This is a genomic window from Sulfurimonas sp. CVO (assembly GCF_009883775.1).
GTDB lineage: Bacteria > Campylobacterota > Campylobacteria > Campylobacterales > Sulfurimonadaceae > Sulfurimonas > Sulfurimonas xiamenensis.
On the sequence record NZ_CP033720.1, the window covers coordinates 921,541 to 1,036,883 of the forward strand.

Here is a 115,343-nt window from a genome sequence, read left to right on the forward strand (position 1 = left end):
GATTATCCTTTATCAATATTGCCTGTGCTAACAAAAAAGAGAAAAAGATTAAAAAAGAAGCCACAGTTAACTCGACTTTTCTTATATTTAATCTGCTGTCTTTGTAAAAATAATAAAGAGGAATCATAAAAGCAAATATGTAAATATAAGAAACATAACCAAAATATTTATGATTGTAGAATGCAAAAGTTGCACCATAACTTCCCATTAAGGCTGTAGAACCAAAAATTGTTGCAAATCCAAAATAGATTAGTAAACCAAAACTTATTATAAATAAAGTATCTTTCAAACTAGAATTTCCTTTTAAAATTTTAAAAAAAATTAAATTTAAATAATGTGACCCAAAGTAAAACAACTTCTTAACATAATAAAAATGAAGTATAACAAAAAATGCTTTATAAAGGATTTTTAAGTTCTCTTATAACTTAGATATTTTCAAATTTTTACATACTTTTTTTACTTTTTTGGAACTAAAAAAGATATTCTAATTTACATTTAAGTTACAACTCACTATCATTGCATCTTTTATGCCAGAGTGGTGAAATGGTATACACGGCGGATTCAAAATCCGCTGCCTTCGGGCGTAGGGGTTCAAGTCCCCTCTCTGGTACCACTAGTCATCAAAGCCCTATAAATAGGGGTTTTCAAAGAGAAAAATCTTCAACTATCAGTGATATTTATAGCTTTTTACTGATACTTTTACTGATACTTTCAGTAGTAAAATACACTATATTATATAGACAATCTACATTACTAAAAAAACTAAAATCCTCTTTAAATAAAGATATAAATTTAACTTAAATTATATATTTGTCATATGTTTATAAAATAAATGCCAAAGCGTTAATTCTTCATACATATTTCAATTAAAAGCCCTAAAATATCCATTTTTGACACTCTAATCTATCAAAGAAAGACATTAAAAAACATATGTCTAGCTACCAAGTAGCTAAAAGATCTATGATTAAAAATCAAGCAGATTTATTATAGTTTTTTTCTTCATCATAATACTACTAAAATTAAATGACATAATGTACATTTAACATCATTTTCATCCATTTAAACGACTAAATATTTAAATAACGGCAAAAACATTTTTAAATGTATATTGATATTTAAAAGATTTTAACTAAAAATAGCCAAAACAGTGTATTTTGTCATATTTTTATCATTTAAATGAACATTTTCTGTGTTCATTTATTTAGCAAATATCAAGTTGTTTTATATATAATGTTCGTTAAATAAATAGTTATAGAATCAGTAGGGTAAAAAGCCCTAAACTATGGGCTTAAACATACTTTGTTTTGCAGGTGTGCCCAAACTTGTGCCCTTTTGTGTCAGGATACAAGTTATGAAGCTATTAAAAAAGCACCTCGTTTTTTATCTTTGTTCTCTACATATCTTGCATACATAGTGAGTGTAATAGCAGAAGTTGTATGACCTAGCATTTTACTAACCCATAATATATCTTCCCCATTGCTAATCATCATACTTGCAAAAGTATGTCTCATCTGATAAGGGTTTCTATACTCTATATCCAACTTATCGAATATACTTCTCCAATAAGTTTTAGAGATACACGCAAAGTCTGTAAACGGCTTTTTATAAAAGCTGTTAAAGAGATATTCACTTTCATCAATTTTATACTTTTGATGATTTTGTAAATAGGGAAGTAATATATCTATGATATCTACATCTCTAATACTAGATTTAGTTTTAGGATTTGACACAATATTGTGTCGTTTAGCTCGTCTTACTCTGATAATATTATTTTCAAAATCTATATCACTCCATTTAAGAGCTAATATTTCACCTGTTCTCATGCCGGTAAAAAACCCTATTGCAAATACTGCCCTCATCCTTTCTTGAACATGTTCTAAGATAGTAAATATCTCCTCTTGTTTAAAAGGCTTTATCTCATTTACTGCAATATTCTTAGGCTTTTTTACAAGTTTAAGAGGATTTCTAGTAATGAGTTCGTCTGCAAGTGCATCATTGAACATTACATTAAAAACTGCTCTTATCATAGAGAGCGATTTAGTAGATAAAGTTTCAAGAAGTTTTGCTTGCCAAGTGGCGATTTCAGAGGGTTTAATCTCATCTATCCTTTTATTGCCAAACTTAGGTTTTATATGTCTCTCATAAATATATTTATGATTCTCTTGACTTAAAGCTCTTCTATAAACTTCGTGAATTTTAAAGCTTATTTGCATAAATTCATCTACTGTTGGTACTTTTTTAACATTAGTAGTTTCAAGGAACTTATCTTGATTTAGTTTGTGTACTATTTCAGGAATTAGTTTAGTTTCGGCTAGTTTGCGGTTGACCTTTGTATCATCTAAACTCAAAGAGCGTCTATATCTTTTTGATTGATGATAAAATGTTATCCACAGCTTGCCTTTGCGATTGATTAATTTCATTTGTTGTCTCCTTAGAGATAACCCATTCATCAATTGCAACTCTATCAAAGAGTATTTTACCACTCTTTTTGTAAAAATGTATGCCCTCGATAAAGGTAGTATCTTTTATTTTATAAATTCTATCCTTTGAATAGCTAAGATATATTGCTAACTCTTTGACGCTTAACCAGCGTTTCACACTTGTATCTACCAATAATTTTTTCAGTAATTGCATATCATTTGATATCTGCTTTATAAGGTTTATATTTTCAAATTCAACATTCATGACACACCTACCGCACTATCGTTTGCTAGACCTTTATTTAAGAAATAAAGTCCTCTAAATTTAATACACATACCACACCGCCTAAAAAGGAAAATCATCATAAGATGATTTACCTCTGCATTTTAACTCTATAAACGCCAGTTCATTTTTTTTCATAAGAGCTTTTAAATCAGAGTCTGGATCTGTCATAAGATTTTCTAGCATTTTTATATACTTCTCTAGCTCTAAATCATTAAGCTCTTTTAGATTTATAGACTCTGATATAGTTTCATGAACAATTATCAACTCTTCTTTAATCTCTGATTCTTGAGGTTGAGTAACTAAATATTTAGGTTCTTTGCTCCTTTGAAACGCCTCCAATACCTCTTCATAAAACCGCTCATCAACTATAATGTTATGAATATATGCTTTTTTTGCAAGTATCAATTGCTCTTTTATGGCATCTTCAATAGTGTAAGAGTAGTTTTTTCTCTTTAGTCTCTCTAGCGGCATATCAAGTGCTAAAAAATCTTTTAGTTTGTACGAGTCGCTAAGATACTTCCATAAAGGATGAATCTCTGCTTTATATCTGTTTTGCGAATTGATAGAGTTCTCTGATATCGTAGATAAATCTACTAATCTGATTGCATCCATAGAGTCACGGAACAGTTTTTCGGCATGTCCTAGCAAGTCATCTACCGTATCAATTCCATAGGCTTTTAAGTGCTTTCTGTGCATCTCGAACTCTATGTTGAAGATATCATCCTCACGGTTAAAGCCGCTATTTAAAAAATACTCATACATTAACTCACTCTTTTTAGAGTTTTTCAGCTCCTCTTTTTTGTCATAGAGACGAAGTAAAAACGGCTCTTTTCCAATATATAGAGTTTGAAGTCTATATTTAGAGGAAACCTCTTTTAAATGAGTTGTATATCTACGTTTACGAGATACAAACATATCCTTTTGAAGCCATGACATGTCAGATTGAACAAATATATTTAAATCAGCTCTAGTAACTGGTTTATAGCCTGTTGTAACATCTTTAAATATATCATCCGTATATCTAAGAAGTGCTTTTAATCCCAACGTATAAATCCCGACCGCTGTAAACTGTACCTGTATATCGTTTAAAGCTCTGTTCGTCAGATTGTCTTTAAATCCAACCGTTAAAAAGTTATCCAAATGAGTGAACCAGTAAAAGCCCTGTGCCTTACCGTTAAACTCAAAAACTTGATTGCTGATTGCAACCTTTAAATCTTTATTTGAGTACGAGATATCTCGTTTTTCAAATCTTCCTTTGCTATCTTCTAGCTGGTCTAATATATCTAAGAAGAAGTCGTCATATAGATCATTGGACTCATAGAAGTAGTAAAGGGTATCTATTCCGCTAATCACATCTGGCAATTTAGCGGAAGTGTTATTTTTATCTTCCATCTTTTTACCTTGAAATATGTTAAGAACCGAGTGTTACCAAGAACTCGGATACAAATCTCTAGGCAAGAGCCGCACTTTTATTTTTTTAGTCGCCTAAAAAAGATAAAAAGTGCCTCTCTTGCTATGAGTTATATATTAGATACCGTAGTAACTACACTTTCCTATGACACCGACTGCGACCTCTACCGTTGAGCCGATTTTGTCCTTATAGAGATTTAGCTTCTCTTTTGGGATAGAGATATCCAAAAGTTCACTTTTTTTCTCACCGTTTTTTAAAGTTACCTCTTCTAAGAGCTGTAACTTTGGTTTTCCAGGAACGACAGTTCCATCCTCTTTAGTAAAATCCGAACTAATAAAAACTCCGAAAAGTTTTGCTTTGATGATATGCATTTTCATATCCTTTGAAGTTAAAATAACCTCAATGCATTAAGTACGTTTCGCTTTTGCGAATTTCAAATTTGATATGGTAGTTTAGTAAATTGATGGGAGCCGTGTCAGTAAAAAAAATGTTAGATAGGTAAGTCTCGAAAGTTTAATTTATTCTTAACTGTATTTATTAAGATATTTTGTGACTGTGACAAGGTAGTTTTCTGTAAATTTAATCTCATCATCCGTCTTTTTTATTTTCGTTCTATTGTCTGTAAAATCTAAAAGTCTAAGCCCTTTAAAAAAAGCTACTTCACGGATTGGTTTTATCGCTGTTTTCTCATTTATAATCGGCTTTTCATTTCCTCTTAGTTTTGGAAAAATAACATATGATGATAATTGAGCAAGTTTTATTTTATTTGTTACGGGTATGTCATAATCTTTATATATAGTGAACAAATATGCGTACCAACTGATATATAGATCGTGATTTGTAATATGCCCATCACTATTAATATATGGCTCTAAATTTGCAAGTTCATTAATCTCAAAATTATCTGAATACTGTTTTAGTCTAGCAAGTTCATGAACACTTCTTGCAATTATTCTATATTCATTCTCGTAATTTTCAATAAAGCCTAGTTTTAATTTTTCTGATTTATTATCGGCAAACACATTTTCTATAGCAGGTTTAAACATTGGATTTAAAAAAGCAACTTTGTCTTTTATATCTTTGCTTCCATTTGTAGCTGTATCAATATTTCTATTTGACGGTTTTTGTTTATAGCTTATTTCTAACTCATTATATGCTTTTAAATGAAGTTTTGCGTATAGATTTATATAAAAACATGAGTGCAAATATTTTTCATCATTGATTATTACAACTTTGTCATATTTCAATAAATCATAAATATTATATAACAACTCAAGATTGTATTTATCTTCTATATCATTGCTATTTTGAAGCTCATTTATTAAATCTCCATAAGTATGCTCATATACTTCTTCTCTCTCGTTGTCATCTATAAAATCACGAACTTTAAAGTTGTTTTCTTTGGCTTCTAGAACAGGCTTTAGCAAATTTTTTATATATTTTTCTAGTCCATATTTTGGGAAGTTTGGAAGCATTTCATGAAAAGTTGACTCAATAGATAAACAAGCTATACTATGCCAATTCTTTTTTTGCATTGCTTTAAATATTGAGTCGTAGTATTTTTTAACTATGTCTTGATTTATGTTTTGAAGTTCGTACATTTATTTTTATATCCTGAGATTTAGTGGCATTATGGTTTTCAAATATCTTTGAAATGTTATTATTCATTTTTATCAATCTCTATTTTTATAAGTTTAATACTTTTTACTCTTATTTTAACATTATGTTTGTCTAAATGAATAAAAATGAGGTTACATGCATATTATGTAACTTAATTTTAAAAAGTTTTTGATTGAGAAAATCATTTTTTAGCTACCGAGTAGCTAAAGTAATGTCTTTTAATGTCTTTTTTTGATAGATTAGAGTGTCAGAAGTGGCTATTTTATGCTTTTAAGTTTATTTTAAGATTCTCCAGTATTCGGAGCCATTTCACTTAAAACTTCGTAAAATAGGGCCTTCAAATCTTTGGCTTCGAACATTTGTATCATTAAATACTCCTCGTATAATAAATTTATACTTTTAATAACATAGTATATCAACTTTTAAAAATCTAAAATTAACCATTGATATTCCTTATCTCATAATAATTAATTAGATATAATATTTGAAAATAAAAAAACAAGGCTCAATACATGCTCATTTCACTTGCTTTAGGAATAATATTAGGTATAAGTTTATATCAAACTAGAAGTCATTTTAAAATTATGTCCATCATAGTAAGTATCTCAATAATAGTTGGTTTTGTGTCTATCTATAATTACACAAATTCTTTTCACTATGAAATGATGAAAGAAGCAAACCAACCAACACTTTCGGGAATAGCTTCTTTTTCAAGAGGTGCATTAGGAATGTTAATTCAACTTTCATTTGTAGTGTACATAGTTTTTTTTATTGCTAAAATATTTAAAAAAGGGAATAAAGATAATGTATCAAGTGGAAAATAATATACCCATAGGAAAGCCTAGCAATATGGATGTTCCTATTCAAAGCACAACCAATGAAATGGACCTAATTATATTTGCTATATATATTGGATTTTCTATTTTCTTATTAACTCTTACATGGTGGATAGATTTTAGAAAAAACAAAACCAAAGAACAAACTTCTAATATTGAAAAAATAAAAACTCAAAACTTTATTGAAGCATCATTTACTAATGTCAAATTTTACAAAGTTTTTATTGTAACTCAAATATTTTTTCTTATAGTTTTATTTATATTCGATATATCAAATGAAAATTGGGATTTAATTTTTTCATATAGTAGTTATAGTGGATTTAAAATAAACTCGACCTTATTTGATGGATATAGAAGTACTTCTATAATTGGGGATTACTTAACTATTGCTACATTTTTAATTCCAATTTTTTTATCAAAAAGTTTAGATTGGATTTTAAGGGATAATAAATGAAAATAGTTATAAGCATGTTTTTTACTTTTACTTTATTATTTTCTGATTATGCAAGTGATGCGAAAAAAACAAATGAAATTTTTAATCAAATTCCTTTATCTCAAATATTACGTACACTAACAAGTGAAGCTTCCAAATCTTTACCCATGAGAGTAGATAGGGCTACTAGATTGAGACGTGTATATTCACACAAGAATACCTTAACATATGCTAAAGAACTTGACATACAAGATAAAGAGTTTGCAAAATTGTGGAATAGGAAACAACAAAAGACAAAAATTATTGATGTAATGCAACAAGAAGATAGGCAAGTTATTTGTAATGAACTAATCATGGGTAACTTAATTAGAAACAAGAACTTAATAGTTCAATATACTTATGATGATGTTCAAGCTCACTTTTTATTTAGTCATAAAGTAGATAAAAAAACTTGTAAAAAAATAAAATAAACCTTTGAATACATTTCAATTAAAAGTACGAGATTTCACGCAAAAAACATCGGAAAACCTTTATGAATTTACCTCTTCTATATCTATACTTTATACGATATCTGAATACTCAAAAACACCTAGCGTAAAGAAATATCAAAAGTTCTTTGTAGCTACTCAACAACTAGCCATTCAAAACGCAATTCTATCTCTAGCAAAAATATTTGAGATTAATAAAAATAGTGTAAACATCAATAGTATAAATAACTACATCTTGACAAATATAAGGCAACTACCAACTTTGGAAATTGTTGATAATGAAGATTACAAGCACTTTCAAATTGACTTTGAAGCTAGTGAAGTTATTTTTGAAACTACATTTGATGATGATGGAAAACTCCTTTCTAGTCAATCAAAACATAAATTCGACAAAAATTATTCATGCAAAATAATAGCACATATAATCGCTAAACATAAAGATATTATAGAAGAGTATGAAGATGATATAAAAGCTCTAAAAAGTTTAAGAGATACAAAAATTGCTCATTCAGATAAAAAAACTATTAGCCTTGAAAAAACCACATGGGATAAATTAGATAAATTATCTGTATATGTGATTGAATATTTAGATATTATAGAACATGTTTTCCTTGCAGCATCTAGGTCTCTTAGCTCTGATGCCAAAAGAAATGGGCATTCTTTAAAAAGAATGCTATTAGAACTAAATGATATTTGTTAACGGCGGAGTTAAAATAGGCAGTATGAAAGCTGCTTAAAAAGTAGTTTTTACAACCAAAAGCTTAAAGAAACAGATTAGTTCTGTTAAAGTCTTTTTTCAAAAATTTGAAAGGAGACGAATGCTTAAAAAAGGTGAAGTAAAAATGATTCATAAAATGCTCAAAGATGGGCTGAGTAAAAGTTCCATTGCTCGTAAACTTGGTATCAGTAGAGATACATTTGCTCATCATCTACCATGTCAAGAAGTTTTTTGCGTTTTAGTGCAATTTTTATATCTTTAGTACGTAATGATACTCTAAAAAGTTTATAGTTTATTCTTCTCCGGTAATAAAAAGTTCGATTAACTTTGTACATTCGCAAAGAAATTGTATCTTTTTTAGACTTTTGTGTGTCATAATCCGAAGAGATTATATCTCTAAAACTACCTAAATAACAAGCTTTAGGGTTGTTTAATAAATTGTAGTCGGCTCCAGTATTCGGAGCTACTAATAATTTATCTTTTAATCATAGGTGTGTCCAAAATGTACCAATATATAACTATATTATATTTAATATCCAATTTGATGAGAGTTGCAAAAGTACGCTTTTATGGGTATCTTTAGTTTTTAATTGCTATAACTCTGTAATAAATAGTTATGCTAAAAAGGAGTCATAGTGGCTAAAGAGCTTATTTGTACGAATTGTGGTTATATAGGTCATCCAAAAAAAGTTACCAAGGGAAGCTTTTTTATGGAGGTTATTTTGTGGTTCCTATTTATTGTGCCGGGAATTATTTATTCCATATGGCGATTGACAACTAGATATAATGCATGTCCATTCTGTGGTGCTTCAAACATGGTTCCTTTAGATTCTCCAATGGGAAAAAAGCTAGCCGCAGAAATCCAAAGTTCATCTGCTTCAACAAGCGAAGCATAACAAATCACGGCACTACCAATATGAAACCCGCACGCGGGTTTCATATTGGTGTGTTCAAATGTTATCTGATGAAAGTAAATTTTTATATTTTAATAATTTATAAAGTCAATAGTAAACTTTAGATAAGATTAAAAATATTAAAAGGATTAGTAAAATAATGAGTACGATAATAAGAACACAATATTTTAGAGAATATAGAAAAGAGCTTGGTTTTACGAATCAAGGTGATGTAAAAAGTTTTTTTGTGGGAAACTATTATGAATAATATATATAATGGATTAAGTAATTTATTTAAAAAGAATTTAGCTGATGTTGCAAAGGACTATGATTATTCGCAAAGTAATATTTATATTTTAGAAAATAATTTTGAAAAATTACAAGTAGAATATTCAGATGTGTGGAAATCACTTCAGAGCTGTAAGCATCAAAGAGATAAACGAACTATAGAAGAATATGCAAAAGATTTAGTTTCATCTTGGGTCTATGAAGATACTGTTTTGATTTATTTAAGAGATAGTTTTGAAATTGATTTATATGGTGCTGATAGAGAAAGGAATATTTTACCTAGTAGCAAAGTTTCTACAGATAGTGACTTTTGTATTAAAAAGGATAATGAGTTAATAAATGTAGAGCTAGTCAATTCATATACAAACTATTGGAAAGCATACCAACGAATAGATTTAAGAGATAATAAATTTGAAAATCTTAAAGAGAAACAAGCATTACTTATATGCATAGACATCTATAATAAAGAATTTTATTTTATTAATTTAAAAAGAAATAATGATAATATAAAATATATTCAATACCATCAGCCATATGGAAAACCAGCTTATCAAATATTATTAAACAATACTAATGTTTTTTCATTTTCAATTAAAAATCTAATTAAAGAATTAAATAAGGTTTTAAATGAAAAAGTTTAAAGTTTTAGATTTATTTGCAGGAGTTGGTGGACTGAGTTATGGCTTTGCTTATGATGAAAACTTTGAAATAGTAGCAGCAAATGAACTTTTACCTGATATGGCAAAAGCTTATTCACTAAATCATCCGACTGTTAAAATGTATAATTGTGATATAAAAGATTTTGGACTTGAAAATCTTAACTCTGATTTACAAATTAAAAAAGGTGATATTGATATAATTGTAGGTGGTCCTCCTTGTCAAGCATTTTCAACAGTTGGTAAAAGATTAATTAATGACCCAAGAGGTAAATTATTTCAAGAATATTATAGAGTTTTAGAAGAGTTAAATCCAAAAATATTTTTGTTTGAAAATGTTAAAGGACTTGTATCAATGCAAAAAGGAGAATTGTTAAAAACGATACTATCTCTTTTTGAATCATTGGGATATAAAGTTAAATATGAAGTTTTAAATTCAGCAGATTATGGTGTTCCTCAAATTAGAGAAAGAGTTATAATAATTGGTACAAAATTAAATCAAGAATTTAAATATCCTAAACCAACTCATTATAGTGCAAATGATAGTAATATTTCCAATCAAGACTTAAAACCTTATTTAACACTATCAGAAGCGATAAGTGATTTACCATTTATCAAAAATAATCAAGAGAGTTTCGAATATAGTAGTGAAGCAAAAAATGAATTTCAAAAATTAATGAGAAAAAAAGCACCTGAAAAATTAATGGATCATAATGCACCAAAAAACAATGATAAGTTAGTTCAACTAATGGAGTGTTTACCTGATGGAGGAACACCACAAGATGTACCAGAAGAATTAAGACCAAATAGTGGATTTAAAAATACATATTGTAGATTATGGTGGGAACGACCAGCACCAACAATCACAAGGAATTTAAGTACTCCATCATCATCAAGATGTATTCATCCAAAAGCACCAAGACCATTAACAACAAGAGAAGGTGCAAGAATACAATGTTTTCCAGATAATTATATTTTTTATGGCTCAAGAAGCTCTAAAAATTTACAAATAGGAAACGCAGTACCTACTTTTTTATCAATTGTTTTAAAAAATTCAATTAAACAGCACTTAGAAACAGATAACAAATTGTTGGAAAATAACAAGGGTATAGAGCGAGAGTTTGAAACTTTAAATAAGAAAGCAAGTTAAATTTGAAATCAAACTTTTACTCTTAAATATCCCCTTGTTTTTCAATTCAGTCGTTATACTATACAATTACTGTAAATCCATAGATAGTCAAAAGGAAAAATAATGAATGTATTAGAAGCTTTGCAAAAACGAAAATCCGTTAGAGCTTTTTTAGATAAATATGTAGAAAAAGATACCATAAAAACTATTTTGGAAAATGCAAAATGTGCCCCGTCAGGTGTTAATATGCAACCTTGGACAGTCTGTGTTGTCAGCGGAGATAAAAAAAAAGATATTGAGACTAAAGTTATTGAAGCATTTGAAAGTGGCAATAAAGCGAAGATGGATTACCACTATTATCCCCCTCAATGGGATGAACCGTACAAAAGTAGAAGAAAAGAGACGGGTCTTTTGATGTATCAGACTTTAGGGATCGATAGGGAAGACAAAGAGAAGCAGATTGCTCAATGGAAAGCCAATTATAGAGCGTTTGACGCATCAGTTGTCTTGTACTTCTTTATCGATTCCGCATTGGAAAAAGGTTCTTATCTGGATTACGGCATGTTTTTACAATCCATTATGTTGGCAGCAACGGACTTGGGACTGGGGAGCTGTCCTCAGGCTGCTTTAGCTGAGTTTCCCGCTATCGTCAAAAAGGAGTTGGATATTGGAGAAGATAAAGTACTGCTTTGCGGCATAGCATTGGGTTATGAAGACACCAGTGCTCCGATCAATAATTATCGCACAGAGCGTATTTTATTGGAAGAGTTTGTTTCTTTTTACGATTCATAGATATCAGTATCGTTTGTTTGGCAGTAATAGCATAACCCAACCAAAGGAGACCAATCAAAAAGCCGCGCACGAGTTTTTGATTGGTAATTTCAAACATTAGACATAGGAGTAATAATGCATAGCCCAGAATTCCAGCAGCAATTGGGACAGCTAGTTTTAAATGCAGGATTTGTAGAATCAGATATTCGTAACGCTATCTTAACTTTATGTAAACCTAATTCAAAACAAGCTTCTCTTCTTTTAATACCACAAGCATCAATGTCAAATAAAGTTGAGTTATTAAAACGAGTATTTGTTTCAGAAATTAATGAGGCAAATCAAAAAGATTGGTTTGATTTAATTAAAGACATTACTGAATTATTTCAATTCAGAAATCAAATATTTCATAGAAGGACTTCGAACCAATCCTTATATTGAAATGTCGAATGAATGGGATGCAGTTCATTTGGCATTACTTCCAGGAATATCAGGCAAAATGTATAAAGGCGTTAAAGAACGAAAGCATGATGAATGGCAAAATTCTGGATTTGGCTATAATGCCACTAAATCTCAGGACACTAAAGTTAATGATATAATAAAAATTTAAAACTATTAATGAAAAAATTGACAATTACAAACAGCTATAAAGTGGAGATAAAGTGAAAAATCGTAAAATAGTAGTCGCAGCAAGTGGTGCAAGCGGGGTTAATCTGGGATTAAAAGTCATTCAACTGCTTCCTAAAAATATTGACAAACATTTTATTATGACACAAAATTCAAAGATAGTCTTACATAAAGAGATGGATGCAACCATTCATGACAATAATGACATTTCAGCAAGCGTTGCATCAGGCTCTTTTGGAGTAGATGCCATGATAATAGCACCTTGCAGCATGAATACATTAGCAAAAATTGCATGTGGTATTGCTGACAATTTAGTTACAAGATGCGCGAGTGTAATGATAAAAGAGCATAAAAAACTTATCTTAGCGCCGCGAGAGATGCCATTTTCTGCAATAGCGCTCGAAAATATGCATAAATTGGCAACTTTAGGAGTTATTGTAGCACCTCCTGTTATGGCATATTACTCTAAACAACAAACTTTAGATGAGATGGAAAACTTTATTATAGGTAAATGGTTTGATCTACTTAATATTGAAAATACTTTATACAAAAGGTGGGAATAATGAAAAAAATAGCACTCTATCCAGGAACATTTGACCCTATTACAAATGGTCATTATGATATTATTGAAAGGGCTTTAAATCTCTTCGACGAGCTTATTATAGCTGTTGCAATATCAACTGACAAAAAGCCTATGTTTACTCTGCAAGAGCGTATACATATGACAAAAGAGGCTGTTAAAAATCTCAAAAATGTTACCGTACTCGGATTTGACAATCTTACGGTTGAGTTAGCAAAAACACACAATGCCAATGTGCTAATCCGCGGTCTTAGAGCCGTAAGTGATTTTGAATACGAGTTGCAGCTTGGGTATCTTAACAACTCTCTTGATAAAAGCATTGAAACAGTATACTTAATGCCAAAACTGCAACATGCCTTTATTAGCTCTTCAAGTGTTAGAAATCTTTTAAAATTTAATGCCAAAACAGATCACTTGCTCCCAAAAGATGTTCAAAATATTATAGGAAAAATGAATTCATGTACATTGCAATAGAGGGAATTGATACTGCCGGAAAAAGTACACAGATTAAAAAATTAGAAAAACATTTTGACAATGCTGTTATTACAAAAGAGCCAGGCGGTACTGATGTAGGAAAAGAGATAAGAGAGATAGTGCTAAGTGCAAAAACAAAAAGTAAAAAAGCGGAATTTTTACTTTTTTTAGCAGATCGCGCCGAACATGTAAAAGAGATTATAAAACCAAATCTAGATAAAACAATCATATCTGACAGAAGTGCAGTAAGCGGAGTTGCTTATGCCTTGGCTCAAGGTGAAATAGAAAAAAAAGATTTACTATCTTTAAATAATTTTGCAACAGACGGCATATATCCTTCAAAAGTTTTTTTACTCTTTTTAGAAAAAAAAGAACTTGAATTTAGACTTTCACAAAAAAAACTAGATGGCATAGAATTAAGAGGCGTAGAGTATCTGCTTAACATTCAAAATTGCATTATTGAAGCTGCAAAACTCCTAAATATAGAACTTATAACAATCAATGCAGCTAAAAATATAGATGAAATTACAAAAGAAATATTAAATAATATAAAAAAATAGTTTTTTTAATTTTAGGCTAAATCTTATGGTTGGTACTAAATACTCACTCTATTTTTTACATTTACAAGCCAGTAAGAGACTGCTAATGCAACGATAACTACGCCTATCACTAAAAGTTCATTACCTTTTTCTGAAGAGAGTGAGTAAATTAACACTTTTCTAATCAGAGCTGCCATAGCAAGCATTATAAAAGCTCCAATAGCAAACCCTTTGCCTTGTAAATGATTAATCTCTTCATGAATGAGCTCGATTGCCGCCCATAATACGAGCAAGCTTCCAAGAACAGTCAAGATTCCTTTCTCTATGCCAATATCTGTAAAAAAAAGCAGATATATATCATAAACAAACAGTCCTATTGCAAAAAATGCCACTAATGCCAAAGATCCCGCTAAGAAAAAATTGATATATGAATTGAATTTTTTCAAACCTGATAAAACTGTTTTTTCAAATTTAGAGAGAGATAAAAATTTACTAAGCTCCTCCTCTCTATATGAACTTGTAAGTGTATCAAGATTGATATCTACAATCTTCTCAACCGCCTCTATCTCTTTTAAGCGCTGTATCTCATCTTTGGAATTTTTTTCAATATTTTTTATGATAAAAGTTCTTACAAATGTAAATGCAGAATTTACATAGTGTGTCGGAAGTCCAATTCGCACATGTATTTCACCGATTTTATAGAGGTAAGTAAAATAGTGCAGATCATATTTACCGCAAAAAAGATTTATAAACCACGCTTTTATTTTAGTGCGGTGATAATCAATAATTTTTTGATTTTTAAGAAATTTTGCAGTTGAACCAAATCCCCAAATATAATCATAAAATTCATCAATAAATTTATCTGCAAGCGCACTCATTTTAGGTTGAAGAGTTTGTAAAATTAAAGCCTCTTCCTGCGTAAATTTATAGTGCTCTTTTAAACTCTCATGCTGCTGCATTTTGTACCTTTATATTCAAGATTAATTATTCTATGTAAATAAAACTTGTATTTAACTCGTTACTCTATCTTGGTGTTGAAGTTCATCAAACACTTCACAAAAAGGGTCATGAATATCATTGCAAGGTTCTGCTGCGATAAAAATATTATTGTCTGTTTTATTAAAAGTTTTTGTTGCATGTTCCCAGTTTATATAGTTCCAAAACTCTTCTAAGTATTTTGGACGCATATTTCTATAATCAATATAATAAGCATGCTCCCATACATCACAAACAAATAGCGGTATCATATGCGACTTTAGAGGGTTGTCTGCGTTTTGAGTTGTTTTAACTGTTAAATGTCCATTAGGCTCTCTTACAAGCCATACCCAACCTGAACCAAAGAGTGCTGCTCCGGCTTTAATAAACTCCTCTTTTAGAGCTTCAACTGAACCAAAATCATTATTGATTTTCTCTAAAAGTTCTTTGCCGGGAAGAGATTTTTTGCCGCTTAAACTGCTCCAGTAAAAAGTATGGTTAAATACCTGTGCTGCATTATTAAAAACAGCTCCTTGCGAATCACGAATGATAGAAGAGAGAGACATTTTCTCATAAACTGTATTTTTAATTAACTCATTGAGTTTATTGACATACCCCGCATGATGCTTGTGGTAATGGTACTGTATTGTTTCCGAGGAGATAAAGGGTTCTAATGCATCTTCAGCAAATGGCAGTTTTGGTAATTCAATCATGACAATATCCTTGTTTATAATTTGTAATAAAATACTATAAGTATTAATAGTATAAGATACTTTTATTAAAAGAATGTAAAAAAAATTATCTACATTCAGATATTATTAAAATCACAATATTATTAGTCAATGAAATATAAGCAAAAAATGGTATCCTTTCAAATCAAATCAATAATAAATAAAATAGAATTTTCAAGGAAACAGATGATTACTTCACTAAGAGGCATGAACGATATCCTAAGTGATGATTATAAAAGATTTACTTACTTTATAGATACTGCCACTAAAATTGCGCAGAGATATGGCTTTCATTTTATAGAAACTCCTCTTTTAGAAGAGACTTCTCTTTTTAAGCGTTCAGTCGGAGAATCAAGTGATATTGTCGGAAAAGAGATGTATCAGTTTGTTGATAAAGGCGGAAATGACATCTGCTTACGGCCGGAAGGGACTGCCGGAGTTGTGCGCGCATTTATACAAAAAAAACTAGACCGCGCAGGTGGTGTACATAGATTTTTTTATCATGGAGCGATGTTTAGGTACGAAAGACCTCAAAAAGGCAGATTGAGACAATTTCATCAGTTTGGAGTTGAGAGCTTTGGAGTTGAGAGCGTTTATGAAGATGCAAATATGATTATGATGGTGAGTGATATTTTAAAAGAGCTGGGTATTGGTTACAGGCTGCAGCTTAATTCTCTAGGCTGTATTGAGTGCATGCCATCTTACCGTAAAAAATTAATTCATTTTGTGCAAGAGTGCAAAGATACAATCTGTGAAGACTGCATCCGAAGACTTGATACAAATCCCATAAGGGTGCTTGATTGTAAAAATGGTTCATGTCAAGAACTTTATATAAATGCACCTAAGCTTATGCAAAATCTATGTTCTGAGTGTGAAAAAGATTTTACTACATTAACAAAAATTTTAGATGACAACGCTATTGCATATGAGATAAATACAAATCTTGTAAGAGGATTAGATTACTACTCTAAAACCGCATTTGAGTTTGTAAGCGACAACATAGGAAGCCAAAGTGCAATAGCCGGAGGCGGAAGATATGATAGACTTGTAGAATTTTTAGACGGCCGCCCTACTCCAGCGGTAGGATTTGCTATGGGAATAGAAAGATTGATGGAACTTATAAAGATGCCTGAGGTTAAAAAGGAGGGTTACTATATTGGTGCCATGGATGATGAAAGTATTGATACAATAATAAAGGTTGCCCATAAAAAAAGAGAATCAAATCTTGTAATTGTAGATTACAAATCAAAAAATCTCAAAAATCATCTCAAAGCTGCTGATAAAACAAATGCTAAATATTGTGCAGTTATAGGTTCTGAGGAGATGAAAAATGGTACTATTTGGGTGAAAAATTTAGAAGATAAAACAGAAAAAACAGTAACCCTGGAAGATTTTTAATATTTTATGAGGATATTTTTATGAATAATTTCGGTCTTGATATTTGGTCTAACAAAAATTTTATTATTGAAGACGGCCAGATAAAATTAAACTATAAGTGCATGCCATCATTGCTTCAAATTGTTGAAGATATTCGCTTAAATGATGTAAGAGGTCCTATTTTACTCAGATTTCCTCATCTTATTAAAAGCCAAATCAGAACTCTTTACAGTTACTTTGATAAGGCTATACAGCAAAATAACTATAAAGGAAATTTCAACGCTGTTTTTCCTTTAAAGGTAAATCAATTTCCACATGCAGTAGAGGCTGTAACTTCTCAAGGAGCTCAATATAGTTACGGTTTGGAGGCAGGTTCTAAAGCAGAGCTGATACTTGCAATGAGCAAAACTCCGATGGGTGCTAACATTACAGTAAACGGTTTTAAAGACAAAGAGATGATTACTTTGGGCTTTATAGCTGCACAAAGCGGACACAATATTACAATTACGATAGAGGGATTGGGTGAACTTGAAACTATTATAGAAGTTGCAAAAGAGTGTGACCTTAAAGTCCCAAATATCGGTATAAGAGTTAGACTTCACAGCGCAGGCAGCGGTATCTGGGCAAAAAGCGGAGGAATGGATGCAAAATTTGGTTTAACCTCTACCGAAATCATAGAGGCAATTGCCCTTTTAAAAGATGCAAAACTGCTAAATCAACTCAATATGGTCCATTTTCATATCGGTTCACAAATGTCTGATATAGCACCTCTAAAAAAAGCGCTTCGTGAAGCTGGAAATATCTATGCCGAACTCAAAAAAATGGGAGCTACATCTCTAAAGAGCATTAATATCGGAGGCGGTTTGGCAGTTGAGTATGATCAGCATGTTATGTCAAGTGCAAGAAACTACTCTATAGATGAGTTTTCAAGCAGTGTTGTTTTTCTTTTGGGCGAAATTATGAATGCAAAAAATGTTGAGCATCCTGACATCTTTACGGAATCGGGACGATTTATCGTTGCTTCACACGCCGTGCTTATTACACCTGTTCTTGAACTATTTACGCAGGATTATCAAGAGAAACTGCTTAATTTCAAAAAAAACAATCCTCCTCTAATTGAGGAACTTATAGAGCTAAACAGACTTTTAAACAACACAAATTGTATAGAGTATCTGCATGATGCACTTGATCATATGGAGTCACTATTAACTCTTTTTGATTTGGGATATATAGATCTACAAGATCGTTCCAACGCAGAAATTTTAGTTCACAATATTATCAAAAAAGCACTCTATCTAAAATCTGCAAATCCAACAGATGAGTTAGCGCAACTACAAGTAAAACTGCAGGAAAGATACCTTATTAACGCTTCCATATTTCAAAGTCTGCCTGATTATTGGGGATTAAATCAACACTTTCCTGTTATGCCACTGCACCATTTAAACACTGTTCCACTAAGGGCAGCTTCTTTATGGGATATTACATGCGACAGTGATGGTGAAATTGGTTTCAATCCTGACAAACCTCTCTATCTACATGATGTAAATTTGGATGAAGAGGATTATTTTTTAGGATTTTTTAATGTAGGTGCTTATCAAGAGACACTTGGAATGAATCACAACCTCTTTACGCATCCAAGCGAATATACCGTTATTATAGATGAGAACAGTTATGAAATAAAAAATGCGGTTGAATCAAAAAATATATTAGAGATACTAAATACTCTTGGTTATGATGAAGAAGAAGTTTTTAATAAGCTTAAAAACGATTTATCAAATTCTCATTTTATTACTGAGCAAGAAAAAAATGATACACTTGCAAAATTAGAGTTATTTTTAAAGCAAAATGGCTATTTAAGAACTACATATTAGGAGCTTATCTTGGGACTTTATGCCGAAATCAAAGAAGATTTTTCTAATGCTTATAAAAATGATCCGGCATTAAATTCTAAATTTGATTTTTTATTTAATTACCCAGGTGTATGGGCATTGGCTTGGTATAGAATTGCTAATAGACTTTATAAGGCAAACTTTAAAAGTCTTGCAAGAATCATTATGGGTTTTAGTCAATTTTTAACAAATATAGATATACATCCTGGTGCCGTAATTGGAAAAAGAGTCTTTATCGACCATGGATTTGGAGTTGTTATAGGACAAACGACAATAGTAGAAGATGATGTTTTAATTTATCAGGGAGTAACTCTTGGCGGTGTTTCTCTAACGCACGGAAAAAGACATCCTACAATAAAAAAAGGTGCCGTAATAGGTGCTGGAGCAAAAGTTTTAGGAAATATTACTATTGGTAAGTATGCTAAGATTGGAGCGAATTCTGTTGTTGTTAAAAATGTGCCTGATAATGCTACTGCTATAGGAATTCCTGCACATGTTATAGAAAAAGGAAGATGTAAAGAGCCTCTTATGCACAATTTGCTTCCTGACATAAATAAAGAGATGTTTGAATATATGCTAAAGCGTGTTGCAGTACTGGAGCATATATTGGTTGAAGATAATAAAGATCTTCTTGATCAAGATTTAGAATTAGAAAAAATTTATGAATCTTTTATTAAGGCTATGAAAAACTGAAATTTCAATATAAATACCTACTAATATATTAAATTATTTTAGTATAATTCGCTCAATATTTTTTAAAAAAGGGTTCGTATGTTAACAGATCGCATTAACACACTATCAGAATCAATTACAATTGCAATTTCAACGCTTGCTACAGAATTAAAAGCTCAAGGCAAAGATATCATCAGCTTCTCTGCAGGTGAACCTGATTTTGATACTCCTCAAGTTATTAAAGATGCTGCAATAGCTGCTATAAATGAAGGTTTTACAAAATACACGGCTGTTGACGGTATTCCTGCTCTTAAAACAGCAATATCAAATAAGCTAAAAAGAGAAAACGGGTTAACTTATGCTCCCAATCAAATAATCACAAATAACGGTGCAAAGCACTCTTTATTTAATCTTTTTGCAGCAACAATTCAAAAAGGAGATGAAGTTATTATTCCTTCTCCTTATTGGGTTACCTATCCTGAATTAGTTTCATATTTCGGCGGATCTGTAGTTGAGATAGAAACACATGATGATAATGAATTTAAAATAACGCCTGAACAATTAAAAAAAGCTCTTACATTTAAAACAAAAATGCTGGTACTTACAAGCCCTTCAAATCCAACAGGTGCAGTTTATTCAAGAGCTGAACTTGAAGAAATTGGGAAAATTCTAGAAGGAACTAATATTATAGTTGCAAGTGATGAGATGTATGAAAAACTTATCTATGACGGTGAGTTTACATCTGCAGCAGCGGTAAGTGATGATATGTTTAAAAGAACAGTGACCATTAACGGTCTTAGCAAATCAGTTGCCATGACAGGATGGAGATTTGGTTATATGGCAGCTCACAACACTGAACTTATTCAAGCAACAAAAAAACTTCAAAGCCAAAGCACTTCAAATATCAACTCTATAACGCAAAAAGCAGCAATTCCAGGTTTGGACGGTTCAGCCGATGCAGAGATTGAAAAGATGAGAGTAGCATTTAAAGAGCGTCGCGATGAAGCGGTAAAACTTATCAATGCGATTGACGGGCTTAGTGTCTATAAACCTAATGGCGCTTTTTATCTTTTTGTTAATATCAAAGAGATAAGCAATGATTCTATGCAGTTTTGTAAAGATCTTTTAGAAAAAAAAGGTGTTGCTGTAGTTCCGGGTGTCGGCTTTGGAAGCGAAGGATACTTTAGATTTAGTTTTGCAACAGATATAGATAGTATTCACGAAGGAATAAAAAGAATCGAAGAGTTTGTAAAAGAACTAAAAGCATAAAATAATTTTTAAATTTTATTATAGTTTATCTCTGCTATTTAGCGGAGATAAACTCCTCATTTATTAAAAAATCAAAAAACATACAAAAAACAAAAAGGATAATAATTGCTACAAAAATATTTAAAAAAAGAGGAGTGGTTTTCCAATATAAAAGGAGACACACTAGCAGGCTTGGTGGTCGCACTTGCACTTATACCAGAAGCCATAGCTTTCTCTATTATTGCGGGAGTTGATCCCAAAGTAGGACTTTATGCATCTTTTTGTATCGCGGTTGTTATTGCCTTTGTTGGCGGCCGTCCCGGAATGATTAGTGCGGCAACGGGTGCAATGGCGCTTTTAATGGTCACACTTGTAAAAGAGCACGGTTTGGAGTATCTTCTTGCGGCTACGGTTTTAACAGGTATGCTTCAGATGATTGCAGGGCACTTTAAACTCGGTCAGCTAATGAGTTTTGTCCCCCGCGCGGTTGTTGTCGGTTTTGTCAATGCACTTGCCATACTTATCTTTATGGCGCAGCTTCCCGAACTCACAAATGTTTCGTGGCATGTATATGCGCTTACAGCTGCAGGTCTTGGCATTATCTATCTTTTTCCATACATTCCAAAGATAGGAACACTGCTCCCCTCTCCGCTTATAACCATCGTAGCTATCACTTTGGTGGTTATTTTATTTGACATAGATGTAAGAAATGTAGGAGACATGGGCGCGCTTCCAGATACGCTTCCGATTTTTTTAATTCCTCAGATTCCTTTTAACCTTGAGACACTTATGATTATACTTCCATACTCTATATCTTTAGCTATAGTCGGCCTTTTGGAGTCTTTAATGACGGCTACTATCGTAGATGATTTAACGGATACAAAGAGTGATAAAAACCGAGAGTGCAGCGGTCAGGGCGTTGCAAATATTGCTTCAGGTTTTATGGGCGGTATGGCAGGTTGTGCCATGATTGGGCAGTCCGTTATCAATGTAAAATCAGGTGGACGAACAAGACTCTCGACTCTGCTTGCGGGTGTATTTTTACTTATAATGGTTGTATTTTTAAGTGATTTAATCTCTATAATCCCAATGGCGGCACTTGTGGCGGTTATGATAATGGTTTCCATCGGTACATTTGACTGGGGCTCTATAAAAAAATTAAAAACTCTGCCGATATCTACAAATGTAGTTATGGTGGCAACAGTTGTGGTGGTTGTATGGACACATAATCTAGCACTTGGAGTATTTGTGGGTGTACTTTTGGCATCGCTCTTTTTTGCAAACAAAATCAGCCATTTTATGTATAGTGAAACATTTTATAATGAACAAACAGATACAAGAACATATAAAATAGTCGGTCAGGTATTCTTCAACAGTGCGGACAGATTTGTAGAATTTTTCGATTTTAAGGAAGTTGTAGAAAATATCGTGATAGACTTAAACAAAGCTCATTTTTGGGATATTTCTGCTGTGTATGCACTTGACAAAGTAGTGATTAAACTTCGCCGTGAAGGTGCAAATGTAACAATTATCGGCAAAAATAGAGCGAGCAGTACTATAATTGACAGATTTGGTGTTCACGATAAACCAGAAGAGATTGAAAAAATAATGGGAGGACATTAAAGCATGCAAAATATAAATACTATAAAAGAGGCTGTACTTGCCTGTATAGACGGCTCAAAATATTCTGAAGCTGTTTGTGAATATGGGCTGTATATTGCAAAAGAGTTAAAATTGCCGTTAGTATTATTAAATACAATAGAACATACACATATATCATCCAAAAGTGACCTCTCTGGAAGCATCGGCTTTGGTGAAAGAGATACTCTTTTAAATGACCTTTCTGATGAAGATGCCGTGGAAAGCAAAAAGCTTATAAACAATGGAAAAGATATTTTAAAATCCTTAAAAGAAAAAGTTATAAACAGCGGTTTTGAAGATGTTGTAATCTCTCAAAGACATGGAACTTTATATGAAAATCTCAAAGAACTTGAAGAAAAAATGAGAGTTGTTCTGTTTGGGATATCTGGAGTTGACCATAACTCAGATATTATGGAAATCGGATCTCAGGTTGAAAATATTATAAGAGATGTAAATGTGCCGATTATTTTAGTCAACAAAGAGTACTCTCCTATAAAAAATGTAATGATAGCATTTAACGGTGAAAGTGGTTCAACAAGAGCTCTGGAAGAAGTTTCCTCCTCCCCTATGCTGGGAAGGGATATAAAAAGATTTGTCATAAATATCTGCAATGATACAAAAAAATCTCAAGAGTTAATTGAAAATGCCAAAGAAATAATCCAAGATAAAACACTCAACTGTGAGTTTATATCAAAATCAGGCGATCCTTTAGAAGAGATTTTAAATTCTCAAAAAAGTAATAATATAGACATAATGGCAATTGGTTCATATAGCCACGGTAAATTAAAGACAGCTCTTTTTGGAAGTTTTACAACAAAACTTATCCAAAATGTAAAAATTCCGCTGATTATTTTAAAATAATTTATTTGCAGTGACAAGTTTTTTGTCACTCCTTAAGTTTAAAATCTTTTATATAATATATACCGACTCCCTGCCCTGTCTCTTTTACATCTACATCAATTCTTATTGACTTGCTTATACTATATTGCAATATTATAGTTGATATCTCATCATTTCTATAAACAAGACGGATATTTTTGCCAAAGCGTGTTCCTATCTCATATCCAAGAGTTCCCTCTTCATTTGTTAAAATATTTAAAGTATCTATTTTCAAATTTGTTGATTTATTAAGCATCTCTTTTAAACCCGCACCTAAAAGCAGATTACTTAGAGAAGTTTTAGAACTATCTTCACTTGTATCAAAAACAGATGAAGCAGCAGCGCCAAATAAAATATATGACATAATGTCTTCTTGACTCATTTGAGGATTTGAAGCAAAAATAATTACAGGAGAATTTACTCTATTTGTAATATATATCTCTATGTCTATGTTATCAAGCGTATAATAGTGCAGATTTAAATTTAGATAAGGATTTGTATATTTATCATCAACAAAATATATTTCGCTCTCATCAAACTCGAAAACTCTGTCACTTATATTAATGGTTCCTTTGTTAATTTGTACCGTCCCAAGTATCTGCATTGAGCTACTTGTCTCTTGATAAAGCGTTAAATTTGGAGTAAATAAAAGATCAGCTTCTTTTATTTTATACTTTATTGGTTTTAGTGAGTTTATAGATATATTTAATGCTCTATCTACTTTTTTCTTCTCTGGTTTTATATCTTGAATAATTATAATATCTTCATCACCAATAACATGCTCTTTTTTAGGAGCATATGTAACTATGCCGTCTAAAACAGTTATATCACCTGTAACATTTTGTTTACCGCTGCTATCAATGCTTGCTTGCAAATTCATTTTTAAAGTTACATTGGCATCATCTGATTTATAATGAAATTTATCACTTTTTATATTAATATCTGCACTCATATCAGATGGTCTTAATATTCCTCGTAATAGCAAATTATCATAAACCCAAAACTCTTTAAGCTCTAGCTCGCCTTTTTCGTTTAAAATAATTTTTGAGGCTCTATTTGAGTAAATATTATAATTTGCAACTTTAAAACCGTATCTTTGCAGAGTTGCTTGAGAATTTTTATAAAAAAACTCAAAAAAAGCATCTTCTCCCGTATATATAGTTTTAGTATCAAGTTTAACTTTATACCATGGAATATCTAATCTTGTTTTTATCTCAAATGTATCTTTATAAGATATATCTGCTTTTATAGTTGCTTTTGCATCAAAAAACATATCCTCATCAAGTGCATTTAAATCAAGTTCATACAATAGAGTATTTAGAGACTCTAACTCTGAGTCAATGTTAAGTACTCTTTTATTTAAATCTCCCTCTATATTAAACTTGCTAGAGCCCATTTTAGCTAAACCTTTAAGAGCTCCTTTATCATCATTAAAGAGTGTTAAAGAAAAAATATCTGCATTTATATTGCCTCTTATAGTATCTTGATCTTTTGATACAAAAAGATTTATTTTGGAAAATTTATCATGATAATACTCTTTTATAAAAGGTGCCTCTTTTTTTGGATAAAGCTGACCGTGCAGCGTTGAAGCGTTGTTGTCTCTCTCAAATATTCCATCTAAATATGCATATTTTGTATCTGCTTTTAAAATAAAATTTTTATAGTCTTTAGTCTTAGTATTTACTTCAATATCTTGCGCATCAAAATCAATTTTCGTAAAATTTTCATCTTTATTTATCTTTAGTGCAAAATTTTTAAAAGGCAGATTTAACTCATCTTTTATTATCTCTGCATCTAATTTAGAATCAACTTTTAAATCAAATGTAACTAAAGTTTCCTGTTTTACAAAAATTTCACTCCTTTCATAAAAAGCACCATAGTCTGAATTAACAACAAAAAAATCATCTTTAAACTTATATATTAAATTTATGTTTGTATTGTTTAATTCAAGGTTTTCAACATCCTTAAAAATAATCTTTTTTAATGATGTTTTTAAAGATATTTTTTTCATTGATACATCTAAATCTACATCAAATTTTTCTGGAGTATATGTTAAAAAATATAGATACTTACTTTTTATCTTTTTATCTATTAAAACAGTTGATTGCGCTTTTAAATTATTTGATTTTATCTGCCCATTGAGAGAAAGCAAACCATAAGATGTTTTCAATTCAAGCTCTATTTTTTCAAGGTCGATTTTATCTCTAAAACTAAAATCAGAACCCTCTAAATTGAAAGTGTAGAGTTTATTTTTATAGTTAATATTTGCATTTTTTACATCTATTTTTGAAATATTAAATGCAAATTTTGATTCTTGTTCTTTATCGCTAGATGATTTTAAAATCTTATCTGCATCTATAGTAACTCCCTTTGCACCTATATATTCTATTCTTGGAGTCGGATGTATCAACATCAAAAGATTATAATTTACTCTAAGCTCATCAATTTTTATACTCTCTTCATATTTAAAATCTTTAATAACAACTCCGCTATACAGAGTGCCCTCTATCAAACTATATTCTATTTTATGCTCTTTTAAATATTTTTGAGCAAAATATGGCACAATATCTTTTTGAAATAAAATAAAAATAGCAACAGTTGCTATAAAGAGTGCAAATATTGTGATAATTTGAAAAAAAAGATAAGTTTTTTTTATCAAAACAGCTCTCCGATATGAAAATGTATAGCATATTGTTTCATAGGATTTTCTATATCAAATCCTGCATCAATTGCAATTGGTCCGACTGGTGTATTGTAGCGAAGTCCAAATCCTGCACTATAATATCCATTGTCATAATTGGGAGTGCTGTCATTTCCCAAAAATGTAGTATCGCTAAAAAGAACTCCTCTCAAATCTTTGTAAATATTAAATCTAACTTCAGCTGTAGTTTCTATAATTGAATCAGAGCCTATAGGGTTGTTTTTATCATCTGTCGGACCTAATTTTCTATAACCATAAGCACGATTGCTGTACATTCCGCCGGCAAAAAAACGGTAAGAAGATGGGATATACCCATCACTTATGCTTAATGTTCCAAAAGTTGCTTTTAAACCAACAATATAGTCATTGATAGGGAGTATGTAACCGCCGTTTAATTTAAATTTATGATATGATGCATCAGAAACAGCACTCTTTACAGAACCGCTTATTTGAGAATTTATAAAATACCCCGATCTTGGATCTAATATTTTATCTCTTGTATCATAATTCCATTCAAGTTTTGGAGATACTACAAAAAGAGAACTTTTTGGAAATAGAGTTTCATCATTAATATCATAAGTTCTTGCTTTATCAAAAAGTATACTTTCTTTAAATGTTGTATAGGAGGAGACCTTTTGTTTTAAAAAAAGATCAGCAAATATTCTCTCTTCTTTAAAAGTTATAAAATCTTCATTTTCATAACCAACTTCAAAACCTGTAAAATTTTTATTTATAAGCGGCATATCAAAATTTGTTTTTATGGTCTGTTTTATTTGAGTTACTCTTGTCTCAGCTCCCAAACTTTTGAGATTTCCTAAAAAATTTCTATGTTTAATTCCAAGAAAAAACATAACACCTTCATCACTGCTAGCACCTAAGCCGGCCATAAAACGAACAGGTTTTTCATTTTCTATTGTATTTATAGTTATATCAACTCTATTGTTTTTCTTTATATTTGTATTGATTATAGATTTTGAAATACCTTCATATCCATATAAGCTCTCATAACTTCTTGTTATTTTATTAGTAGAAAAAGGCTCACCTTCTTCAAAATATATAAGAGACTTTAATATATCAGCATCAATATTTTTTGTAGGTATTATTTCTATATTGCCAAAATAACATTTCTTATTTTGTATAACTTCATATGCTAAATAAGCAAAATTTTGCTCTATATCTATCCATGCTTTTGCATCAAGAGAAGCGTTGCAAAAATGGCTATTTGCATAAAGCAGTTTTATATCTTTCTTACTCCGTGTAAATTTATCAGCACTAAATATTTCACCCTCTTTAAAAGGAATCTCTTTAGAAATATCCAAGTTTGATATAAAAGTTACACTTTTAACTATAATCGGGTTATTTTCTTCTATAAGAAGAGTTATTGAATTTTTATCTTTTAGATAAGATATATTTGTGTGGTAAAAGCCTTTTGATTTATAGTAATCCTTAAGAGCCTGTATGGTTAATTCTATATTTTTAAATTCAATAACAGGCTCATCCACATAAAACTCATAAAAGTATGGTTTATGCAGTTCGAGAACACTATAAAGTTCTTTTGATGAAAGCTCTTTATTTCCGCTAAAAAGCAGCAGATGCTCTTTCGCAAAAAGAAGTGCAGAGAATAAAAAAAAGGTAAAAAGCTTCTTTTTCAACTACACCCCCACAATGCTATTTTAACTCTTTAAGAGCCTTTATGACTTCATCCAGATTTTCAAGAGGAATATGAACTTTCCACTCAGGCTCATTTTCATTTCCTGCCAAAGATATACCTATACTAGCAACACTTCCACTGCCTGCACCATACGGCTCATCCATTTTAATAATAGTTATAACACCTTTTTGTGTTCCATGTAACTCAATAGTTTTTGACATTCCAACTCCTTTTATATTATTTAATAAGTCTAGCAATTTTTGCCTGAAGTTTCAACCATAATTTATGTTCCATCAACGGAAATCCTGCAAATGTTAAGCCGCTTTGATTTATACTCTTTGTTACTCCGCTTCTAGCCGCCATTGTTGTAAAAGGAGCAATATTTAAATGTCCTGCTGTTGCACTCTGTCCTCCCATTACAACATTTCTTCCCATTGTTGTAGAGCCGGAAATTCCTGCTTGAGCAACCAGAACAGAGTGCTCACCTATTACACAGTTGTGTCCGACTTGAACAAGATTGTCAATTCTTACGCCATATTTGATAAGAGTAGTTCCAAAAACTGCCCTGTCTATAGTAGTAGAGCTTCCGATTTCTACATCATCTTCTATAACCACATTGCCGTTTTGATATATTTTTCTATGCTCACCCATCTTGTTTGTTGCAAAACCAAAACCATCACTTCCGATTGTTGTGTTTGCATGAATAATACAGTTGCTTCCTACTCTACAGTCTCTGTATATGCTAACACTTGGATAGATGATAGTATTGTTACCGATTACACTGTTGGCACCGATATAAACATGTGCCATAATAGTACAATTTTCGCCTATTAAAGCGCCTTTTGCAATTTCTGCTTTTGGTGAAACAACACTTCCCTTGCCTATTTTAGGTTCTGCTAAAGTTTCATCTTCGATAGGAGGTGCAAAATATTTTGAGAGCGTTGCCATCTCCCAGTATGGATTGTCAACAACTAAAGCAATAGTATCTTTAGGAACAAACTCTTTTGTAGATCTATCAACTATAATAGCACCTGCATTTGAGTCTTGTATCTCTTTTATATATTTTGAATTTGCTACAAAAGATATTTCGCTTTTCTTGGCATCACGAAGAGTATTCATCTTTGTTACTTCAAAATTCTCACCGCTAAAATCACACTTTAAAATTTTTGCAATCTCTTTTAAATCCATTTTTCACTCCTAATCATTAAGCTTTGCTATCCTTGCTTGCAATCTTTTCCAATCTCTATGATTCATTAACGGAAACCCGCTGTAAACTCCGCCGCTATTGCTTATGCTTTTTGTTACTCCGCTTCTTGCAGTAAAAGTGGAAAAAGGTGCTATATCCAAATGATCGCTAAAAGCACTCTGCCCACTTACCACACAATTGCGTCCTAATGTCGTAGAACCGCCAACTCCTGTTTGGGCAACGAAGAGAGAATACTCTCCAATATCACAATTGTGTGCAATATGGATAAAATTATCCAGTTTTGTACCGCGTCTAATAATAGTAGAATTAAAAACTGCCCTATCTATTGCACAGTTTGCACCAATCTCTACATCATTTTCTATGATAACATTTCCGTTTTGATAAATTTTTATATGCTTACCCTCTTTTGTATGAGAAAAACCAAATCCATCAGCACCGATTACACTTCCTGCATGAATGATACAATCACTTCCAACAACACTGTCTCTATAGATGGTCACATTTGGATATATTATAGTGTTATCACCGATTACAACATTTGTCCCAATATATGCACCCGCCATTACAGTAACATTTGAGCCAATAACTACACCTTTTTCCACCTTTGCCATAGCGTCTATATAACACTCTTGACCCACTACTGCATGCGAAAGCTGCTGCTCAATGGGTTTTTTGTAAAAAAGTTTTGTAGCTTCTGCCATGGAGATAGAGACATCTTCACAAATTATATAAGAAGAGTCTTTGGGAAGATGTTCAATTAATGCATTTATTATTAAAAAAGCTTTGGCTTTGGAAGATTTTAATTCGTAAGAGTATTTTTTATGTATTGCAAATGCTAATTGTGATGATGAAGAGAGAGAAAGTTCATTCATGGACTCTATCTCTATATCTTTGCCCAAAAACTCAAGCTTTAGATGCGAAGCTACATCACTCAAAAGCACTTGATTTATCTCTCTAGTGCTACAGCACCGCTTCTTACAATCTCTTTTGGGTTATATTTATTGATAATTTTTAAAAAGTTCTCCACTCTTTTTGGTTCATCTGCAACCATTGTTATAATTACATTCTCTCCGACATTAACAATTTTACCATTGTAAGCAGAACATAAAATGCTTATTTCTGTAATATCTTCAGTTAAAGGAAATTTGACCAATGCCATCTCTTTTTCAACTAAATCAGCGTGTTCATAAACTTTTAAAACAGGAATAAGTTTATGAAGTTGTTTTATTATCTGCTCTATAACCCGCACTGAACCTGAAGTAACAATAGTAAGTCTTGAATACTTGCTCTCTGGAATAGGCGCTACCGTCAATGATGTAATATTGTATCCCCGTCCGGAAAAAAGATCTGTAATTCGAGACAAAACACTTGCTTCATTTACAACAATAACAGAAATAACTCTTCTTTCACTTTTCTCCATTATTTTTTCTCCTTTTTCTCTAATAGCATCATGTTAAACAGTGAACCGCCGGCCGGCACCATCGGCATAACATTTTCTAATCTCTCTACAACAACATCTATAAATGTAACAACATTTTTATCAACTGCTTCTTTAAGTGCTGCGTCAAACTCCTCTTTCGTTTTGACTCTAAATCCTATTCCGCCAAATGCTTCTGCAAGCTTTACAAAATCGGGTTGAACACTTAAATCAGTTTCACTGTGTCTTTTATCATAAAAAAGAGTCTGCCACTGACGAACCATTCCAAGATAATTATTATTTAATATAATATTAATAACCGGCAGTTTTTTCTCAACTGCAGTCATTAACTCTTGACAATTCATCAAAATTGAACCATCTCCTGTAAAATTTATACTTATTTTATCAGGTGATGCTGCTTTAACACCCATAGCTGCAGGAAAACCAAATCCCATAGTTCCAAGTCCGCCTGAACTTATAAACTGACGAGGACGAGTAAAAGGATAAAATTGCGCTGTCCACATTTGATGTTGTCCAACATCCGTTGAGATATTCGCACTATCTCCTAAAAGTTCCCCTACTCTCTGTATAACCCATTGAGGCTTCAATCTATCTGTATCTTCATGATACGCCAACGGATGAAGTTCATTAAAATTATTTATAGTATCTCTCCATGCTGTATATTTTGCAGGATTAACACTGGATGACAATTTTAACATTTCACCAACAACATTTTTAACATCACCCACTATTGGATAGTCAGCATTTACAAGCTTTGAAATACTAGCAGGATCTATATCCACATGAATAACACCGGCATTTTTAGCAAACTCTGAAAGTTTACCTGTTACACGGTCATCAAATCTAGCACCAAGAGCTATTACTAAATCTGTTTCACTCATAGCCATATTCGCAGCATATGAGCCGTGCATACCAAGCATAGAGATTAAAAATTCATCATCGTGACTAAGAGTTCCTCTTGCCATAAATGTCTCAACAGCAGGAATCCCTGTTGTATGAATCAGCTCTCTTACTTCATAAGCAGCATTGGAGTTTATAACACCGCCGCCCAAATAAAAAAGAGGTCTCTTCGATTTTGCTATAGCTTCCATAGCTTTTTTGATTTGACGAGGATTTCCTTTGACATTTGGTTTATATGTCTCTAAATCAAGTTCAATCGAATAATCAAAATCTGCCATCTGCGCTGTTATATCTTTTGGTATATCTACATGAACAGGACCCGGACGACCGCTCGCTGCGATGTAAAAAGCCTCTTTAAGTATGCGCGGGAGCTCTTTTGCGTCTGTTACAAGATAGTTGTGTTTTGTACATGAACGACTTATTCCAACAGCATCAATCTCTTGAAATGCATCTGTTCCGATAAGACTCATAGGAACTTGACCACTAATTACCACAAGCGGAATTGAATCCATGTATGCATCTGCAAGTCCAGTTACGGCATTTGTAAATCCAGGACCACTTGTTATCATGGCAACACCTACTTTTCCACTTGCCTTTGAATAACCTTCAGCAGCATGGATTGCAGCTTGTTCATGTCTTGTTAAAATATGTTCAAAATTATTTTGTTTATAAATCTCATCGTAGACATTCATAATTGCTCCGCCGGGATAGCCAAATATTTTGTCTACACCCTCTGCAATTAAAGCTTCAATGACCATCTGTGCGCCACTTATCTGCATGAAAAGTCTCCTATTGTAAAAAATTCGCTAATTATATATAAAGTGAACTATATTGAAAGTTAAAATTTGGTTTAATTTTTAATTTAATATCTATTTAATTATTATTACAAACAATTTACTCGCCTCTAATATAATTCTCTTCTTTTAATACTTTATAAATAGTTTGCTGATGCTCTTCACCTTTAGTTTCGACATGTACCGTTACATTCGCATCACCATAATCAAGCGAAATAGATGTTCTGTCATATGCTATATGAACGATATTTGCATTTAACTCTTGAAGTATTTGAGTAAAACGCATCAAAGAGCCGGGCTTATCGACAAGCGTTACTGTAAATTTCATTTTTCTGCCTGATTTCAATAAACCTTTTTCTATAATTACAGACAAAAGTGTAACATCCATATTTCCGCCACTTAGAACAATAGCTACATTTTTATTTTTTAAATCTTCAAGTTTATCATGAAGAAGTGCAGCAACACCGACGGCTCCAGCTCCCTCAACCACCAATTTTTGTTTTTCAAGTAAAAAAAGAATTGCGCTTGCTATCTCTTCATCATCAACACTGATAAACCTGTCTACAGTCTCTAACATATAAGCTAAGGTTATAGGAGATGTGTCACGAACTGCAATACCGTCTGCTATTGTTCGCACGCTTAAACTATCTATAGGTTTTTTAAGCTCAAATGAATTTTTAAGCGCAGGCGCTCCTTTTGCGCTTACCCCAATAACTTCTATCTTGGGGTTTATACTTTTAAATGCCGCTGCCATTCCAGATATAAGTCCGCCTCCGCCTACAGGAATAACAACTGCATCCAAGTCTTTGCACTTATCCAAGATATCCAGTGCCAATGTTCCCTGTCCTGCTATGACATATTCATCTTCAAACGGATGTATAAAAGTTAATGAATTTTTTTTGCCATGCTCTATAGCATAAGCATATGCTTCATCATAGTTAGTTCCATGTAAAATAACTTCTGCACCATAATTCTTAACACCGTTTATTTTTGTAAGCGGTGTAGATTCCGGCATAACGATTACGGCTTTTATGCCAAATTTAGAAGCTGAGAGTGCAACTCCTTGAGCGTGATTTCCTGCGCTTGCGGCTATAACACCACATGCTTTTTGTTCATCGCTTAATGATGCAACTTTATTGTATGCACCTCGAATCTTAAATGCACCTGTAATTTGGAGATTTTCTTTCTTAAGATAAACATTACAACCGCTGCTTTGACTAAGATGCGGTGCATATGAGAAAGGCGTATCAACTGCAATCTCTTTTATTCGCTCTCTCGCCTCATAAATCTTTTTTACATCAAACAACTACAACTCCTTTATAAAAACTTATGTTCTACCATTGTGCACATATTTTGAACAACTTTTATTCCCGCAGCCTTTGCTTTAGCAGCCGCTTCATTATTTACAATCCCTTTTTGAGCCCAAAAAACCTTAATATCGCCTCTCTCAATGCATGCATCTGCAACTGCGTCAAGTACGCTTGGTTTTCTAAAAATATCTACCATATCAACTTTAAAAGGAATTTCTAAAAGTGAACGGTACACCTTTTCACCGAGAATAGTCTCCTCTTTCGGATAAATAGGAACTATTTTAAAACCTTGCTCTTGCAAATATTTTGCAACTTTATGACTATCTTTACTTTCATCAGGCGACAAACCCACAACAGCAATAGTTTTAGTGGTATTAAAAATATCTTTTATCTCTTCTTTATTTGAATTAATTGTTGGAAATTCACACTCCATTTTATATCCTTTAAAAAATAGTAAGTGATTATATCAAACTAATGAACAAATCACTATAATCAACCGGATATTTATTTAAATAATAATTTTTCCTGTCCTATTCTATAAAGTGCAAAATCATATTTTAGAGGGTCACTGTTGTCAAAAGTTTTAAGTTTTTGAGTCAGTTCAACAGCCGCTTGCAAGTCATAACTTTTTCTACTTAAGAGACCAAGCTTTTTAGAAACGGTAAAAGTATGTGTGTCAAGCGGCACAATTAAATCAGCCCTGTCAATTCCTCTCCATAATCCCATATCTATTGCGTCAGCTCTTACCATCCAGCGAAGATACATCATCCATCTTTTCAATGCACCCGCTCCCTTTGTTTTTGTAGTGATATTAGATATCAAAAAGTTATAACCTTGGCTATTATAGGGATATACATTTTGCAATGTTTTTATAAGTTCATTAACACCTTCAACAGCACTTTTATTTTTTTTATAACCAATTTTAAAAATTTCTTCAAGAGTGTTTTTTTTATTGAGTCTTTTTAGTGCTATAAATAAAACTGTTATATCTTCACTCTTTTGAAATCTATAGTAGTGATTTTTTAAAGCATCTCTTATCTCATCATCACTTTTTTGCAAAAGAGAAAAATCAAGAGAATTTAAAAATTTAATAATCTGTTTTACATTTCCATAAGCAAAAAGAGCACAAATTAATGAAATAGTCGGATCTTTATAACGCCGTGCAATCATTATCGGATCTAATCGCTCCTCACAAAGTTCGCCGTCACAATTGCGTTTAGCAACTTCTAAATCGAGAAGTCGCTTAATATATATATCATTCACCTAAAGCCATACTCTTAAAATTTTTTTTATAGCTTAAATTCTGCGCCCAGATAGTGTTTACGAACATCAGGATTTTGACCTATCTCTAGACTCGTTCCGCTCGCTAAAAGAGAGCCTGATTTTATCACATATGCTCTATCGCAGACATCCAATGTTTCACGAACATTATGATCGGTGATTAAAACACCGATATCATATGATACAAGTTGTTTGATAACTATTTGTATGTCCATAACCGCTATTGGGTCAACTCCGGCGAAAGGCTCATCTAAAAGTAAAAATTTAGGCGAATTAACCAAAGCTCTAGCAATTTCAACACGGCGTCTCTCTCCTCCGCTTAAACTAATTCCCTTACGATAACGAATCGGTTCTATGTTAAACATATCAAGCAGTTCTAAAATCCTTTTTTCTTGAGCTTTTTTATCTTTTATTTTTACTTCTGCAGCTATTAAAAGATTATCTTCTACACTCAAATCTTTAAATATAGAAGCCTCTTGCGGAAGATAACCTATGCCTTTTAAAGCTCTTTGATGCAGTGGCATTCCTGAGAGATTTTCATCATCAAAAAAAACCTCACCGCCGCTTGCTTCAACAAGTCCGCAAATCATATAAAATGTTGTTGTTTTTCCTGCTCCATTTGGACCTAAAAGTCCAACAACTTCACCACTTTTAACTTCTAAGCTCATACCTTTTACTATCTCTAAATCTTTTATTTTCTTTTTTAAATTCACCGCTTTTAATGTGTGCATACTGTGTACTCTCTTTTATCGTTAGAAATTTTTTTTATGTTTATTGTTATAGTCTTTATTCCGGCAGAATCCAATATGTTTGCCAGCGCATCATCACCCCACTCTACAAAATGAAGACCATCTTTTTCTAACTCTTCAAGCATACCCAAAGAGATAAAATGTTCTAATCCGTGATTGTACATATCATAATGAAAAATTCTATCTCCATAGCAGTGCTGAAGAGAAAATGTAGGCGAAGTCACCTCTTCATCAATTTCTAAAAATTTAACCATTTTTTTTACAAAAGTAGTTTTGCCCGCCGCCAAATCTCCACGCAAAATAATGACACCGTTTTTAAAATTTTTATCTATATCTTCTATTAAAACATCAAGTTCATCTAAACTTAGTATATATTTTTTCATAATTTATTTGATATCTCAATAATTTGTTTAAGTTTTTCTTTAGCTTTTCCTGTTCTTATGGCCATTCTTGCCATTTCCATTCCATCTTGAAGATCACGCGCCAAGCCATCAACCATAAGAGCACAAGCAGTATTTATAAGTACAATATCCCTTTGTGCATCCGTTGATTTTCCATCAAGAATATTATACAAAATTTTTGCATTTTCTTTTGAATCTCCACCAACAATAGCTTTTAAGGGAACTCTTTTAATGCCATACTCTTGAGCGTCTATAACAAACTCATGCACAACTCCGTCACACAGCTGTGAAGCGTAAGTAATATCGCTTATGCTTATCTCATCCATACCCTCTTTTGAACTTACAACGATGGTAGAGGTAGCCCCGTTTATACGAAGAGCCTCTGCTATTTTTGGAACAAAGGATTTATTAAAAACGCCTAAAAGTGATTTTTTCGCTCCTGCGGGATTTGTAAGCGGACCTAAAATATTAAAAATTGTTTTATCGGGTATAGTTCTTCGAACAGGCATAATAAATTTCATAGCAGGATGATGCGTCTGTGCAAACATAAAAGTAAAGCCTGACTCTTCAAGAAGTTTTGCACTGTTTTTTATACCTAAATCAAGTCTCACACCAAGTTCTTCAAACATATCTGCGCTGCCGGATTTTGAAGTAACAGAACGGCTGCCATGCTTTGCAACCATGCTGCCGCATGAAGCAGCTACAATAGAAACGGTTGAAGAGATGTTAAAACTTCCTATCTTATCTCCTCCTGTTCCGACAATATCTATAACTTTTGAGCGCAGATCATCAGATATGGGGAGCTCTATCGCAAATGAGCGCATAACTTCAGCTGCTGCTGCAATAGTTTCACCTTCAGTATTTTCATCAAGTTTTACGCTCAGTAAAAATTCTCTAATCTCATTATCACTCATCTCATGCTTAAAAAGCGAGGTAAATAGTTTTTTAGCCTCTTCGTAGTTCATGAAATCTCCTTAACATACTCTTCTTGAAGACTTTTTGGCGTTGATTTAGTCTGAGGAATTTGAAGTATTTTGTATTTTTTTGTAAAGTTTAGATAATTTATAGTAATAATATCTCCGACAGCAACATTTTTACTTGCTTTTGCTACCGCATCATTTATAAGAACAACACCATTTTCTATCATATCCTGCGATATGGATCTTCTTTTTGTAATATTTACCGAATTTAAAAATTTATCTATTCTCATAAAACACCATTTATTATATTTTTTTTATATTGTAGAGAAATAAAACTGAAATTGATGTAAGAGTTGCAATATTTTTATTTCTTGCATCTTTTAATAGTGCTAATTTATTTTATTTTTTAAAAAATAGTATATAGTATATAATTAAAAAGTTTCACACTAATTTCACATCTAAAAAATATAATACACATTACATTTTTAGATGTAATAAAAGGATTTCAATGTGATAAAAATTTTATTTGTATACTTCTATATCTTTGTTTTTGTACTTAGTGCTAAAGTAGTTAGTGTTGATGAATGCATCGATAAAACACTCAAAAATCACCCTGATGTTAAAAAAGCAGCTTTAGGTGTTTTTGAAAAAAAATCTTCGGTAGATATTGCTAAAGCGGATTATCTTCCACAGATAAATGTGAGTGCCCAATATAACCCAATCGACACTTTCGCTGTGCCGAAGGATAATCAGTTTGAAACCATTGAGGATGACAGCTGGCGAGTTGATGCGGTGTTAAATCAAAAAATATATGATTTTGGAAAAACCACTTCAACTATTAAAGCATATGAAAAAGATGAAAATATAGCCAATCTTTCTCTAGATGATGCAAAAGCTCTTCTGGTTTACAGTGTAAAAAATCAGTATAATTTAGCACTTTTAAAGACAAAAGAGATTGAGGTAAGAAAAAAAGATTTACAAACAAAAGAAGAACTTTATAAACAAGCAAAAGCGCTTGTTTTACAAGGTTTAAAAACAGAAGCGGATGCAACAAGCATACTAAGTGAACTCTATATTGCTCAAGACAACTTAGCTATTGCCAAAGCTGATCTCAATAAAGCACTTACAACTCTCTCTCTTTATACAGGAGAAAGATTAGATGCAGATACTCAACTTAAAGAGAGTGTAGAGGTCAAAAATCAAAATATAATGAGTGCAGATATGCTTTTTAAAGATATTTTATCTAAAAACTTTTTGCTTAAAAGCTCACAAGAAGAGATAAAAAAAGATGCTTTGATATATAAAGCTGCGAAAGCTCAAAACTTCGGTTCAATCGATGCCATAGCTTCATATAATTATCAAAATTCACTTAATGAGTATGATGAATCTTTGGTTGGAGTAAGTATCACTGTTCCGATTTACAACGGTGGAAGAATAAGTGCTCAAACACAACAGGCACGCATCGCAAAAGAGATAGCAAAAGAGTCGTATAATTCCCAAAAACTACTACTTCAAGAGGAGGTGGAAAATTTGGTAATTGATTTACAAAGATATAGATATACCATAAAGGCCAAAAAGGCTCTTATAGAGTCGTCAAATGCAACAAAAGAGATAGTTGAAGCAAGATACAAAGAGGGACTTGCAACCTATATAGAAGTGCTTGATGCATCATCAACATATCTCTTTGCTAAACTTGGACTTCTTGAAGCCAAATTCAGCATCAATAATATAATAAACAGATTAGATTATCTACAAGGACAAATTCAATGAACAAATGGCTAAAATATACAATAATTACACTATTTATCGCTATTGGAGGCGCTCTATTTTACAATAAAGTATACATTGTAAAATCAACATTTGCTACAACAAAACCGACAAAAGGAGATCTTCATATAACAGTGCGCGGCATTGGAAATGTTGATGCTAAAAATATATACACTATTACGGCGCAAAGCGGCGGAGAGATAGAAAATATATACTTTGATGAGGGTCAATGGGTTAAGAGGGGTGATCTTCTTTTAACGATTGATCCGGTAGATCTTCCTATGCTTCTTGATGAACAAAAAGTAGCACTTAAAAAAGCTAAGCAAGAGGTTCAAACAACACAAAGTGATCTTGAAAGTCTCAAAGCGCAAAAAACACTTATTTTAGTAACATACAATCGTTACAAAAAACTGTTGGAACAGAAATATGTAACGCAAGCAGAATATGACAAAGCAAGCAGCGATTTGCAAAATATAGATGCGCAAATAAATGCTTCTAAAGCAAAAATTGCTTCTGCAAAACTAGAGATTCAAAGATTGCAAAAGAGTATGGAAGCGATAGATGCAAAACTGCAAAGATTTAAAGTTTACTCTCCTGTTGATGGTTACATTATTTCAAAAGAGGCAGAAGCAGCGCAATATGTCCTGCCGTCTGCACCTGTTTTTAAAATAGTAGATCCAAAGACATTATGGGTTGTGGCAAATATTGATGAAAGAGTGGCAAAGGGTATCAAGCTTGATCAAAAAGCTTCTATTAAACTTAGATCACAGCCAAATGTAAAATTAAACGGAAATGTTGAAAGAATAGTAGCTATAAGCAATCTTGTTACACTTGAGAGAGAGATAGCGATAGGATTTGAAACCACTCCGATTCCGTTTTATATTAATGAGCAGGCTGAAGTAAATATAAAAGTTCAAAAGTATGAAAATGTTGTAAAAATTCCTCTTAATTTAATTACTACTAAAGATGGAAAAAAAGGAGTCTGGGTAGCAAACAGCGATAATGCATACTTTCATCCGATTTCTATTTTGGCACAAAATGACGAAGAAGCAGCCATTTCATCAGGAATAGATGCGGATACTGAACTGTTAGTACCTACAAGCAGCAACAAACCACTTAGTGACGGCATGAAGATATACAGATGATTAATTTAGCAAAAAGAGATATTGAGCACACCCTTGGCAAATTTATAGTCACCGCTATGGGTGTTGGGATGTTGCTTGGAATTGTTCTTATTATGATTGGCGTATACCGTGGCATGATGGTAGAAGCGGAAATATTACTTAATGATATTGGCGCAGATTTGTGGATAGTTCAAGAAGATACCCTAGGACCTTTTGCCGAATCCTCAAGAGTTCACGAGGACCTTAAAAATATCATCTATGTAATGCAGGGTATAGATAAAAGTGAAGCAATGACCTTTCAAAATATCCAGCTGCCACGCAAAGATAAGTCAGTTCTTGCCGTTGCAGTCGGATATGATATCTATGGAGCTATTAATCCCATCAATCCTAAAAGGTTGATAAAAGGACGAAAACTAAAAAATGACCATTATGAAATTGTAGTTACAGACAAGACAGGCTTTCAACTAGGAGAAGAAATAAAACTCGGAAGAAATTTTTATAAAGTTGTCGGCATTACAAGTAAAACAGTTTCAAGCGGTGGAGATCCTCTTGTCTATATAAGTCTAAAAGATGCCCAAGAGCTACAGTTTTTATACTCAAACAAAGAGATACAAAACGATGAAGCAAGAGGAATAGAAAATTCGGAATCTTACAGGGTAAACGCAATTGTCGCAACTGTTAAAGATGGTTTTGATGTTGATAAAGTAGCCCATGATATAAGAAAGTGGCAACATAAAAATGTATATACGGACAAGCAGCAAAGAGATATACTCACAAAAAATCTAATTGAAAAATCTTCTAAACAGATAGGACTATTTACTATTATATTGGTTATAGTCTCAACAATTATTATTGCACTTATTATTTATACCATGACATTGGAAAAAATGAAAGAGATATCTATTATGAAGCTTATGGGGCTTCCAAACACTCTTATTATAGAGATGATTGTTAAAGAGACAATACTCCTTGGTATTTTTGCTTTTATTTTTGGAAATATATTTTCACACTTAATTTACGATAAATTTCCTAAGCTTGTTGTATTACAAATTCCAGATGCATGGATACTTTTTGGCGTAATTGTTTTTGCATCTATTTTAGCCTCTTTTGTGGGTGTAAAAAAAGTAATAAGCGCCGATCCGGCAGCAGCAATTGGAGGATAAGATGAGCAAACAGAGTGCTATTAAAGTTCAGAATTTAGTCAAAAATTTTGGTAAAGATGATAATTTAGTCCGAGTAATTGAGAATGCGTCATTTGAGATACAAAAAGGAGAAGTTGTTGCACTGATTGCTCCAAGCGGTGCAGGAAAAACAACTCTTCTTATGATGATAGGGTGTGTTATAGAACCAACAAGCGGAGAGATTTGGCTAGGAGAAAACAAAGTTTATCATGATAAATGGTTAGCTAAAGATACAAGACGCATAAGAAGAGAAAAGATAGGATTTATATTTCAAGCTCATTATCTTGTCCCTTTTTTGAATGTTTTAGAGAACATAACACTTCTTCCGCAGGCAAACAATGTAAGTGAAAAAGAGGCAAAAGAGAAGGCAATGGAACTCTTAGAGTATCTTGAAATTGCCGATAAAGCAAATAATATGTCATCACAGCTCTCTGGAGGGCAAAATCAAAGAGTTGCCATTGCACGCGCACTTGCGAACAATCCAGAAATTATTCTAGCGGATGAGCCTACAGCTGCACTTGATGGAGAAAGAGCTGTTAGTGTTATAAAAATGCTCAAAAAAATTGCAAGAGAGCAAAATGTAGCAATCATCACCGTTACACATGATGAAAGAATTCTTCCATATTGTGACAAAATTATGAAAATACAAAACAGAGGTATAGTTTTTCACGAACTAAAAGAAGAGAATATATTGTAATATATCGGACTAAAGAGTGTCCGATATAAAAATTTTTTAAAAATTAAAACTGTGGTTGAAGAAAAGGAATAACTTGCTTTTTACGGCTAAGTACACCATCTAACCATGCTTGGTTGTCTTGAATTTTTACATTGAATGCTTTTTCAACTTTTGAAACATCATCACTTAAAACTAAAAGCTGTGATCCTTCTTTCATAATATCGGTTAAAAGAATAATAATAGTATGAAGACCCTCCTCTTGCTTTATAAGTTTCATATCTGCAAAAAGTTCACCTATTCTATCATTTAATGCCGAAATATCAACCATTTCAAGCTGACCTATCCCGACTTTGGTGCCGTTCATATCAAAAGCTTTATAATCTCTCATATTAAGATCTCTGGCACTTGCGCCTTCTATAGCCGATTTTGCTATAAACATCTCCATACCTAGTGCTTTGTAATCATCAATATGAGAAATTTTTGCTAAATCTTTTACTGCTTTTGTATCAGCTTTAGTGCATGTTGGAGATTTAAAGATAACCGTATCACTTAAAATTGCACACATCATCATTCCCGCTAAATTTTTTGGAATAACAATCCCATAATAGTCAAACATCTCTTTTATAACAGTATTTGAACATCCGATAGGTCGTATCCAACACTCAAGTGGAGTATCTGTTGTTATATCGCCTAATTTGTGGTGATCTACTATACCCAAAATAGTCGCCTCTTTTATATCTTTTGGAGCTTGGGCAAGATCTGAAAAATCTACCAGATAGACCTTTTCACCTGCATAAGAGGTTTTAAGTTCAGGTTCCTCTGCTCCAAATCTTTTAAGTATAAACTCCGTCTCTGGAGAAATATCGCCTTGACGCGTAGGCACACAATCTTCACCTAGTTGATTTTTCAAATAAGCTAAAGAGATAGCACCGATAATAGAATCAGAATCTGGATTTGTATGACCAAAAATATATGTTGACATGTATTAACCTTTTATTGTTTAGAGAAATTTCGTTTTAATAAAAAATTTCACTTTGTTTTTGAAATTATACTAAAATTTTCTAGATGATATATTTTAGAGGAATCATTTCTAACAATAATGATATAATTTTTAAATGAATGAAGAGATAAAGAGTAATATTACAGATATATTTTTATATCACGGTTTAATATTTTTGACCGGTCTTTTAATAATAATCGTGTTAATCCACATGCTTTATAATAGGCGGACTCCAAGCAGTATAATTGCCTGGCTTCTTTCTATTATTCTTATCCCGTATATATCCATATTTTTATACTTTATAATTGGCTCAAGAAAACGAAAAAACAGATATAAAAAAGAAAATTTAGTACTTAAAAATAAAAATACGGACAATAATATACAAAATAATATCGACAGAATTTTAAGAAATTATAAAATAGCCGATGCCCAAAGAAACGAAGAATTTAAACTTTTTCTTGATGCAGTTCAATTTTATAATGAATTTTTAAACTGCATACAAAATGCAAAACAATCAATCTATATCAGCACTTTTATTTTTGAGTATGACAAAGTTACAAAAGAAATTATAAAAGCTTTAATAAAAAAAGCAAAAGAGGGAGTTGAGATAAAAATACTTATCGATTCCATAGGTTCCATAAATCTTTATTTACTTCAATATAGACTTAGAAAACTAAGAAATGCCGGTGCAAAAATTGAATTTTTTATGCCTATATTTGAAATGCCTTTTAGAAACTATATAAATCTCAGAAATCATAGAAAAATATATATCTTTGACAATGAAAAAGTTTTAAGCGGAGGAGCAAACTTATCTTTTGAATATTTGGGACCAACTTACAGCAAAGAGAGATGGGAAGATATTATGTTCTCAATTGTCGGTCCATCTGTAGAGCAATTTTTTGAAATATTTGCTTCAGACTGGCTTTATGCTTCTCAAGAAAAATTGACATTTGCACAAAACGGCAAAAACAGAGAGATAGATGGCGATATATTTCTGCAAGTTGTTCCATCTGGACCGGATATGGATAAAGACACACTTTATGAGGTACTCCTATCTGCAATATATGGCGCAAAAGAAAAAATTTATATAATAACTCCATATTTTATACCAAATAATTCTCTTATCCAAGCGCTTATTATTGCTCATCACAAAGGGGTTGATGTAAAATTAATCACACCAAAAGAGGCTAATCACACTATAGTAAATCTAGTTAGAAGTTCTTATATGAGAGAACTTGAGGAAGCCGGAATAAAGATATATCTATATAACGGCTCACTGCTGCATGCAAAAGCCATGCTTTTTGACAGTCACAGCGTAATGCTTGGAAGTGTGAACTTTGACAACAGAAGTCTCTTTTTAAACTATGAGGTTGTAACTTTTGTTTATTCCGGCAAAATCATAAAAGAGGTAGAAATATGGACACAAAAACTTATATCTAATTCCTCTTTTGGAACAAAAAATGTATCTTATGGCAAAAGAGTTTTTGAAAACCTTATGCGGATATTAGCACCGCAACTTTAAGGCTGGAATTTTATTATGTTTAAACCAAATAGTTTGCTAAAATCATTAAAACATCAAGAATCTGAGTTAGGCATGGAGTTTAGTCTTTTATGTTGGAATGTTGCAAAACTTACTCTTAAAAGCTCATATAAAGCATTTATTGATTCACTTATACAAAACCATAACTTCGATATATTACTACTTCAAGAAGTAAAAAAGAGTATTCCTCATGAACTAGAACTACATGACTACTCTTATGTTTTATCGCCTAATATCGAGACAAAAAAGCATGTTTTTGGGGTACTTAGCGCTTTTAAAACATCGTGTGAGAGTGAACTCTCTTTGCTGACAAAAAAACAGGAACTGCGCTACACAACACACAAAGTATCACTTATTACACACCATAAAATTTCACAGGAGCAGACACTGCTTGTCGTCAATCTTCATGCTATCAACTTTGTACGAAATCTTGATTTTAAACATGAATTGAATTCACTTTATGAAACTATCAGTTCACATAAGGGAGCAATGATCGTGGCGGGTGATTTTAATACTTGGAACTTAAAAAGAGTACGCTTTTTAGAGGAGTTTGCAGAAAATCTTTCTCTTAAAAAAGTGATATTCAGCAATGAAATACATCTTAAAAAAATTTTCACAAACTCAATAGATTATATCTTTTACAGAGATTTGAATCTTACCTACTCCGAAGTGATAGACAGCAAAAAAATCTCAGACCACAACCCTATTATTGCAAAATTTAAATATTAATCTATAAACTCTACAACCTCTTCAAACGGCACTCTTAATTGAGATGATTGTTTATTGATTCTGTAGCCAAAAGGAAGTACCAAAGAAAGTTGATATTTTTTAATATCAATATTTAAAATTCTCTCAACATTCTCTTTCTCAAACCCCTCTATCGGGCAGCTGTCTATCCCAAGAGTAGCTGCTTTTGTCATCATATTTGCAGCAGCAATATAAGTTTGTTTTGCAGTCCAACAAAGTATGTTTTCATCGCTGCTTAGAGTTTTGCTCAAATGTGATGCATATTTTTGCATATAAAAATCAAGCATCTCCTGCGGCATCTCTCTTCTTGAAAATCTCTTCTTAACGACTCCACTCTCCGGTTTTACATCTTCTATCGCAGCAAGTATAACCACTAAATGGGAGCATGAAGTAACCTGAATTTGATCCCAGCAGTAAGGTCGTATTTTTGCTTTTAACTCTTCGTTTTTAATTACCAAAAATTTCCATGGTTCCATGCCAAACGATGATGGAGATTTTCGCCCTGCTTCGAGTATATCTATTATATCTTTCTCTGATATTTTCTTATTTTCGTTAAACACTTTACACGCATGCCTAAAATCCATAGCTTCATTAAAACTTTTTTCCATAAAGATAGCTCCTAAGTCATAATTTAAATAAAAGATTATATACTTCCATTCTTAATTTAAACGCAAAATAAATAGAGACTATTTTGCTGTATTAACTGTTACAAGACCAAAAATTGCTTGTCACAAAAAAGAAATACAATATAAAAGAAATAAATTTATGGAAAATTTTGCACTTATTTTTAGCGCTATTTTTATAGGATATATTATAAATAAATTAGATGTTTTTCCAAAAGACACACCTCTTATTTTAAACCAATTTATTCTCTATATTTCAGCTCCAGCTTTAGTCCTTCTTCAAATTCCAAAATTAAACTTCTCTTTTGAGGTTATGATTCCTGTTTTTATAGCTTGGCTTGTAATGAGCATAAGCGCTTTGGCAGTTTTATACTTTTCAAAATTGCTCACATTTACAAAAGAGATAACAGGTGCTTTGATGCTTGTAGCAGTCTTGGGTAATACTTCTTATCTAGGAATACCAATGATTCAAGCTTATTTTGGAGAATCAGCGCTTGGATATGTTGTAATGTATGATCAATTAGGCTCTTTTATAGCGCTTTCTACCTATGGAACTTTTGTATCAATCTATTATTCAAATACACAAAATGTTGATATAAAAGTACTCTTTCTTAAAATATTAACATTCCCACCATTTTTGGCTCTAATCATTGCTCTTTGTTTTATTGGCACCACATTTCATCCGGTAGTAGAGAGTGTGTTATCTTCACTTGCTAGCACAATTATTCCTTTGGCTCTTGTAGCAGTCGGTCTTCAACTTCAATTCAAACTTCCATCAGAAGACATAAAACCATTTACACTGGCTTTGGGAATTAAACTTATCTTAGCTCCCATTTTAGCAATTATAATTTGTAATATATTTTCTTGGAACAGTAAAGCTGCTTTAATATCCATAATGGAAGCTTCTATGGCACCTATGATAACTGCAGCTGCAATTGCTTCTATGGCAGGACTTGCGCCAAGACTAAGTTCTGCTATTGTTGGCTATGGAATTATATTTTCTTTTTTTACAACATGGGTTGTTTATAATTACATAACATAACAAAAACAGATAAAAATTTATATATTTTTTAAACTATTCTTTAAAATGCCATTTATCATGTTTTTAAATATAAAATAGTGTGCAGGGACTAAAGAGTACCAATAGAGTCTACCCCATATCCCTTTTGGATAAAAATAGGCAGATTGGATAAGTTTATCCCCCTCTATCTTAAACTCAAGCCAAGCATGACCCGGCAATTTCATTTGAGCAAACAGAAGAAGTCTCTCATTTTCCTTTAAATCTTCAACCCTCCAAAAATCAAGACACTCGCCTAGTCTTAAATCACAGCTATCTCGTCTACCGCGGTTAAGCCCTACTCCGCCCAATGCTTTATCGGCAATGCCCCGCAACTCCCATAAAAAATCGTAATCAAACCAGCCGTTCTCGCCGCCTATTGATTTAATAGCCTTAAACACCTTCTCTTTATCATAAGCACTGATATCGGCTTCTTTTCTATCTACAAATATAGCGTCATTTATCTCTTTTGCATGCGTCTGCTCCCATGATGAACCCTCCGCATCGCTCCATCTGCTTATTACCTGATTCTCTTCTATTTCGCTTACTGCTTTTTGTACGGCTTGGATATAATTCATAGGTTCAATATTTGGAAAGTATTTTTTAGCATTATCGTTTTGAATAGTTACTTCGCATTTTAAACCCTCTATCAATGCTTTTGCAACAATAAAAGGAACGGGTGTAAAGAGATTAAGCCAGTAGGATGAAAAATTTATACTCATAAACGGAACAGGAATAAGATATCTTTTAAGTTCAAGTGCTTTTGCTGTTTGTAGCATCATATCTCTGTACATCATTTTTTGTGAACCTATATCTACAACTAAATTTTTATCATACTCAAGATAGAGAGATGAAATAAGATAGTTGATAACATCATCAACCGCAATCGGCTGCGCATATGTATTGACCCATTTTGGAGTTATCATAACAGGGAGTTTTTCAACAAGATTTCTTATAATCTCAAAACTTGCACCTCCAGATCCTATTATCACGCCTGCACGCAGCCAAATACTCTGAACACTATCAGAAGAGCTGAGTATCTCTCCTGTTTGTATTCTACTTAGGAGATGTTCACTTGTATCGCTGTTTTTAACGCCAAGTCCGCCAAGATAGATAACTCTTTTTACACCGCACTCAGAAGCAATATCTATAAAATTTTGAGCTGAGAGATTATCTAAATCCTTATAATTTTTTTTATTAAGAGAGTGAATAAGATAATAAGCCATATCTATTCCATCTAACGCTTTTTTTAAAGCATCCCTGTCAAATGTGTCCCCTTCTATCACTTCAAAATTTTTAAGTATATCCTCTGAGAGACTCTTTTTATTTCGCACAAAAATTCTAAGCTCTACATCTTTTTGATTTTTAAGTGCATTTTTCAATCTTCTTCCGATATATCCATTTGCACCTGTTAATAAAACTTTTATCATAAAATCCCACTTTTGAAATAAAATCATACCCGCTCTTATAAAGAGAACTATTGTGAATTTAAAACAATTCTACCTAAATTTATTTGCAATATATGTTAAAATTGCACTGTTTTTTATCTAAATAAAATTTGAAATTTATTAGTAGGAATGTTTATGCAAAATTTCATAAATGAAATTGATTTTCAAGCTCTTTTACAAGTTTCTATAATAATGGGCTCAAGCATACTCATTTCAATAATTGCCTATTTTATATCTAAAAAATATATAATAAAAATTATACATAAACTTATTTTTAAAACAAAATCAGAGCTGGACAATACATTTATTAAAACAGGTTTTTTTGAGCAGCTTGCCCATCTTGTTCCTCCTGTTGTAATTCTTTATTTTTCTCAATTTTATCCACAAAACATAAGCAGCAGTGTTTCTCAAATAATCAAATTTTGGATAGCTGTTGTAATTATAAAAACTATAGATAAATTTTTATCAACTACTCTAGAGATATATAACACTCTGGAAATTTCAAAAGACAAACCCATAAAGGGTTATATCCAGCTTCTAAAAATGATTGTTTATATCCTTGGTTTTATTATCGCCGTATGTGTTTTAGTTGGCATTTCTCCATGGGGAGTTCTAAGCGGTGTTGGTGCATTTACCGCCGTTTTGATGTTTATATTTAAAGATACAATCCTCTCTCTTGTCGCAAGCGTGCAGATTGTTGCAAATGACCTCTTTAGAGTCGGCGACTGGATAGAAGCTGAAAATTTTGGTGCAGATGGAGAAGTTATCGATATCGCCCTGCACTCGGTAAAGGTTCAAAACTGGGATAAAACCATAGTTACTATTCCGACTTATAAATTTATGGAGAGCTCTTTTAAAAACTGGAGAGGCATGGAAAAGAGCGGCGGCAGAAGAATTAAGCGCTCTTTGTTTATAGATGTAAACTCTATCAAATTCTGCAACACTGAACTTCTAGAAAAACTAGATAAAATAGAGATTTTAAAAGAGTATCTCAAAGAGAAACAAAAAGTTGTCGATACAACAAATGAGATAACGCTTAACAAAAGAAAACTTACAAATATAGGAACTTTCAGAGAGTATATAAAAAGATACTTGGAAAATAATCCAAATATAGACAGCAAAAATTTCACTTTTATTATAAGACAGCTTCAGCCAACTTCCAAAGGTGTTCCTCTTGAAGTCTACGCTTTTAGCAATAAAAATAAATGGGCAGAATATGAAGCGGTACAATCAGATATTTTTGACCATCTTCTTGTAGCGCTTAAAGAGTTTGACCTAAGACTTTATCAAGAACCATCAGGAGAGTTAGTCACTCTTAAATAACCCTCTCTATATACTCTTTGATCTCTTCTGCACTGCCTTTAAAGACCACCTGCTTAGAGCGTTTTTGTATCTGATAATCATACATTGGATCATAATAGTTTTGCAGAAGATACGCTACCCACTCTTTGTAACCATCAAATGAGCTGTTTCTCTTCTGCTCCTCTAAAGCATTTTTAAAAAGCATACACACCTCACTGTACTTTTGATTTCCAAGTCGTTTTTTTATCCGATACATGGCATTTTCTATGCTTTCTTGCCAAACTTTGAAAGCATCTGTAAAACCTGCACTCTCATACACTTCTTGCGCTTTAACAACATACTCATCTAAAGTTATCTCTATTCTCTTATCTATTGGCGTTTCAAGTATAACAAGCGGTGCTTTGGACATCACAGGTATAAAACTATCAGGCATAAAAACAGTGCCGATATGTTTTCCTTCATCTTCAAAAACAAGAGTTTTAAGCCCCTCTTCTCTTTTTTGAATCAATCTATATGCTAAATTATTCTCAAAATTAATCTGTGAGGTTTGCGGTGTGATTTTTTGCCCAAAAGAGGAGCCTCTGTGGTTTGCAAGTCCTTCAAGATCGATTGCATTTTGCATCTTTTTAAGCTCTATTGTTTTTCCTGAACCGGTTCTTCCGCCGAGAATTATAGGCTTAAATTGTTGATTAAAATGTTCAAGTTCATTTAGCAAATAACCTCTAAAGGCTTTGTATCCGCCCTTTAAACGAACTATCTTTCTGCCTTTTTCTTGCATCCAGCTCTGTGCTATCTTAGAGCGCTGTCCGCCTCGAAAACAATAAAGCAAAGCATCAGGATTTGAATCCATAAAATCAAGCCATGCCTGCACACGCTTCTCTTTTATATCTCCTCTTACCAGTTGATGCCCAAGCTCTAGAGCTTTTGCATTTCCGTTGTTTTTATAACATATTCCTATATCGTGCCGCTCTTCATCATTCATAATAGGAAGATTTGCAGCATGTAAAAATGATCCTTTTTTAAACTCTACCGGTGCACGGACATCAATTAAAGGAGTATTATTTACAACAATTGATTTAAAGTCATCAAAAAGTTCATTCACTTATAAAACCTCTATTAAATATTTGCCTTGTGCTGCTGTTTCACCGATTGGCTCAAGTTCTAAACCTGCCGCACGCACTGTTTTGTAAAATGCATCTAAACCATCTTTTTTAACTATAACAAGAAGTCCGCCTGAGGTTTGTGCATCGCAGAGTATCTCTCTTTGCATGTCACTCATCTGAGAAATTTTATGGCCGTAACTCATAAAGTTTTTACGAGAACCGCCAGGTATACAGCCAAGCGCTCTATATTTTTCAACATTTCTTAGAAGCGGGACTTTCTCAAACCATATATTTGCACTTATTCCACTTGCTTCGCACACTTCGCTCAAATGTCCTAAAAGACCAAATCCTGTAATGTCTGTCATAGCTAAAACACCATCAAGAGATGCCAAAGCACTCCCCTGTTTATTGAGTGTAACCATAGCTTCAATCGCTGCATCTATGTCGCCTACTTCAATCTTTTTTTGTTTTTGAGCGGTTGTAAGTATGCCGATACCTATAGGTTTTGTTAGAAATATAAAACAATCTTCCTCGGCACTGTTGTTTTTCATAAGGTTTTTATTCTCTACCAAACCCGTAACAGCCAATCCAAAAATCGGCTCGGGAGAGTCTATAGAGTGCCCGCCGGCAAGAGGAATACCCGCATCTTCACAAACAGCTCGACCTCCTTCTATTACCTGACGCGCCACATCTGCGCTTAGCTTATCTATCGGCCATCCAAAGATGGAGATAGCCATAAGAGGCTTCCCTCCCATCGCATAAATATCACTTAGTGCATTTGTAGCAGCGATGCGCCCGAAAGTAAAAGGATCATCTACTATAGGCATAAAAAAATCAGTTGTAGAGAGAACAGATGTGCCATTGCCCAAATCATAAGCAGCTGCGTCATCTTTATGCTCATTTCCCACAAGAAGCTGTGGATAGAGAGCAGTTGAGATGTTGGTTTTTAGTATCTCATCAAGAAGCATTGGAGAGATTTTACATCCGCATCCTGCTCCATGACTATACTCTGTTAATTTTATTTGCTCCACTCTTTTCCTTTAAAATTATTATTTAATTTGCTTTTTTATTTATGAAGTAAAAGCTCTTTTGCAAGATATTCGCCCGTATAAGAGAGAGTTTTTTTATGCTCGTCTGCTACCTTTTCAGGGCTTCCCTCAGCGATTATAAGACCGCCGCCGCTTCCGCCTTCAGGTCCCATGTCTATGATGTAGTCGGCATTTTTTATCATGTCGAGATTATGCTCAATTATAAGCACCGAGTTGCCAAGCTCTACAAACTTATGAAGAACACCAGTCAGCCTGTCCACATCTGCAAAATGAAGTCCTGTTGTCGGTTCGTCAAGTATATAAAGTGTCTTGCCCGTATCTTTTCGGCTAAGCTCTTTTGAAAGCTTGATTCTCTGAGCCTCACCTCCTGATAGTGTTACTGCATTTTGACCAAGAGTAATATAGCCAAGACCAACATCCACAAGTGTTGAGAGTATCTGATTGATTTTAGGAATAGGTTTAAAAAATTCATATGCCTCTTCTACGCTCATTTTAAGCACTTCAGAGATATTTTTTCCTTTATACAACACTTCTAGCGTTTGTTGATTGTAGCGCGTGCCTTTACATGTGTCACACTTAACCATAATGTCAGGCAAAAAGTGCATCTCAATCTTGTTTTCGCCCTCGCCCTGGCACTTCTCGCATCTTCCGCCTTTGACATTGAAGCTAAATCTAGAACTCGTATAGCCTCGTATCTGTGCCTCTTTTGTCTGTGCGAAAAGATTTCTTATCTCATCCATGACGCCCGTGTATGTTGCGGGGTTTGATCTCGGAGTTCGCCCTATCGGACTTTGGTCGAGATAGATCACTTTGTCTACATGTTCTAATCCAGTTATCTCAACACCTGCTACTTTGTTAACCTTTCTTGCATGATTTAAAAGCTCTCTTGCTGTCGGAAGAAGTGTTTGAAGCATCAAAGAGCTCTTTCCGCTTCCGCTCACACCTGTTATACAGACAAAATTATTGAGAGGGATTCTTGCACTTAGATTTTCTATATTGTTAAGTGTCACATTTTTAATCTCTATAAACTTATCCTGTTTGCGTCTGTAAAAATACTCAATCTTTTTTCTGCCGTAAAGATAGTCCGCGGTCAGTGTTTTTGCCTTTTTTAACTTCTCAAGCGTTCCTGCAAAAACGACCTCTCCGCCGAATTTTCCTGCACCCGTTCCGATATCTACTATAAAATCTGCATTCTCTATGGTCTCTTTGTCATGTTCGACGACGATAACGCTGTTCCCCTTCTCTTGAAGGCTTCTAAGGGTGCGGATAAGTTTTAGCGTATCTCTCTCATGCAATCCGATGCTCGGCTCATCCAAAACATATAAAACACCAGTTAAACCGCTGCCGATCTGCGAAGCAATGCGGATTCTCTGCGCTTCTCCTCCGCTTATAGTTCTTGCATCGCGCCCAAGGGTAATGTAACCAAGTCCAACATCAAACAAAAAGTAGAGCCTCTCTCTAATCTCATTTAAAATAGGTGCTGATATCTGCTCATTCTGCTTTGAGAGAGCAGAAAAGTTGCTCTCTTCTTTAAACCACTCATGGCTCTTTGCAATAGGCATATCCAAAATCTCTGCAATTCCTTTGCCCGCCACCTTTACTGCAAGTGATTCTCTTTTAAGTCTATGTCCATTACAGACATTGCAGACCTTCTCACTCATATAATCAGCCAACTCTTTCTCATCTTTGAACATATCGTATGCTATCTTGATAATTCCAGGCCAGACACGCTTCACTTCATGGTTTTTCCACAAAAAACTCACTTCATCGATACCACCGTGGAGTATGGCTTTTTGTTTATACTCGGGAAGTTCTGAGTACGGCACGGTGATGTCAATATCGTTTGCTGCACAAAAGCCCTTTAAAAATGTAAAGTAGTACCCTTTGTTAAAGCCGTAAACAATCTTAACGGCACCCTTTTCTATACAGAGATCTCTGTCAATTATCTTGTCTTGATCAAGCGCGTAGCGAAGTCCAAGTCCGTCACACTCGCTGCAAGCTCCTTTTGGAGAGTTAAAAGAGAAAGAGAGCGGTTCTAGAGGATCAAAACTTATCTTACAGTCAAAACATGCATTATGTTCGCTATAGTGGATGCTTTGACTTTTGAGACCCAGCTCTTCATAGTTTAGTATATCAACCTCCAGCTCTCCATAGCTCTCTTTAAGCGCTTTTTCAACATCAGCGGCTATTCTCTCTTTGTTCTCCTCTTTGACTACGACTCTGTCAACAACAACTTTTATAGTATGTTTTTTTGTTTTGCTAAGCTCTATCTCTTCATCAAGCCTTACCATTACGCCGTCAATCATGGCGCGTACATACCCTTTGTGTACCAAAGATTCTAAAATATCATGAAAACTTCCCTTTTTTTCACGCACTAAAGGTGCTAAAAGAACAAGCTTTGCTCCCTCTGGAAGTTTTGCAACTTCGCCAATTATATCCGAAGCACTCATTTGAGAAATTTTTTTGCCGCATTTATGACAGTGCTGCACTCCAATGCGTGCATAAAGAAGTCTTAAATAATCATATATTTCAGTAATTGTTCCGACTGTTGAGCGCGGATTTTTAGAGGTTGTTTTTTGATCGATGGCAATAGCAGGAGTAAGCCCCTCGATCTTATCGACATCAGGTTTGCCGACACGATCTAAAAACTGTCTTGCATAAGATGACAAAGACTCCATATAGCGTCTCTGCCCCTCAGCATAAAGAGTATCAAAAGCCAGAGTTGATTTTCCACTTCCACTCAATCCTGTAAAAACAACTAGTTCATTTTTGGGAATTTCTAATGATATATTTTTTAAATTATTCTCCCTTGCACCTATTATTTTAATTAACTCTTTTTTTTTCATTATTTATCAACTTCCTCTAAAAAAATATTCTCTGCATTAAGTATATAACAATAAAAAGATAAAAAACTACTAATAGTTTTTTTTGCAATACTGCATCAACTTTATCTTTAAGTAAAATACCGACATAAACACCAAAAAGAGATGCCAATCCTATGGTTATACCACTAAAAAAATCTATCTCTCTACTTAATGAGTGAGAAATAAGACCTGAAATAGATGAAAAAACTACAAAAAATAGACCCGCAGATATAGCTTTTTTAAGATCTACATGTAAAAATCCAACCAAAATCGGTACTAAAAGTACACTCCCGCCAACACCAATGAGCATACTTACAATGCCCAAAACAACTCCTATAAAAAACAAAATAAATTTGTTTACATCTTTTTGAACCGCACCTATTTTTGTTTTAAAAAAGAGTCTGCTTAGAGCAAAAAAAGCAAAAAATAAAAAAATTATTTCTAATGTTTTATCATCAAAACCAGAAGCAATAAATCCACTTAAAAATGCACCACAAAACCCACCGATACCTATTGTGAGAACCATTGGAACATCTAATGTTTTCTTTTTATTGTTTAGATAACTGCCATAGATAGAACTAAAGACCATTTGCACTACAGAAATACCGATTGCATCCTTAATCTGATAGCCCAATAACAAAAGCGATGGAACAAGTATTGTCCCTCCGCCAATGCCGAAAAAACCAGATAAAAAACCTACACCAACACCCAAAAAAATCAATTCTATCATTGTTCAAACTTTTTTTCGAATTATATCATTTTTAAAACAGGGTTTAATTTTACTTTGAGATTTATTGAAGTATAATCATCGATGTTAAGGAGTTATAATTGAAAGAGAAAAGATATAACTACGAAAATTTTAACCCAAAAACAGAACTTTCTTGGATAGATTATTCAGGGTTATTAGATGTAGAAGTTGACTTTGTATCTGAACTTGGCAGAATTGAACTCTCAATCGAAGAAATTTTAAAACTGACAAAAGGTTCTATTATAGATCTAAAAAAGCCGGCTGGCGGAAATATTGAATCATATATTAACGGCCATCTCTTAGGTAAAGGTGAAGTCATTGTAAGTGACAAAAATCTTGCAGTGAGAATAAATGAAATTTTAGATCCAAATACAGTTTTAGATAATTTTGCAGAAGAAAAGCGATGATAAAATTCTTATTGCTTTTTTTGCTTCCTCTCTCTTTATATGCCTCAAAAATATTAAGCTTTAATATCTATGATAAAAAAGACAAAGTAGATATTATCTTGACTTTTGATACTCCATACAATGGAGTTATTAAACAAAAATCAAACGATTCAAATATAATTATCAAACTTGAAGATGTTTCTATCGAATCACCTAAAATTAAAAAACTTTCATCATCGCATATAAAATCAATAACAATAACCCAAATAAAAGGGTATACAGAGATTATTGCAGATGTGCCGCCTTTGGTCAACCTAGAAGTTTCTAAAACACCTGATGCATATGCTTTAAGATTAAGATTTATAGCTTCACCTCCACTTTCAAACTCTCTTCAAACAAAAGAGAATAATGAGATATCCCAAAATTACTATATTTTTATAACCTTGCTGATTTTAACGGCAGCAATACTTTTTTATATGAAAAAAAGAGTATCTGTAAAACAAAGTAAAGATTCTAAACAAGAAAATTTTCTATCCCATATAAATAGCGTCAGCATTAGATTTCAAAAATCCATCAACAGCCAAAACAGTGTTGTTATGCTTGATTTTGGTGAACAAAGCTATCTTATTCTTATAGGAAAAAGTAATATATTGCTTGATAAGTTTACTCAAAACAGACCAGTAACAGAAAGTGAATTTAACTCTATTTTACAAAAAAGGCAAAAAGAGATTGATGCTTTTTTCAGTGATAACAAAGATTCAAAAGAGTATTTGCAATCATATAAAGAAAAAGCAGCTTCGCTGCGATACGAATCTTAAAATTAGAGTTGAGATCTATCTTGTAGAAGTTTTTTGATTATTTTAAGATTTGACAGAGTAAGTTTATATTGTTCATCCATCATTTTACTTATATGATATACTTCAGTCACAGTAATACCGTAAGGATCTTTTTTCTCTTTAATAATTTTATCTTCATCAAAAGAGTACAAATACAAGCTTTTTCGTGTTAGCTGCACATAGTATGTCAATACTATCTCGTTTGAATGCTTCTTTTCAATCGCTACTATTACCCGCTGCTCATCTCTATAACTGTTATCTAATTGTAGTTCATCTCTTATCTCGGCTACATCGATATAACCGATATAAAATTTATTATATAAATCATGATATCTTTGAATTTTTTCGCTCATTAAAAAATTCATATCTAGTATATATTTTTTATGGCTTCTTATTGTTTTGCTAATCCATGAAATAGTATTGTAATATCTAAACGGATAGAGTTTTAAGGAGTGTGCTTCTATCATTTTCTCAGATTTAATTCTTTTCTTTGGCATCAGCTTTTTAGCATCCGTATCAACAATATAATCAAGCACGCCCTTAGCTGAAAACTCTTCGGTAAACCAAACACTGCAATATGAAGGAAACTGTCTTACTCCTGTAGCTCCTTCATTTAGAATAATTAAAGATTTTATCTCATAATTTGGAAAGATGATTTCAAGTAAAGCTTTTTTCTTTCTAAGTCTTTTTCTAAGTTTTAAAACAGATTTGACAAGAGTCATCTCTACAAAATAGAGCTCTTTATCTTTTGTAATAAACATAGCATCAAATTCACTTATTTCTCTGCTTTTAGTTCTATAAACAATCTGCTGTTTTTCACTTATGGAGAGAGTATTGGCATGTGCTTTTATCTTGTCTTGATGAAAACCCTTAAGTACAAATTTTTCTATGTTATCATTTTCTACTGCGTAAATAAGAAGTTTTTCATAAATAAAGTTTTCAAAAACTTCACCTTCAAAGGAGCGGTATGAACTTAAAAAGTGGGGATCATCTTCGCTAACGCCTCTTCTTATCAAAGATAAGAGGTGTTTTACATTGTAATCATAATGTAGTAAATTATCTCCAATATCACTCTCATCTAATGTTTTTATTGATTTACTGATTTTTAACAAATTATCTCATTACTACAAAAAAAGTCATCTATGACAGCACGGTATTCTTTTATATCTGATATACGGTTTACACTGTCCCTAAGTGCTGATGCACCTCGGTAACCTTTAGAGTAAGTATGAGTATGCTTTCTAAACATGGGTACTCCATGAGAACCATAAAACTCTATCATCTTATCAAAGTGCTCCATGATTATATCATGCTTAATATTTTTGTCAATATCTTTAGTTCCTGTTTTAAGCTGATGGAATATCCAAGGAGCACCGACAGCACCTCTTCCGATCATGACTCCGTCTGCTCCTGTGTGTTCTAAAACCCACTTTGCCTTCTCATAAGAGTCTATATCACCGTTTGCGATAACCGGTATATTTATAGCCTCTTTGATCTCTTTTATAGCATCATAATCAACCGGCGCTTTGAATTTTCCCATGCGTGTTCTTCCATGAACCGCTAAAAAATCGGCTCCGCAATCTTCAACTCTCTTTGCTATTTCAATATGATTTTTCTTCTCAAAGCCCAGTCTTATCTTTACACTTGTTAGCTTTTTGTTTGAGGTCTCTTTGATAGTTTTTATAATATCACCCATTAAAGAAAGATCTAAAAGAAGTGAGCTTCCGCTTCCGTGACCAACTACTTTTGGCACGGGACAGCCGCAATTTAGGTCAATAATATCTATTCCCTCTTGCTCATTTAAAATCTCAACTGCTTTACGCACAACATTTACATCTGCTCCTGCAATTTGAACAGAATATGGATCTTCATTTGTGCTTTTTTGTATCATATGAAGTGTTTTAGCAGATCCGTGAGCCAAAGCATTTGAACTAAGCATTTCACTTACAGTCAAATCAGCTCCAAATTTTTTAACCACACTCCTAAAAGGCAGATCCGTATAGCCCGCAAGAGGTGCTAAAACATATATTGGTTTATCAAAGGATATACTTTTAGTCATTTATGCTTTTTTACTATACAAAAAGATTGATATCAAAATTTTCTCCACACTCTCTGAGTGAACTATATGCTTTAAAAGGTATATACTCATTTGCTTGTGAAATATCTAATATCTCTTTTGCAGGATCGATCATCTCCAAATCAAACAGAGTAAAGAGATATGCTTCCATAGCAAACTCTTTTTCATTGCTTAATGTTTCAAAAAGTTTTATTCTTTGTTCAGGAAGCATCGTTTTAGATAATTTTTTAGATGCTTCTATATACTCTTTTGAACTTAATTTTAAATCATTAAAAAGAGAAATTAATGAGTCATTAGATATCTCTAATGTATGCTTATCCGCATTAACTCTGGATAAAATTTCAAAAAGAGCTTCTTTAGTTAAAGCACTTTTATATTTTTCTATCAAATAAAGCGGTGCTTCTTTAACAAAATCAATATATACCTCTTTGCGTAGGCTGCTGTCATATTTTTTCTCATCAGCTAATATATCTTCGGCACTTATATCGCCTTTTTTGTATCTGTTTCTCTCATTTTGAATTACAAGTGGATTTGACGGAAGTAAAGAGTATTTTTTTAAATCAACAGGTTCTCCATTTCTAATTTTATTAATTAAAGTAAGAACTTCACTGATTTTTTTATTATCAATGTCTATATTTACATCTCCGACAGGAAAAATTGTTGCATTATCAATAACAGAACCTAAAAGTTGATATCTACTGGTTTTAAATGAGTTGGAACGATCATTTTTACCAAGATAAGCATCTATAATTGCGTTAACAATTTTTTCATAATCTTTATCAAATTTACGACTTTTTAAAGTACCTAAAAATGAGTAAAACAACATATGAATTACACTGGCTACATATAATATAATCATAGGCAAAATTACCCAAACAGCTATTGAAAACGATGGAAGTGTTGTACCAAATAAATTAATACTTAAGCTTTCTTGAGTTACGAACGCATAAATATACCATCCGACTAATATGATTAATATAAATGCTGCTACTGTGTATTTTTTAATATGCATGCTTTACTCCTTATTTAGATTCTGATTTTTCTACGATCTCTCTACAATCTTTACAGTATATCGCATGAGGCTTAACTTTTAATCTTTGAAACCCAATAAGGTCCTCACACATTTCACATACTCCATATTCACGCGCTGCAATTTTTGCCAATGTTACATTGATCTCTTTTAACTCTTTTTCTTGTTGTTTTACTATTGCATTTTCTACCATTGAGTTATTGTCCGCCGACGCATGATCACCTTCATCGTTTAATTCTAGCAAACCTAACTCATCTAACTCAGCATATACACTATTAATATTTTTTATTATCTGTTCTTTTCTACTTTCTAATATTTCTTTAAAGTATTTTAGCTCACTATCTTGCACTTACTTTCCTTATTTATGATATGGGTGGTTGCTTAAAATTGAAAAACCTCTATAAATCTGTTCAAGCAAAACTACTTTTGCAATCTTATGACTCATAGTTATATTTCCCAAACTTATTACGACATCACTTTTTTTTAAAAACTTGTCTTCAAAGCCATAAGCTCCGCCTATAAAAAATTTAATCGCAATTTTATCATCTAATAGCTTACTAAATTCATAACTATCAACTATTTTCCCATCCGGATGCAATATTATATTAAAACCTTTTGATATATAAGGTTCTAAAAGTTTTGAATATGCCTGTTTAGAGGCTTCCGGTGAGATAGTGTGTGCTTTTGTTACATCTTTGTTAAAAAGTTCCGTATCATCAACTTTTGCAAAGCGAGAAATCATCTTTATAAGCTCTTTATAGAGAGGATCATAGGTAGAGCGCTCTTTTTTTGCAATTGAGACTATCTCTATATTCATGATAAAAGCCCACTTCCTATGACATGATATGTAACATTTGAAAATTTATCACTTTTTTGAACACCTCCGATTGCAGCTACAAAATGTCTGGATAATGAAGCAATTTCATCCAGCTCTTCTCCAAGAATTGTTGATATGTCATTTTTTGTATTTGTATTTCTATATGCCCCTAAACCAATATAATTTAACTCCATCTCATTAGCTTGCAATACCTCTGCTTTACTGTGTGTAGAGATGCCTAATATTTTATCTTTTTTAATAATTTCTCTTAAAGTTTTTACCGCTCTGACTGGATCATTGTCAATAGTTTTTAAATCCTCTTGCCCGACATGCACACCGTCGCAAAACTCTACAAGTTCATATGCATCGTTTACAATCAAAAAACCATCATATATATTTCTGATTTTAATAAGCTGTTCTTTTATAAACTGCTTATTTGCATTTTTATTGCGGTATTGGATTATCTCTGCTTTTTGCTCTATTGCAATGCGAATATAATCTTCTATTGAGATTTCTCTTTTATCTAGAAGATCTTGGTCACATAGTGCGTAAAGACGCATTATGCAACTTTTAGAAGTGTTAAAAGATCTGAAAGTGTTTGCTTAAGATTATTTCTATTTACAACCATGTCAATGGAGCCCTTTTCAAGTAAAAACTCTGCGCGTTGAAATCCATCCGGAAGAGCAGAGCCGATTGTCTGTTCAATAACTCTCTGTCCTGCAAAACCGATAAGAGCGCCTGGTTCAGCTATAATGATATCACCAAGTGTTGCAAATGAAGCACTTACTCCACCCATTGTAGGGTCAGTAAGAACTGAAATATATGGAAGATTATGATTTGCCAGTTTTGCTAAAGCTGCAGAAGTTTTACTCATTTGAAGAAGTGAAAAAGTACTCTCCTGCATTCTAGCACCACCGCTTGCACTAAGTATTATTAAACCATGTCTTTTCTCTATGGCACGATTAACAGCACGAACAATTTTTTCACCCTCAACAGAGCCTAAAGAGCCGCCCATAAAAGCAAAATCGAATATAACAAGCTGTGCTGCAACGCCATTCATTTCACATTCGCCGCTTACAACAGATGAATTTTTACCTGTTTTTTTTGCAGCATCTTCAAGCCTTTGCTTATAAGATATTTTATCTACAAACTCTAAAGGATCTACAGGTTTTAAATTATCATCATACTCTACAAATGTTCCTTCATCTGCTAAAAGTTCGATTCTCTCTTTAACTCCTATTCTAATATGATAACCACATTTAGGACAAACATGTTTTTGATTTTCCACCTCTTTGTAATACATCAAAGATTGACAAGATTTACATTTAACCCAGTGAGCAGGAGCTTCACTCTTTACTGGCTGTTTTTGATTTTTATTTCTAGAAAAAATGCTTAAGAGGTTCAAAGATTATCCTTTATTATATTAATGGGACGAATTATATCAAATTTTATATTATACTTTACATATATAATTTTTTATAGATAATCAATAAAAAAAATTCTGCATACAAATTTGTTGCATGCAGAAAATTAAGCCCCCTTTATTTAAGCAAAGACTTCACTATGCTTCTTGCCGCTTCACGACCGTCGTAAGCTGCTGTTACAACCAAATCAGCACCTCTATAACAGTCACCTCCCGCATAAATTCCAGAAGTTGTAGTCTCATGCGTATTTTCATTAATAACAATCCCGCCCCACTTGTTTGTTTCTATGCCATTTTCTGCTAAAAATGACGGGATTTCTGGATTAAAACCTAAAGACATGATTATTACATCAGCACTTATTCTGTGTTCACTCCCTTTAATCTCCTCCATTTTTTGACGACCGCTATCATCTTTTGCTCCAAGAGTAGTTTTAATTAACTCTACTGCAATTGCATTGCCTTTGTCATTAAGAACAATTTCTTTAGGGGAGACAAAAAATATAAAATCAACTCCCTCTTCCATTGCATTTTTATACTCTTTTTGACTTCCTGGCATATTGTGAGCATCGCGTCTATATAGACAGGTAACACTTTTTGCACCCTCTCTCCTAGCAGTTCTTAAACAATCCATAGCTGTGTCTCCACCGCCGATTACAACAACATTTTTATCTTTAAAATCAAATTTTTTATCATAAGATTGTTTAAAATTTTTTCTCTGAATTGCTGTTAAATAATCCATTGCTTTATAAACATTTGGTGCCTGTTCTCCGTTGATAGAAGCTTTTTTGGCTTTTGTAGCACCGACACCTATAAACATTGCATCATGTTTATCTGCAATCTCTTCAAAAGCTATATCTTTGCCTACTTCACACCCAAGCACAAGCTCCATGCCTGCTTCGATAAGATATTTTACACGGCGCTCAACTATTTTCTTGTCAAGCTTAAAATTTGGAATACCATATGTTAAAAGTCCGCCTGCTCTATCGCTTCTCTCATACATAGTCACTGCTATTCCTGAACGCAAAAGATAGGTTGCAGCCGAGAGTCCAGCCGGTCCACTTCCGATAATTGCAACTTTTTTATCAGTTGTTATTCCTGGAAATTCAGGTTTATATCCTGCTTTAAATCCCTCTTCTGTAATGTGTGTTTCCACTGAACCGATTGTAATAGCACCATGACCGTCATTTAAAGTACAATCGCCTTCGCAGAGTCTGTCATGCGGGCAGACTCTACCCATAACTTCAGGAAACGGAGATGGCTCGTTTGAGAGTTTAAAAGCAAACTCTAAATCTTTCTCACTTATAGCCTTTAGCCATTGTGGGATATAGTTGTGAAGCGGACATTTATTAAGACAAAACGGGTCTCCGCACTGAATACATCTCTCGCTTTGTGTTGCAGCTTCACTCTTGTCAAAAACTTCGTAAATCTCTCCAAAATCTTTTGTTCTCTCTACGACTAATCTTTTTTTTGCTTCTACTCTTTCAATTGTTAAATACTCTCTCATGATTAATCTCCGATCTCTAAGTTCATAGGCAATTTTGTTAGATTTTTAGGTTTTACCAGCCAGAAATTTCTTACTTCTACTCTAAAATTATCAAGCAGCTCTTTTGCTTTTTTGCTCTGAGTCTCAACAACATAATCTTTAAGAAGTTTTTTAAGATAGTGTCTTGCTTCATCGGTTTCATCCGTATCGATTCTTACAAGCTCTACTAATTCACGATTTACATTTTCTACAAATTTATGCTCTTCATCATAAACAAAACTGATTCCGCCTGTCATACCCGCACCAAAGTTTATTCCAGTACGACCTAATATTACTACAACACCGCCTGTCATATACTCGCAGGCATTGTCGCCTGTTCCTTCAACAATTGCAAGCGCTCCAGAATTTCGAACTGCAAATCTCTCACCCACACTTCCTGAGATATAAAGTTTTCCGCCAGTTGCGCCGTAAAGACATGTATTTCCTCCCGCAGCAAACTCTTCGCCGCTGTTTTTAGAGGTAATTACTATCTTACCGCCATGCATACCTTTTCCAATATAGTCATTTGCTACACCATTTAAGTATATTGATACCCCGTGAATCAAAAATGCACCGAGTGCTTGTCCTGAAATACCTGTAAGATTAATTCTAATTGTATCGGAATTCAAACCTTTATCACCATAATATTCGGCTATTTCACCACTAATAAGCGCACCAAAACTTCTATTTACATTTGTAATATTTCTGCTTATTCTTACCGGATACTCAGGATGCTTGATAGCGCTCATTGCCTCTTTTAATACATCTTTTTCAAAATCATTTTTATCAAATGGAGGATTGAATTTTTGTTGATGTGTATTTGTTCCATCTTCTTGATGTAAAACTGCACTAAAATCAAATTTTTGAGCAAAATCGTTATCTACGACTTTCAACAAATCACTTCTTCCAATCATCTCCTGCATTGTTTTAAATCCGAGTTCTGCCATAATAGAACGGATATCTTCTGCTAAAAGCGTAAAGTAGTTTATAAGCTGATCGACATGTCCTTTAAAGAACTCTTGACGAAGTTTTTCATTTTGCGTAGCAATACCCACCGAACACTTATTTACATGACATATTCTAAGCATTTTACAGCCTACGATTGTTAAAACTCCAGTTCCAAAACCATAGCTCTCAGCACCAAGCAGTGCTGCTTTTACCACATCCAGACCAGATTTCAGACCTCCGTCTGTTTGAAGTTCAACAACTTTTCTAAGATTATTTGCTTTTAATGCATTATGCGCTTCGCTAAGTCCAAGCTCCCATGGATTTCCTGCAAATTTGATGGAAGTCAGAGGTGCAGCACCTGTTCCGCCGTCTCCGCCGGATATAATAATCTTATCTGCATACGCTTTAGCAACACCTGCAGCAATTGTTCCTACGCCGATAGTTGAAACCAACTTAACCGCAACTCTTGCTTTTGGATTTACCTGCTTTACATCAAAAATAAGCTGTGCCAAATCCTCAATCGAGTAGATATCATGATGAGGCGGAGGGGAAATAAGCGTAACACCCGGAACTGTGTGGCGAAGTTTTGCAATAAGTGCCGATACTTTATGCCCCGGAAGCTGTCCACCTTCACCCGGTTTTGCACCTTGAGCGACTTTTATCTGAATCTCTTCAGCACTTCTAAGATATGCAGGAGTTACTCCAAAACGCCCTGAAGCAACCTGCTTTATTTTTGAATTTCTCTCTGTTTCAAAACGCTCTGGATCTTCTCCACCCTCTCCACAGTTTGATTGTGCTCCGATTCTATTCATAGCTATAGCAATTGTCTCATGCGCCTCAGGACTTATAGAACCAAGACTCATAGCAGCTGAAGCAAATCTTTTAAATATTTCCTCTTTTGGCTCAACTTCAGAGATATCAATCGGTTTTCTGTTCGACTTTATCTCAAAGAAATCACGAATAAATTTCAATCCTCTTCTGTTTACCAAATCTCTTAATTTTTCATAATCTTTTTTACTTCCGCTCTCTGCTGTTGCATGAATAGCATGAATAATCTCAGGTCCAAAATCATGATGCTCTTGACCGCTATAAAATTTATAGTATCCGCCTATATTTAAAGGAAATATCTTATTGAATCCACTCTCTTGAAAAGCATCTTTGTGATACTTTGTAAGTCTCTCATCTATATCGTTATAATCAAGTCCGTTTAGTGCAGAGTTTGAAGCGCCAAAGCACTCATTTACTATCTCACGACTAAGACCCATTACATCAAAAAGACCTGAATTTCTATATGAAGCTATAGTTGAAATACCCATTTTAGACATGATTTTAAGTATTCCCGCATTTAGTGAGCCGTGAACAGCTTTTAATGCTACACTGCAATCCACGCTAATTGCATTAGATCTTTTAGTATGTTCAATAACTGTTTCAGCTAAAAGTTTGGGATGAATCGCATTTGCGCCGTAACCTATAAGAACAGCAGCACTATGGGAGTCATATACTTCACCGCTCACTGCAACCATAGATGCAAGATGGCGTACTTTTGCTTTTAACAAAGCGATATTAAGACATCCGATAGCCATTGCCATCGGAATAATTTTCTTTGTTTTGCTAAAATCGCTATCATCAAGTATAATAATTCTTGTGCCTTCATTTTTTACTGAATTAATAACATTTTCTACCAATACATCCAATGACTTTTTCAAATCCTTCTCATATGCAGTAGAGAATGTTTTATTGCGATAAAAATCCTGATAACTCGGAGATTTTTTATCTCCGAATGATTTTAAAATAGTTAACTTTTCGCTTGTAATAATAGGAGAAACAGATTTAAGACGGTGCGCGTGAAACGGAACTTCATCGAGTATATTGTGAACCTCGCCAAAACCCGTATTTAAACTCATAACAACTTTTTCTCTAATCGGGTCAATAGGAGGATTTGTAACCTGAGCAAATTTTTGTTTAAAAAAGTCACTAAATGCTCTTTGTTTATTTGAAAAAGCTGCAAGCGGTGTATCGTCTCCCATGGAACCGACAGCCTCTTTGCCCTCTAAAATCATCGGCTCTATAACCTGCTCTATTACCTCATGTGTAATATTGAAGTATCTCTGTCTAGCGACAAGCTCCTCTTTTGTGTACTCTGAATCTGACATATATTGGTCTACAACATGCTCTTGAAGATAAATCATATGCTCATTAAGCCATTTCATATATGAGTTTGAGCTTTTTAAATAGTCATTAATATCACTGTTTTTAAAAATTTTTCCAAATTTAAGATCAAGTCCTATCATCTCTCCTGATTGAAGACGCCCTCTCTCTTTAATATCTTTTTCAGGAATATCGACAACACCGTACTCGCTTGCTATAAGAAGCGTATCATCTTTTGTAATGATATATTTTGATGGGCGAAGCCCGTTTCTATCAAGCACACATCCAACATATCTTCCATCTGTCACGGAGAATGCTGCAGGTCCGTCCCACGCTTCAAAAACGGTAGATTGAAACTCATAAAATGCACGAAGTTCAGGGTCCATGTGCGGAGCATTTTGCCAAGCTGCAGGAATAACCGCGCGCACTGCTTTAAAAAAGTCCATGCCGTTTACAAGCAAAAACTCAAAAAAGTTATCTGCAGAAGCACTGTCTGAAGATCTAGGCTGTAAGATAGGCAGTATTCTTTGAATCTCTTCATCTGTAAAAACTTCACTTTTTATAGATTCAGATTTTATCTCTACATTGAAGCGGTTCCCCTCAACAGAGTTAATTTCGCCGTTATGAGCAACTGCGCGAAACGGCTGAGCAAGCCTCCACTCCGGCAATGTATTTGTTGAAAATCTTTGGTGAAAGAGTGAAAATGAGATTTTAAAATTCTCATCTTGCAAATCTTTATAGAACTCTTTTATATGCGTAGGCATTACAAGCCCTTTGTATGAAAGAACTTTTGAGCTCATAGATGCTATATAAAAATCTTTGTCATCTGCTAGTTTATGCTCGCTCTCTTTGCGTGATAAATATAGAAGTGCATCAAATCTATTTGTAGCCATAATTGAGTTTGGAATTATGAATAGTTGAACAATATTTGGGAGAGAAGCCAAGGCCTGCTCTCCAAGTGCATTTGAGTCTATTGGAACATCTCTTTGAAGAACAATTTTTAAATCATTTGCTTCAGAAATTTCTTCTATAATATCTAAGTGTTTTTTATCTTTAGTAAAAACTGAAGCAACTGCAAACTGTTTTGGCAGCTCAATACCCTTTTTTGTTGCCTCTTTACGAAGAAATTCTTCCGGAAGTGAAAAAAGAAGACCGCTTCCATCTCCGGTTTTACCGTCTGCCGCTACTGCACCCCGGTGCATCATTCTTTCCAATGCCGTAACTGCATCATTTAAAACTTTGTGCGATGCTATATTTTTAATATTAGCAACAAGCCCGAAACCACAATTATCTTTAAATGATCTCAATAAATCATGATGTTCAACCATATAAACTCCTATATTTTGTAATTATTTATAATTTTTTTTACAAATTTAATCTATTTTTAAAGAAACTTGTTCTATTTAGAGATAGAACTTGCATTATACGGTTTAAAGGTTTAAAAAAATATAATATCAAAATAATTTTATTAGAAAAAATACAATATGTGAAGTAAAGAAGCAAAACAATGCAAGGATTTATTCTAAATCTTAATAAAGTAAAAGATGAAGATTTAATTGTTACTATCTTATCAAGAGAGAGCTTAGATACTCTTTATAGATTTTATGGAGCGAGACATGGAGCTATCAATCTTGGCTTTAAGATAGATTATGAGAAAGAGGCCTCTTCAAAATCATCAATACATAGACTAAAAGATGTAATCCATATAGGATTTAAATGGATAAATGATTATAAACTTTTAAAATTGTGGCAGGATTTTTGCGCACTTTTTTATAAACATCTTAAAGATACAGATGATCTTGATGTTTTTTACTTTGAACTTTTAGACAGTGCCTCACAAATCTGGAACAAACAAAACCCAAAAAGAGTTGCAGTAGAGTCATATATCAAACTGCTTGAATATGAGGGAAGATTACACACAGAGTTTGAATGTTTTTTATGCTCTAGTGCAATAGAAGAAGATGATATTTCTCTTATTCGCGCATTTTTACCGACCCACAAAGAGTGCTCTCATACTTTTAGAGTAAAAAAAGATGCTTTAAATGAGTTGTTTAAAAACAAATCAACACTTTTTTTAAACGATGAAGAAGTAGACAGACTGTGGTATATTTTACTTGAAGGGTTGTAGCTAATTTTTTTTAGCTACAAGAGAAGCAACTTTAATTTTTTCGCCTCTTAAATTTATATCGATTTTCTCTTCATAGTATATAACATCAAGTCCTATAAAAGAGTGCAGAAGTTCATTTTTACGCAAAAGATAATCTAGATTTGTAGTTGGAAGATTAAAATCACCATGTGCAACTATAAATGTTTCAAACATTAAAACACCACCGCTTTTTAAAGCATCTTTCATTTGTGAAACTAAACGACGGTTGAGATAGTTTATATTTACGATTAAATCATACTTATTTGGAGTCAAATTATATTTATCCAAATCTGTATCAATTTTTGTAATAGTTGCACTGTTTTTAACTTTGCCAAGAGCATAATCAGATATATCAACAGCATCTACCATAAAACCTAAATCAGATAAATAGTGCGCATTTCTGCCTGTTCCGCATGCTATATCTATAGCATCTCCTATTTTTGCATGCTCAATATATTTCTCAATCAAAGGAGAAACACTTTGCGGCATTGGATTGTCTAAATATCTCTCATTCCATCTCTGTTTATCTTCTATCATGCAATAAATCCTTTTTATGATAATCTATTTTTATAATCTTGATATCCAAACTCTTTTATAATATCTAGAGTTTTATCTTCTTTTAGTATAACCAATGATGGTAACTTAATGCCATTAAAAGTAGTATTTTTTACAAAAGTATAATGAATTTGATCTTCAAATATAACAGTATCACCAACTTTAAGCGGTTCATCAAATGAGTAGTCTCCCATAATATCGCCTGCCAAACATGTATTTCCGCCAAATCGGTATGTATGTTTTTTCTCACCGGCTTCGCCGCTTCCACGAACCATAGCACGATAGGGCATAGCAAGAGTATCAGGCATATGAGCCTCTGCTGAAGTGTCTAAAATAGCTATATCCATGCCATTGTGAACAATATCCAAGACACTGCTTACCAAAACACCCGTTTCCCATCCCACAGCTTCACCTGGTTCCAAATATACATCGACGCCGTATTTAGCTCTAAACTCTTTAATAATTCGAATAAGTTTTTCAACATCATATCCCTTTTTTGTTATATGATGTCCGCCGCCAAAATTTATATACTTCATACTTTTAAAATATTTTGAAAATTTTGTCTCAAATGCCGCTAAAACATCTTCAAGCGCATCAACATTCTGTTCACAGAGTGCGTGAAAATTGAGTCCTTTAATATGTTCTAAAACTCTCTCGTCAAAATTTGCAAATGTTGTTCCAAGCCTGCTGTACAAACCGCATGGATTGTAGATATCCTTTGGGGAAGAGGATTGTTCCGGGTTGATTCTTAAAGACATACTTATATTTGGATTTATATTTTTCACTCTATCACAATATTTAAAAAGCTGGTTTGGAGAGTTAAATACAATATGATCAGATATCTCAGCTATCTGATCTATATCTTCATCTTTGTAAGCAGGCGAATATGTATGTACCTCTAAATTTGGATCATCTTTTGCAAACTCTTCTCTAGCAAGCAGTGCCTCGTGAAGTCCGCTTGAAGTACATCCCTTTAGATACTGTTTCACCAAAGGAAATGTACTCCACATAGCAAAACCTTTTAGAGCCAAAATAACTTTTGCTCCACTCTCTTTTTGCACATAATCTAATATTTCAAGATTTGCGCGAAGAAGTGATTCATCGCACATATAGTATGGTGTATTGATTTTTTTACTCATAACTACTCTGTATCTAGCTCTTTTATCTGCCAAGGAAGTCCTTGCGTATTCATCTCATCCATAAATGGATCAGGATTCATCTGCTCCATGTTAAAGACTCCCTTGCCGCTCCAGATGCCTTTTAGCATCAGTTTTGCGCCTATCATTGCCGGAACGCCTGTTGTATAGGACACTCCCTGAGAGTTTGTTTCCCTGTAGCACTCTTCATGATCTTTTACCTGATAGATATATATCTTTCTCTTTTTGCCGTCTTTAATTCCCTCTGCGACAATACCGATATTTGTTTTGCCTTTTGTGCGAGGACCCAAAGATGCTGGATCAGGAAGAAGTGTTTTTAAAAACTCTATCGGGACTATCTTCATTCCCTTATGTTCAACAGGCTCAATTCCCAACATCCCGACATTCTCCAAACACTTCATATGCGTCAGATAGCTCTGCCCGAAAGTCATAAAAAATCTTATACGCTTTAATCCTTTGATATGTTTTACGAGCGATTCCATCTCTTCGTGATAGAGCAGGTAGCTGTCTTTTGGACCAACCTCAGGATAATCCCAAACCATTTTTATCTCCATTGGCTCAGTCTCGATCCATTTGCCATTTTCCCAATAGCGCCCTTTTGAAGAGACTTCTCTTAGGTTAATTTCAGGGTTGAAGTTTGTTGCAAACGGGTATCCGTGATCGCCTGCGTTACAATCCAAAATATCTATGGTGTGGATCTCGTCAAAGTAATGCTTCTGTGCATATGCACAAAATATGTTTGTTGCCCCGGGGTCAAATCCGCTGCCCAAAAGTCCCATAATTCCAGCTTCTTTAAACTTCTCATCCCTTGCCCACTGAAGTTTATACTCAAACTTCGCTTCATCTGGATGTTCATAGTTTGCGGTATCAAGATATGGTGTTTTTGTAGCAATACATGCATCCATAATTGTCAAATCTTGATAAGGAAGTGCAACATTTATAACTATATCTGGTTTACATAAATTGATAAGTTTAATAACATCTTCTGTTTTATCAGCATCCACAGAAGCCACTTCTATATCTGCATTTGGAAGTTCATCTTTTATCTCTTGGCATTTACTAAGCGTTCTGCTTGCCAATACTATATGACCGAATACATCAGCATTTTGCACGCACTTATGCACAACTACGCGACCTACTCCACCAGCACCAATTATTAATGTTGTTCTCAAATCTTCATCCTTTTAATTTAGTTTTACAGTTTATTACTCTGTCTCTAAGCTCGTTTGCTTTAATTTCTTCTGAAATTGGTTCTCCAAAGCAAACGACAATCTCTCTTTTTTTCAAAAAACATCTTTTTGCATCACCTTTGTGTCTTGAAAATATACTTCCAAAAACACCGTCTATATAAAAAGGAACTATTACAGAACCGCCTTTATCGATAAATTCATAGCCTCTATAAAATTTTGCAACATCAGAACTTCTGGAAATTTCACCCTCCGGAAATATAGCTATTATTTTACCATTTTTTAATCTTTTTGAAGCCTCATAAAATGAATCTTTGGAAGCTTTTTTAGATATTGGAATAAGCTCTGCTTTTTTAAAAATCCAATTAAAGACTCTCCAGTTGTAAATATCTTTATCTATCATATAATTAATTCGCTTCTCTATTGGAAGCTGAACCACAAACCAGTCTATCCAGCTTACATGATTTCCAACAAGCATTACAGCTCTATCTTTAGGAATATTTTGTAAACCTATATATCTGAATCTGTAGCGAATTTTAAATATAAACTCCAACAATGTCCAGCTCGCCATAATAAAATAGCGTCTAAAAAGCATAACACTCAGATATAGTCCCACAAAAGCCATGATATAAAAAAGTATCTGCGCATCTGCCGAAAAATATGCAAAAAGCGTTGTTACTATCAAAAATGTAAACATAAAAAGAGTTTGAACAAAATTATTTCCAGCCAAAATAGTTCCCAAATGCACATTTGGTGATAGATACTGGATTTTTGAGTTTAACGGAACTATAAACAGACCAGAAAACAGACCAAAGAGCATAAACTCTATACTAAGAAGTATAACAGATGTTGTAAATGGAATGCAAAGCAAAATCAGCGTAATTCCGGCAGCACTTATTGCAGAGAGAGCTGTATTTATATAGTATTTTGAAAAATTTGCCGCAACTATTGAGCCAAAGACTATGCCAATAACCGCAAGTGCCATAATGCCTTGAACTACAACAGCATTTGTAATACCCAGAGCACTTTTTGCATATTCACCAAATATAGCCAAAACAACTTGAGATATCGCCCAAAAAAGACCAAGAGCTATAATAGAGTCAAATATCTCTTTTTTTCTCTTTATCATAATAATATTTTTTTTGAGATATGCGCCCATAATATATCTTTTAAATCTAAATTCTCTTCTGCTCTTTTCTACCATTTTATTTGGCAATTTTGAAGCTAGCACAAATTCTACAACAGAGCCTAGAACCAAAAGCCAGCCCAGCGGTGCTATGATATGCAAGATATCCTCTTTTGTACTAAAATTATCTTGAAGCAAAGCCTCAAAAAGTGCTGTATAAAAAATGATTCCTAAAAGTATAGCAGCAGTAGTCGTCGCTTGAACGGCACCATTTCCGGCACTTATAAATTTTACGCCGACTAGTTCTTTTATATATCCATATTTTGCAGGTCCATATATAGCACTCTGAAGAGCCAGTAAAAAAGTCATGGCAAAAGCCGTAAAAAACCAGCCTTGATAATAGGAGTATGTGATAATAAGGGTTATAACCACTGCAAGAAGCGAAGAGTATTTCATAATAATATTTTTAGCGAATCTATCAGCCAAAAAACCAGCCGGAGAGAACATAAGAATAAAAGGCAGAAGCATAAGAGAGTTTACAATTGCTGTTAAAATAATCTGTGTAGTGCCGTCATACACTTTAAAGATTGTGTTTTGAATGATTATCTTATGACCTAAATCAGTAAAAGCATTTAAAAAAACAACCGCCAAATAGTTTACTACTCCGGCAATGGCAAACATCTTTTTCACGCTTTATTAATCACTCTCTACAGCCAATGTTGTACTCCAGCCTTCGTAATAGCCATGCTCTTTTTTAACAAGCTCATACAACTCTTCTACAACTTTTTTTATCTCTTCGTTTGTAACTGCGTGCTCTTTTAGCAAAGCCGCGCCATATTCAAACTCTTCACTGCTGATATCATCTTTGAATCTAAATCCGTTTTGTAAAGCATTTTGAACAAATCTCTCTTTTTGCGAAGAAGTATCAAAAGAGACATAATGCTCTACATCTCTTGAAATAAGGAGATCATCGCCCTCTTCTTGAAGCAAAAAGATAATCTTGTCACTTTGAATATTGTGAAATTCCAGCTCAGTAGGAAAAAGATTTTTACTGTAAAAATCCCACTTTGCATCTTTTACAATACTGCTTTCATATTTATATCCGCTCTCTTTAAGCATATGTGCAACAATTGATTCTAAATTTTTCGAATTTTTTGCATAAAAATAAAATTCATGCCAACCCTCATTAACTCTACTACCGACATACTTTGCTCTATTCTCATGCTCAAGAGCTATAATAATAGACTCTTTTGTCTCTAAAAATGCATCAAAAGCATCACTATCTTCATCTATTTTGCTTGATTTTATAAATAAACTAAATAACCATGGATTAGAATCTTGAAAATCTTCTGTATCAATATCTACCTCTATATGAACCGACTCAGAATCTTCAACTCTATTAAATATTTCTCTCATACACCAACTTCATTTGAATTTTTAACTCAATTTTTATATATCAATCACTTCATTTACTTCTAGCCCAAAACCGCTTAATCCGACAAACTCAGTTGTTTTTGCAGAAGTTAAAAGATTCATTTTTGATATACCAAAAGATTTTAGTATTTGCGCACCTATGCCAAACTCCTTCATAGCAGCATTATCATGATGCGTCGGTTTATTGATAAAAATCAAAATACCGCTGTTTTTCTTAAAATACTCTATTGAAGATATTAGATTATTGTATTTTTTTTGATTTAAAAGAAGCTCCATATCTGGTATAACATTATGTACTCTTACATTTGCAACTGAAGTTACTTTATGAAATACTATCGCTGTATGTTCAATTTTGTCATGATCCGCAAATGTATATTTTTTTACCTTTACGCCAAAAAATTCAACTTCTTGTACATCTATTTCATTTACAAGTCTCTCGTTTGCAAGACGATACTCGACAATATCGGAGATAAAAACAGTTTTTAGATTATGCTTTTCTCCAAATAGATCCAAATCATCGCGTCTAGCCATAGTACCGTCTTCTTTGATGATTTCACAGATAACAGCCGATTCGCTAAGACCTGCAAGACGACAAAGATCAACAGAGCCTTCTGTATGACCGGTTCTTACAAGTGTTCCGCCATCTTTTGCTATAAGAGGAAATATATGACCCGGCTTTACCAACTCATCAGCATGACTTATAGGATTAGCCAAAATTTTAATAGTATCGTCTCTCTCAGCTGCAGAGATTCCCGTTAGCGCATTCTTCGCATCAACGGAAACCGTAAAAGCTGTTTCATATGAAGATGTATTTGAACTTACCATTGGATTTAACTCAAGACGCGCAGCAATACTTCTACTGATAGCAACACATATAAGTCCTTTTGCATGTGTAGCCATAAAATTTACATTTGCAGGCGTAGAAAAAGCTGAAGCGTAAACTAAATCACCCTCATTTTCTCTATCTTCATCATCAATCATTATGACCATATGCCCTTTTTTTATCTCATCAATCGCTTCTAATACTCTTTGTGTAGGTGTCATGTATACTTCTTTATAATTTAATTAACACAATTGTATATAAAAGTTGATTAATTTTAGTTCAAACCACTGTTTTGAAAACTTATTTATTATTTTCTTGACAAAGAGAGCTTATTTGCCTATAATTCCACTCCAACAAACATAAATTAACTTTGTTTGTAAGTAACGCGGAATAGAGCAGTTCGGTAGCTCGTCGGGCTCATAACCCGAAGGTCACAGGTTCAAATCCTGTTTCCGCAACCAAATTTTACTTTTCACTATTGGGGTATCGCCAAGCGGTAAGGCCGCGGCTTTTGGTGCCGCTATTCGGGGGTTCGAATCCCTCTACCCCATCCACTTCTACAATAAAATGATTAATTTTTGTTTTAGTCTAGAAAGTTTTGACTTAAGAATACTGAAGTATCTAAAGAAAACACTGACGAAGATTAAAGCCAAAAGTGCCATTTTAAAATATCGCGGAATAGAGCAGTTCGGTAGCTCGTCGGGCTCATAACCCGAAGGTCACAGGTTCAAATCCTGTTTCCGCAACCAATCAAATCATTTAAATATACTATCATTAGCTTTTAAAAAAATCCTTCTAAACAAATAAATTTTCTACTTTACTATCCAAAGATGGCTGTACCAGTACCATTTGCCATCTTTTGCCTGGGCGGTGCAGGTGTATCTGTCTCTTGGGCTTTTAAGCTTATCTTCTGCTTTGATCTTTACTTTTGTTGGAGAGATCCATTCAAGAGACACTGTTTTGCCGCTTGAGAGGTAACATCCTAAATTTTTCAACGGTTTTTTCAACTCTATTGTCAATGTAGGCGGATTTTTTGATGCTGTTAAAGGCTCTTTTGGCGATATCTCTTTTACAGGAAGAGGAAGAGTGTTTAGCTTTAAAACAAAACCTTCCATATTTCCAAAAAACTCCGACATAGGAAAACGAGCCAGAGTTTTTGTATCACTATGCATACCTATAGGACCTGATGTTTGTGTAACGCTGACATACCCCAGACTTCGAATAAAATCAGCCGTTTGCATACTATATTCTCCATAAGGGTAGGAGAAGAGTTTTGGATTTTTATTTGTATTATCTCCAAGCTCCTCTTGCAATCTTTTCTGTGCAGTTTTAAGCTCATATTTTATGCGGTTTTGCCATATCTGCTCATCTTCGCCATCTTTGGGTATCATATAGTCATGTGTTTTGGAGTGGTTGGCAAATTCTGCTCCAAAAGACTGCATCTCTCGCATCTGCTCCCAACTCATATAGTTTTTGGATCTATTGTCTATCGGCGTACTGTTTACAAAGACGGTAAAAGGAAAGTTTTTCTCTTTAAGTTTTGCAAAGGCTTCTGTGTAAACACTGACATAAGCATCATCCATAGTTAATGCAACAACTTTTTTTGGGATTGCTCTGCCATCTAAAAGATAACGGACAATCTTGGAAAGAGGCCAAACCTTATAATCATTTTGCGATAAATACTCCAGATGCTTTTCAAACTGCTCCATCCTGATATTTGTAGATGGATATTTTGATTCTCCAAAACGGTGGTACATAAAGACAACTGCTCCCTCATCATCCAAATAAGCACTATTTTGAGCACTCAAAAATTCGACAAATAAGAGCAAAAGTAAAAAACTTAGTAACATTTTTTTCATTTTTAAAATCCGTTTTTTCTTTTACTATAGCAAAATTATGGTTGCCAATCCAAGAAAACTGAAAAATCCTACGATATCAGTAACCGTTGTAAGAATCACTGATGAACCGACAGCCGGATCAATATCTGCCTTTTGAAGAAGAAGAGGGATGAGTGAGCCGAAAAAACCCGCCGTGATGATGTTGATAACCATGGAAGCAGCTATAATCACTCCAAGCATAGGCATAGAAAACCACATCCAAGCTATAAGACCGATAACGACTGCAAATATAAAACCGTTCATAAGAGCTAAATAGACCTCTTTTAATATGGTCTCTTTCGCATCTTCGAGGCTAATGTCTCCAAGCGCCATTTGACGAACTGTTACCGTCAGCGTCTGCGTTCCCGCATTTCCGCCCATAGATGCTACGATTGGCATTAAGACGGCAAGTGCAACAAACGACTGCAAAGTTGCATCAAAAAGACCGATGACAACCGATGCTGCAATAGCAGTTACAAGATTTATGCCAAGCCAGTAAGCACGATATTTTCCTATATGAAAAAGGCTTTCCTCCTGCTCTGCATCCTCATTAACACCCGCAAGATTATAGAGCTGCCCTGTTGCACGCTCCTCTATAATGTCATATATATCATCCGAGGTTATACGCCCAAGAAGCCTGCCTTTGGCATCGGTAACCGGAATTACCCCCATGTCGTACTTTGATGCAACCTCTACGACATCGTGAATATCATCCAAAGCTTTAACAGAGATAATATTTACCCCCTCTTTTACTAGCTCTCTATAATTAACATTTGGTCCAAGAAGTATCAAATCTTCCAGTGGAATTGAGCCCAAAAACTTATGATTTCTAGTCACCACATAAACCTGATAGACACTGTCTAGCTCTTTTTGGGCTTTTAGACGCTTAAGCCTTCGTATGGAGTCTCCTACCTGTTCATCTATAAATGCAGAAAAAAGCTCAGTCTGCATATATGCACCCGCTTCATACTCATCGTATGCGATAAGGGTCTGCAGGTTTTCTCTATCTTTGTACGGAAGACTCTCAAGAACCTTATGCGCTACTTCCTCATCGACCTCTTCTATGTTTCGAATAAGCTCAGCTGCATCATCCGTATCAAGCGTATTTAATAAAGAAGCAAGTTTATTTGGCGTAAAATACTTAGCTATCTCCTCATGGCAGTGACGAGGAAGTTCTATCATTACAAGCGCTTGAAGTTCTTGCGGAAGTTTAAAGAGCTCATCTAAGTAAAGTTGTTCATCTTCATCACGCAACTCAAGCAGATCTTCTGCGATATCGTAGGGGTGCAGACTAGTGTCAATACCCTCTAAATATTTTTCTACTTTATCTCTAAATGCATCAATCAACTCTTGCAGTGACAGTTTCATGTTTTCTCCCTATTTTTCGATCTCTAATTGCATCAGATAGGCATCACAACCGTCTCCGTAAAAAGCTTTAAATTTCTTAAGTTTGCTAAAGCCCATTTTTTTATACAAAGCAATCGCTGCTTCATTATCCGTACGCACTTCAAGAAGCACTCTTTTAAAACCTAAAGCCAAAATCTCTTGAAATGCCAATCGAAGCAGCTCTTGCGAAATTTTTCTATTGCGATATGCTTTACTGACTCCCAAAGAGTATATTTTGGCATTTTTTCGTTTAACGAGCACCAAGATATAACCTACTACCTTACCCTCAACCTCTGCTAAATAGAGCAGATTGTTTTTAATATGGTATAAAAAAGAAGCTCTTGAGAGAGGATAGTTTTCCACTGAAAACGACTCTTTTTCTAACACATATAGCGAAGCGGCATCGGATGTTTTGGCTTTTCTTATTATCATTTTTGGTAGATCGTATACTTTGGCACAAGCTTAAACGGACGATAAGACATCTTTACCTTGCGCAGATTTTCAAATCCCATGTCATCACCTACATTAATATATGAGATATTATAATGCTCTTTTAGCATCTTAGAAAACTCTCTAAAGATAAACTGAGCGCATCCCAAAATCTCAAAATCGGTTTTCTCTATAATAACCGTTGCCGTATCTTCGTTGATTCTCTCACCTACCGTAAAACCTTTTAGCTCGCCATTTATGTATATAACCAAACCGATTAAAGAGAGCTCTTCATAATATTTGAGCATCTGCTTTACCGCATGTCTCTCCTGATGAATCCCCTCTAAAAAGTGTTCTGCCTCCTCTTTTGGCATATATTTTACCCTATCAGAAACCCATTTGTTAAATAGATGCATAATCTCATCTTTATGTTTTATGTTCTCTAACTTTTCAATAACATAATCCGGATATGATTTCATAAACTTATTGATCTCTGTTCTTTTTGTGTGGTAACTGTTTCCGCGCAGATCTATAAGCGCATCTACTTCATAAACATAATCAACCAGTTTTCTCTCTACTATATAAGATTCAAGCATTTCAAACATACTCTGAGCTTCATCAGCACTTTGAATAAACTCTTCAAGCATAGAAGCCTGAACATAATCTATATGAGAGTAATATGGTGAAGAGTTATTTGTATTCATAATCTCAAAACAGCGAATAATTGCATCAGTTATATGTTTTTTCTTTCCTAAAGGAGGAAGAAGCATCGTTAACTCACCGCCCGTCATAACAAAGAGACAAAAACATTTGTTTATAATCGCGTAAAATCCGCTGCTGTTAGCCAGCCATATAAAGTTTGCGGCAAAAGTATAGTCGCTGATATCTACATCAAGCTTTGCCAAATACTCTTCCATAACAAGTTTTGTATTTATAGTAAATCGTTTCAATTTTTGTTTATTTACGGTTAAACGCCCCATAGAGTTCCTCTTTTTATTGTGTATAATAAATGGAATAATACATCTTTTTTTTATATTTGCAACACTAATTTTCATCTCTTTTAAAAAATATATATGAGGCGTTATTTACTAAAAATTAAGGTAAATATAAGGCGACTATATTTATAATTCCACCCGTTTTACAAAACCAATATTTAACTCTATTGGGGTATCGCCAAGCGGTAAGGCCGCGGCTTTTGGTGCCGCTATTCGGGGGTTCGAATCCCTCTACCCCATCCACACTGACTATTTGATATAATCTGGAATCAAACTCTTTATTTTTTCATATATCTTTTCAAAATCAGTAGAATAAACTCTTGTATCTGCAACTGAAGTCATAAAATTGGTGTCACCTTGCCAACGGGGAACCAAATGCATATGGATATGTTCAGCTATTCCGGCACCTCCGGCTTTTCCAAGATTCATACCAATATTTACCCCATGAGCACCAAATCCCTCTTTTAAGAGTTTTACGCCTTTTTGCGCTAAGTTACTCATATGAAGCCAAGTTTCACTCGGTAATTCTTCAAGTTTATCGGTATGAAGATGCGGAATAATCATAAAATGACCCGGTGTATATGGATAGCGGTTCATAACCATAAAACAGTATTTATCTCTGTAGAGTACATGTAGCTCTTTATCCTCTTCTTTATGAGAGCTTATATAACAAAAAACACAACCCTCTATTTTTTTGCTTGTTATATATTTATCCCGCCATGGTGCATATAAAATATCTTTCATTTCAACCCTTTAATTAAAATCTCTAACACAAAAAAATTAAATAAATGCAAATACTAAATCAGGAAACAGCATTACCAAACCAAGCGCCACAATTTGAAGCAGTATAAAAGGGATAATTCCCTTATAAATTTCAGCTGTCTTTATACTCTCTCCCGCAGCTCCTTTTAAAAAGAAGAGTGAGAGTCCAAACGGCGGAGTTAAAAACGAGGCTTGCAGATTTAGAGCAATTAGTATTGCAAACCAGACAGGATCAATCCCAAACGCATGCATAACCGGCACCAAAATCGGAACAATGATAAAACTTATCTCTATAAAATCTATAAAAAAACCAAGAATAAAGATACTTATCATAGCAAAAGCTATAAATATCCAGACATCACCTATATCATCACTAAAAAACTCTAAAATCATATCTGTTCCGCCAAGCTCGTTAAATACCAACGAAAAAGCTGTTGCTCCAATAAGAATCATAAATATCATACCGCTGAGTTTCACGGTTTGCATAGCTGCATACTGAAGCATTTTAAAATTTAAGGATCTATTTAGAGATGCAAGCAAAAGTGCACCTATCACTCCAAAAGCTGCCGATTCAGTTGGTGATGCAATGCCGACAAAAATACTTCCCAAAACAGACACCATAAGAAGCAGAGGCGGAATAACAGCTACGATAATCTCTTTTATTCCCACAAATTGAAGATCTTCAGCTATAGGAGCAGCATCAGGCTTAAGATAAGAAAAGATCAAGATATAAATAATATAAAGTCCTACAAGTACAACTCCAGGAAGTACCGCTCCCATAAAAAGCTCTCCAACGCTAACACTCATAACATCACCCAAAATAATCAATATAATTGAGGGCGGTATAATCTGCCCAAGAGTTCCGCTTGAAGCAATAGTTCCCGCAGCAAGTCCTTTGTCATATCCAGCACGAAGCATCAATGGAAGCGCAATTACGCTCATCATAACAACACTTGCCGACACGACTCCAGTCGATGCTGCAAGCATTGCACCTACAAGTACTACACTCACCGCCAAACCGCCTCTTGTAGTTCGAAACATAGAGGTCATAGCTGCCAAAAGTTTCTCAGCCATCAAAGATTTTTCAAGCACTAAACCCATTGCAATAAAGAGCGGTACCGCCATAAGCGTCGTATTTGACATGATTCCATAGATGCGAAACGGCAAAACGGAAAAGACATCAAAACCAAGTTCAGGAATCAAAAAAGCAAAAACAATTGAGACTCCTCCAAACACAAAAGCGACGGGAATTCCAACCATAAGCAGTATTAAAGCAACTATAAACATCAATATGGCTATCATAGCGATCTCCATTTTTTAAAACTTTTAATTGCCTGTGAAACCGCCTGAAGTGACAAAAAAACAAAAGAGAGCGGCATAAGAGATTTAACAATAAATCTATACTCCAATCCGCCCGGATTTGAGGATGCTTCCTGCTGTACAAAACTCATATGCACAAAATCAATACCTATATAAATGATAAGCAGAGAAAAAGGAAGAACAAAAAAGAGTGATGCTATAGTATTTATCAACGCTTTTGTTTTTTTTGAAAAAGAGGCATAAAAAATATCGACTCTCACATGCGCATTCTCTTTAAGCGTGTAAGCTATTCCAAATAGAATCACGATATCAAAGAGGTGCCACTCCAGCTCTTGAAGTGCCACTGAACCGGTAGAGAAGAGATATCTTGCAGTTGCGTCATATACAACAAGCAAGATTAAAACTCCGAGGATAAAAGCGGTAAAGTAACCCAAATATTTTATAGCTTTATCTAAATAATTCACTTTTTGTTCTTATATAAAATTGGGTGCATCATTTGCAAAAAGTATGATATCGCCGGCTTTTGTCTGACCTGCTAAAACTTCTGTAAGGTTTGATTTGTCTGCTAACATTATCTTGTTTTTTACTTTAAGGTTTTTATCAAAAAGTTCTGCATTTAAAGAGCCTGTTACTATTACAATATCAAACACACTATTTATCGCCTCTATAAGCTTAAGATTAAGTTCATCGCTGCTCTCTACGAGTCCCGGAGTAACGATTACTTTTCTCCCTTTATGCAGCGAACATAAGCGAATCGCTTCAAGCATTCCCTCTATATTACCGTTATAACCGTCATCAAGAATAATCTTGCCGCCTGCCTTTATCATTTGAAGTCTGTGTTCAACCGGTTTGAGCTCTTTTACAGCTTCTACTATCTGCTCATCACTTATATCGAATGTTTTTGCTATATGAACAGCAACAGCAATATTGGTTGTTTGAAATGAGCCTAAAATATCTGTGTGCAGATGAAGGATATTGTCATATACTTTCAATTCAAAATCAGTTCCCTCTAAAGTCGAGTTTATATCTTGTATCTCGTCACCGAAAAATGTCACTTTATCATGAGGTTCATCTGTTACAGAGGTGTGGATAAAAGCGCATTCAAGTCTTGGCGACTGCATGATTTCGAGTTTAGTTGCAATAATATTTTGCAGAGTTTTAAAATACTCTATATGTGCAAGTCCTACTTTTCCGACAACAACCACTTGAGGCTCTAAAAAAGTTGTTATCTCATAGATATCCCCTCTCTCTCTGGCTCCTGCTTCACAAACATAAATATCTGTATCATCCGGCAGTGATTCATTTATATCTTTAACTATTCCGCCAAGAGTATTTACGCTTCTAGGCGTTGCGTAAACTTTGTACTTTTTTCTTAAAATCTCAGAAACAAAATTTTTTATACTTGTCTTACCGTAACTTCCTGTAATACAGACAACTTGCAATTTTTCCATTCTTTTTAATTTTTTTTGCGCCTCTTTTTTAAATAGTGCAAAAAGAAACTTTTCTATGCCTAAACTGGCGATATAAGCAAGTGCAAGAGGCATAAAAACACCGTAAGTTTCGCATGCTGATTTTACACTGCAAAGAAGATCCTGAAAAAAGACAAAAGAGAGCAAAAGAATTAAAAATCTTTTTACCCTCCATGTTAAAACAAGTTTTTTATCAAGATTTTTGTGCCAGATAAAAAGAGCCGGCAAAAATGCAAAAAAGAAAAAAATACTAAAATACCCAGCCATAGCATAATAAGCCAAAAATGGTATAAAAAAGTAGACAAGATGCCAGTGAGGCTTATGATGTTTTAAAATAACCCGTGAAAGTTTGTAATCATACCACTGAAGATTGGTAATAAGGTACCATCCTAGGGCTGTTACAAATAGAACATTTGTAATAAACGATATAACTATTTCATAGTTTTGCATTATTTATGCTCCATTGTTTTTAAAAAAGTTTTTTCTATGTTTTGTGATACATCTTTGGCGTTATTTAAAAAGAAGTAGTGATCACCCTCATAAGTTAAAAGCGAGGAGTCTTTTATAAGTTTGTTTATCTTCAAAGCACTGCTAAGCGGTGTGGCACTGTCCTCTTTTCCCCAGCACAAAAGTGCTTTTCCTTTATAAGAAGCAAACTCTTTAGAAAAATCTTCATCTACCACATTTTTAAAAGTTTGATACATTGGCTCACTCAGTTTTTTTGCATCCTCTGCTACGAACAACTCTCTAAATTTTGTCAATCCTAATAGTTTGAGAAGTTTAAAGAGTGCAATTTTTGTTCTTACTTTTATAGATTTTGACCTATAGATTCCAGCACTTGCAACTAAAACAAGTACTTCAGGATTTAACAAAAGTGCAACTTTGCCGCCAAAAGAGTGACCAAGAACTATATCTTTAGAAGCATTTAAATGAATCATAAGAAGTTCCACTACTCTTGCATAATCTTTTGTCTCAAGAGGCATATTGCATGTAGAGTTGCCAAATCCGGGCAGATCTATATAGATATGACGAAAACTCTCCATATAGGACGAAAATGCTTTTTTCATCAAGTTTTTATTGCTGCCCCATCCATGCAGAATAATTAGATCAACGGTAGCTTTGGGATTTACTACCTCATAGCTTATATCCAAAGTATGTTGATGAAACTGGATTGACTTTATAGCCATTATTTCCCTTTTGCTTTAGAAATTGAGTGAATATATTCATACCCTATCTTTGCTTTTTTAACATTTGGAAGCGAACTTAAAAGCATTGCCAAAGAGTTTTCAAAATTATCAAAAAGATAGTTTGCCATAGAACCCGGTATAGGGTTTATCTCATTTAAATAGACTTCGCCTTCAACAACAAAAAAGTCACATCTAATAAGTGCGCCTTCAAATAAATCTTTATAGATTTTTTCAAAATTATCTTTTAGTTTTGATTCCAACTCTTTTGATATCTCTGCTTGCAAAACCTGTTCACTTCTTGAAAAATCCATATATTTCTTTTCAAAATCTAAAAACATCTCTTTTTGAGGTTCTTCGATTATAGAAAAATGTATCTCTTCATTTGCCATAAAACCTGCTAAATTATACTCTTTGACACCTTCTAAAAATGGTTCGACTATAACATTGCCATCAAATTCAAATGCACTGTCTAACGCATAATCAAGCTCACTCTCCTCTTTGACTATACTGACTCCGATTGAGCTTCCAAGCCTTGATGGTTTTACAATTATAGGATACTCAATATTTATATTTTTATGCTCTTTTATATTTAACTCTTCATGTGCAACACTTTTTACGCCTCTGGCTTTACAAAGCCATTTTGTATATCTTTTATCGTACGAAAAAACACTTGCATCAATGCGAGGCCCAATATATTTTATGGAGAAAAAATCCAAAAGTGCAGCTATAGTGCCGTCTTCTCCATCTGCACCATGTATAAGGTTTAAAACAGTGGCATTATGCGTGGTTGAACTAAAAATTCCTTTTTGAACAAATCCGCCATTAGCGATTAAGAGCTTAGGCATTTTTTTGTATTCACCTTTTGAGAAAGTAACAGCTTTCATTTTTGCTGCTTCAATAAGATAAAATGTATGATCCTGATCACAAAAAATAAAACTTAAATCAAAATTTAAAAGTTTTTGTTTTAATGTAATAGCACTTACTATGCTGATTTCATGCTCAAAACTTGCCCCGCCGAATAAAATAGTTAATTTCAATATATATTTCCTTGATTAAATTGTTTGTAAAAGCTTTAAACCCTCTTTTACGAGTGAAGCTGTATCATCTGCACTACATTTTGCAAGTGCTTTTGATATCTTGTCTTTTTTAAATCCCAGTGACTCAAGCGCTTCAGAAGCCTGGCTAAAGGCTTGACTCACCTCTTCATTTTGTGATGAAACAAGCTCAACATCAAATCCGCTCAGTTCAACCAAAATCCGCCCTGCACTTTTAGGCCCGATACCGGGAACTTTTTTTACACCGTTCATATCTTTATTGTTTATAACAACTGCAAATTGAGCCGGCGTATAGGTTGAACAAATTGCCATTGCAACTTTCGGACCTACTCCGTTTATCTTAATAAGTCTCTCAAAAAGTTTTTTTTCACTTATCTCTAAAAATCCATAAAGCAGCTGAGCATCTTCTCTAATTATATGTGATGTATAGAGCTTTACTTCATCATTTCCTATGGCAGAAAAACTTTGCAGCGATATAAAAACTTCATAAACTACACCATTTACTTCAACATGTACAAAAGATGGCTCTTTATGCTCAATTTTTCCTTTTAAACCTACTATCACTGATCTACCGCCTTAAATTAAAGTATCCCTCATTTAAAAAATAGTGCTTTAGTTGTAAAAAAGAGGAAGAAATCATTGTTTTTTATTTATTTCATCTAAAATTAAATTTTTAAAATTAAACCCTCCATTTTAATCAAATATTTGTTAAACTTTCGTAAAAGTAATATGTAAGCGGCTGCAAAAATATCCAATAAGTTTTTAAAGCTGTCCAGATTCTACAAAAGAAGCCTATGTTTAAATCAATTTTCACCAATAGTTTTGGAATTTTATTTTCAAGAGTTTTAGGATTTTTAAGAGATCTTTTAACCGCATCTGTTCTTGGCGCAAATATATACAGTGATATATTTTTTATTGCATTTAAACTTCCCAATCTTTTTCGCCGTATCTTCGCAGAAGGTGCTTTTACACAGGTTTTTATCCCTGCATATGCAAAATCAAAACATAGAGCTGTTTTTTTGGCGCATATATTTAGTATATTTTTGTCCATTATAGTAATATTGACACTCTTTGTAAATATTTTGCCCTCTATCGCTACAAAAGCAATAGCAATCGGTTTTGACAAAGAGATGATAGATCTTGCTTCACCTTTTGTAGCAATCAACTTCTGGTATCTGCCGCTTATCTTTATGGTAACTTTTTTAAGCACTCTTTTACAATATAAACAACATTTTGCCACTACAGCTTTTTCAACTGCTTTGCTCAATATTTCACTTATTTTAGCACTCTATTTTTCGCAGGACAAAAGCCAAAATGAGATAGTCTACTATCTAAGTTACGGAGTTGTTATCGGTGGTCTTTTACAACTTTTTTCACATATGATCGCTATCTATAAACTTGGGCTCTTTAAGCTTGTTTGCGGCGGGTTTAGTTATTTAAGAGTAAAATCAAAAAAAATAACACAAGAGACAAAAAAATTTCAAAAACAGTTTTTGCCTGCTATTTGGGGAAATTCAACCGCGCAGATAAGCGCATTTTTAGATACATGGCTTGCCTCATTTTTAGCAAGCGGAGCAATCAGTTATCTCTACTACTCCAACCGTATTTTTCAACTGCCTCTTGCTTTGTTTGCAATTGCCACATCCATCGCTCTTTTCCCAACTATTGCAAAATATATTAAAAACAAAGATGAGATAAAAGCCAAAGTGTTTATGCAAAAAGCTTTCTGGTTTTTGGCTTTTTTACTTAGTGCCAGCACTATCGGCGGATTTATACTCTCGCAAGAGATTATCTGGCTTCTGTTTGAGAGAGGTGCCTTTACTAACAGTGATACTCTTAATACAGCGGCGGTACTGCAGATGTATATGATAGGTCTTTTGCCTTTTGGTCTTCAAAAACTCTTTTTGCTTTGGATATATGCAAATGAGCAGCAGATGCAAGCCGCAAAGATTGCTACTGCATCTCTAAGCACAAATATTCTTTTCTCTTTGTTTTTTATCATGCCTCTCGGAGCAGCAGGTTTGGCGTTAGCTAGTACTATTAGCGGATTTGTCGGGTTTTACTTAACTATAAAAGCATTTGGAGTAAAAAACTTTTTCGATATACTTCTATGCAAAAAAGCCATCTATCTTATAATTGGTTCAATTTTATTTACTATTTTACTTATAATTTTGAAGGATTTAATCAGTGTATATATATGATTCTGTACAAAAAACCAAAAGAAAATTTATTCCACAAAGAGATGCTAAAGTAACTCTTTATGTATGCGGTCCGACTGTATATGATGATGCTCATTTAGGTCATGCAAAAAGTGCTTTGGTTTTTGACCTGCTTACAAGAGTCTTAAAAGCCAACGGCTATGATGTCACTTATGCCAGAAATATAACAGATATAGATGATAAAATCATTAAAAAATCTATTGAGCAGCATAAAAGCATAAAAGAGATAACAGACTTTTACACACAAGCTTATCATGAAGAGATGAGTAAACTTGGTGTTATGCGTCCAAATATTGAACCAAAAGCAACCGAGTCGCTTGAAGCAATGTTTGAACTTATACAAAAACTTATTGATAATAATCACGCCTATAAAACAGAGGATGGTGATGTATATTTTGATACTTCAAGTGACAGTGAGTATCTAAAACTTTCACATAGAATCCAGGATGAGGATGAGAAGATGCAGCGTGTCGAGAGCTCATCTCAAAAAAAGCACAGCGCCGATTTTGCTCTATGGAAAAGCGTACGCGATGATAGTATATCATTTGATTCTCCTTTTGGCAAAGGCCGCCCCGGATGGCATATAGAGTGTTCTGCTATGATAGAAAAGCATCTGGCGCAAAAAGATGTAAAATATGCAGTAGATATTCACGGCGGCGGAGCGGATCTGCTCTTTCCGCATCATGAAAACGAAGCGGCTCAAACTAGGTGTGCTACAAATCATGTTTTAGCTAACTACTGGATGCACAACGGTTTTGTAAATATTGAGGGTGAAAAGATGTCAAAGAGTTTAGGAAATAGTTTTTTCTTAAAAGATGCTCTTAAAGTCTATGACGGAGAGGTCTTAAGATTTTATCTCTTAAGTACACACTACAGAAGCAACTTTAACTTTAATGAAGAGGATTTGAGTGCTTCGAAAAAGAGACTGGATAAAATTTACAGACTTAAAAAGCGTCTCTTTGGTTTGAGCCACAATAGTGAAAGAACAGCTTTTCAAGATTCGTTGCTAAAAGCACTAAATGATGATTTAAATATATCTGCTTCACTTGCACTTATAGATGAGATGATTTCGCATGCAAATGAGGTACTCGACACGGCAGGAAAACATAAAGAGTTTAAAAAAGAGACTCTCTCAAATTTAGCCTATATTGAAAAAGTTTTGGGATTTGGAGTTAAAAACCCTTATGAATATTTTCAATTAGGCGTCGATGAAGAGACAAAAGTAAAAATCAATGCACTTATATCCAAAAGAGATGAAGCAAAAAAAGCAAAAGATTTTGCAACTTCAGATAAACTCCGCGATGAGATACTCGCTTATGGAGTAAATCTAATGGATACTCCGCAAGGAACTTTTTGGGAAAAAATATAGTTTTCTAAGGATTTTTTATCCTGTTTTTATAGCCTGTATTTATACGAAGACGAAGTCCGATATAGTAAGCGTATGTTATTGCTTTTTTAAGCAGGTATGCACTATATCCTTTTACTTTTATAAAACCAAAAAGCTCTCCGCTTGCCCAGCGTCCGCCAAGTGCTATAAACACACCCAACACTTTTGCATCAAAAGGTTTTAAAGGTTGTTTATCTATTTTTTTATGGATAGAGTCTGCCACATACTCTGCGCTTCTCTCGGCAGTTTGAGCTGTTGGAGGCAGTATATTTTGTTCTGCATCTCTGATTTCAACACAATCTCCTATAGCAAATACATTCTCTTTGCCGCCGATATTTAACATCTCATTTGGAATAAACTGAGAGATTTTATTTTTTTGCGTATCTATTGTTTCATTAAGTTCTGATGCTTTAATTCCACCTGTAAAAATCATAAAATGATATTGAAGTGGATTAGCGTTTTTAAAATAGATAGTTGTATCATCCATTTTTTGTATAAAAGCGTCGGTAAGAATATTGACTCCAAGAGATTCAAGCCGCTTATGTGTACTTTTTATCAAAAAATCGCTCATTCCCGGCAAGATTGTCTTGCTTGCATCTATAAGATGAATTTTTATGCTGTTTACTCTGCTTCCAAGTGTTTTTTTATAAACAGCAACTACATTTGCCATCTCTGCAGCCACCTCAACACCACTAAGTCCCGCACCTCCAATGGCCAAATTTATCTCTTGCGCATCATCCTCATTTTGAAGTTTTTTATAGATCAGATTTTCAAATTCTACTCTAAAATTATGAGCTCTGTGAAGATTTTTTACGCCAAAACTATGTTCTCTAAGACCCTCTATAAAAGAGAAAAAATTTGTTTTTGCTCCTGTTGCGATAATAAGGTAATCATATGCTATCTCACCGCTGCAAATTTTTACTTTTTGAGACTCAAAATCAACACAAAGAGCACTCTCATTTACAAAAGCAACTTTTTTCTTAAATCCGCTACACCAATCTTGCAAATCAATAACTACATCATGAAGATCAAATCTACCGGCAATATAGCCATACGCCTCCGTTTGAAGATAGTGATAATGATGTTTGTCTATAAGTGTCACATCTATATCTGCTCGCATAGCCAAATGCTCTATAGCGCGAAGTCCGCCATATCCGCCGCCTATAATTACTACTTTTTTATTCAAATTTTGCCTTTGCACCATAAAATCGATAGAATTATACAAAAATTTACTTAGGCTTAGAATGACAATCAAACAATTAGAAGAACTACTGCAAGAGAGTGTAAAAGATACAACAGAAGAGTTTAAAAGGCTTTTTCACGGTCGTGGAGCTCTTTATGATGAATGGAAGCATCTAACAATTGACTCAATAGATACTGTTTTAAGTGTGGCTCTATACTTTGAAGATGCAAATGAAGATAAGCTTATAAAGATGCTGCAAAAATTCATATCTTACTCTGGACATAAGATCATTGTGCTTCAAAGAAGATATATAAAAGGTGCTCCAAGCGAAGTAATTGCGGGAGAGCTTGAAGAAAATCTTTTTGCAGTTGAAAACAACATGAAATTTAAACTAAACCTTTTATCAAACCAAAACAGCCTCTACTTTGCAGATATGGAAAATGGCAGAGCCTTTGTAAAAGAGAATGCAAAAGATAAAAATGTGCTAAACCTTTTCTCATACACATGCGCATTCAGCGTTGCGGCAAAACTAGGCGGTGCAAAAAGCGTCTCAAATATCGATATGAGCAAAGGTGCTCTCTCGGTAGGCAGAGCAAATCATCATCTAAATGAGATAGATACAAAAGGTGTCAGTTTTTTGCCATACAATATACTTAAATCATTTTCCAGAATAAAGAAAAAAGGACCTTTTGATCTCATAATTATAGATCCGCCAAGTTATCAAAAAGGGAGTTTTGATGCCAAAAAAGATTATCAAAAAATCATAAAAAAACTACCCGATATCGCATCACAAGAGTGTATACTTCTGGCATCTTTAAACGCACCTGATTTGGATTCAAATTTTTTGATTAAGCTGATAGATGAGTTTGCACCCGAATTTAAGTTTGTTAAACGGCTTGAAAACCTAAAAGAGTTTGCAAGCCAAGATGAAGAGAGAAGCCTTAAAAACTTAGTTTTTAAAAGGCAAAACTCTTAATCACAATACTCGGCCAAAAGAGCAGATTTTACCTCACTGTACTTTTTCTCGCCTTGAAGTTTTTTAACGATTTGCAATCCAAAACAGATAGCCGTTGCAGGTCCGCGCGATGTCAAAACATTAGCATCTTCCACAACCATGCTTTTATCGCTAAATCCATCCTCTCTTATCTGCTTCTCAATAGTCGGATAACATGTGTAATTATGTTTTAATACCCCTGCACTCTCAAGCACAAGAGGTGCTGCACAGATTGCTCCTATACTTTTTCCTTTTTTATCCATCTCTTTAAGAATTTGTTGTACATTTGCATCATCTCGCAGAGCAACTGTTCCGTCCCAGCCGCCAGGCAACACTATCATATCAAGATTCTCTACGACTACATCATTTATGGACATATCAGACAAAACTGAAACATTATGAGCACCCTTAACTGCACCTTTCTCACCCAAAGAAGCAACCAAAACCTCAATACCACCTCTTCTTAAAACATCTATAATATTTATCGCTTCTATCTCTTCAAATCCATCTGCCAACGGCACTAAAACTCTGCTCATTTTCTTCTCCTTCTACTGTTTTATTTTTTTAATTTTATACTTATAATGTTATAATCTACTTAAAAATTCAAGGTTGTCTTTTTGAGTGAACTCTTCAAACTTTTTCGAATGCATCAATATATAAAAAATCTATTTATCTTTATGCCGCTTCTGTTTTCATTCTCATTTTCAAATACAGATGATAATATTAACACTCTTTTGGCTTTTTTACTCTTCTCTATTTTAACAAGCAGTGTTTATATTTTTAATGATCTTTTAGATATTAAAGAAGACAGAGCACATCCAACTAAAAAAAATCGTCCTCTTGCAAAGGGAAGTGTTTCAAAGAAGAGTGCTGTTTTACTTATTTTACTGCTCTGTTCATCTTCCCTTCTTCTCTCTTTTGTATTAAACAGCACTCTTTTTTTTGTTTTGCTTACCTACTTTATTTTAAATATTTTTTACTCTATTAAGCTAAAACATATTGCCGTTTTAGATATATTTATCATCGCTACAGGTTTTGTTTTGCGCCTTTTTGCAGGCTGGGCTGTAACAGATATAGAACTCTCCATGTGGATAATTCTTATGACATTCCTTTTGGCACTTTTTTTGGCTCTTGCAAAAAGAAGAGATGATGTTCTTCTCTCGCTAGAAGGTCAGGAAACACGCAAAAACATTGACGGTTACAACCTTGAGTTTGTAAACGCATCTATGGTTTTAATGGCGGGCGTTGTAATTATGAGCTATATTTTATACACTATTTCACCCGAAGTTACAAAAAGACTCGACTCAAACTATCTTTATCTTACTTCTTTTTTTGTAATCCTTGGAGTTATCCGCTATATGCAGATAACTTTTGTAGAAGAAAATAGCGGCAATCCTACAAAAATAGTCATTGAAGATAAATTTTTAAAACTAACTATTCTTTCTTGGCTTATCTGTTTTATAGGAATTGTAAAACTAATATGATTGCCATCAGATACACGCTCTTTGCACTTCTCTCAACTGCGCTCAATATAGCGTTTCAATACATAAGCTTTCTGATTTATGAGGGATTTTTATCACTCTATATAGCGATGTTTGCCGGAACGGCTGCAGGCCTGATATCAAAATATATTTTAGATAAAAAATATATCTTTTTTCATATTCCAAAGAGTAAAAAGGATGATGGCAAAAAATTTTTTCTCTACTCACTTATGGGAGTTTTTACGACATTTATCTTTTGGGGCTTTGAGATTGGATTTGACACAATATTTGAAAATGAAAATGCAAAATACTTAGGCGCTCTTATTGGACTTAGTATAGGATATATAGTAAAATACTATCTTGATAAAAGATTTGTCTTTAAGGATTAGCCGTGAGTCTCTTTAGCTGGGGAATGTACCCAAAAATCATCACCAAAAAATTTGCTCTAAGAGATAGAGAGAGCTTAAAAAATTATCTAGAAAAAACTACCGAATTTATCCCTTACGGAAACGGCAGAAGCTACGGCGACAGCGCTTTAAATGAAAATATTATTTACTGCAAAAACTATAACAACTTTTTGGACTTTGATGAGCAAAACGGAATGCTTACATGCCAGGCCGGTGTGCTGCTGAGTGAGATTTTAGACTCTGTAGTAAAGCGCGGATGGTTTTTAAAAGTTACTCCCGGAACCAAACTTATTACCCTCGGCGGAGCGATTGCAAGTGATGTTCATGGAAAGAATCATCATATAGAGGGGTGTTTTAGCGAATGCGTAGAAGAGCTTACCATAATGCTTCCTAGCGGCAAGATACAGGTTTGCAAAAAAGGGGATGAACTCTTTTATGCAACATGCGGAGGCATGGGGCTTACAGGTGTTATTTTAAGTGCAAAAATTTCGCTAAAGAGAATCAACTCTAAAAATATAAATCAGACAACCATAAAAACAAAAAATCTGAAAGAGACTTTCGAAGCGTTTGAGAAGTATCAGGATATGCCCTACTCTGTTGCATGGATAGACTGCCTTGCAAAAGATGATGAAATAGGAAAATGCCTTCTTATGGTCGGCGATTTTGCGGATGACGGCGATTTGGACTACAGAAGCAAAAAGAAGCTCTCAATCGCATTCAACTTTCCGTCATTTACGCTCAACAACCTCAGCGTAAAGGCTTTTAACTGGCTCTACTATGCAAAAGCAAAAGATGGCGTATCCAAACAAAAGGTGGATATCAACTCCTTCTTTTATCCGCTGGACGCGATTGGGAACTGGAACAGAATTTATGGCAAAAACGGCTTTACTCAATATCAGTTTATCCTTCCAAAAGAGAGTAGTTTTGAGGGGTTAAAAGAGATTTTAAGTAAAATTTCCGCTTCAGGAAAAGGCTCATTTTTAGCCGTTTTAAAACTCTACGCAAAAGAGAACAACAACTATCTCTCTTTCCCGATGGAGGGGTACTCTCTTGCACTGGATTTTAAGATAGAAGAGGGAATTTTTGAACTTTTAAATGCTCTTGATGAAGTGGTAGTAAAATATGGAGGAAGAATCTATCTTACAAAAGATGTCCGCGTAAATAAAGAGACATTTGAAAAAGGGTATCCTCACATAGAGAAGTTTAGAGAGTTTAGAAAAAACAACGGTATGGATAAAAAATTAAATTCACTGCAGTCAAAAAGGGTTCAGATATGAGTTATGTTCTAATAATCGGCGCAAAAAGCGACATTGCCAAAGAGGTAGCCAGAGTCTATGCAAAAAACGGCTACAATCTCTTCTTGGCAGCTAGAGAAAGTGCATCTTTGGAGGATTTAAAACAGGATATCTATGTTAGAAGCGGCGTTGATGTAAAGCTTAAAGAGTTTGATGTAACGGCATACGATACTCATGAAAATTTTTATACCTCGCTTGAGGAGAAACCTCTCGGCGTTATTGTAGTCTCTGGCTATATGGCAGAGCAGAAAAGCGCGCAAAAAGAGTGGGATGAAACACTAAATACCATCAATGTAAACTATACAGGAGCCGTTAGCATCTTAAATATAATCGCAAATGATTTTGAAAAACACAGACGCGGTTTTATAGTAGGAGTCAGCTCTGTTGCAGGTGATAGAGGGAGAAAAGCAAACTATATCTATGGAAGTGCGAAAGCGGCTTTTTCAGCATATTTAAGCGGTCTAAGAAACAGACTTTATGAGAGCGGAGTATCTGTTTTAACTGTAAAACCAGGCTTTGTAAATACAAAAATGACAGAGAAGTTAGATTTGCCGCAAAATTTAACTGCAGAACCTGAAGATGTAGCAGAGGATATCTACAACGCACAGCAAAAAGGCAGAAATATCCTATACACAAAATCTATCTGGATGCTTATAATGTTGATTATTAAACATATTCCCGAATTTGTATTTAAAAAAATGAGCATATGATAAGCAGTTATAAAAAAGAGATACAGATTCTCTTTGCAATATTTGTATTTAAAATTGCAATTTTATTATTGCTTCCGCTAACGGGTGATGAAGCCTACTTTATCAAGTGGGCAGACAATCTAAGCATGGGCTATTATGACCATCCGCCGATGGTAGGCTGGATGCTGTATCTGATGAGTTTTATCAGTGATTCCCATATATTTTTTAGACTCTTTAGCGTTGTTACAACTTTTGCAGTCGCTTTTGTCATCTACAAAATTGCCCTGCTCTACAGCGTAGAGAAAAAAAGAGCTTTTTTCACATCACTTATCTTTTTGGCTTCGCCCGTTGATATTCTGCTTATACTTATGACAAATGATATCGCCCTGCTCTTTTTTAGCTCTTTTGGAGTGCTCTTTTTGCTCTACTCTTTGGAGAAAAAAGAGTGGTTAAGATACTCTCTTCTTGCAGGTCTATTTTTAGGCTCTGCGTTTTTAAGCAAATATTTTGCGGTTTTTTTGCTCTTTTCGCTGCTTCTTTTTTGTATCTTTATATATAGATCCAAAGCCATAAAAAGCATCTTAGTTGTCACCGCAGTTGTCTCTCTTTTTATCATCCAAAACCTCTACTTTAATTACAACAGCTGCTGGAACAACATACTCTTTAACTTCTTTGCCAGAACTGAGCACAACAGCTACAATATAGGCACAATTCTTGGCTATTTCGGGCTTATTTTTTACATACTAACCCCTTGGGGAGCCTATTTTTTACTAAAAACTAAATTTGAAAAAACAAAATTGTTCAAACTTTTAGTTTCTATACTCGGCATTGCTTTTTTCATCTTTTTGGTTGTCTCGCTTAAGAACAAAATCGGGCTTCACTGGTTTTTGATCTTTGTGCCATATATATTTCTTCTCTTTATATATTTAGATAGCGAAAAACAGCTCAAACTATTCAGATACAACGCAGTTTTTACATCTGTACATGCAGTACTTGTAATTGCTGTTTTACTGCTTCCGACCTCTCTTTTAAAAGAGCACAAAAAATACTCGGACATTGTTATGTATACTAAACCTGAAATGCTTTGCAGTGAACTTGCGAAGTTTAATGATGAGAGAATTTTTACACACAGCTACTCAAGCGCGTCCACTCTCTCCTACTACTGCAAAAGAGATATAACAGTTTTATTTAGCAACTCTAAATATGGACGCTTTGACGATAAACTCCTGGATGTAAGAACCTTATCAAACAAAGATATAACGCTTTTCGATAAAATAGAGATAAATAAAAATGAGTTAAATAAAGTATGCAGCTCTTATCTGCTTGAAACATTTGAAGTAGAGGGCGCAACATTTTATACAGCCACATGCAATAATTTTAATTATGATGCATATAAAAAGCTCTATCTTGATGTTCAAAATGAGAAGTTTTACAATATCCCATCTTGGCTGCCAGTAGGAGAATGTTACTTTAAGGATAGGTACTACAGATGAATCTAGCACTTTTTGATTTTGACGGCACTCTCACAAAAAAAGATTCGCTTGGTGAATTTTTAAAACATAGTGTCAGCAGAAAAGATTATATGGTAAATATGTTCAAGTTTCTCCCCTATTTCACGCTTTGGCAGCTGAAACTTATAAATAATGGAGTTGCAAAAGAGCATCTTTTTCGAATATTTTTTAAAGGCATAGATGAAGAGTTTTTTAAAAAAACTGCAACAGAATTCTCACTCAAAAAAATTGATTTTATCATCAGTAAAGAGAGAATCAAAATTTTAAAAAAACATCAGGCAAATGGCGACAGAGTTGTCATAGTATCAGCCTCGATGCAGTGCTGGCTGCAACCTTGGTGTGATAAAAATAACATAGAACTGCTCTCAACAAAACTAGAATTTAAAAATGGAACTTTTAGCGGCAAATTTTTAACTCCAAACTGTCACGGGATTGAAAAAGAAAACCGCATAAAAGCACACCTCAATCTGCAAGAGTATAAAACGATATATGCATACGGAGACAGCTCCGGAGACAAAGAGATGCTGGCACTTGCACACAAAAGCATACGCTACTAAGAAAAAATATTAAAAAAAAATTATTTATAGGATAATTAAGTATAAATTATTTACTTTTAGCTAAAATTTCAACTTACTATTTTGCAGAGGACTATATGTGAAAAAATTTAGAATAAACAAATTAATTATCTTATTTTCAATAATTTTGCTGCTCACAGGTTGTGCAAAAAAAGAGGAATTTATACTTTTTCAAACGGCACAAACAAACGAAAAAAACTCCAAACAAAATAAAGAAAAAACTCCTGAAATATGTCCAAAGCATGAAATATCATATAAAATCGCTCCGAGAGACAAGCTTGACATTCAAGTATTCAATTATTCAGAACTTACAACTAAAATCAATGTTGATTCTGATCCATCTGATAGAGCAACTACAGTTGCTTCAGATGGTACAGTGACTATGCCTTTATTGGGGCGTGTAAAAATATCTGAACTTACAAAAGAGGAAGCTTCACTTATGCTTCAGGAGCGCTATCGAGAATTTTTGAAACAGCCGGAAGTAAAAATTGAGATACTAAACCAGCGTATTTATGTTATCGGTGAAGTAAATAAGCCAGGCGTAGTGCCTCTTGTAGAAGAGTCTATAAGCCTTATCGAGGCTATAGCTCAGGCTGGAGATATCAATATATATGGAGAACGAAGATCTATAAAAATTATTCGCGGAGACCATCGCAACCCTACCATCTCTTCAGTAGATCTAACAAAATTAGCATCTTTGCAAACAAATGATTTGATGCTTACCCCGGGAAATGTCGTCTATGTAGAACCAAATAATATGAGGGCAACAAATGTAAATATTGGTGAATATCTACCAATGCTTCAGCTGGTTAATAGTATTTTATCGCCATTTACAAATATAAAATACTTAACCGATTAAGGAATATAATAAATATGTCAATTGAAACACAAAACAATGTTTATATTGAAGATGAAATAGATCTTAAACAACTTTTTGAGAGCTTATCAGAGAGGAAACTGACAATTATTTTTGTTTTTTTTATCACTCTTGCTTTTGGAATTGCTTTTGCTTATTTTGCACAGCCTATTTATAAAACATCAACAACTATTCAAGTCAAAACTAATGATAAACAACTTCAAACAGATATGCTTCAAGCGGCAATACAAGGTATGCCAAACACAGAAATTGATACAGAGTTAGGAATTTTACAATCTTATACTCTTATTAAAGAGGTACTCAATAATGTTGTGTTTGATATACGCTATTTCAAAAAAGAGAATTTTAAAACTTTAGAGGTATTTGTTGATGAAGCTCCATTTAAAGTACTTTATTCATATCCTGAAAACTCTGAATTTATAGGGAGAATGTTCTCTATCAAACCACTTGATACAGATACTTTTGAGTTAAGCACACTTGACTCTTGGAAAGATATAACAGGGCTTACGCAAAATCCAACATATAACGCAAAGCACAAATATAATGAAAAAATTATAAATGAACATTTTTCAATCACTATAAGCAAAAAGCGTGATTTCATAGATGAAGAGTACTTTTTTTCCTTTAATGACAAGAGATCTCTTATTGAAAATATGATTAAACCAAATCTATTTGCCAATATATTTATGAAAAATGGTTCCATTGTAGAGATTAGTTATGAAGACAATCTGCCGCAACGCGCACAAATATTTACAAATGCACTTGCAAATGCATATATTCAACAAAACATAAATATTAATACAGAAGAAGCAACTAAAAAACTCGATTTTATAGAGAAACAGATTGTAGAAATCAAATCAAATCTTGAAAAATCTGCTATAAATGTAGAACAATTCAAACAAAAATATGATTTAATGGATATTGCTACTCAAACACAAGCTTCAATGCAAAAACTTATCGTATATGATCAGGAATTAGCCCAAATAGAGATTGAAGAAGAACAGGCTAAGCGTGTTTTAGAACTATTAGAAACAGGAGATTTTTCGTCTCTTTCTATTGCACCGCTGCAGATTTCAGACCTGCTTATTAATTCTTTAATGCAAGCTTTAAGTGAGGCAGAGAGAGAAAGAAGATCTTTGTTGGTAGAATTTACCGAGCGTCATCCAGAGGTAATGAAAGTTACTCAAAATATCGCAAAAATTAAAAATGAGATTTTATCAAATATAAAAAGTCTTTATCAAGGCATTAAAAATCGTAGAGAATCAATAGAAAAAATTATTGAAAAAAATGAAGCATATTTCAAAAAACTTCCTGAAAAAGAACGCGAATATATAGATCTTATGCGTAAATTTCAAGTGAATGAAAATATGTACGCCTATTTATTAGAAAAACAGTATGAAGCATCAATTATCAAAGCTTCAAAAGTTTCAAATAGCCGTATCATAGATCCTGCACTTTTGCCACTTAAACCACTTAAACCAAAAATTTCACTTATTATAGCAGTTAGTGCAGTATTGGGTCTTATTCTTGGTATTATGATAGCACTTATAAGAAATGCCTTAGATAATACTATCAAAAATTATGAGGATATTACAAATGAGTCCAAAATTCCAGTTATTGGCTCAATTCCTTTTATAAAAGGCTACAAAGACACTTATCATGTAATACATAACGACCCTAAATCTGTCTATGCAGAGAGTTTTCGCGCTATAAGAACAAATCTTCAGTTTATGGCAACATACTCCAGCCATAAAACTATCATGATCAGCTCTACAATTCCTGCAGAAGGCAAGACAACGACATCTTCAAACTTAGGAGCAATTTTAGCTATGAGTGATAAAAAAACTATTATATTAAATCTTGACCTTCGTTTGCCTACATTACATAAAGTTTTTAATCTGCCAAATGATAGCGGAATGAGCAATTTTCTCTCTGGTCATACACAACCAGAAGAGATAATTCAAAATACAGAAATAACAAACCTTGATATCATCTCTTCGGGTCCGGTACCGCCGAATCCTTCCGAACTTATAATGAGCGAACGAATGAAAGAGATAATAGAGTTTTTAAAACAGAGTTATGATTATATTATTTTAGACACCCCGCCACTTGGACTAGTAACAGATGCAACTATTTTAGCTAATCTTGCGGATATTACACTATTAGTTGTAAAATCAAACTATGCTAAAAAAGGATTTGTAACAAATTTTGAAAAAACTGCAAAAGCACACAATATTAAAAATACAGGAATTATTCTCAATGCTTTACTTAGAAAAAAAGCCTATTCAGGTTACGGGTATGGAGGTTATGGATATGGAGGTTACGGGTATGGTGAGTACGGATATGAAAAAAGATCAAAGAAATCATGGTTCAAACATTTATTAAAAATTTGAAAAGTACTTTTCCTTTTTATTCAAAAGATAAAAAGGCATCTTCTTTGAATCTCTCTTCATTGGTCGTAGATGTTCATTCTCATCTAATTCCTGGAATTGATGATGGAGCTAAAAATATGCAAGAGTCTCTTGAGCTTATCAAAGAACTTTCAGATCTTGGCTATCGCAAATTAATAATTACTCCGCACATCATGTATGATACATATCGCAATAATTCTAAAGATATCATACAAAAACTTGATGATTTGCGCGTAAACATATCAAAGAATAACTTAAAAATTGAAATCGAATGTGCCGCAGAATACTATCTTGATGAACATTTTATTCAATTGCTCAAAAACAAAGATATATTAACATTTGGTTCAAACTATTTACTTTTTGAAACTTCTTATATAGCACGACCTTACGCTTTACATGAGCAAATATTTTTAATGAAATCTTTAGGATACAAACCTGTATTAGCTCATCCTGAAAGATATCTTTATATGCATAATGATTTTAAAGAGTATAAACGCGTTAAAGATATGGGAGTATTTTTTCAAATCAATTTAAATTCATTAATAGGATATTACAGCTCTCCTGTTAAAAAGGCAGTCGAGTGGCTTGTCGACAATGGTCTTGTTGATTTTGCCGGAAGCGATACACATAAAATGCGCCATATTGACTTTCTAAAAAAAGTTGAAACAAGCTCCAGTTTTCAAAACCTTTTTTTAAAAAACAAATTGCTAAATGAAACTTTATTATAAAATCAAATAATTAAAAAATTTAAATTATTAATATTTTCAAAAACATAAATAAATGCCGACATAAACTGCTCTTTACTTTTTTTTAGTATAATCTTAAAATTTTTTATTTTTGAAGGTAGAGAGATAACTATATGATAAATTATCAAAATATTAGACCTTGGTTGTACAAACTAGACCCGGAGAGTGCTCATCATCTTGCAGAATTTGTACTTAGATTGCCAAATATATGTCAAATACCTTTTAACTCGTTTTTAGAGTCTCACTTCGTAACAAATGAAGTATTAAAGCAAGAGCTTTTTGGCCGTACTTTTTTAAATCCTGTCGGGCTTGGTGCAGGATTTGATAAAAATGCCACTATGATTCGCGGTATACAGATACTTGGATTTGGATATACTGAGATAGGCACTGTTACGCCTAAACCGCAGCCTGGAAATCCAAAACCCAGAATGTTCCGTCATATCGAGGAAGAGAGCATACAAAATGCTATGGGATTTAACAATGAAGGTCTCTTAAAAGTTCAAAAAAGATTGAAGCAGAGATATCCTTTTACTACGCCAATCGGCATAAATATTGGCAAAAACAAAATTACGCCTGAAGCTGAGGCTATCAATGACTATATAACACTTATAAAAGCGCTTCATGAACTAGGTGATTATCTGGTTATAAATATCTCATCTCCAAATACGCCGGGATTGCGTAATTTGCAAAACGAAGAGTTTATAACAAGGCTTTTTGAGGAGGCGAAGACGATAACTTCCAAGCCTATTTTACTAAAAATTGCACCAGATATGAGCAAAGAAGATGCCGTTGCACTTACATCACTTGCAGTTGAAAAAGGGGCTGATGGTATCATTGCTACAAATACGACCATAGACTACTCACTCGTAAAAAATCCAAAAGATATTGGCGGACTAAGCGGTGCTGTTTTAAAAGAGAAAAGTTTTGAGATATTTGAAGCGGTAGCAAAAGAGCTTTACGGCAAAACTACACTTATCTCTGTCGGCGGAATAGACTCTGCAAAAGAGGCATATAGACGCATAAAAGCGGGTGCTTCTCTAGTTCAGATATACAGCGGACTTATCTTCCATGGGCCCGATATGATAAAAAACATAAACACAGAACTTACAGAGCTTATAAAAGCTGATGGATATACAAATATTACAGAAGCAATAGGAAGTGAGAGAAAATGAAAATTCTCTTAACACTCACACTAATTTTAGGAACTTTAATGGCATCGTCACTACCAAAATATGAAACAAAAACTCTAGAAAACGGACTGCAAATCGTTGTAATTCCTCTTAAAAACAACACAAATGTTATCAGTACGGATATTTTCTACAAAGTCGGAAGCAGAAATGAGATTTTAGGCAAAACCGGAATCGCCCATATGTTAGAGCATATGAACTTTAAATCCACAAAAAACCTCAATGCAGGCGAATTTGATAAAGAAGTTAAAAGCATAGGCGGAGTAAACAATGCTTCAACAAGTTTTGATTATACGCACTACTATATCAAATCAAGCACACAAAACCTTGACAAATCACTTGAACTATATGCCGAGCTTATGCAAAATCTAAACCTTAAAGACGAAGAGTTTCAACCTGAACGCGATGTTGTAGCTGAAGAGAGACGCTGGAGAACAGACAACTCTCCGCTTGGTTATCTCTACTTTGCAATGTTCAACAATGCTTATGTTTATCATCCGTACCACTGGACACCGATAGGTTTTATGAATGATATCCAAACATGGACGATAGATGACATAAGAGAGTTTCATAAAACATACTATCAGCCAAATAATGCGATTCTTATGGTAACTGGCGATATAGAACCAAAAGAGGTCTTTGCAAAAGCACAAAAAATGTTTGGCGACATTAAGAACAAAACTGAAATTCCAGAATTTAAATTTGTAGAACCTGAACAAAACGGTCCAAAAAGAGTAACTATCAAAAAAGAGAGTGAAGTTGAGATGATTGCTATCACTTTTCATATTCCAGACTTCAGAGATGAAGATCAGGTAACACTTAGTGCCATATCTGAAATACTGTTCTCAGGCAAAAGTTCAAGACTCTACAAAGAGCTGATGGATAAAAAACATCTTGTAAACAGCGTATACGCTTACAATATGGAAAATATAGATCCGGGTCTTTTTATTTTTCTAGCAACATGCAACCAAGATGTAAAAGCTGAAGATGTAGAAAAAGAGCTTATTAAACAGATAGAGCTTATAAAAAATGAAAAAGTAACTAAAGAGGAGATTGAGAAAGTAAAAATCAACACTAAAGCTGATTTTATCTACTCTTTGGAGAGTTCTACATCTGTTGCAAATCTCTTTGGAAGCTATCTTGTGCGCGGTGACCTGAAACCACTTTTGACATATGAAGAAAATATTGAAAAAATTACTCAAGAAAAAGTTCAAGAGGTCGCAAACAAGTACTTTAACTTCGACAAATCAACAACACTTATTTTAAAAAAAGGGAATTAAATGAATATAGTAACAGGTTCAACAACTGCACTTATTACTCCATTTAAAAATGGAAAATTGGATGAGCAGACTTATGCTGATCTAATCAAAAGACAAATCAACAACGGCATTAACGCAGTCTGCCCGGTTGGAACAACTGGAGAGAGTGCTACACTTACTTACGAAGAAGATAAAAGATGTATGGAGATAGCTGTAGAGGTCTGCAAAGGAACAGATACAAAAGTTCTGGCAGGAGCAGGAAGCAACGCAACGGCAGAAGCGATAGAGGCAGCAAAAACAGCACAAAAATGCGGAGTCGATGCTATCTTTTCTGTTGCACCTTACTATGTTAAACCATCTCAAGAAGGTCTTTATCAACACTACAAAGCGGTGGCACAGGCAGTTCCTGATCTTCCGTTTATGCTCTATAATGTTCCTGGCCGTACAGTTGTTGATATAAGTGCAGATACTGTTATCAGACTTTTTGACGATGTCAAAAATATCTACGGAATCAAAGAAGCAACAGGAAGTATAGAGCGAAGCATTGAACTGCTCTCACGCAGACCTGATCTTAAGGTTTTTAGTGGTGATGATGCTATCGACTACCCTATTCTTGCAAATGGCGGAGCAGGCATAACCTCTGTTACGGCGAATCTGCTTCCTGATTTAAAAAGCGAACTTGTTGCCAAAGCTTTAAGTGGTGATTTTTTAGGTTCAAAAGCTATTAATGATAAACTATTCCCAATAAATAAAGCGCTATTTTTAGAGTCTAATCCTATAATGATAAAAGCTGCTATGTATATTGCAGGACTTATTGAGACACTAGAGTATAGGCTTCCACTTGTTGCTCCTAGTGCGCAAAATATGAAAATACTCGAAGAAGTTATGAAAAATTATGAAATCAAAGGATTATAATATGAAAGGAAAAACTCTTTTTGTAAGCGGCGGAACACGGGGAATCGGAAAAGCAATTGTTTATGCTTTTGCCAAAAAAGGGTGTAATGTTGCATTTACATATGCAACAAGTGCGGAAACGGCAGATAAAATTATCGCTGATATAGAATCAAAATATGGCGTAAAAGCTTGCGCTTATGCACTCAATATACTAGAGCCTGAAAAATATAAAGATGTTTTTGCAAACTTTGATAAAGATTTTGAGAGACTCGATTTTTTTATATCAAATGCAATTATTTCAGGCCGTGCTGTTGTCGGCGGTTTTGGTCCATTTATGAGACTCAAACCTAAGGGTCTTAATAACATATATATAGCAACAGTTGATGCTTTTGTAGTAGGTGCTCAAGAGGCAGCAAAGAGAATGGAGAAAATAGGCGGAGGAAGCATCATAAGCATGAGTTCAACCGGTAATCTTATCTATACTCAAAATTATGCAGGACATGGTACAAACAAAGCCGCTGTAGAAACAATGGTTCGTTACGCTGCAGCGGAACTGGGTGATAAAAACATCAGAGTAAATGCGGTAAGCGGAGGACCGATTGACACAGATGCGCTTAAAGCTTTTCCAAACTATGAAGAGGTAAAATCAGAAGTCGTAAAGCGTTCCCCACTCTCTCGCATGGGACAACCTGAGGATCTAACAGGTGCTTGCCTTTTTCTTTGCTCAGATGCATCATCATGGCTTACAGGTCAAACAATCGTTGTTGACGGCGGAACTACTTTTCAGTAACATATATACCCATTGAGTAAATATTTTTTAGAAAAATATTTACTCATATGATGTTATCATCTGTTTTATGAAAAATATAAAAAAATCCATAGAATCATTAAATCTTATCTATTATGAGTATGATAAAAAAAGCAACTCTTTTATACTGGACAAAAATTTTTCCAATGAACATATCTATGAAGAGCTAATAAAAATCACACATTTTCTTAGTAAAAATCATATTCCTTTTTTTATTAATGAAAACAAATCATTGGTTTTAAATAGCAAAGATTCATTAACATCAAAAATTAAAAGATATATAAACTCATTTGTACAAAAAATCAAAAACAGCAACTTAAATATCTATATACTCAGTGATAAAAAGGTCAAATGGGCTAAAAATTTACCGGTTATTAAAATAGAAACGATTAAAACAAATATCGATTTTTCTAGCTATGATGCACTTATTTTTACATCAAAAAATGCTATTTACTCACTAGATTCTTATACACATGCATGGAAAACAAAACCTCTGTATGTTATTGCTCCAGAAACTGCAAAAATTGCCAGCGATATGGGAGGAAAATTAAAATTTGTTGGTAAAGAAAAACATGGAAATGAATTTGCAGCAGAATTAATTCCTCTTTTAAAAAACAAAAAAGTTCTCTATATAAGAGGTTCGAGAGTTGTTTCAGACATGGTAGATATTCTTCATTCTAATGATATTGTTTGTGATGAAGCAATTGTTTATAAAACAGTTTGTATTAACTTTAAAAAGAAGATAAAACTTCCAAAAAAATCTGTTATTATTTTTTCTTCTCCATCAACAATAGAGTGTTTTTTAAAAAATGCCACTTGGGATCCAAGCTACAAAGCAATCTCTATCGGGCATACAACAAAAAAATTTTTTCCATCTTATATAAAACCGACTCTTTCTGAGACAGCGTCTTTAGATTCTTGTGTAAAAAAAGCCATTGAACTAAGTAGATAAAAATTAATGTATAATACTTTTATACCATATTTTAAAGGGGATTTTTTATGAAATCTATAAAAACATTGACAAAAGTTACATTATCTATTCTTATATTTGGTGTTAGTGTAGCAGCAGAACCAAATCTTCCTTCACCGGTTGAAGATGTTGTTAAAATGGAAAAAATGGCAGGCTCCGTAGGAGCATTTACAACAAAAGAAAGTTTTCCAAAAGACTATTTTTTAATGCCGAAAAATCTTCCATATTTAGTCGGAATGACACTTTATGACTCCTCTAGCTCCAATTTAGAGCTTTCAGAAGAACAGATCAATGCTATTCTTAAAATAAAAAAAGAGTTGATGTCAGAAGCCGCGAAAAAAGCTTTAGTTGTTAAAAAACTTGAACTTGAGCTTATGCAAAAAGTCTCTTTTAAACACAAAACTCCAAAGATGAGTGAGTTTTACCCTATGGTTGATGAGATAGCAAAATTAAGAGCTGAACTTACGAAAATACATTTAAATTGTATCGAAAAGGTAAAAGCAGTACTTACAGAAGAGCAGTTTGAAGAGATGCTTGACTACGGTGTTGTAAATATGTTTTAAAGTATATCGCATTTGGCGATATACTTATGCTACTTTATTTCAATCTTCTTAGCAGAATTTTCTTCTATTTGAAGTTTTGGAATAACAACTTCTAAAACACCGTCTTCACAAGATGCACTAATATTTTCTAAATCCACTTTTTCAGGCAGTGTAAAACTTCTTTGAAATTTTCCATAACTGCTCTCTATTTTATAATACTCATCCTTTTTTATTTCACTCTTTGTTTCTCTTTTCCCTGATATAATAAGTATATTATCTTTAACATCTACATTTATATCCTCTTTTTTAACTCCAGGCAAGTCAACATCTATATGATATGCTTCTTTGCCCTCTCTAGTATTCACAGCTGGCTTAAAATCAACTAAAACATTCATATCTTCTCTTTTTTCAAAAGAATTTAAAAAATCATTAAACAAATCAATCTCTTTTTGTTTTTTATATAGATCTACTGGATTAAAATATCTTGAAATTAACATTACAAACTCCTTTTTTTTAAATCAATGAAATGATATAAAATTTAAAAATATTATTTTGCTACTTAAGTAGCATTTTCGTTGTTTTATCTAAAAGTTTTTGAAAATTTTTTACTCTAATGTTTTTTCTGCTTGTTTGTATAATATTTTCAGATTTTAGCTGTTTTAAAACTCTCTCAAGTACATGTCTTACTGTTCCAAGAAGTTTTGAAACTTCACTATTTGAAAGATTTTGCAGCAATCTATATTTAAATTTATTGTTTGGATTTAAATTTTCAATAAGCAGATGTATTAATCTGTCTTTTACATCATACAAAGACAACTCTGTTGCTAAATCTTCGATATATCTCATTTTAGAAGCAATATATGGGAAAAAAATTTTATTGAAAGTAGGATTGTTGTTTATCCAGTACCTTACTCTCTCGATAGGCAGTCGTAAAACTCTGCAGTCTTGTAAAACTTCATATATAACTTCATGCGGTTTTTCATCCAACAGAGATATAACATCAAACATATCTCCTCTTTGATAGATAAAAATAGTCTGCTCTTTAGAGTTTTCAAAATTGATCTGATATGTTTTTATTTTTCCATCTAGAACTATATAAAAATAATTTAACAAATCATCAGAAGAAAATGCACAAGAGCCTTTGGAGTACTCCAAAGTTTTTGAGTATTTATAAAAATCATCTTTAAACTCTTTGTCAACATTATGAAGCAGCTCAATTTCAAAAGATTTTGTTTTCATTTAAATTATCCATTGTATATTTTGATATAATTTATACAATTTTATACTTTAAAAGGAAATTTTTCAATGTCAGTACTATTAGAATTCAGCATGTTTCCGACATCCAATGAGTGTGTAGATGGTTCTTCAGTATCGAGCTATGTTAGTAAAATTATCGATGCAATTGATAAATCAGGGGTGTCTTACCGATTAACTCCTATGGGAACCGTAATTGAGACAGAAACTATGAAAGAAGCATTGGCTATTATAGAGCTGGCGTATAAACAGCTTCAAGATTGCGATAGAGTCTACTCATCGTTAAAATTTGACATTAGAAAAAACACAAAAAACAGACTCAAAACAAAGATTGCCTCTGTCGAAAAAATTTTAAAAAGAGAAATAAATCACTAAACAGGCAGATATTGTTATTTATATATTTTTAAAAATGTCATTGGATTCTCTGAATCTATATTTTCATACTTTTTAAAATCATTAAATCCTGCTATTTTGCATAAACTTATCAACTCATCAAGAGAGTAAAATTTTGCATTGGCATAAAACTTACTCTTTTTTTTACTCTCCTCATACTGTTTTCCAAGTTCTGATTTTTTGTCTATAAAACCTATAATCAAAAAACCTCCATCTTTAATAACTCTAAAAGCTTCTTTCAAAGATTTTTTCGGGTTTTTTATAAAACAAATAGATGTTATCATCATTGCAAAATCAAATGTTTGTGATTTAAACGGAAGATCTTCTGCAATACCATTCATAACATTCAAGCCTTTGGAGAGTGCTATTTTTCTCATCTCACTGGAAGGCTCAATACCTATTACAATATTGGGTTTTATAGCAAACCTGCCACTTCCCATTCCAATCTCTAAACCATTTTGAGTATCGCCTATGATATCTTTTACAATTTTTAACTCATTTTGATACAATAAATCATTCTTTTCAAACCACTCTTCATACTCTTTTGAATACTTTTGAAAAGATTCTATATTGGCTGTTTTACTCATTTGGCTTACTCTTGCGTACAAAATTACAAAAACTTTTTTGTTTTAAAATTATAAATTTTTCTATCTCTTTACTATCTTTAAAATTTAACATTTTAAGAGCTTTAAAATTCGAAGTATAATACCTAAACTATACTTTAATTTTATTTTTCAAGATAGCGTGACGACTCACTTTATAAATTAAGCTGCTTAAGTTTTTTCGTGTTAAAATACAAAATAAATAAAAAAGGTAGAAGATGCTTATTCCAACTGATTTACTAAAAGATAAAAAGATACTTTTGGGTGTTACCGGCTCAATTGCAGTATACAAATCGCTTGAACTTGTGCGGTTGCTGACAAAAGCTGGTGCCCAGGTAAAGGTTGTAATGAGTGAAGCTGCAAAAAAATTTGTAACGCCTCTATCTTTTGAAACACTTACCTCAAATCAGGTTTTAGATGACACTAATGAATCATGGACAGATAACAGCAATCATAACCACATAAAAGCCGGAGAATGGGCAGATCTATTTCTAATAGCTCCGGCGACTGCAAACACCATTGCAAAATTAGCAAATGCTATAGCTGATAATATGCTCTCGCAATGTGCTTTAGCCTATCCGCATGTAAAAATAATCGCTCCTTCGGCAAATACAAATATGCTGGAAAATCCAATTACAAAAGCTAACTTAAAGATGCTTGGCATTGCCAACTACGAAATTATAGATACGCAGGTAAAAGAGCTGGCATGCAAAAGCGTCGGAAGCGGGGCTATGGCTGAACCGCAGGAAATTTTCTGGCACTGCGCAAAAGCTCTCCTTAAAGATGAATTTTGGGAGGACAGAAGAGTAATTGTTACAGGCGGCGGAACTGTTGAAAAGATAGATGATGTTCGTTTTATATCAAATTTTTCAAGTGGGAAAATGGCTTCTGCTTTAGCTGCTGCTCTTTATTGCAAAGGTGCAGATGTCAATCTTATTTCTACAAAATTTGACAAAGACCTGCCTCAAGATTTATATAAGATCGATGTAGAAAGTTCTTCAGAAATGTTGGAGTATTTAACAGACTCTATTCGTATAGCCAAAAAGGGCAAACTCTCAAAAGCGACACTTATGCGAGATGAAAAAATTCATATTATTCAAAAAAAACCATATCTCTTTATGGCAGCTGCAGTGAGTGACTATATTGCATCATATCCACAGAATGGAAAATTAAAAAAAGAGTCCCTTGGCAGTGAATGGGATTTAAAATTAAAACAAAATATCGATATTTTGAATTCTATAGATAAGAATGATATTGTTACCGTCGGTTTTAAAGCTGAAATGGATGAAAAAAACGGCGTTGCCAATGCTTCTAAAATGATTGACAAGAAAGGGATTGATGCAGTTTGTTTAAATATTTTAAAAGACTCTTCAAGCTTTGGAACGAATACAAACAAAATAGAGTTTATTCTGCCGGATAAAATCGAATCAATTCCTCTCTTGGATAAATTGAGTGTCGCATTTAAAATTTTAGAGCATGCAAAGAAATTATAAATATATTAAAATTAAATGCTTTAAAAAAAGATACAATAAGAAAATAAAAACTAAACAATTTTTGGATATGAAGATATGAATAAAGCAAGACATATAGCTATTATTATGGATGGCAATGGTCGCTGGGCAGAGCAAAAAGGAAAAAAAAGAGTCAAAGGTCATGAGGTTGGTGCAAAGGTTGTTAGAAATATAACGGAATTTTGTTCAAAAAATGAAGATATTGAGAGATTAACACTTTACGCTTTTTCAACTGAAAACTGGAAAAGACCCCGTTTAGAGGTTGAGTTTTTAATGAAACTTTTAGAAAAATATTTAGAAAGCGAAGTAGAAAATTATCTGCAAAACAATATTAGATTTGAACCGATAGGTGATATTAGAGCCTTTTCAAAATCTCTGCAGCAAAAAATTGAAAATATTCAAGAAAAAACTCTACACTGTGACGGCTTGATCCAATCACTTGCACTCAATTACGGTGCTCACGATGAGATACTAAGAGCTGTAAACAGGATAAAAAACAGTAATGACAATATAACAGAAGCTATGCTCTCAAATGCACTTGACTGTAAACACAATGTTGATTTGATTATTCGCACAGGCGGTGATCAAAGATTGTCTAACTTTTTGCTTTGGCAGGCCGCTTATGCAGAGCTTTTTTTTACAGATACACTTTGGCCAGATTTCACAATAAATGAATTTGAAAAAATCATAAAAAATTTTACAAAAATTGAAAGAAGATTTGGAGGGTTAAAATAGTGGAGCTTATAATCGCTTTTATACTGGGGGTGCTTATTGGTTCATTTTTAAATGTAGTTATTTTAAGACTTCCAAAAGATGAAAGCGTTATTTTTGTCTCTTCTCACTGTAATGCATGTAAAAACAGTTTAAAACCTTGGCATAATATACCGATAGTTTCATGGCTTTTTTTAAAGGGAAAATGCTCATTTTGCGGTTCAAAAATATCTATGCAATATCCGCTTATTGAGCTTATATCAGGGTTTGTTTTTTTAGCTTTGGCAAGCAAATTCGGGTTAAGTATTCCTGCTCTTTTCATCGGATTTAGTTTTTTAACACTATTGGCACTCTCTATAATAGATTTTAGGTATAAAATGGTTCCTGATTCTTTAAATCTTTTAGCCCTAATCTTTGCGATACTGGGGGCATGGAATTTAGATGGAATTGTTCTAAATTTTCAAAATGCCCTGCTTTTTGCAGGCGGATTTACTTTGCTTAGATTTGCTCTCTCTTATCTGCTTACTTCATCCGCTCACAGACATGCAAAAAAAACTATAACCTCATGGAGCAAAAATTATCATACATACCCTTTTATAGAAGCTATGGGAGAAGGTGATATTATGGTTGCAGCTACAATGGGAGCGCTTCTTGGCATCAAACTTGCATTAGTCGCTATATTTTTCTCAGCACTTTTAGCGCTGCCTGTAATGCTGATTGTGATAAAGAGATCAAAAGAGGAACAAAGAGTCCCTTTTGTACCCTTTTTAGCTATGGCGACATTTATAGTTTATATATTTGACAGTCCCATTTTAAGATACATAGAGGCAAACTACTAATGAAAATACTACAAAATTATATAAAAAAATCTCTTTCTATCCTATTTTTATCTATATTTTTGCCGCTTTTTTCTATTGCATCTATAGTTTTTCTTATAAAAATGGCAACTTATACAGCTATTATTCAGTTATCACTGTTTGAAATGAGCAAACTTTTTTTCTTTATGCTGCCCGAACTTCTTTTTTATACACTTCCAATATCCTTTTTTGTGGCAGCAGCGCTTACTCTTTTTAAACTTTCAAATGATAATGAGATAATTGTTCTTTTTGCTCTTGGAATCCACCCAAAATTTATTTTAAAAACACTTTTTACACCCGCTCTTTTTCTTTCTATTTTACTTTTATTTAACTTTTTCATACTTTTTCCACATGCAAAAACACTATCAAGCAACTTTATATCCTATAAAAAAAGTGAAGCAAAATTTAATCTCTCAGCTTCAGAATTTGGTCATAAATTTGGTGAATGGCTGCTATATATAGGAGAAGAAAAATCAGATGGAACCTACTCTCAGGTAATATTGTTTAACAAAAAACAAGAAGAAGAGGTTCTAATAGGCGCACAAAAAGCTGAAATTATAAATGATTCTGGAATTTTACGGCTTAAACTAACATCCGGAGAAGGTTATAGTTATTCAGAAGAAAAATTTACGCAGATTGATTTTAAAACTATGTATATTAATGATACCATGAAAACTGATTTAGATAAGTATCAGGCACCTATGGACTACTGGTTTCCTAAAGAACAATCTGCTAAAATAGAGAAAAAATTGATAACAAATATTTTATTTTCCCTTTTTCCGCTTCTAAGTCTATTTCTTATTGCCAGCATAGGAATTGTACATGTAAGACATCAGAAAGGAAAAATTTATCTATTTTTATTTTTAGGAATTACAATCTACTATGCCTTAGCTATATCACTTCAATTAGTGCTTTTTGCATACACTATACCGGTTCTAGTTTTTGGATGGCTGCTAGCTACATACATAATTTACAAAAGAACAATCGTTGCCAAGTTTTAAATGAGATGTGCGTTAACTATTGCCTATAACGGCACTGATTTTTTAGGTTCGCAAACACAAAAAAGCTCAGCCAACACTATACTTGGGCAACTGGAAAATGTTTTGCATAAACTGCATATAGAATCAAAAATAACAGCAAGCGGACGCACAGACAAAGGAGTTCATGCTACAGGACAAGTTTGTCATATTGATTTGCCTATATTTTGGAGTGATTTAAAAAAACTTAAAAAAGTCCTAAATGAGATGCTTCCTTCATCTATATATGTAAAAAGCGTAAGAGAGGTAGATAATGATTTTCATGCAAGATACAGCGCTAAAAAGAGAGTTTATAGATACATTATAAAAGAGGGTGAGAGAAATCCTTTTGAAAATAATTTTGTAACTTTCTTAGAGAGTATTGATTTTAAAAAAATAGAGCAAAATATAAAACTCTTTCAAGGCAGTTTTGATTTTAAATACTTTATGAAAAACGGAAGCGGCGTGAAAACAACAACAAGAGTTATCTATAAAGCATTTGCATATAGATACAAAGGATTTATAGTACTCAACTTTGAAGCAAACGGATTTCTTAGAAGCCAGATAAGATTAATGGTTGGGGCTCTTTTAAGTCTTAATGAGCAAGAGATAAAAGAGCAGCTTAGATGTAAAAAAAAGTATAAAACAAAACCTGCCAAAAGTAACGGTTTGTATTTAGCAAAAATCAAATATAAATAATAGTTTTACACTATTTCCACCCTGTTACCGCCCTCCTCTTGGGCTTTTTCCAAAGCTTCATAAGCTCTTTTCATTATATCTTGCAAGGTGTCATCTCTATGAGAATTAGCTACTCCAAAACTTGCTGTAACTTTTCCTACAAAAAAGAATTTAGCCTCTTCTACTAACTTGTGAAGCTTTTGTGCAGCTAAATACGCCTGCTCACCCTTTGCTTCCGGATATATAACAAGATACTCTTTTTCACTCCAGCGACCGACTGTATCCAAATAACGAATATTATGCATAAACAAATCAGCCATCTCCTTCATCACTGAGTTTCCAACTTGATAATCATACTTATCATTTATGTTTTTCATATTGTCAATATTTATAACTGCTATGCTAAACTCACTGTTATATCTTTTTTTTCTATGAAGCTCTTGCGTTAAAACTTCTTCAAGTTTCGTTTTATTATATAGTCTTGTTACCTCATCTTTTATCAAAGATTTTGCACTACTGTTATTTTTTTCTGAGAGCACTTTCTCCTGTCTCTCAATTTTGTTTTTTAGCTTTTCGCTTAACTCTCTCAACTCTCTCTTTGACACATTAAGTCTGTTTGTTATTTCATAACTTTTTTCGATTTCAGATTTATACTGCATCTCTTTATATTTGATATCTAAAATAAATGCAAATGAAATCATAAGAATATTAAGTACAACTACAATCCCGTACAAATCATATATAAAGTCACTGTAATCAACAAAACCTAAAATCATCATTGATGCTATAATTTGTCCAACTGCTAAAAAAAGCCATCCAAGCAGCAGATAAACGCTTCCTGCAATCTTCTTTTTCAATGAAAAGAGAGATAAAAAGAGTAAAAATAAAAAATATATTATTGTTAAAAAGAGTGCAACATATATAACGGTAAAATTATTTCCCAACATAAAGGCAAAAACACCAAATGCTACAGACGAGCCCATCAAAAACAATAAAAGTTTATCAGCTTTAGGAAATTCTCTATTTGTGTTTAAAAAATTTCTTGTAAAAAGCAAACCTGCAAAAAAGTTAAAAGCGATTATTGGATAAAAGGTATTTTCATTAAGTGGTGCATCATAACTCCATAAAAGTTGAAGATTACTTCCATAATATGTGTTAATTAAAAAGAATAAACTTGCTAAATAGAGTGCAAAATACAAATAACTTTTATTTTTAAGGATGAAAAAAATATGTATATTATAAAAAAGCATAATCAATACTATGCCGATAAGTGAACCATTTAACATTGTAATATATGTTAAGCGTTCTGCTGCATTTTCATCAGAATAAAGCCAGAGAGTAAAAGATATACTATTTGCATTTTTTGCTTTTATGTAAACAGTAAGAGTTTGAAAAGGTTCTATTGTCAGAGGAAGAAAAAAAGATCTTCCTGTAATCTCTTTTTTTTCAGATAAAAGAGTTGAAACAGGATTTTTTTCATCTGTCTCATCATCTGCTACAACATATGTCTTTATATTATTAATCCACGATATAGGCATTTCTATTTTACCAAAAAAAGGGTTCTCATCAACATTGCTTATATTAAATCTCATCCAGATAGTATCATTTACATTATATTCAGATAATGAGTGC

Annotated in this window: 116 protein-coding genes and 5 tRNA genes (2 of these 121 only partly in view); 60 read left to right on the forward strand and 61 right to left on the reverse strand. The window is 33.5% G+C overall.

What is annotated here, in order from left to right:
• Positions 1–289 carry the start of an FtsK/SpoIIIE family DNA translocase gene (locus CVO_RS04665; protein ID WP_159570368.1) on the reverse strand. 1,916 nt of this gene lie to the left of the window's left edge, so 289 of the gene's 2,205 nt are visible here — the first part of the coding sequence; the start codon lies at positions 287–289; its stop codon lies off the left edge, out of view.
• A 240-nt stretch (positions 290–529) separates the two neighbouring features.
• Between CVO_RS04665 and CVO_RS04670 the strand changes: the two genes are divergently transcribed.
• Positions 530–613: transfer RNA gene (locus tag CVO_RS04670), tRNA-Leu, on the forward strand.
• 736 nt (positions 614–1,349) lie between these two features.
• Here the strand turns inward: CVO_RS04670 and CVO_RS04675 are convergent.
• From CVO_RS04675 to CVO_RS04695, 5 genes are all read right to left on the reverse strand, one after another.
• Complete coding sequence (locus CVO_RS04675) at positions 1,350–2,420, reverse strand: site-specific integrase (protein WP_241691018.1); 1,071 nt, start codon at positions 2,418–2,420, stop codon at positions 1,350–1,352.
• Complete coding sequence (locus CVO_RS04680; RefSeq protein WP_159570371.1) at positions 2,356–2,685, reverse strand: helix-turn-helix domain-containing protein; 330 nt, start codon at positions 2,683–2,685, stop codon at positions 2,356–2,358. The genes CVO_RS04675 and CVO_RS04680 overlap by 65 nt, the downstream gene beginning before the upstream one ends.
• An 81-nt stretch (positions 2,686–2,766) precedes the next feature.
• Positions 2,767–4,098, reverse strand: coding sequence for a hypothetical protein (locus CVO_RS04685; protein ID WP_241691019.1), 1,332 nt, complete (start codon positions 4,096–4,098; stop codon positions 2,767–2,769).
• Between the two features lie 135 nt (positions 4,099–4,233).
• Positions 4,234–4,488: a hypothetical protein gene (locus CVO_RS04690; protein WP_159570374.1), complete on the reverse strand. Its 255-nt coding sequence runs from the start codon at positions 4,486–4,488 to the stop codon at positions 4,234–4,236.
• Between the two features lie 153 nt (positions 4,489–4,641).
• Positions 4,642–5,718, reverse strand: a complete 1,077-nt coding sequence (locus CVO_RS04695) for a hypothetical protein (RefSeq protein ID WP_159570377.1) — start codon at positions 5,716–5,718, stop codon at positions 4,642–4,644.
• Positions 5,719–6,249: 531 nt separating this feature from the next.
• On the opposite strand from CVO_RS04695, the gene CVO_RS04700 reads away from it, so the two are divergent.
• The 14 genes from CVO_RS04700 to tmk all read left to right on the forward strand — a co-directional run bounded on the left by CVO_RS04700 (position 6,250) and on the right by tmk (position 14,187).
• Positions 6,250–6,561, forward strand: coding sequence for a hypothetical protein (locus CVO_RS04700; protein WP_159570380.1), 312 nt, complete (start codon positions 6,250–6,252; stop codon positions 6,559–6,561).
• Positions 6,551–7,027 (forward strand): hypothetical protein, encoded by a 477-nt coding sequence (locus CVO_RS04705; protein WP_159570383.1) that lies wholly within the window; start codon positions 6,551–6,553, stop codon positions 7,025–7,027. Before CVO_RS04700 ends, CVO_RS04705 begins: the two co-directional genes overlap by 11 nt.
• The gene (locus tag CVO_RS04710; protein ID WP_159570386.1) at positions 7,024–7,476 is read left to right on the forward strand and encodes a hypothetical protein; all 453 of its coding nucleotides are present in this window, start codon (positions 7,024–7,026) and stop codon (positions 7,474–7,476) included. Before CVO_RS04705 ends, CVO_RS04710 begins: the two co-directional genes overlap by 4 nt.
• Before the next feature lie 4 nt (positions 7,477–7,480).
• On the forward strand, positions 7,481–8,194 hold the full coding sequence (locus CVO_RS04715) for an AbiU2 domain-containing protein (protein ID WP_159570389.1): 714 nt from the start codon (positions 7,481–7,483) through the stop codon (positions 8,192–8,194).
• 118 nt (positions 8,195–8,312) lie between these two features.
• Positions 8,313–8,474, forward strand: a complete 162-nt coding sequence (locus CVO_RS04720; protein ID WP_188093948.1) for a hypothetical protein — start codon at positions 8,313–8,315, stop codon at positions 8,472–8,474.
• Positions 8,475–8,847: 373 nt separating this feature from the next.
• Complete coding sequence (locus CVO_RS04725; protein WP_159570392.1) at positions 8,848–9,108, forward strand: YqaE/Pmp3 family membrane protein; 261 nt, start codon at positions 8,848–8,850, stop codon at positions 9,106–9,108.
• A gap of 257 nt (positions 9,109–9,365) precedes the next feature.
• The gene (locus CVO_RS04730) at positions 9,366–10,034 is read left to right on the forward strand and encodes a hypothetical protein (protein ID WP_159570395.1); all 669 of its coding nucleotides are present in this window, start codon (positions 9,366–9,368) and stop codon (positions 10,032–10,034) included.
• Complete coding sequence (locus CVO_RS04735) at positions 10,021–11,199, forward strand: DNA cytosine methyltransferase (RefSeq protein ID WP_159570398.1); 1,179 nt, start codon at positions 10,021–10,023, stop codon at positions 11,197–11,199. Before CVO_RS04730 ends, CVO_RS04735 begins: the two co-directional genes overlap by 14 nt.
• 102 nt (positions 11,200–11,301) lie before the next feature.
• Complete coding sequence (locus CVO_RS04740) at positions 11,302–11,970, forward strand: nitroreductase (RefSeq protein WP_159570401.1); 669 nt, start codon at positions 11,302–11,304, stop codon at positions 11,968–11,970.
• Positions 11,971–12,084: 114 nt separating this feature from the next.
• Entirely contained in the window at positions 12,085–12,387 is a 303-nt protein-coding gene (locus tag CVO_RS04745; RefSeq protein ID WP_159570404.1) for a hypothetical protein, read from the forward strand.
• A gap of 28 nt (positions 12,388–12,415) precedes the next feature.
• Positions 12,416–12,556, forward strand: a complete 141-nt coding sequence (locus tag CVO_RS04750) for a hypothetical protein (RefSeq protein WP_159570407.1) — start codon at positions 12,416–12,418, stop codon at positions 12,554–12,556.
• 52 nt (positions 12,557–12,608) lie between these two features.
• Positions 12,609–13,136 carry a UbiX family flavin prenyltransferase gene (locus CVO_RS04755; RefSeq protein WP_152299327.1) on the forward strand — a complete coding sequence of 176 codons (528 nt, stop codon included), beginning with the start codon at positions 12,609–12,611 and terminating at the stop codon, positions 13,134–13,136.
• On the forward strand, positions 13,136–13,627 hold the full coding sequence (gene coaD, locus CVO_RS04760) for a pantetheine-phosphate adenylyltransferase (protein ID WP_152299326.1): 492 nt from the start codon (positions 13,136–13,138) through the stop codon (positions 13,625–13,627). The genes CVO_RS04755 and coaD overlap by 1 nt, the downstream gene beginning before the upstream one ends.
• Positions 13,612–14,187 carry a dTMP kinase gene (gene tmk, locus CVO_RS04765; RefSeq protein WP_152299325.1) on the forward strand — a complete coding sequence of 192 codons (576 nt, stop codon included), beginning with the start codon at positions 13,612–13,614 and terminating at the stop codon, positions 14,185–14,187. Before coaD ends, tmk begins: the two co-directional genes overlap by 16 nt.
• 35 nt (positions 14,188–14,222) lie before the next feature.
• On the opposite strand, the gene CVO_RS04770 is transcribed toward tmk, so the two are convergent.
• Entirely contained in the window at positions 14,223–15,125 is a 903-nt protein-coding gene (locus CVO_RS04770; RefSeq protein WP_152299324.1) for a protoglobin domain-containing protein, read from the reverse strand.
• Positions 15,126–15,176: 51 nt separating this feature from the next.
• On the reverse strand, positions 15,177–15,854 hold the full coding sequence (locus CVO_RS04775; RefSeq protein ID WP_159570410.1) for a superoxide dismutase: 678 nt from the start codon (positions 15,852–15,854) through the stop codon (positions 15,177–15,179).
• A gap of 204 nt (positions 15,855–16,058) precedes the next feature.
• On the opposite strand from CVO_RS04775, the gene hisS reads away from it, so the two are divergent.
• From hisS to CVO_RS04805, 6 genes are all read left to right on the forward strand, one after another.
• The gene (gene hisS, locus CVO_RS04780) at positions 16,059–17,270 is read left to right on the forward strand and encodes a histidine--tRNA ligase (protein WP_152299322.1); all 1,212 of its coding nucleotides are present in this window, start codon (positions 16,059–16,061) and stop codon (positions 17,268–17,270) included.
• A 20-nt stretch (positions 17,271–17,290) separates the two neighbouring features.
• On the forward strand, positions 17,291–19,120 hold the full coding sequence (speA, locus tag CVO_RS04785) for a biosynthetic arginine decarboxylase (protein WP_152299321.1): 1,830 nt from the start codon (positions 17,291–17,293) through the stop codon (positions 19,118–19,120).
• Positions 19,121–19,129: 9 nt separating this feature from the next.
• Positions 19,130–19,831 carry a serine O-acetyltransferase gene (gene cysE / locus CVO_RS04790; protein ID WP_152299320.1) on the forward strand — a complete coding sequence of 234 codons (702 nt, stop codon included), beginning with the start codon at positions 19,130–19,132 and terminating at the stop codon, positions 19,829–19,831.
• 78 nt (positions 19,832–19,909) lie between these two features.
• On the forward strand, positions 19,910–21,079 hold the full coding sequence (locus tag CVO_RS04795; RefSeq protein ID WP_159570413.1) for a pyridoxal phosphate-dependent aminotransferase: 1,170 nt from the start codon (positions 19,910–19,912) through the stop codon (positions 21,077–21,079).
• A gap of 105 nt (positions 21,080–21,184) precedes the next feature.
• A complete protein-coding gene (locus CVO_RS04800) occupies positions 21,185–22,681 on the forward strand; it encodes a SulP family inorganic anion transporter (protein ID WP_159570416.1) in 1,497 nt (498 codons plus the stop codon).
• A gap of 3 nt (positions 22,682–22,684) precedes the next feature.
• Complete coding sequence (locus CVO_RS04805) at positions 22,685–23,560, forward strand: universal stress protein (protein ID WP_159570419.1); 876 nt, start codon at positions 22,685–22,687, stop codon at positions 23,558–23,560.
• A gap of 25 nt (positions 23,561–23,585) precedes the next feature.
• Here CVO_RS04805 and CVO_RS04810 read toward each other — a convergent pair whose 3' ends face one another.
• The 14 genes from CVO_RS04810 to CVO_RS04875 form a co-directional block, all read right to left on the reverse strand.
• Positions 23,586–26,237 (reverse strand): translocation/assembly module TamB domain-containing protein, encoded by a 2,652-nt coding sequence (locus tag CVO_RS04810; protein ID WP_159570422.1) that lies wholly within the window; start codon positions 26,235–26,237, stop codon positions 23,586–23,588.
• The gene (locus CVO_RS04815) at positions 26,234–27,931 is read right to left on the reverse strand and encodes an autotransporter assembly complex protein TamA (protein ID WP_159570425.1); all 1,698 of its coding nucleotides are present in this window, start codon (positions 27,929–27,931) and stop codon (positions 26,234–26,236) included. The genes CVO_RS04810 and CVO_RS04815 overlap by 4 nt, the downstream gene beginning before the upstream one ends.
• 16 nt (positions 27,932–27,947) lie before the next feature.
• Positions 27,948–28,151 (reverse strand): hypothetical protein, encoded by a 204-nt coding sequence (locus CVO_RS04820; RefSeq protein WP_152299314.1) that lies wholly within the window; start codon positions 28,149–28,151, stop codon positions 27,948–27,950.
• Between the two features lie 16 nt (positions 28,152–28,167).
• Positions 28,168–29,118 (reverse strand): UDP-3-O-(3-hydroxymyristoyl)glucosamine N-acyltransferase, encoded by a 951-nt coding sequence (lpxD, locus tag CVO_RS04825; RefSeq protein ID WP_159570428.1) that lies wholly within the window; start codon positions 29,116–29,118, stop codon positions 28,168–28,170.
• A gap of 9 nt (positions 29,119–29,127) precedes the next feature.
• Positions 29,128–30,078 carry a UDP-3-O-(3-hydroxymyristoyl)glucosamine N-acyltransferase gene (gene lpxD, locus CVO_RS04830; RefSeq protein WP_159570431.1) on the reverse strand — a complete coding sequence of 317 codons (951 nt, stop codon included), beginning with the start codon at positions 30,076–30,078 and terminating at the stop codon, positions 29,128–29,130.
• Positions 30,079–30,083: 5 nt separating this feature from the next.
• The gene (gene ilvN, locus CVO_RS04835; protein WP_188093754.1) at positions 30,084–30,557 is read right to left on the reverse strand and encodes an acetolactate synthase small subunit; all 474 of its coding nucleotides are present in this window, start codon (positions 30,555–30,557) and stop codon (positions 30,084–30,086) included.
• On the reverse strand, positions 30,557–32,254 hold the full coding sequence (locus CVO_RS04840) for an acetolactate synthase large subunit (RefSeq protein ID WP_159570434.1): 1,698 nt from the start codon (positions 32,252–32,254) through the stop codon (positions 30,557–30,559). The genes ilvN and CVO_RS04840 overlap by 1 nt, the downstream gene beginning before the upstream one ends.
• A 115-nt stretch (positions 32,255–32,369) precedes the next feature.
• Positions 32,370–33,575, reverse strand: coding sequence for a threonine ammonia-lyase (gene ilvA, locus CVO_RS04845; protein WP_152299309.1), 1,206 nt, complete (start codon positions 33,573–33,575; stop codon positions 32,370–32,372).
• 11 nt (positions 33,576–33,586) lie between these two features.
• Complete coding sequence (locus CVO_RS04850) at positions 33,587–34,012, reverse strand: CoA-binding protein (RefSeq protein WP_159570437.1); 426 nt, start codon at positions 34,010–34,012, stop codon at positions 33,587–33,589.
• A 71-nt stretch (positions 34,013–34,083) separates the two neighbouring features.
• The gene (locus CVO_RS04855) at positions 34,084–34,842 is read right to left on the reverse strand and encodes a TIGR02757 family protein (protein ID WP_241691020.1); all 759 of its coding nucleotides are present in this window, start codon (positions 34,840–34,842) and stop codon (positions 34,084–34,086) included.
• 26 nt (positions 34,843–34,868) lie between these two features.
• Positions 34,869–35,591 carry an LPS export ABC transporter ATP-binding protein gene (gene lptB, locus CVO_RS04860; protein ID WP_152299307.1) on the reverse strand — a complete coding sequence of 241 codons (723 nt, stop codon included), beginning with the start codon at positions 35,589–35,591 and terminating at the stop codon, positions 34,869–34,871.
• Positions 35,579–35,992 carry a tRNA (adenosine(37)-N6)-threonylcarbamoyltransferase complex ATPase subunit type 1 TsaE gene (gene tsaE / locus CVO_RS04865; protein ID WP_152299306.1) on the reverse strand — a complete coding sequence of 138 codons (414 nt, stop codon included), beginning with the start codon at positions 35,990–35,992 and terminating at the stop codon, positions 35,579–35,581. The genes lptB and tsaE overlap by 13 nt, the downstream gene beginning before the upstream one ends.
• The gene (gene trpD, locus CVO_RS04870; RefSeq protein ID WP_152299305.1) at positions 35,989–36,975 is read right to left on the reverse strand and encodes an anthranilate phosphoribosyltransferase; all 987 of its coding nucleotides are present in this window, start codon (positions 36,973–36,975) and stop codon (positions 35,989–35,991) included. The genes tsaE and trpD overlap by 4 nt, the downstream gene beginning before the upstream one ends.
• Complete coding sequence (locus tag CVO_RS04875; protein ID WP_159570440.1) at positions 36,972–37,220, reverse strand: RNA-binding S4 domain-containing protein; 249 nt, start codon at positions 37,218–37,220, stop codon at positions 36,972–36,974. The genes trpD and CVO_RS04875 overlap by 4 nt, the downstream gene beginning before the upstream one ends.
• A gap of 220 nt (positions 37,221–37,440) precedes the next feature.
• On the opposite strand from CVO_RS04875, the gene CVO_RS04880 reads away from it, so the two are divergent.
• Genes CVO_RS04880 through CVO_RS04895 form a run of 4 tightly spaced genes read left to right on the forward strand, consistent with a single transcriptional unit; the run spans position 37,441 to position 41,699 of the window.
• The gene (locus tag CVO_RS04880) at positions 37,441–38,700 is read left to right on the forward strand and encodes a TolC family protein (RefSeq protein ID WP_159570443.1); all 1,260 of its coding nucleotides are present in this window, start codon (positions 37,441–37,443) and stop codon (positions 38,698–38,700) included.
• Positions 38,697–39,842, forward strand: coding sequence for an efflux RND transporter periplasmic adaptor subunit (locus CVO_RS04885; RefSeq protein ID WP_152299302.1), 1,146 nt, complete (start codon positions 38,697–38,699; stop codon positions 39,840–39,842). The genes CVO_RS04880 and CVO_RS04885 overlap by 4 nt, the downstream gene beginning before the upstream one ends.
• On the forward strand, positions 39,839–40,984 hold the full coding sequence (locus CVO_RS04890; protein WP_159570445.1) for an ABC transporter permease: 1,146 nt from the start codon (positions 39,839–39,841) through the stop codon (positions 40,982–40,984). The genes CVO_RS04885 and CVO_RS04890 overlap by 4 nt, the downstream gene beginning before the upstream one ends.
• Position 40,985: 1 nt before the next feature.
• Positions 40,986–41,699: an ABC transporter ATP-binding protein gene (locus CVO_RS04895; protein WP_159570448.1), complete on the forward strand. Its 714-nt coding sequence runs from the start codon at positions 40,986–40,988 to the stop codon at positions 41,697–41,699.
• Between the two features lie 43 nt (positions 41,700–41,742).
• Here CVO_RS04895 and CVO_RS04900 read toward each other — a convergent pair whose 3' ends face one another.
• Positions 41,743–42,660 carry a manganese-dependent inorganic pyrophosphatase gene (locus tag CVO_RS04900; RefSeq protein ID WP_159570451.1) on the reverse strand — a complete coding sequence of 306 codons (918 nt, stop codon included), beginning with the start codon at positions 42,658–42,660 and terminating at the stop codon, positions 41,743–41,745.
• 133 nt (positions 42,661–42,793) lie between these two features.
• Here CVO_RS04900 and cls point away from each other — a divergent pair, with 133 nt between their 5' ends.
• Together cls and CVO_RS04910 are read left to right on the forward strand one after the other, a co-directional pair.
• Positions 42,794–44,200 carry a cardiolipin synthase gene (cls, locus tag CVO_RS04905; protein WP_152299298.1) on the forward strand — a complete coding sequence of 469 codons (1,407 nt, stop codon included), beginning with the start codon at positions 42,794–42,796 and terminating at the stop codon, positions 44,198–44,200.
• Between the two features lie 15 nt (positions 44,201–44,215).
• The gene (locus CVO_RS04910) at positions 44,216–44,947 is read left to right on the forward strand and encodes an endonuclease/exonuclease/phosphatase family protein (protein WP_152299297.1); all 732 of its coding nucleotides are present in this window, start codon (positions 44,216–44,218) and stop codon (positions 44,945–44,947) included.
• Here CVO_RS04910 and CVO_RS04915 read toward each other — a convergent pair.
• Entirely contained in the window at positions 44,944–45,573 is a 630-nt protein-coding gene (locus CVO_RS04915; protein ID WP_159570454.1) for an NAD(P)H-dependent oxidoreductase, read from the reverse strand. The two genes, CVO_RS04910 and CVO_RS04915, sit on opposite strands and share 4 nt — an antisense overlap.
• Positions 45,574–45,730: 157 nt before the next feature.
• Between CVO_RS04915 and CVO_RS04920 the strand changes: the two genes are divergently transcribed.
• Positions 45,731–46,630 carry an AEC family transporter gene (locus CVO_RS04920; RefSeq protein WP_152299295.1) on the forward strand — a complete coding sequence of 300 codons (900 nt, stop codon included), beginning with the start codon at positions 45,731–45,733 and terminating at the stop codon, positions 46,628–46,630.
• 17 nt (positions 46,631–46,647) lie between these two features.
• On the opposite strand, the gene CVO_RS04925 is transcribed toward CVO_RS04920, so the two are convergent.
• The gene (locus CVO_RS04925; RefSeq protein ID WP_241690936.1) at positions 46,648–48,075 is read right to left on the reverse strand and encodes an SDR family oxidoreductase; all 1,428 of its coding nucleotides are present in this window, start codon (positions 48,073–48,075) and stop codon (positions 46,648–46,650) included.
• A gap of 153 nt (positions 48,076–48,228) precedes the next feature.
• On the opposite strand from CVO_RS04925, the gene CVO_RS04930 reads away from it, so the two are divergent.
• Positions 48,229–49,416 (forward strand): mechanosensitive ion channel family protein, encoded by a 1,188-nt coding sequence (locus tag CVO_RS04930; RefSeq protein ID WP_159570457.1) that lies wholly within the window; start codon positions 48,229–48,231, stop codon positions 49,414–49,416.
• On the opposite strand, the gene mnmH is transcribed toward CVO_RS04930, so the two are convergent.
• From mnmH to CVO_RS04950, 4 genes are read right to left on the reverse strand one after another with little or no spacing between them, the layout of a single operon-like run.
• A complete protein-coding gene (gene mnmH / locus CVO_RS04935; protein WP_152299293.1) occupies positions 49,409–50,497 on the reverse strand; it encodes a tRNA 2-selenouridine(34) synthase MnmH in 1,089 nt (362 codons plus the stop codon). The genes CVO_RS04930 and mnmH overlap by 8 nt on opposite strands.
• Positions 50,498–51,529 carry a selenide, water dikinase SelD gene (gene selD, locus CVO_RS04940; protein WP_152299292.1) on the reverse strand — a complete coding sequence of 344 codons (1,032 nt, stop codon included), beginning with the start codon at positions 51,527–51,529 and terminating at the stop codon, positions 50,498–50,500.
• A gap of 35 nt (positions 51,530–51,564) precedes the next feature.
• Complete coding sequence (gene uvrA / locus CVO_RS04945) at positions 51,565–54,393, reverse strand: excinuclease ABC subunit UvrA (RefSeq protein ID WP_159570460.1); 2,829 nt, start codon at positions 54,391–54,393, stop codon at positions 51,565–51,567.
• A 16-nt stretch (positions 54,394–54,409) separates the two neighbouring features.
• Positions 54,410–55,141, reverse strand: coding sequence for a sulfite exporter TauE/SafE family protein (locus tag CVO_RS04950; protein ID WP_152299290.1), 732 nt, complete (start codon positions 55,139–55,141; stop codon positions 54,410–54,412).
• A 98-nt stretch (positions 55,142–55,239) separates the two neighbouring features.
• Here CVO_RS04950 and fliN point away from each other — a divergent pair, with 98 nt between their 5' ends.
• Positions 55,240–55,566, forward strand: coding sequence for a flagellar motor switch protein FliN (gene fliN, locus CVO_RS04955; protein WP_159570463.1), 327 nt, complete (start codon positions 55,240–55,242; stop codon positions 55,564–55,566).
• Complete coding sequence (locus tag CVO_RS04960; RefSeq protein ID WP_159570466.1) at positions 55,563–56,363, forward strand: hypothetical protein; 801 nt, start codon at positions 55,563–55,565, stop codon at positions 56,361–56,363. The genes fliN and CVO_RS04960 overlap by 4 nt, the downstream gene beginning before the upstream one ends.
• A 2-nt stretch (positions 56,364–56,365) precedes the next feature.
• Here the strand turns inward: CVO_RS04960 and CVO_RS04965 are convergent, their stop codons facing one another.
• The 9 genes from CVO_RS04965 to gltB form a co-directional block, all read right to left on the reverse strand.
• Entirely contained in the window at positions 56,366–57,493 is a 1,128-nt protein-coding gene (locus CVO_RS04965; RefSeq protein WP_159570469.1) for a hypothetical protein, read from the reverse strand.
• Positions 57,487–58,440, reverse strand: coding sequence for a tRNA dihydrouridine synthase DusB (gene dusB, locus CVO_RS04970; protein WP_152299286.1), 954 nt, complete (start codon positions 58,438–58,440; stop codon positions 57,487–57,489). The genes CVO_RS04965 and dusB overlap by 7 nt, the downstream gene beginning before the upstream one ends.
• A 13-nt stretch (positions 58,441–58,453) precedes the next feature.
• A complete protein-coding gene (locus tag CVO_RS04975; protein ID WP_152299285.1) occupies positions 58,454–59,470 on the reverse strand; it encodes a hypothetical protein in 1,017 nt (338 codons plus the stop codon).
• 10 nt (positions 59,471–59,480) lie between these two features.
• The gene (gene dksA, locus CVO_RS04980) at positions 59,481–59,837 is read right to left on the reverse strand and encodes an RNA polymerase-binding protein DksA (protein ID WP_152299284.1); all 357 of its coding nucleotides are present in this window, start codon (positions 59,835–59,837) and stop codon (positions 59,481–59,483) included.
• Between the two features lie 9 nt (positions 59,838–59,846).
• Positions 59,847–60,305: a 23S rRNA (pseudouridine(1915)-N(3))-methyltransferase RlmH gene (locus CVO_RS04985; protein WP_152299283.1), complete on the reverse strand. Its 459-nt coding sequence runs from the start codon at positions 60,303–60,305 to the stop codon at positions 59,847–59,849.
• Positions 60,302–60,865 carry a thiamine phosphate synthase gene (locus CVO_RS04990; RefSeq protein ID WP_152299282.1) on the reverse strand — a complete coding sequence of 188 codons (564 nt, stop codon included), beginning with the start codon at positions 60,863–60,865 and terminating at the stop codon, positions 60,302–60,304. The genes CVO_RS04985 and CVO_RS04990 overlap by 4 nt, the downstream gene beginning before the upstream one ends.
• Positions 60,865–61,710, reverse strand: a complete 846-nt coding sequence (gene accD, locus CVO_RS04995) for an acetyl-CoA carboxylase, carboxyltransferase subunit beta (protein WP_152299281.1) — start codon at positions 61,708–61,710, stop codon at positions 60,865–60,867. Before accD ends, CVO_RS04990 begins: the two co-directional genes overlap by 1 nt.
• Before the next feature lie 136 nt (positions 61,711–61,846).
• Complete coding sequence (locus tag CVO_RS05000; protein WP_159570472.1) at positions 61,847–63,232, reverse strand: glutamate synthase subunit beta; 1,386 nt, start codon at positions 63,230–63,232, stop codon at positions 61,847–61,849.
• 2 nt (positions 63,233–63,234) lie between these two features.
• Positions 63,235–67,674 (reverse strand): glutamate synthase large subunit, encoded by a 4,440-nt coding sequence (gene gltB, locus CVO_RS05005; RefSeq protein WP_159570475.1) that lies wholly within the window; start codon positions 67,672–67,674, stop codon positions 63,235–63,237.
• 179 nt (positions 67,675–67,853) lie between these two features.
• Between gltB and recO the strand changes: the two genes are divergently transcribed.
• Entirely contained in the window at positions 67,854–68,474 is a 621-nt protein-coding gene (gene recO, locus CVO_RS05010) for a recombination protein RecO (RefSeq protein ID WP_159570478.1), read from the forward strand.
• On the opposite strand, the gene CVO_RS05015 is transcribed toward recO, so the two are convergent.
• From CVO_RS05015 to CVO_RS05040, 6 genes are read right to left on the reverse strand one after another with little or no spacing between them, the layout of a single operon-like run.
• On the reverse strand, positions 68,475–69,029 hold the full coding sequence (locus tag CVO_RS05015) for a class I SAM-dependent methyltransferase (RefSeq protein WP_152299277.1): 555 nt from the start codon (positions 69,027–69,029) through the stop codon (positions 68,475–68,477).
• Positions 69,030–69,043: 14 nt separating this feature from the next.
• On the reverse strand, positions 69,044–70,186 hold the full coding sequence (gene nspC, locus CVO_RS05020; protein WP_159572155.1) for a carboxynorspermidine decarboxylase: 1,143 nt from the start codon (positions 70,184–70,186) through the stop codon (positions 69,044–69,046).
• 2 nt (positions 70,187–70,188) lie between these two features.
• Complete coding sequence (locus tag CVO_RS05025; protein WP_159570481.1) at positions 70,189–71,376, reverse strand: saccharopine dehydrogenase family protein; 1,188 nt, start codon at positions 71,374–71,376, stop codon at positions 70,189–70,191.
• 4 nt (positions 71,377–71,380) lie between these two features.
• Positions 71,381–73,198, reverse strand: a complete 1,818-nt coding sequence (locus CVO_RS05030; RefSeq protein WP_159572158.1) for an MFS transporter — start codon at positions 73,196–73,198, stop codon at positions 71,381–71,383.
• A 15-nt stretch (positions 73,199–73,213) separates the two neighbouring features.
• Positions 73,214–73,933 carry a DUF695 domain-containing protein gene (locus tag CVO_RS05035; RefSeq protein ID WP_159570484.1) on the reverse strand — a complete coding sequence of 240 codons (720 nt, stop codon included), beginning with the start codon at positions 73,931–73,933 and terminating at the stop codon, positions 73,214–73,216.
• Between the two features lie 33 nt (positions 73,934–73,966).
• Positions 73,967–74,995, reverse strand: a complete 1,029-nt coding sequence (locus CVO_RS05040) for a bifunctional 3,4-dihydroxy-2-butanone 4-phosphate synthase/GTP cyclohydrolase II (RefSeq protein ID WP_159570487.1) — start codon at positions 74,993–74,995, stop codon at positions 73,967–73,969.
• Between the two features lie 163 nt (positions 74,996–75,158).
• On the opposite strand from CVO_RS05040, the gene CVO_RS05045 reads away from it, so the two are divergent.
• From CVO_RS05045 to CVO_RS05055, 3 genes are all read left to right on the forward strand, one after another.
• A tRNA-Met gene (locus tag CVO_RS05045) sits at positions 75,159–75,235 on the forward strand.
• Positions 75,236–75,253: 18 nt separating this feature from the next.
• Positions 75,254–75,328, forward strand: a tRNA-Gln gene (locus CVO_RS05050).
• A gap of 118 nt (positions 75,329–75,446) precedes the next feature.
• Positions 75,447–75,523 (forward strand) — tRNA-Met (locus CVO_RS05055).
• Positions 75,524–75,586: 63 nt separating this feature from the next.
• On the opposite strand, the gene CVO_RS05060 is transcribed toward CVO_RS05055, so the two are convergent.
• Genes CVO_RS05060 through CVO_RS05075 form a run of 4 tightly spaced genes read right to left on the reverse strand, consistent with a single transcriptional unit; the run spans position 75,587 to position 79,446 of the window.
• Positions 75,587–76,633: a polysaccharide deacetylase family protein gene (locus CVO_RS05060; protein ID WP_159570490.1), complete on the reverse strand. Its 1,047-nt coding sequence runs from the start codon at positions 76,631–76,633 to the stop codon at positions 75,587–75,589.
• Between the two features lie 24 nt (positions 76,634–76,657).
• A complete protein-coding gene (mgtE, locus tag CVO_RS05065) occupies positions 76,658–78,019 on the reverse strand; it encodes a magnesium transporter (protein WP_159570493.1) in 1,362 nt (453 codons plus the stop codon).
• Positions 78,020–78,028: 9 nt separating this feature from the next.
• Positions 78,029–78,469 (reverse strand): ribosomal protein S18-alanine N-acetyltransferase, encoded by a 441-nt coding sequence (rimI, locus tag CVO_RS05070; protein WP_159570496.1) that lies wholly within the window; start codon positions 78,467–78,469, stop codon positions 78,029–78,031.
• Entirely contained in the window at positions 78,466–79,446 is a 981-nt protein-coding gene (locus tag CVO_RS05075; RefSeq protein ID WP_152299269.1) for a DUF2156 domain-containing protein, read from the reverse strand. Before CVO_RS05075 ends, rimI begins: the two co-directional genes overlap by 4 nt.
• Before the next feature lie 183 nt (positions 79,447–79,629).
• Here CVO_RS05075 and CVO_RS05080 point away from each other — a divergent pair.
• Positions 79,630–79,704 (forward strand) — tRNA-Gln (locus CVO_RS05080).
• A 6-nt stretch (positions 79,705–79,710) separates the two neighbouring features.
• Here CVO_RS05080 and CVO_RS05085 read toward each other — a convergent pair.
• The 7 genes from CVO_RS05085 to ruvA are packed head-to-tail and all read right to left on the reverse strand — an operon-like array spanning position 79,711 to position 85,818.
• Entirely contained in the window at positions 79,711–80,205 is a 495-nt protein-coding gene (locus CVO_RS05085; RefSeq protein WP_152299268.1) for an HIT family protein, read from the reverse strand.
• A 36-nt stretch (positions 80,206–80,241) separates the two neighbouring features.
• The gene (locus CVO_RS05090; protein ID WP_159570499.1) at positions 80,242–81,525 is read right to left on the reverse strand and encodes a TRAP transporter large permease; all 1,284 of its coding nucleotides are present in this window, start codon (positions 81,523–81,525) and stop codon (positions 80,242–80,244) included.
• The gene (locus tag CVO_RS05095; protein ID WP_152299266.1) at positions 81,522–82,007 is read right to left on the reverse strand and encodes a TRAP transporter small permease subunit; all 486 of its coding nucleotides are present in this window, start codon (positions 82,005–82,007) and stop codon (positions 81,522–81,524) included. The genes CVO_RS05090 and CVO_RS05095 overlap by 4 nt, the downstream gene beginning before the upstream one ends.
• A gap of 9 nt (positions 82,008–82,016) precedes the next feature.
• Positions 82,017–83,462, reverse strand: coding sequence for a Mur ligase family protein (locus CVO_RS05100; RefSeq protein ID WP_159570502.1), 1,446 nt, complete (start codon positions 83,460–83,462; stop codon positions 82,017–82,019).
• Entirely contained in the window at positions 83,462–84,199 is a 738-nt protein-coding gene (estV, locus tag CVO_RS05105; protein ID WP_152299264.1) for an EstV family lipase, read from the reverse strand. Before estV ends, CVO_RS05100 begins: the two co-directional genes overlap by 1 nt.
• Positions 84,199–85,236, reverse strand: a complete 1,038-nt coding sequence (locus tag CVO_RS05110; RefSeq protein WP_159570505.1) for a D-alanine--D-alanine ligase — start codon at positions 85,234–85,236, stop codon at positions 84,199–84,201. The genes estV and CVO_RS05110 overlap by 1 nt, the downstream gene beginning before the upstream one ends.
• 15 nt (positions 85,237–85,251) lie before the next feature.
• Entirely contained in the window at positions 85,252–85,818 is a 567-nt protein-coding gene (gene ruvA, locus CVO_RS05115) for a Holliday junction branch migration protein RuvA (protein ID WP_159570508.1), read from the reverse strand.
• A 230-nt stretch (positions 85,819–86,048) separates the two neighbouring features.
• On the opposite strand from ruvA, the gene murJ reads away from it, so the two are divergent.
• Positions 86,049–87,455: a murein biosynthesis integral membrane protein MurJ gene (gene murJ, locus CVO_RS05120; RefSeq protein WP_159570511.1), complete on the forward strand. Its 1,407-nt coding sequence runs from the start codon at positions 86,049–86,051 to the stop codon at positions 87,453–87,455.
• Positions 87,442–88,842 carry a cysteine--tRNA ligase gene (cysS, locus tag CVO_RS05125; RefSeq protein ID WP_152299260.1) on the forward strand — a complete coding sequence of 467 codons (1,401 nt, stop codon included), beginning with the start codon at positions 87,442–87,444 and terminating at the stop codon, positions 88,840–88,842. Before murJ ends, cysS begins: the two co-directional genes overlap by 14 nt.
• A 4-nt stretch (positions 88,843–88,846) precedes the next feature.
• Here the strand turns inward: cysS and CVO_RS05130 are convergent, their stop codons facing one another.
• A complete protein-coding gene (locus CVO_RS05130) occupies positions 88,847–90,046 on the reverse strand; it encodes an NAD(P)/FAD-dependent oxidoreductase (protein ID WP_159570514.1) in 1,200 nt (399 codons plus the stop codon).
• Positions 90,047–90,104: 58 nt separating this feature from the next.
• Here CVO_RS05130 and CVO_RS05135 point away from each other — a divergent pair, with 58 nt between their 5' ends.
• The gene (locus tag CVO_RS05135) at positions 90,105–91,019 is read left to right on the forward strand and encodes a class I SAM-dependent methyltransferase (protein WP_159570517.1); all 915 of its coding nucleotides are present in this window, start codon (positions 90,105–90,107) and stop codon (positions 91,017–91,019) included.
• Here the strand turns inward: CVO_RS05135 and CVO_RS05140 are convergent.
• Positions 91,016–91,573, reverse strand: coding sequence for a DJ-1 family glyoxalase III (locus CVO_RS05140; protein ID WP_159570520.1), 558 nt, complete (start codon positions 91,571–91,573; stop codon positions 91,016–91,018). The genes CVO_RS05135 and CVO_RS05140 overlap by 4 nt on opposite strands.
• A 108-nt stretch (positions 91,574–91,681) precedes the next feature.
• On the opposite strand from CVO_RS05140, the gene CVO_RS05145 reads away from it, so the two are divergent.
• The 15 genes from CVO_RS05145 (at position 91,682) to CVO_RS05215 (ending at position 106,710) form a co-directional block, all read left to right on the forward strand.
• Positions 91,682–92,521 (forward strand): UbiA prenyltransferase family protein, encoded by an 840-nt coding sequence (locus tag CVO_RS05145; RefSeq protein ID WP_241690937.1) that lies wholly within the window; start codon positions 91,682–91,684, stop codon positions 92,519–92,521.
• A complete protein-coding gene (locus CVO_RS05150; RefSeq protein WP_159570523.1) occupies positions 92,518–92,907 on the forward strand; it encodes a GtrA family protein in 390 nt (129 codons plus the stop codon). The genes CVO_RS05145 and CVO_RS05150 overlap by 4 nt, the downstream gene beginning before the upstream one ends.
• 2 nt (positions 92,908–92,909) lie before the next feature.
• On the forward strand, positions 92,910–94,202 hold the full coding sequence (locus CVO_RS05155; protein WP_159570526.1) for an FAD-binding oxidoreductase: 1,293 nt from the start codon (positions 92,910–92,912) through the stop codon (positions 94,200–94,202).
• Positions 94,199–94,930 carry an SDR family oxidoreductase gene (locus CVO_RS05160; RefSeq protein ID WP_159570529.1) on the forward strand — a complete coding sequence of 244 codons (732 nt, stop codon included), beginning with the start codon at positions 94,199–94,201 and terminating at the stop codon, positions 94,928–94,930. The genes CVO_RS05155 and CVO_RS05160 overlap by 4 nt, the downstream gene beginning before the upstream one ends.
• Positions 94,927–96,402, forward strand: a complete 1,476-nt coding sequence (locus CVO_RS05165) for an ArnT family glycosyltransferase (protein ID WP_159570532.1) — start codon at positions 94,927–94,929, stop codon at positions 96,400–96,402. Before CVO_RS05160 ends, CVO_RS05165 begins: the two co-directional genes overlap by 4 nt.
• Positions 96,399–96,977, forward strand: coding sequence for an HAD family hydrolase (locus CVO_RS05170; protein WP_159570535.1), 579 nt, complete (start codon positions 96,399–96,401; stop codon positions 96,975–96,977). Before CVO_RS05165 ends, CVO_RS05170 begins: the two co-directional genes overlap by 4 nt.
• 97 nt (positions 96,978–97,074) lie before the next feature.
• Entirely contained in the window at positions 97,075–97,854 is a 780-nt protein-coding gene (locus CVO_RS05175) for a polysaccharide biosynthesis/export family protein (RefSeq protein ID WP_152299251.1), read from the forward strand.
• Positions 97,855–97,868: 14 nt separating this feature from the next.
• Positions 97,869–100,265 carry a GumC family protein gene (locus CVO_RS05180; RefSeq protein WP_159570538.1) on the forward strand — a complete coding sequence of 799 codons (2,397 nt, stop codon included), beginning with the start codon at positions 97,869–97,871 and terminating at the stop codon, positions 100,263–100,265.
• The gene (locus CVO_RS05185; RefSeq protein WP_206672412.1) at positions 100,238–101,011 is read left to right on the forward strand and encodes a tyrosine-protein phosphatase; all 774 of its coding nucleotides are present in this window, start codon (positions 100,238–100,240) and stop codon (positions 101,009–101,011) included. The genes CVO_RS05180 and CVO_RS05185 overlap by 28 nt, the downstream gene beginning before the upstream one ends.
• Positions 101,012–101,142: 131 nt before the next feature.
• Positions 101,143–102,201, forward strand: a complete 1,059-nt coding sequence (locus CVO_RS05190; RefSeq protein WP_152299248.1) for a quinone-dependent dihydroorotate dehydrogenase — start codon at positions 101,143–101,145, stop codon at positions 102,199–102,201.
• Positions 102,198–103,496 (forward strand): M16 family metallopeptidase, encoded by a 1,299-nt coding sequence (locus tag CVO_RS05195; RefSeq protein ID WP_188093927.1) that lies wholly within the window; start codon positions 102,198–102,200, stop codon positions 103,494–103,496. Before CVO_RS05190 ends, CVO_RS05195 begins: the two co-directional genes overlap by 4 nt.
• Positions 103,497–104,390: a 4-hydroxy-tetrahydrodipicolinate synthase gene (gene dapA / locus CVO_RS05200; protein ID WP_152299247.1), complete on the forward strand. Its 894-nt coding sequence runs from the start codon at positions 103,497–103,499 to the stop codon at positions 104,388–104,390.
• A gap of 1 nt (position 104,391) precedes the next feature.
• Positions 104,392–105,159: an enoyl-ACP reductase gene (locus tag CVO_RS05205; protein WP_188093751.1), complete on the forward strand. Its 768-nt coding sequence runs from the start codon at positions 104,392–104,394 to the stop codon at positions 105,157–105,159.
• Between the two features lie 67 nt (positions 105,160–105,226).
• Positions 105,227–106,129, forward strand: a complete 903-nt coding sequence (locus CVO_RS05210) for a uroporphyrinogen-III synthase (RefSeq protein WP_152299245.1) — start codon at positions 105,227–105,229, stop codon at positions 106,127–106,129.
• 47 nt (positions 106,130–106,176) lie between these two features.
• Positions 106,177–106,710, forward strand: a complete 534-nt coding sequence (locus CVO_RS05215) for a hypothetical protein (protein WP_159570541.1) — start codon at positions 106,177–106,179, stop codon at positions 106,708–106,710.
• Positions 106,711–106,739: 29 nt separating this feature from the next.
• On the opposite strand, the gene CVO_RS05220 is transcribed toward CVO_RS05215, so the two are convergent.
• Positions 106,740–107,186 carry an Hsp20/alpha crystallin family protein gene (locus CVO_RS05220; RefSeq protein WP_152299243.1) on the reverse strand — a complete coding sequence of 149 codons (447 nt, stop codon included), beginning with the start codon at positions 107,184–107,186 and terminating at the stop codon, positions 106,740–106,742.
• A gap of 58 nt (positions 107,187–107,244) precedes the next feature.
• Positions 107,245–107,928, reverse strand: a complete 684-nt coding sequence (locus CVO_RS05225; protein ID WP_152299242.1) for a Crp/Fnr family transcriptional regulator — start codon at positions 107,926–107,928, stop codon at positions 107,245–107,247.
• 66 nt (positions 107,929–107,994) lie between these two features.
• Between CVO_RS05225 and CVO_RS05230 the strand changes: the two genes are divergently transcribed.
• Positions 107,995–108,318: an MTH1187 family thiamine-binding protein gene (locus CVO_RS05230; protein ID WP_152299241.1), complete on the forward strand. Its 324-nt coding sequence runs from the start codon at positions 107,995–107,997 to the stop codon at positions 108,316–108,318.
• 14 nt (positions 108,319–108,332) lie between these two features.
• Here CVO_RS05230 and CVO_RS05235 read toward each other — a convergent pair whose 3' ends face one another.
• The gene (locus tag CVO_RS05235) at positions 108,333–108,923 is read right to left on the reverse strand and encodes a class I SAM-dependent methyltransferase (protein ID WP_152299240.1); all 591 of its coding nucleotides are present in this window, start codon (positions 108,921–108,923) and stop codon (positions 108,333–108,335) included.
• Between the two features lie 233 nt (positions 108,924–109,156).
• Between CVO_RS05235 and coaBC the strand changes: the two genes are divergently transcribed.
• The 5 genes from coaBC (at position 109,157) to truA (ending at position 113,732) form a co-directional block, all read left to right on the forward strand.
• A complete protein-coding gene (gene coaBC / locus CVO_RS05240; RefSeq protein WP_159570544.1) occupies positions 109,157–110,431 on the forward strand; it encodes a bifunctional phosphopantothenoylcysteine decarboxylase/phosphopantothenate--cysteine ligase CoaBC in 1,275 nt (424 codons plus the stop codon).
• 75 nt (positions 110,432–110,506) lie between these two features.
• Entirely contained in the window at positions 110,507–111,184 is a 678-nt protein-coding gene (gene uppS, locus CVO_RS05245) for a polyprenyl diphosphate synthase (protein WP_159570547.1), read from the forward strand.
• On the forward strand, positions 111,184–111,999 hold the full coding sequence (locus CVO_RS05250; protein WP_159570550.1) for a prepilin peptidase: 816 nt from the start codon (positions 111,184–111,186) through the stop codon (positions 111,997–111,999). Before uppS ends, CVO_RS05250 begins: the two co-directional genes overlap by 1 nt.
• The gene (locus CVO_RS05255; RefSeq protein ID WP_152299236.1) at positions 111,999–113,018 is read left to right on the forward strand and encodes an LptF/LptG family permease; all 1,020 of its coding nucleotides are present in this window, start codon (positions 111,999–112,001) and stop codon (positions 113,016–113,018) included. Before CVO_RS05250 ends, CVO_RS05255 begins: the two co-directional genes overlap by 1 nt.
• Positions 113,019–113,732, forward strand: a complete 714-nt coding sequence (truA, locus tag CVO_RS05260) for a tRNA pseudouridine(38-40) synthase TruA (protein WP_159570553.1) — start codon at positions 113,019–113,021, stop codon at positions 113,730–113,732.
• A 5-nt stretch (positions 113,733–113,737) separates the two neighbouring features.
• Here the strand turns inward: truA and CVO_RS05265 are convergent, their stop codons facing one another.
• A protein-coding gene (locus tag CVO_RS05265; RefSeq protein WP_159570556.1) for a sensor domain-containing diguanylate cyclase crosses the window boundary here: on the reverse strand, positions 113,738–115,343 show its 3' portion. The gene runs 215 nt beyond the window's last position; 1,606 of the gene's 1,821 nt are visible here — the last part of the coding sequence; its start codon lies off the right edge, out of view; its stop codon occupies positions 113,738–113,740.

Bases quoted from the DNA above. Each gene is read 5' to 3' on its own strand.
- CVO_RS04675 (WP_241691018.1), bottom strand. From the start codon at position 2,420: ATGAAATTAATCAATCGCAAAGGCAAGCTGTGGATAACATTTTATCAT.
- CVO_RS04680 (WP_159570371.1), bottom strand. From the start codon at position 2,685: ATGAATGTTGAATTTGAAAATATAAACCTTATAAAGCAGATATCAAAT.
- CVO_RS04685 (WP_241691019.1), bottom strand. From the start codon at position 4,098: ATGGAAGATAAAAATAACACTTCCGCTAAATTGCCAGATGTGATTAGC.
- CVO_RS04690 (WP_159570374.1), bottom strand. From the start codon at position 4,488: ATGCATATCATCAAAGCAAAACTTTTCGGAGTTTTTATTAGTTCGGAT.
- CVO_RS04695 (WP_159570377.1), bottom strand. From the start codon at position 5,718: ATGTACGAACTTCAAAACATAAATCAAGACATAGTTAAAAAATACTAC.
- CVO_RS04700 (WP_159570380.1), top strand. From the start codon at position 6,250: ATGCTCATTTCACTTGCTTTAGGAATAATATTAGGTATAAGTTTATAT.
- CVO_RS04710 (WP_159570386.1), top strand. From the start codon at position 7,024: ATGAAAATAGTTATAAGCATGTTTTTTACTTTTACTTTATTATTTTCT.
- CVO_RS04720 (WP_188093948.1), top strand. From the start codon at position 8,313: ATGCTTAAAAAAGGTGAAGTAAAAATGATTCATAAAATGCTCAAAGAT.
- CVO_RS04730 (WP_159570395.1), top strand. From the start codon at position 9,366: ATGAATAATATATATAATGGATTAAGTAATTTATTTAAAAAGAATTTA.
- CVO_RS04735 (WP_159570398.1), top strand. From the start codon at position 10,021: ATGAAAAAGTTTAAAGTTTTAGATTTATTTGCAGGAGTTGGTGGACTG.
- CVO_RS04740 (WP_159570401.1), top strand. From the start codon at position 11,302: ATGAATGTATTAGAAGCTTTGCAAAAACGAAAATCCGTTAGAGCTTTT.
- CVO_RS04745 (WP_159570404.1), top strand. From the start codon at position 12,085: ATGCATAGCCCAGAATTCCAGCAGCAATTGGGACAGCTAGTTTTAAAT.
- coaD (WP_152299326.1), top strand. From the start codon at position 13,136: ATGAAAAAAATAGCACTCTATCCAGGAACATTTGACCCTATTACAAAT.
- tmk (WP_152299325.1), top strand. From the start codon at position 13,612: ATGTACATTGCAATAGAGGGAATTGATACTGCCGGAAAAAGTACACAG.
- CVO_RS04770 (WP_152299324.1), bottom strand. From the start codon at position 15,125: ATGCAGCAGCATGAGAGTTTAAAAGAGCACTATAAATTTACGCAGGAA.
- CVO_RS04775 (WP_159570410.1), bottom strand. From the start codon at position 15,854: ATGATTGAATTACCAAAACTGCCATTTGCTGAAGATGCATTAGAACCC.
- hisS (WP_152299322.1), top strand. From the start codon at position 16,059: ATGATTACTTCACTAAGAGGCATGAACGATATCCTAAGTGATGATTAT.
- speA (WP_152299321.1), top strand. From the start codon at position 17,291: ATGAATAATTTCGGTCTTGATATTTGGTCTAACAAAAATTTTATTATT.
- CVO_RS04795 (WP_159570413.1), top strand. From the start codon at position 19,910: ATGTTAACAGATCGCATTAACACACTATCAGAATCAATTACAATTGCA.
- CVO_RS04805 (WP_159570419.1), top strand. From the start codon at position 22,685: ATGCAAAATATAAATACTATAAAAGAGGCTGTACTTGCCTGTATAGAC.
- CVO_RS04820 (WP_152299314.1), bottom strand. From the start codon at position 28,151: ATGTCAAAAACTATTGAGTTACATGGAACACAAAAAGGTGTTATAACT.
- lpxD (WP_159570428.1), bottom strand. From the start codon at position 29,118: ATGGATTTAAAAGAGATTGCAAAAATTTTAAAGTGTGATTTTAGCGGT.
- ilvN (WP_188093754.1), bottom strand. From the start codon at position 30,557: ATGGAGAAAAGTGAAAGAAGAGTTATTTCTGTTATTGTTGTAAATGAA.
- CVO_RS04840 (WP_159570434.1), bottom strand. From the start codon at position 32,254: ATGCAGATAAGTGGCGCACAGATGGTCATTGAAGCTTTAATTGCAGAG.
- CVO_RS04850 (WP_159570437.1), bottom strand. From the start codon at position 34,012: ATGGAGTGTGAATTTCCAACAATTAATTCAAATAAAGAAGAGATAAAA.
- lptB (WP_152299307.1), bottom strand. From the start codon at position 35,591: ATGCACACATTAAAAGCGGTGAATTTAAAAAAGAAAATAAAAGATTTA.
- tsaE (WP_152299306.1), bottom strand. From the start codon at position 35,992: ATGAAAAAATATATACTAAGTTTAGATGAACTTGATGTTTTAATAGAA.
- trpD (WP_152299305.1), bottom strand. From the start codon at position 36,975: ATGAACTACGAAGAGGCTAAAAAACTATTTACCTCGCTTTTTAAGCAT.
- CVO_RS04875 (WP_159570440.1), bottom strand. From the start codon at position 37,220: ATGAGAATAGATAAATTTTTAAATTCGGTAAATATTACAAAAAGAAGA.
- CVO_RS04885 (WP_152299302.1), top strand. From the start codon at position 38,697: ATGAACAAATGGCTAAAATATACAATAATTACACTATTTATCGCTATT.
- CVO_RS04890 (WP_159570445.1), top strand. From the start codon at position 39,839: ATGATTAATTTAGCAAAAAGAGATATTGAGCACACCCTTGGCAAATTT.
- CVO_RS04895 (WP_159570448.1), top strand. From the start codon at position 40,986: ATGAGCAAACAGAGTGCTATTAAAGTTCAGAATTTAGTCAAAAATTTT.
- CVO_RS04900 (WP_159570451.1), bottom strand. From the start codon at position 42,660: ATGTCAACATATATTTTTGGTCATACAAATCCAGATTCTGATTCTATT.
- cls (WP_152299298.1), top strand. From the start codon at position 42,794: ATGAATGAAGAGATAAAGAGTAATATTACAGATATATTTTTATATCAC.
- CVO_RS04910 (WP_152299297.1), top strand. From the start codon at position 44,216: ATGTTTAAACCAAATAGTTTGCTAAAATCATTAAAACATCAAGAATCT.
- CVO_RS04915 (WP_159570454.1), bottom strand. From the start codon at position 45,573: ATGGAAAAAAGTTTTAATGAAGCTATGGATTTTAGGCATGCGTGTAAA.
- CVO_RS04920 (WP_152299295.1), top strand. From the start codon at position 45,731: ATGGAAAATTTTGCACTTATTTTTAGCGCTATTTTTATAGGATATATT.
- CVO_RS04925 (WP_241690936.1), bottom strand. From the start codon at position 48,075: ATGATAAAAGTTTTATTAACAGGTGCAAATGGATATATCGGAAGAAGA.
- CVO_RS04930 (WP_159570457.1), top strand. From the start codon at position 48,229: ATGCAAAATTTCATAAATGAAATTGATTTTCAAGCTCTTTTACAAGTT.
- uvrA (WP_159570460.1), bottom strand. From the start codon at position 54,393: ATGAAAAAAAAAGAGTTAATTAAAATAATAGGTGCAAGGGAGAATAAT.
- CVO_RS04950 (WP_152299290.1), bottom strand. From the start codon at position 55,141: ATGATAGAATTGATTTTTTTGGGTGTTGGTGTAGGTTTTTTATCTGGT.
- CVO_RS04960 (WP_159570466.1), top strand. From the start codon at position 55,563: ATGATAAAATTCTTATTGCTTTTTTTGCTTCCTCTCTCTTTATATGCC.
- dusB (WP_152299286.1), bottom strand. From the start codon at position 58,440: ATGACTAAAAGTATATCCTTTGATAAACCAATATATGTTTTAGCACCT.
- CVO_RS04975 (WP_152299285.1), bottom strand. From the start codon at position 59,470: ATGCATATTAAAAAATACACAGTAGCAGCATTTATATTAATCATATTA.
- CVO_RS04985 (WP_152299283.1), bottom strand. From the start codon at position 60,305: ATGAATATAGAGATAGTCTCAATTGCAAAAAAAGAGCGCTCTACCTAT.
- CVO_RS04990 (WP_152299282.1), bottom strand. From the start codon at position 60,865: ATGCGTCTTTACGCACTATGTGACCAAGATCTTCTAGATAAAAGAGAA.
- CVO_RS05000 (WP_159570472.1), bottom strand. From the start codon at position 63,232: ATGAGAGAGTATTTAACAATTGAAAGAGTAGAAGCAAAAAAAAGATTA.
- gltB (WP_159570475.1), bottom strand. From the start codon at position 67,674: ATGGTTGAACATCATGATTTATTGAGATCATTTAAAGATAATTGTGGT.
- recO (WP_159570478.1), top strand. From the start codon at position 67,854: ATGCAAGGATTTATTCTAAATCTTAATAAAGTAAAAGATGAAGATTTA.
- CVO_RS05015 (WP_152299277.1), bottom strand. From the start codon at position 69,029: ATGATAGAAGATAAACAGAGATGGAATGAGAGATATTTAGACAATCCA.
- nspC (WP_159572155.1), bottom strand. From the start codon at position 70,186: ATGAGTAAAAAAATCAATACACCATACTATATGTGCGATGAATCACTT.
- CVO_RS05030 (WP_159572158.1), bottom strand. From the start codon at position 73,198: ATGTTTGCCATTGCCGGAGTAGTAAACTATTTGGCGGTTGTTTTTTTA.
- CVO_RS05035 (WP_159570484.1), bottom strand. From the start codon at position 73,933: ATGAGAGAAATATTTAATAGAGTTGAAGATTCTGAGTCGGTTCATATA.
- CVO_RS05040 (WP_159570487.1), bottom strand. From the start codon at position 74,995: ATGACACCTACACAAAGAGTATTAGAAGCGATTGATGAGATAAAAAAA.
- CVO_RS05060 (WP_159570490.1), bottom strand. From the start codon at position 76,633: ATGAAAAAAATGTTACTAAGTTTTTTACTTTTGCTCTTATTTGTCGAA.
- mgtE (WP_159570493.1), bottom strand. From the start codon at position 78,019: ATGAAACTGTCACTGCAAGAGTTGATTGATGCATTTAGAGATAAAGTA.
- rimI (WP_159570496.1), bottom strand. From the start codon at position 78,469: ATGATAATAAGAAAAGCCAAAACATCCGATGCCGCTTCGCTATATGTG.
- CVO_RS05075 (WP_152299269.1), bottom strand. From the start codon at position 79,446: ATGGGGCGTTTAACCGTAAATAAACAAAAATTGAAACGATTTACTATA.
- CVO_RS05085 (WP_152299268.1), bottom strand. From the start codon at position 80,205: ATGAAAGATATTTTATATGCACCATGGCGGGATAAATATATAACAAGC.
- CVO_RS05090 (WP_159570499.1), bottom strand. From the start codon at position 81,525: ATGATAGCCATATTGATGTTTATAGTTGCTTTAATACTGCTTATGGTT.
- CVO_RS05100 (WP_159570502.1), bottom strand. From the start codon at position 83,462: ATGCAAAACTATGAAATAGTTATATCGTTTATTACAAATGTTCTATTT.
- estV (WP_152299264.1), bottom strand. From the start codon at position 84,199: ATGGCTATAAAGTCAATCCAGTTTCATCAACATACTTTGGATATAAGC.
- murJ (WP_159570511.1), top strand. From the start codon at position 86,049: ATGTTTAAATCAATTTTCACCAATAGTTTTGGAATTTTATTTTCAAGA.
- CVO_RS05135 (WP_159570517.1), top strand. From the start codon at position 90,105: ATGACAATCAAACAATTAGAAGAACTACTGCAAGAGAGTGTAAAAGAT.
- CVO_RS05140 (WP_159570520.1), bottom strand. From the start codon at position 91,573: ATGAGCAGAGTTTTAGTGCCGTTGGCAGATGGATTTGAAGAGATAGAA.
- CVO_RS05145 (WP_241690937.1), top strand. From the start codon at position 91,682: ATGCATCAATATATAAAAAATCTATTTATCTTTATGCCGCTTCTGTTT.
- CVO_RS05150 (WP_159570523.1), top strand. From the start codon at position 92,518: ATGATTGCCATCAGATACACGCTCTTTGCACTTCTCTCAACTGCGCTC.
- CVO_RS05160 (WP_159570529.1), top strand. From the start codon at position 94,199: ATGAGTTATGTTCTAATAATCGGCGCAAAAAGCGACATTGCCAAAGAG.
- CVO_RS05165 (WP_159570532.1), top strand. From the start codon at position 94,927: ATGATAAGCAGTTATAAAAAAGAGATACAGATTCTCTTTGCAATATTT.
- CVO_RS05170 (WP_159570535.1), top strand. From the start codon at position 96,399: ATGAATCTAGCACTTTTTGATTTTGACGGCACTCTCACAAAAAAAGAT.
- CVO_RS05180 (WP_159570538.1), top strand. From the start codon at position 97,869: ATGTCAATTGAAACACAAAACAATGTTTATATTGAAGATGAAATAGAT.
- CVO_RS05185 (WP_206672412.1), top strand. From the start codon at position 100,238: ATGGTTCAAACATTTATTAAAAATTTGAAAAGTACTTTTCCTTTTTAT.
- CVO_RS05190 (WP_152299248.1), top strand. From the start codon at position 101,143: ATGATAAATTATCAAAATATTAGACCTTGGTTGTACAAACTAGACCCG.
- CVO_RS05195 (WP_188093927.1), top strand. From the start codon at position 102,198: ATGAAAATTCTCTTAACACTCACACTAATTTTAGGAACTTTAATGGCA.
- dapA (WP_152299247.1), top strand. From the start codon at position 103,497: ATGAATATAGTAACAGGTTCAACAACTGCACTTATTACTCCATTTAAA.
- CVO_RS05205 (WP_188093751.1), top strand. From the start codon at position 104,392: ATGAAAGGAAAAACTCTTTTTGTAAGCGGCGGAACACGGGGAATCGGA.
- CVO_RS05210 (WP_152299245.1), top strand. From the start codon at position 105,227: ATGAAAAATATAAAAAAATCCATAGAATCATTAAATCTTATCTATTAT.
- CVO_RS05215 (WP_159570541.1), top strand. From the start codon at position 106,177: ATGAAATCTATAAAAACATTGACAAAAGTTACATTATCTATTCTTATA.
- CVO_RS05220 (WP_152299243.1), bottom strand. From the start codon at position 107,186: ATGTTAATTTCAAGATATTTTAATCCAGTAGATCTATATAAAAAACAA.
- CVO_RS05225 (WP_152299242.1), bottom strand. From the start codon at position 107,928: ATGAAAACAAAATCTTTTGAAATTGAGCTGCTTCATAATGTTGACAAA.
- CVO_RS05230 (WP_152299241.1), top strand. From the start codon at position 107,995: ATGTCAGTACTATTAGAATTCAGCATGTTTCCGACATCCAATGAGTGT.
- CVO_RS05235 (WP_152299240.1), bottom strand. From the start codon at position 108,923: ATGAGTAAAACAGCCAATATAGAATCTTTTCAAAAGTATTCAAAAGAG.
- coaBC (WP_159570544.1), top strand. From the start codon at position 109,157: ATGCTTATTCCAACTGATTTACTAAAAGATAAAAAGATACTTTTGGGT.
- uppS (WP_159570547.1), top strand. From the start codon at position 110,507: ATGAATAAAGCAAGACATATAGCTATTATTATGGATGGCAATGGTCGC.
- CVO_RS05255 (WP_152299236.1), top strand. From the start codon at position 111,999: ATGAAAATACTACAAAATTATATAAAAAAATCTCTTTCTATCCTATTT.
- truA (WP_159570553.1), top strand. From the start codon at position 113,019: ATGAGATGTGCGTTAACTATTGCCTATAACGGCACTGATTTTTTAGGT.